Annotated in this window: 98 protein-coding genes (2 of these 98 cut by a window edge); 51 read left to right on the forward strand and 47 right to left on the reverse strand. The window is 68.7% G+C overall.

The features are described from left to right. The 7 genes from G369_RS0116635 to G369_RS0116665 form a co-directional block, all read left to right on the forward strand. A protein-coding gene (locus G369_RS0116635; RefSeq protein ID WP_019655148.1) for an ABC transporter substrate-binding protein crosses the window boundary here: on the forward strand, positions 1–111 show its end. 903 nt of this gene lie to the left of the window's left edge; 111 of the gene's 1,014 nt are visible here — the last part of the coding sequence; its start codon lies beyond the left edge, outside the window; it ends in the stop codon at positions 109–111. A gap of 56 nt (positions 112–167) precedes the next feature. Beyond that, positions 168–1,295: an LLM class flavin-dependent oxidoreductase gene (locus G369_RS0116640; protein WP_019655149.1), complete on the forward strand. Its 1,128-nt coding sequence runs from the start codon at positions 168–170 to the stop codon at positions 1,293–1,295. 147 nt (positions 1,296–1,442) lie between these two features. Continuing rightward, positions 1,443–2,270: a class II aldolase/adducin family protein gene (locus tag G369_RS0116645; RefSeq protein WP_019655150.1), complete on the forward strand. Its 828-nt coding sequence runs from the start codon at positions 1,443–1,445 to the stop codon at positions 2,268–2,270. Between the two features lie 16 nt (positions 2,271–2,286). Beyond that, the gene (locus G369_RS0116650) at positions 2,287–3,288 is read left to right on the forward strand and encodes an ABC transporter substrate-binding protein (protein WP_019655151.1); all 1,002 of its coding nucleotides are present in this window, start codon (positions 2,287–2,289) and stop codon (positions 3,286–3,288) included. Between the two features lie 23 nt (positions 3,289–3,311). Beyond that, positions 3,312–4,277, forward strand: coding sequence for an ABC transporter substrate-binding protein (locus G369_RS0116655; protein ID WP_020723110.1), 966 nt, complete (start codon positions 3,312–3,314; stop codon positions 4,275–4,277). Positions 4,278–4,368: 91 nt separating this feature from the next. After that, the gene (locus G369_RS0116660; RefSeq protein ID WP_019655153.1) at positions 4,369–5,058 is read left to right on the forward strand and encodes a fumarylacetoacetate hydrolase family protein; all 690 of its coding nucleotides are present in this window, start codon (positions 4,369–4,371) and stop codon (positions 5,056–5,058) included. Between the two features lie 110 nt (positions 5,059–5,168). After that, the gene (locus tag G369_RS0116665) at positions 5,169–6,086 is read left to right on the forward strand and encodes a helix-turn-helix transcriptional regulator (protein ID WP_026346429.1); all 918 of its coding nucleotides are present in this window, start codon (positions 5,169–5,171) and stop codon (positions 6,084–6,086) included. 76 nt (positions 6,087–6,162) lie between these two features. On the opposite strand, the gene pdxR (G369_RS0116670) is transcribed toward G369_RS0116665, so the two are convergent. Beyond that, the gene (gene pdxR / locus G369_RS0116670) at positions 6,163–7,686 is read right to left on the reverse strand and encodes a MocR-like pyridoxine biosynthesis transcription factor PdxR (RefSeq protein ID WP_019655155.1); all 1,524 of its coding nucleotides are present in this window, start codon (positions 7,684–7,686) and stop codon (positions 6,163–6,165) included. 99 nt (positions 7,687–7,785) lie between these two features. On the opposite strand from pdxR (G369_RS0116670), the gene G369_RS0116675 reads away from it, so the two are divergent. Beyond that, entirely contained in the window at positions 7,786–8,502 is a 717-nt protein-coding gene (locus G369_RS0116675) for a GNAT family N-acetyltransferase (RefSeq protein ID WP_019655156.1), read from the forward strand. Positions 8,503–8,520: 18 nt separating this feature from the next. Here the strand turns inward: G369_RS0116675 and G369_RS0116680 are convergent, their stop codons facing one another. After that, positions 8,521–9,366: a symmetrical bis(5'-nucleosyl)-tetraphosphatase gene (locus tag G369_RS0116680; RefSeq protein WP_019655157.1), complete on the reverse strand. Its 846-nt coding sequence runs from the start codon at positions 9,364–9,366 to the stop codon at positions 8,521–8,523. 23 nt (positions 9,367–9,389) lie between these two features. Here G369_RS0116680 and G369_RS0116685 point away from each other — a divergent pair, with 23 nt between their 5' ends. The 5 genes from G369_RS0116685 (at position 9,390) to G369_RS0116705 (ending at position 16,193) form a co-directional block, all read left to right on the forward strand. Further along, positions 9,390–10,703, forward strand: a complete 1,314-nt coding sequence (locus G369_RS0116685) for a hemolysin family protein (RefSeq protein WP_019655158.1) — start codon at positions 9,390–9,392, stop codon at positions 10,701–10,703. Between the two features lie 10 nt (positions 10,704–10,713). Continuing rightward, the gene (locus G369_RS0116690; protein WP_026346430.1) at positions 10,714–11,703 is read left to right on the forward strand and encodes a serine/threonine-protein kinase; all 990 of its coding nucleotides are present in this window, start codon (positions 10,714–10,716) and stop codon (positions 11,701–11,703) included. A 49-nt stretch (positions 11,704–11,752) separates the two neighbouring features. After that, positions 11,753–12,733: a hypothetical protein gene (locus G369_RS0116695; protein WP_019655159.1), complete on the forward strand. Its 981-nt coding sequence runs from the start codon at positions 11,753–11,755 to the stop codon at positions 12,731–12,733. A 7-nt stretch (positions 12,734–12,740) separates the two neighbouring features. Continuing rightward, positions 12,741–14,081: an adenylosuccinate synthetase gene (locus G369_RS0116700; RefSeq protein WP_019655160.1), complete on the forward strand. Its 1,341-nt coding sequence runs from the start codon at positions 12,741–12,743 to the stop codon at positions 14,079–14,081. A gap of 240 nt (positions 14,082–14,321) precedes the next feature. Further along, entirely contained in the window at positions 14,322–16,193 is a 1,872-nt protein-coding gene (locus tag G369_RS0116705; RefSeq protein ID WP_157773706.1) for a WD40/YVTN/BNR-like repeat-containing protein, read from the forward strand. 155 nt (positions 16,194–16,348) lie between these two features. Here G369_RS0116705 and G369_RS0116710 read toward each other — a convergent pair whose 3' ends face one another. Together G369_RS0116710 and G369_RS0116715 are read right to left on the reverse strand one after the other, a co-directional pair. After that, on the reverse strand, positions 16,349–18,085 hold the full coding sequence (locus G369_RS0116710) for a YadA family autotransporter adhesin (RefSeq protein ID WP_026346431.1): 1,737 nt from the start codon (positions 18,083–18,085) through the stop codon (positions 16,349–16,351). Between the two features lie 213 nt (positions 18,086–18,298). Beyond that, positions 18,299–19,318, reverse strand: coding sequence for a GlxA family transcriptional regulator (locus G369_RS0116715; protein ID WP_019655163.1), 1,020 nt, complete (start codon positions 19,316–19,318; stop codon positions 18,299–18,301). Positions 19,319–19,360: 42 nt separating this feature from the next. Here G369_RS0116715 and G369_RS0116720 point away from each other — a divergent pair, with 42 nt between their 5' ends. Both G369_RS0116720 and G369_RS0116725 read left to right on the forward strand, forming a co-directional pair. Further along, a complete protein-coding gene (locus G369_RS0116720; protein WP_020723111.1) occupies positions 19,361–20,521 on the forward strand; it encodes a DJ-1/PfpI family protein in 1,161 nt (386 codons plus the stop codon). A gap of 92 nt (positions 20,522–20,613) precedes the next feature. Continuing rightward, positions 20,614–22,248: a phospholipase D family protein gene (locus G369_RS0116725; protein ID WP_026346432.1), complete on the forward strand. Its 1,635-nt coding sequence runs from the start codon at positions 20,614–20,616 to the stop codon at positions 22,246–22,248. Positions 22,249–22,263: 15 nt separating this feature from the next. On the opposite strand, the gene G369_RS0116730 is transcribed toward G369_RS0116725, so the two are convergent. Beyond that, on the reverse strand, positions 22,264–24,171 hold the full coding sequence (locus G369_RS0116730; RefSeq protein ID WP_019655166.1) for a GspE/PulE family protein: 1,908 nt from the start codon (positions 24,169–24,171) through the stop codon (positions 22,264–22,266). Between the two features lie 198 nt (positions 24,172–24,369). Between G369_RS0116730 and G369_RS0116735 the strand changes: the two genes are divergently transcribed. Then, positions 24,370–24,711, forward strand: coding sequence for a hypothetical protein (locus tag G369_RS0116735; protein ID WP_026346433.1), 342 nt, complete (start codon positions 24,370–24,372; stop codon positions 24,709–24,711). A gap of 7 nt (positions 24,712–24,718) precedes the next feature. Here G369_RS0116735 and G369_RS0116740 read toward each other — a convergent pair whose 3' ends face one another. The 10 genes from G369_RS0116740 to G369_RS0116785 form a co-directional block, all read right to left on the reverse strand. Then, positions 24,719–25,180, reverse strand: coding sequence for a GNAT family N-acetyltransferase (locus tag G369_RS0116740; protein WP_019655168.1), 462 nt, complete (start codon positions 25,178–25,180; stop codon positions 24,719–24,721). Positions 25,181–25,233: 53 nt separating this feature from the next. Then, positions 25,234–26,265, reverse strand: coding sequence for a CobW family GTP-binding protein (locus tag G369_RS0116745; RefSeq protein ID WP_019655169.1), 1,032 nt, complete (start codon positions 26,263–26,265; stop codon positions 25,234–25,236). Further along, entirely contained in the window at positions 26,265–27,965 is a 1,701-nt protein-coding gene (locus G369_RS0116750) for an amidohydrolase (RefSeq protein ID WP_019655170.1), read from the reverse strand. Before G369_RS0116750 ends, G369_RS0116745 begins: the two co-directional genes overlap by 1 nt. Beyond that, positions 27,962–28,999: an ABC transporter ATP-binding protein gene (locus G369_RS0116755; RefSeq protein ID WP_019655171.1), complete on the reverse strand. Its 1,038-nt coding sequence runs from the start codon at positions 28,997–28,999 to the stop codon at positions 27,962–27,964. The genes G369_RS0116750 and G369_RS0116755 overlap by 4 nt, the downstream gene beginning before the upstream one ends. Continuing rightward, entirely contained in the window at positions 28,996–30,054 is a 1,059-nt protein-coding gene (locus G369_RS0116760; RefSeq protein ID WP_019655172.1) for an ABC transporter ATP-binding protein, read from the reverse strand. The genes G369_RS0116755 and G369_RS0116760 overlap by 4 nt, the downstream gene beginning before the upstream one ends. A gap of 31 nt (positions 30,055–30,085) precedes the next feature. Then, entirely contained in the window at positions 30,086–30,979 is an 894-nt protein-coding gene (locus G369_RS0116765; protein WP_409327469.1) for an ABC transporter permease, read from the reverse strand. Between the two features lie 14 nt (positions 30,980–30,993). Then, the gene (locus G369_RS0116770) at positions 30,994–31,971 is read right to left on the reverse strand and encodes an ABC transporter permease (protein WP_019655174.1); all 978 of its coding nucleotides are present in this window, start codon (positions 31,969–31,971) and stop codon (positions 30,994–30,996) included. A gap of 20 nt (positions 31,972–31,991) precedes the next feature. Next, positions 31,992–33,608 (reverse strand): ABC transporter substrate-binding protein, encoded by a 1,617-nt coding sequence (locus G369_RS0116775; protein WP_019655175.1) that lies wholly within the window; start codon positions 33,606–33,608, stop codon positions 31,992–31,994. Between the two features lie 212 nt (positions 33,609–33,820). Then, positions 33,821–35,314 (reverse strand): NAD(P)/FAD-dependent oxidoreductase, encoded by a 1,494-nt coding sequence (locus G369_RS0116780; RefSeq protein WP_019655176.1) that lies wholly within the window; start codon positions 35,312–35,314, stop codon positions 33,821–33,823. 40 nt (positions 35,315–35,354) lie between these two features. Further along, positions 35,355–35,759, reverse strand: coding sequence for a nuclear transport factor 2 family protein (locus G369_RS0116785; protein WP_019655177.1), 405 nt, complete (start codon positions 35,757–35,759; stop codon positions 35,355–35,357). Positions 35,760–35,944: 185 nt separating this feature from the next. Between G369_RS0116785 and pdxR (G369_RS0116790) the strand changes: the two genes are divergently transcribed. The 4 genes from pdxR (G369_RS0116790) to G369_RS0116805 all read left to right on the forward strand — a co-directional run bounded on the left by pdxR (G369_RS0116790) (position 35,945) and on the right by G369_RS0116805 (position 41,021). Next, positions 35,945–37,483, forward strand: coding sequence for a MocR-like pyridoxine biosynthesis transcription factor PdxR (gene pdxR, locus G369_RS0116790; protein ID WP_019655178.1), 1,539 nt, complete (start codon positions 35,945–35,947; stop codon positions 37,481–37,483). An 830-nt stretch (positions 37,484–38,313) separates the two neighbouring features. Next, positions 38,314–39,327 carry a taurine ABC transporter substrate-binding protein gene (gene tauA / locus G369_RS0116795; RefSeq protein WP_019655179.1) on the forward strand — a complete coding sequence of 338 codons (1,014 nt, stop codon included), beginning with the start codon at positions 38,314–38,316 and terminating at the stop codon, positions 39,325–39,327. A gap of 16 nt (positions 39,328–39,343) precedes the next feature. Next, on the forward strand, positions 39,344–40,132 hold the full coding sequence (locus G369_RS0116800; protein ID WP_019655180.1) for a taurine ABC transporter ATP-binding protein: 789 nt from the start codon (positions 39,344–39,346) through the stop codon (positions 40,130–40,132). Then, complete coding sequence (locus tag G369_RS0116805; RefSeq protein ID WP_019655181.1) at positions 40,125–41,021, forward strand: ABC transporter permease subunit; 897 nt, start codon at positions 40,125–40,127, stop codon at positions 41,019–41,021. Before G369_RS0116800 ends, G369_RS0116805 begins: the two co-directional genes overlap by 8 nt. Here the strand turns inward: G369_RS0116805 and G369_RS0116810 are convergent. Next, entirely contained in the window at positions 40,939–41,961 is a 1,023-nt protein-coding gene (locus G369_RS0116810) for a LysR family transcriptional regulator (protein WP_019655182.1), read from the reverse strand. The two genes, G369_RS0116805 and G369_RS0116810, sit on opposite strands and share 83 nt — an antisense overlap. 473 nt (positions 41,962–42,434) lie before the next feature. On the opposite strand from G369_RS0116810, the gene G369_RS39455 reads away from it, so the two are divergent. Continuing rightward, positions 42,435–42,623 (forward strand): hypothetical protein, encoded by a 189-nt coding sequence (locus G369_RS39455; RefSeq protein WP_019655183.1) that lies wholly within the window; start codon positions 42,435–42,437, stop codon positions 42,621–42,623. Here G369_RS39455 and G369_RS0116820 read toward each other — a convergent pair. Next, a complete protein-coding gene (locus G369_RS0116820) occupies positions 42,616–44,091 on the reverse strand; it encodes an HD domain-containing phosphohydrolase (RefSeq protein WP_019655184.1) in 1,476 nt (491 codons plus the stop codon). The two genes, G369_RS39455 and G369_RS0116820, sit on opposite strands and share 8 nt — an antisense overlap. A gap of 209 nt (positions 44,092–44,300) precedes the next feature. On the opposite strand from G369_RS0116820, the gene G369_RS0116825 reads away from it, so the two are divergent. Beyond that, the gene (locus G369_RS0116825; RefSeq protein ID WP_019655185.1) at positions 44,301–44,876 is read left to right on the forward strand and encodes a DUF308 domain-containing protein; all 576 of its coding nucleotides are present in this window, start codon (positions 44,301–44,303) and stop codon (positions 44,874–44,876) included. Positions 44,877–45,246: 370 nt separating this feature from the next. On the opposite strand, the gene G369_RS0116830 is transcribed toward G369_RS0116825, so the two are convergent. Next, the gene (locus tag G369_RS0116830) at positions 45,247–45,480 is read right to left on the reverse strand and encodes a hypothetical protein (RefSeq protein ID WP_019655186.1); all 234 of its coding nucleotides are present in this window, start codon (positions 45,478–45,480) and stop codon (positions 45,247–45,249) included. A gap of 59 nt (positions 45,481–45,539) precedes the next feature. Beyond that, complete coding sequence (locus G369_RS0116835; protein WP_019655187.1) at positions 45,540–46,106, reverse strand: TetR/AcrR family transcriptional regulator; 567 nt, start codon at positions 46,104–46,106, stop codon at positions 45,540–45,542. Between the two features lie 208 nt (positions 46,107–46,314). Here G369_RS0116835 and G369_RS0116840 point away from each other — a divergent pair, with 208 nt between their 5' ends. After that, positions 46,315–46,881 (forward strand): hypothetical protein, encoded by a 567-nt coding sequence (locus G369_RS0116840; protein WP_019655188.1) that lies wholly within the window; start codon positions 46,315–46,317, stop codon positions 46,879–46,881. Between the two features lie 152 nt (positions 46,882–47,033). Continuing rightward, positions 47,034–47,627: a rhombosortase gene (gene rrtA, locus G369_RS35900; protein WP_020723112.1), complete on the forward strand. Its 594-nt coding sequence runs from the start codon at positions 47,034–47,036 to the stop codon at positions 47,625–47,627. 104 nt (positions 47,628–47,731) lie between these two features. On the opposite strand, the gene G369_RS0116850 is transcribed toward rrtA, so the two are convergent. Continuing rightward, the gene (locus G369_RS0116850) at positions 47,732–50,500 is read right to left on the reverse strand and encodes an endo-1,4-beta-xylanase (RefSeq protein WP_019655190.1); all 2,769 of its coding nucleotides are present in this window, start codon (positions 50,498–50,500) and stop codon (positions 47,732–47,734) included. A 307-nt stretch (positions 50,501–50,807) separates the two neighbouring features. Between G369_RS0116850 and G369_RS35905 the strand changes: the two genes are divergently transcribed. After that, on the forward strand, positions 50,808–51,770 hold the full coding sequence (locus G369_RS35905; RefSeq protein WP_019655192.1) for a LysR family transcriptional regulator: 963 nt from the start codon (positions 50,808–50,810) through the stop codon (positions 51,768–51,770). A 179-nt stretch (positions 51,771–51,949) separates the two neighbouring features. On the opposite strand, the gene G369_RS0116865 is transcribed toward G369_RS35905, so the two are convergent. The 5 genes from G369_RS0116865 to G369_RS0116880 form a co-directional block, all read right to left on the reverse strand. Then, a complete protein-coding gene (locus G369_RS0116865) occupies positions 51,950–52,657 on the reverse strand; it encodes a VIT1/CCC1 transporter family protein (RefSeq protein WP_019655193.1) in 708 nt (235 codons plus the stop codon). Between the two features lie 32 nt (positions 52,658–52,689). Then, on the reverse strand, positions 52,690–53,247 hold the full coding sequence (locus tag G369_RS0116870; protein ID WP_019655194.1) for a cytochrome b: 558 nt from the start codon (positions 53,245–53,247) through the stop codon (positions 52,690–52,692). A gap of 274 nt (positions 53,248–53,521) precedes the next feature. Further along, a complete protein-coding gene (locus G369_RS0116875; RefSeq protein ID WP_019655195.1) occupies positions 53,522–53,983 on the reverse strand; it encodes a hypothetical protein in 462 nt (153 codons plus the stop codon). Positions 53,984–54,015: 32 nt separating this feature from the next. Then, a complete protein-coding gene (locus tag G369_RS39720; protein ID WP_279615605.1) occupies positions 54,016–54,138 on the reverse strand; it encodes a hypothetical protein in 123 nt (40 codons plus the stop codon). Positions 54,139–54,480: 342 nt separating this feature from the next. Beyond that, positions 54,481–56,625 carry a glycoside hydrolase family 3 N-terminal domain-containing protein gene (locus G369_RS0116880; protein WP_019655196.1) on the reverse strand — a complete coding sequence of 715 codons (2,145 nt, stop codon included), beginning with the start codon at positions 56,623–56,625 and terminating at the stop codon, positions 54,481–54,483. 132 nt (positions 56,626–56,757) lie between these two features. Between G369_RS0116880 and G369_RS0116885 the strand changes: the two genes are divergently transcribed. Genes G369_RS0116885 through G369_RS0116900 form a run of 4 tightly spaced genes read left to right on the forward strand, consistent with a single transcriptional unit; the run spans position 56,758 to position 63,519 of the window. Next, a complete protein-coding gene (locus G369_RS0116885; RefSeq protein ID WP_157773707.1) occupies positions 56,758–58,053 on the forward strand; it encodes a glucoamylase family protein in 1,296 nt (431 codons plus the stop codon). Then, positions 58,050–59,462, forward strand: coding sequence for a glycoside hydrolase family 15 protein (locus G369_RS0116890; protein ID WP_019655198.1), 1,413 nt, complete (start codon positions 58,050–58,052; stop codon positions 59,460–59,462). The genes G369_RS0116885 and G369_RS0116890 overlap by 4 nt, the downstream gene beginning before the upstream one ends. Further along, positions 59,459–61,219: an ABC transporter ATP-binding protein/permease gene (locus tag G369_RS0116895; protein ID WP_019655199.1), complete on the forward strand. Its 1,761-nt coding sequence runs from the start codon at positions 59,459–59,461 to the stop codon at positions 61,217–61,219. The genes G369_RS0116890 and G369_RS0116895 overlap by 4 nt, the downstream gene beginning before the upstream one ends. After that, entirely contained in the window at positions 61,216–63,519 is a 2,304-nt protein-coding gene (locus G369_RS0116900; protein WP_019655200.1) for a CocE/NonD family hydrolase, read from the forward strand. The genes G369_RS0116895 and G369_RS0116900 overlap by 4 nt, the downstream gene beginning before the upstream one ends. Here G369_RS0116900 and G369_RS0116905 read toward each other — a convergent pair. Both G369_RS0116905 and G369_RS0116910 read right to left on the reverse strand, forming a co-directional pair. Then, entirely contained in the window at positions 63,501–65,144 is a 1,644-nt protein-coding gene (locus G369_RS0116905) for an alpha-amylase family glycosyl hydrolase (protein ID WP_019655201.1), read from the reverse strand. The genes G369_RS0116900 and G369_RS0116905 overlap by 19 nt on opposite strands. An 87-nt stretch (positions 65,145–65,231) precedes the next feature. Further along, on the reverse strand, positions 65,232–65,822 hold the full coding sequence (locus G369_RS0116910) for an NADPH-dependent FMN reductase (RefSeq protein ID WP_019655202.1): 591 nt from the start codon (positions 65,820–65,822) through the stop codon (positions 65,232–65,234). A 34-nt stretch (positions 65,823–65,856) separates the two neighbouring features. Between G369_RS0116910 and G369_RS0116915 the strand changes: the two genes are divergently transcribed. After that, positions 65,857–66,582, forward strand: a complete 726-nt coding sequence (locus tag G369_RS0116915) for a GntR family transcriptional regulator (protein ID WP_019655203.1) — start codon at positions 65,857–65,859, stop codon at positions 66,580–66,582. 16 nt (positions 66,583–66,598) lie between these two features. Here G369_RS0116915 and G369_RS0116920 read toward each other — a convergent pair whose 3' ends face one another. Continuing rightward, positions 66,599–67,633, reverse strand: coding sequence for an alpha/beta hydrolase (locus tag G369_RS0116920; protein WP_019655204.1), 1,035 nt, complete (start codon positions 67,631–67,633; stop codon positions 66,599–66,601). A gap of 258 nt (positions 67,634–67,891) precedes the next feature. On the opposite strand from G369_RS0116920, the gene G369_RS0116925 reads away from it, so the two are divergent. The 5 genes from G369_RS0116925 to G369_RS0116945 all read left to right on the forward strand — a co-directional run bounded on the left by G369_RS0116925 (position 67,892) and on the right by G369_RS0116945 (position 72,055). Continuing rightward, the gene (locus G369_RS0116925; RefSeq protein WP_019655205.1) at positions 67,892–68,752 is read left to right on the forward strand and encodes a fumarylacetoacetate hydrolase family protein; all 861 of its coding nucleotides are present in this window, start codon (positions 67,892–67,894) and stop codon (positions 68,750–68,752) included. 75 nt (positions 68,753–68,827) lie between these two features. Beyond that, positions 68,828–69,799, forward strand: a complete 972-nt coding sequence (locus G369_RS0116930) for a tripartite tricarboxylate transporter substrate binding protein (protein ID WP_026346438.1) — start codon at positions 68,828–68,830, stop codon at positions 69,797–69,799. Between the two features lie 68 nt (positions 69,800–69,867). Further along, positions 69,868–70,446, forward strand: a complete 579-nt coding sequence (locus tag G369_RS0116935) for an amino acid synthesis family protein (RefSeq protein ID WP_019655207.1) — start codon at positions 69,868–69,870, stop codon at positions 70,444–70,446. 2 nt (positions 70,447–70,448) lie between these two features. After that, a complete protein-coding gene (locus tag G369_RS0116940) occupies positions 70,449–71,456 on the forward strand; it encodes a zinc-dependent alcohol dehydrogenase family protein (protein WP_019655208.1) in 1,008 nt (335 codons plus the stop codon). Positions 71,457–71,494: 38 nt separating this feature from the next. After that, on the forward strand, positions 71,495–72,055 hold the full coding sequence (locus G369_RS0116945; protein WP_019655209.1) for a VOC family protein: 561 nt from the start codon (positions 71,495–71,497) through the stop codon (positions 72,053–72,055). Between the two features lie 161 nt (positions 72,056–72,216). On the opposite strand, the gene G369_RS37125 is transcribed toward G369_RS0116945, so the two are convergent. After that, positions 72,217–72,939: a TetR/AcrR family transcriptional regulator gene (locus G369_RS37125; RefSeq protein ID WP_020723113.1), complete on the reverse strand. Its 723-nt coding sequence runs from the start codon at positions 72,937–72,939 to the stop codon at positions 72,217–72,219. A gap of 138 nt (positions 72,940–73,077) precedes the next feature. Here G369_RS37125 and G369_RS0116955 point away from each other — a divergent pair, with 138 nt between their 5' ends. The 3 genes from G369_RS0116955 to G369_RS0116965 are packed head-to-tail and all read left to right on the forward strand — an operon-like array spanning position 73,078 to position 76,593. Then, positions 73,078–74,097 (forward strand): tripartite tricarboxylate transporter substrate binding protein, encoded by a 1,020-nt coding sequence (locus tag G369_RS0116955; RefSeq protein WP_157773708.1) that lies wholly within the window; start codon positions 73,078–73,080, stop codon positions 74,095–74,097. Further along, positions 74,097–74,870, forward strand: coding sequence for a cyclase family protein (locus G369_RS0116960; protein WP_019655212.1), 774 nt, complete (start codon positions 74,097–74,099; stop codon positions 74,868–74,870). Before G369_RS0116955 ends, G369_RS0116960 begins: the two co-directional genes overlap by 1 nt. A gap of 19 nt (positions 74,871–74,889) precedes the next feature. Next, positions 74,890–76,593 carry a CocE/NonD family hydrolase gene (locus G369_RS0116965; protein WP_019655213.1) on the forward strand — a complete coding sequence of 568 codons (1,704 nt, stop codon included), beginning with the start codon at positions 74,890–74,892 and terminating at the stop codon, positions 76,591–76,593. 136 nt (positions 76,594–76,729) lie between these two features. Here the strand turns inward: G369_RS0116965 and G369_RS0116970 are convergent, their stop codons facing one another. The 3 genes from G369_RS0116970 to G369_RS0116980 form a co-directional block, all read right to left on the reverse strand. Beyond that, positions 76,730–77,938, reverse strand: coding sequence for a CaiB/BaiF CoA transferase family protein (locus tag G369_RS0116970; RefSeq protein ID WP_019655215.1), 1,209 nt, complete (start codon positions 77,936–77,938; stop codon positions 76,730–76,732). An 84-nt stretch (positions 77,939–78,022) separates the two neighbouring features. After that, on the reverse strand, positions 78,023–78,979 hold the full coding sequence (locus G369_RS0116975; RefSeq protein ID WP_019655216.1) for a Bug family tripartite tricarboxylate transporter substrate binding protein: 957 nt from the start codon (positions 78,977–78,979) through the stop codon (positions 78,023–78,025). A gap of 152 nt (positions 78,980–79,131) precedes the next feature. Further along, positions 79,132–80,043 carry a LysR family transcriptional regulator gene (locus tag G369_RS0116980; protein WP_019655217.1) on the reverse strand — a complete coding sequence of 304 codons (912 nt, stop codon included), beginning with the start codon at positions 80,041–80,043 and terminating at the stop codon, positions 79,132–79,134. Between the two features lie 414 nt (positions 80,044–80,457). Between G369_RS0116980 and G369_RS0116985 the strand changes: the two genes are divergently transcribed. Next, positions 80,458–81,822, forward strand: a complete 1,365-nt coding sequence (locus G369_RS0116985; protein WP_019655218.1) for a M20 metallopeptidase family protein — start codon at positions 80,458–80,460, stop codon at positions 81,820–81,822. Positions 81,823–81,838: 16 nt separating this feature from the next. Here G369_RS0116985 and G369_RS0116990 read toward each other — a convergent pair whose 3' ends face one another. Beyond that, the gene (locus G369_RS0116990) at positions 81,839–84,067 is read right to left on the reverse strand and encodes a LamG-like jellyroll fold domain-containing protein (protein WP_019655219.1); all 2,229 of its coding nucleotides are present in this window, start codon (positions 84,065–84,067) and stop codon (positions 81,839–81,841) included. A 443-nt stretch (positions 84,068–84,510) separates the two neighbouring features. Here G369_RS0116990 and G369_RS0116995 point away from each other — a divergent pair, with 443 nt between their 5' ends. Continuing rightward, a complete protein-coding gene (locus G369_RS0116995; RefSeq protein ID WP_019655220.1) occupies positions 84,511–86,511 on the forward strand; it encodes a phosphatase PAP2 family protein in 2,001 nt (666 codons plus the stop codon). A gap of 1 nt (position 86,512) precedes the next feature. Here G369_RS0116995 and G369_RS0117000 read toward each other — a convergent pair whose 3' ends face one another. Then, entirely contained in the window at positions 86,513–87,922 is a 1,410-nt protein-coding gene (locus tag G369_RS0117000; RefSeq protein ID WP_019655221.1) for an aminotransferase-like domain-containing protein, read from the reverse strand. 355 nt (positions 87,923–88,277) lie between these two features. Between G369_RS0117000 and G369_RS0117005 the strand changes: the two genes are divergently transcribed. The 10 genes from G369_RS0117005 (at position 88,278) to G369_RS0117050 (ending at position 99,753) form a co-directional block, all read left to right on the forward strand. Then, positions 88,278–88,760 carry an MSMEG_0572/Sll0783 family nitrogen starvation response protein gene (locus G369_RS0117005; protein ID WP_019655222.1) on the forward strand — a complete coding sequence of 161 codons (483 nt, stop codon included), beginning with the start codon at positions 88,278–88,280 and terminating at the stop codon, positions 88,758–88,760. 145 nt (positions 88,761–88,905) lie between these two features. Further along, entirely contained in the window at positions 88,906–89,949 is a 1,044-nt protein-coding gene (locus G369_RS0117010) for a Nit6803 family nitrilase (RefSeq protein WP_019655223.1), read from the forward strand. Beyond that, complete coding sequence (locus G369_RS0117015; RefSeq protein WP_019655224.1) at positions 89,912–90,994, forward strand: MSMEG_0568 family radical SAM protein; 1,083 nt, start codon at positions 89,912–89,914, stop codon at positions 90,992–90,994. The genes G369_RS0117010 and G369_RS0117015 overlap by 38 nt, the downstream gene beginning before the upstream one ends. A gap of 2 nt (positions 90,995–90,996) precedes the next feature. Then, positions 90,997–91,581 carry an MSMEG_0567/Sll0786 family nitrogen starvation N-acetyltransferase gene (locus G369_RS0117020; protein WP_019655225.1) on the forward strand — a complete coding sequence of 195 codons (585 nt, stop codon included), beginning with the start codon at positions 90,997–90,999 and terminating at the stop codon, positions 91,579–91,581. Beyond that, positions 91,578–92,585 carry a sll0787 family AIR synthase-like protein gene (locus tag G369_RS0117025; protein WP_019655226.1) on the forward strand — a complete coding sequence of 336 codons (1,008 nt, stop codon included), beginning with the start codon at positions 91,578–91,580 and terminating at the stop codon, positions 92,583–92,585. Before G369_RS0117020 ends, G369_RS0117025 begins: the two co-directional genes overlap by 4 nt. Continuing rightward, complete coding sequence (locus tag G369_RS0117030) at positions 92,578–93,759, forward strand: MSMEG_0565 family glycosyltransferase (RefSeq protein ID WP_019655227.1); 1,182 nt, start codon at positions 92,578–92,580, stop codon at positions 93,757–93,759. Before G369_RS0117025 ends, G369_RS0117030 begins: the two co-directional genes overlap by 8 nt. Beyond that, on the forward strand, positions 93,750–94,034 hold the full coding sequence (locus G369_RS0117035) for an MSMEG_0570 family nitrogen starvation response protein (protein WP_019655228.1): 285 nt from the start codon (positions 93,750–93,752) through the stop codon (positions 94,032–94,034). The genes G369_RS0117030 and G369_RS0117035 overlap by 10 nt, the downstream gene beginning before the upstream one ends. Positions 94,035–94,073: 39 nt before the next feature. Beyond that, a complete protein-coding gene (locus G369_RS0117040; protein ID WP_019655229.1) occupies positions 94,074–95,378 on the forward strand; it encodes an MSMEG_0569 family flavin-dependent oxidoreductase in 1,305 nt (434 codons plus the stop codon). A 726-nt stretch (positions 95,379–96,104) separates the two neighbouring features. Beyond that, on the forward strand, positions 96,105–98,321 hold the full coding sequence (locus G369_RS0117045) for a LamG-like jellyroll fold domain-containing protein (RefSeq protein ID WP_019655230.1): 2,217 nt from the start codon (positions 96,105–96,107) through the stop codon (positions 98,319–98,321). 106 nt (positions 98,322–98,427) lie between these two features. After that, complete coding sequence (locus tag G369_RS0117050) at positions 98,428–99,753, forward strand: hypothetical protein (protein WP_080647849.1); 1,326 nt, start codon at positions 98,428–98,430, stop codon at positions 99,751–99,753. 31 nt (positions 99,754–99,784) lie between these two features. Here the strand turns inward: G369_RS0117050 and G369_RS0117055 are convergent, their stop codons facing one another. The 7 genes from G369_RS0117055 to G369_RS0117085 form a co-directional block, all read right to left on the reverse strand. Then, positions 99,785–100,576 carry an SDR family NAD(P)-dependent oxidoreductase gene (locus tag G369_RS0117055; RefSeq protein WP_019655232.1) on the reverse strand — a complete coding sequence of 264 codons (792 nt, stop codon included), beginning with the start codon at positions 100,574–100,576 and terminating at the stop codon, positions 99,785–99,787. Further along, positions 100,573–101,091: a nuclear transport factor 2 family protein gene (locus G369_RS0117060; RefSeq protein WP_019655233.1), complete on the reverse strand. Its 519-nt coding sequence runs from the start codon at positions 101,089–101,091 to the stop codon at positions 100,573–100,575. Before G369_RS0117060 ends, G369_RS0117055 begins: the two co-directional genes overlap by 4 nt. Positions 101,092–101,167: 76 nt before the next feature. Beyond that, positions 101,168–102,025, reverse strand: a complete 858-nt coding sequence (locus tag G369_RS0117065; protein WP_019655234.1) for an SDR family NAD(P)-dependent oxidoreductase — start codon at positions 102,023–102,025, stop codon at positions 101,168–101,170. Then, positions 102,022–102,993 carry a Bug family tripartite tricarboxylate transporter substrate binding protein gene (locus G369_RS0117070; RefSeq protein WP_019655235.1) on the reverse strand — a complete coding sequence of 324 codons (972 nt, stop codon included), beginning with the start codon at positions 102,991–102,993 and terminating at the stop codon, positions 102,022–102,024. The genes G369_RS0117065 and G369_RS0117070 overlap by 4 nt, the downstream gene beginning before the upstream one ends. Positions 102,994–103,009: 16 nt before the next feature. Further along, complete coding sequence (locus tag G369_RS0117075) at positions 103,010–103,582, reverse strand: carboxymuconolactone decarboxylase family protein (RefSeq protein WP_019655236.1); 573 nt, start codon at positions 103,580–103,582, stop codon at positions 103,010–103,012. 6 nt (positions 103,583–103,588) lie between these two features. Beyond that, the gene (locus tag G369_RS0117080; protein WP_019655237.1) at positions 103,589–104,581 is read right to left on the reverse strand and encodes a Bug family tripartite tricarboxylate transporter substrate binding protein; all 993 of its coding nucleotides are present in this window, start codon (positions 104,579–104,581) and stop codon (positions 103,589–103,591) included. 8 nt (positions 104,582–104,589) lie between these two features. Next, complete coding sequence (locus tag G369_RS0117085) at positions 104,590–105,453, reverse strand: SDR family NAD(P)-dependent oxidoreductase (protein WP_019655238.1); 864 nt, start codon at positions 105,451–105,453, stop codon at positions 104,590–104,592. A 146-nt stretch (positions 105,454–105,599) separates the two neighbouring features. Here G369_RS0117085 and G369_RS0117090 point away from each other — a divergent pair, with 146 nt between their 5' ends. After that, positions 105,600–106,619: a substrate-binding domain-containing protein gene (locus G369_RS0117090; RefSeq protein ID WP_019655239.1), complete on the forward strand. Its 1,020-nt coding sequence runs from the start codon at positions 105,600–105,602 to the stop codon at positions 106,617–106,619. A gap of 6 nt (positions 106,620–106,625) precedes the next feature. On the opposite strand, the gene G369_RS0117095 is transcribed toward G369_RS0117090, so the two are convergent. The 6 genes in view from G369_RS0117095 to G369_RS0117120 are tightly spaced (at most 38 nt apart) and all read right to left on the reverse strand, a layout consistent with a single transcriptional unit that may run on beyond the window. After that, a complete protein-coding gene (locus tag G369_RS0117095; protein WP_019655240.1) occupies positions 106,626–107,582 on the reverse strand; it encodes an NAD(P)H-dependent flavin oxidoreductase in 957 nt (318 codons plus the stop codon). Next, complete coding sequence (locus G369_RS0117100; protein ID WP_019655241.1) at positions 107,579–108,583, reverse strand: NAD(P)H-dependent flavin oxidoreductase; 1,005 nt, start codon at positions 108,581–108,583, stop codon at positions 107,579–107,581. Before G369_RS0117100 ends, G369_RS0117095 begins: the two co-directional genes overlap by 4 nt. Further along, on the reverse strand, positions 108,580–109,686 hold the full coding sequence (locus tag G369_RS0117105; protein WP_019655242.1) for a CaiB/BaiF CoA transferase family protein: 1,107 nt from the start codon (positions 109,684–109,686) through the stop codon (positions 108,580–108,582). The genes G369_RS0117100 and G369_RS0117105 overlap by 4 nt, the downstream gene beginning before the upstream one ends. Then, complete coding sequence (locus tag G369_RS0117110) at positions 109,683–111,809, reverse strand: acetate--CoA ligase family protein (RefSeq protein ID WP_019655243.1); 2,127 nt, start codon at positions 111,807–111,809, stop codon at positions 109,683–109,685. Before G369_RS0117110 ends, G369_RS0117105 begins: the two co-directional genes overlap by 4 nt. A 21-nt stretch (positions 111,810–111,830) precedes the next feature. Further along, positions 111,831–112,976, reverse strand: a complete 1,146-nt coding sequence (locus G369_RS0117115; RefSeq protein ID WP_026346441.1) for an acyl-CoA dehydrogenase family protein — start codon at positions 112,974–112,976, stop codon at positions 111,831–111,833. A gap of 38 nt (positions 112,977–113,014) precedes the next feature. Beyond that, positions 113,015–113,302: the final stretch of an IclR family transcriptional regulator gene (locus tag G369_RS0117120; protein WP_038114970.1), read on the reverse strand. 576 nt of this gene lie beyond the right edge of the window; only the last 288 of its 864 coding nucleotides appear in the window; the start codon falls outside the window, past its right edge — the gene reads right to left on this strand; the stop codon is at positions 113,015–113,017.

The following is a 113,302-nucleotide window of genomic DNA, read 5'->3' on the forward strand; positions in this document are numbered from 1 at the left end:
CAGGACGTGGCCGACACCTTCCTGAAGATCGGCGTGCTCGACGGCCCGGCCGACGTGAAGCCCCTGTGGGACCGCAGCTTCGAGAGCGTGCTGCGCCTGCCGGCCGCCTGACAGCCTGAGACCCTGACACCCATCTCCCGCCAACAGATACAGACAAGGACAGCACCATGAGCCAGCAGTCACAGCAACAAGACGGCGTCGTCGAATTCATCGGCATGATCCAGGGCCAGAAGGTCTCGGAGATCCACCCGGCCAAGGGCCCCGCGCTCGACCGCGACTACGTGCGCGCCTTCGCGCAGGCCCATGAGACGGCGGGCTTCGACCGCGTCCTCGTGCCGCACCACTCGACCAGCCCCGACGCCACGCTCACCGTGGCCTACGCGGCCTCGGTCACGGAGCGCATCCACTTCATGCTCGCGCACCGCCCCGGCTTCGTCGCGCCGACGCTGGCCGCGCGGCAGTTCGCCTCGCTCGACCAGTTCAGCGGCGGCCGTCTCGCGGTGCACTACATCTCTGGCGGCTCCGACGAGGAACAGCGCCGCGACGGCGACTGGCTCGACCACGACCAGCGCTACGCGCGCACCGACGAATACCTCGAGGTGCTGCACAAGGTGTGGACGGCGGAGAAGCCCTTCGACCACGAAGGCGCGCACTACCGCTTCCAGAACGCCTTCTCCGAGGTGCGGCCGGTGCAGACGCGCAACGGCAAGCCGCACGTGCCGGTGTATTTCGGCGGCGCATCCGAGGCTGCCATTCCGGTGGCGGGCAAGTACGCAGACGTCTACGCGCTGTGGGGCGAGTCGCTCGACCAGGCGCGCGAACTCACCACCCGCGTGCGCGCCGAGGCGGCCAGGCACGGGCGCAGCGTGCGCTTCTCGGTCTCGTTCCGCCCGATCCTGGCGGAGACCGAAGAGGCCGCATGGGCGCGCGCTGAGAACATCCTCGCCGAGACAAAGCGTCTGCGCGTGGTGCAGGGCTACAACCGCGGCGGCCCGCAGCAGAGCGAAGGCGCCAAGCGGCTGCTGGCCGCTGCAGAGAAGGGCTCGCGGCTCGACAAGCGCCTGTGGACCGCGGTCGCGCAGGAGATCGGCGGGCGCTCCAACAGCACCGCGCTGGTCGGTACGCCCGAGCAGGTGGCCGACGCGCTGCTCGACTACTACGACCTGGGCGTGACCACCTTCCTGATCCGCGGCTTCGATCCGCTGGAAGACGCCCTCGACTACGGCCGCGAGCTGATCCCGCGTACGCGAGAGCTGGTGGCGCAGCGCGCGGCATCGGTCCGCAAGGCAGCCTGACCCCATCTTTCTCCCTCCCCCTCTGGGGGAAGGCAGGGGTGGGGGCAAGCGGCCTCCAACACCGTCATGGCGTCGAAGCCGCCGAGCCCCCATCCCAACCTTCCCCCAAAGAGGGAAGGAGCGAAAACCCAATACCCAGGAAACCCCATGAGCGCAGTTCTCTCCATCGATCGCAATGCGGCTTCGCAGCCGCTGAAGCTCAACCCGAACCCGCAGCAGAAGTACTGGTTCGACCCCCTTCCGCCGCGCACCACCATCCAGGCCGAGCGCCGCCACCGGCAGGAACGCCTGGCGGGCGCCTTCCGCCTGTTCGCGCGCTTCGGTTTCGCGCAGGGGCTGGCCGGGCACATCACGGCGCGCGACCCGGAGCTCACCGACCACTTCTGGGTCAACCCGCTGGGCATCCATTTCTCGCGCATCAAGGTGTCGGACCTGCTGCTCGTCAACTCGAAGGGCGAGACCGTGATCGGCGACAGGCCGCTCAACAAGGCGGCCTTTGCGATCCACGCGGCCATCCATGAATACAACCCGAAGATCATCGCCGCCGCCCACACGCACTCGACCTATGGCAAGGCCTGGTCGACGCTGGGCCGCAAGCTCGACACGATCACGCAGGACAGCTGCGTGTTCCACGAAGACGTGGCGCTGTTCGACGACTTCACAGGCATGGTGGTCGACACCAGCGAGGGCGAGCGCATCGCCCAGGCGCTGGGCGACAGGAAGGGCGCCATCCTCAAGAACCACGGCATCCTGACGGCGGGCCCCACGGTGGAAGCTGCCGCCTGGTGGTACATCGCGCTGGACAACGCCTGCCACACGCAACTGCTGGCCGAGGCCGCGGGCAAGCCGCAGCCCATCGACGAGGCCACGGCACGCCACACGCACAGCCAGATCGGCGGGCCCGAAGGCGCGATTCATTCCTTCGACAGCCTCTACGAAGGCCTGGTCGAGGCCGAGCCCGAACTGCTTCTCTGACCCGAACCCCACGACGATGAACCCCAACTTCTCCCGCCGCAGCCTGCTGCGCGCCGGCGGCGCCGCCGCGGTGGTCGCCTCCGGCGGCCTGATCGCATCGCAGGCCTTCTCGCAGCAGTCCCGCAAGCTCACCTTTGCCTGGAACGCCACGGCCTTCTGCCTTTCGCCCGTGGTGGTGGCGCAGGAGCGCGGCTACTTCGAGCGCAACGGGCTGCAGGTCGACCTCATCAACTACACGGGCTCCACCGACCAGCTGCTGGAGTCGCTCGCCACCGCCAAGGCGGATGCGGCCGTGGGCATGATCCACCGCTGGCTCAAGCCGCTCGAATCGGGCTTCGACGTGAAGATCGTCGGCAGCTCGCACGGCGGCTGCGTGCGGCTGGTGGGCGCGAAGAGCGCGGGCGTCACCGACCTGGCGAGCCTGAAGGGCAAGACCATCGGCGTGTCGGATATCGCGAGCCCGGGCAAGAACTTCTTCTCGATCCTGCTCGCGAAGAACGGCATCGACGCCGAGAAGGACGTGGTCTGGCGCCAGTACCCTGCCGACCTGCTCGACATCGCGGTGAAGAAAGGCGAGATCCAGGCCATTGCCGACGGCGACCCCAACATCTACCTGATCGAGAAGCGCAACCAGGGCGCCTTCGTGGAGGTGGCGAGCAACCTCTCGGGCGAATACAAGGACAAGGTCTGCTGCATCGTCGGCGCCCGCGGCGAACTGGTGCGCAAGGACAAGGCGACCGTCGCCTCGCTGGTGCGCGCCATCGTGCAGGCCTCGGACTACGTGGCCGAGAACCCGAACGAGTCGGCAAAGCTCTTCGCCAGGTACTCGCCCAAGGTCGCGGTGGAAGACCTGCGCGCACTGCTGGGCACGCTCACGCACAAGCACCACCCCGTGGGCCGCAACCTGCGCGACGAGGTCGAGTTCTATGCGCGCGATTTCCGCGGCGTGGGCGTGCTCAAGAAGACCACCGACCCGGTCCGCTTCGCCGAGCACGTCTCCTTCGATCCCCTGGCATGAACACGGACAGGAGCCCCATCCGCATGAACCACAGTTCCCGTCGTCAGTTTCTCGCCCGAGGCACGGCCGCCGCCGCTGCCGTCGCTTCCGCCGTCGCATTTCCCGCCGTGGTTTCCGCGCAGGGCCGCCCGGTGCTCAAGGCCGGCGACCAGAAGGGCGGGCTGCGCGCGCTGCTCGAGGCGGCGGGCGGGCTGGAAGGCCTCGGCTACGACATCCAGTGGTCGGAGTTCCCGGCCGCCGCGCCGCTGGCCGAGGCGCTCAACGCCGCGGCGGTCGATTCGGGCCCCATCGGCGACGCGCCGCTGATCTTCGCCCTGGCGGCCGGCACGCGCGTGAAGGCCATCGGTGCGAACCGTTCCGACTCCTACGGCACGGCCGTGCTCGTGCGGCCCGATTCGACGCTGAAGACCGCAGCCGACCTCAAGGGCAAGAGCGTCGCCACCAACCGCGGCTCCATCGGCCACTACGTCACGCTCAAGGCCATCACGTCGGCCGGCCTCAAGCCGGAGGACGTGAACCTGCGCTTCCTGGCGCCGGCGGATGCCAAGCTCGCGCTCACGCAGGGCTCGGTCGACGCCTGGGCCACCTGGGAGCCCTATACCGCGCTGGCCGAGGTCAGCAAGCACGCGCGGGTGCTCGTCAGCGGCCGCGGCCTGCTGCCGGGGCTGAGCTACCTCGCGGCCACCGACAGCGCCATCGCCGCCAAGCGGCCGGTACTGCAGGACTTCCTGCAGCGCGTGGTGAAGGCGCAGCTCTGGTCGTACCGCAACGTCGATGCCTACTCGGCCGCGCTGGCGCGCATCATCGGCATTCCGCCCGAGGCGGCGAAGCTGCAGTTCGAGCGCCGCCAGCAGAAGTGGGTGCCCATCGACGCGCAGGTCATCGCCGACCAGCAGGGCACGGCCGACTTCTACCGGCAGGTGGGGCTCATCAAGCAGCCGCTGGACGTGAAGGGCACCTTCGACACCGGCTTCGGCGTGGCCGGCTGAGACAGGAAGCGCTGCGCGGGACCGTAGCTGAGTCCAAGACTCGCGTAGTTGCGTCCCCGGGGCGCGGGGCTGTGCTGGCTAGAGTCGTCGCATGACTTCCTATGCCATTTCCCCCGCACCCGTCCATTCGCTGCCCATCCAGGGCGAGCAGGCCCGCTTCCCGGTCAACCGCATCTTCTGCGTGGGCCGCAACTACTCCGAGCACGCCCGCGAGATGGGCCACAACCCCGACCGTGAGCCGCCGTTCTTCTTCATGAAGCCGGCCAGCGCCATCGTGGCCGACGGCGGCGAGTTCGCCTACCCGACCTTGTCGAGCGACGTGCACCACGAGATCGAACTGGTGGTCGCGCTCAAGACCGGCGGCGCGAACATCGCCGCGGCCGACGCGCTCGGCCACGTGTACGGCTATGCCGTCGGCCTCGACATGACCCGCCGCGACCTGCAGTCCGAGGCCAAGAAGATGGGCCGTCCCTGGGACACCGGCAAGGCCTTCGACGGCTCGGCGCCCTGCGGCGAGCTGGTGCCGGTGGCCAGGGCCGGCCATCCGGCCAAGGGCGAGATCCGCCTGGATGTGAACGGCGCCCAGCGCCAGGTGGGCGACCTCGCCGACATGATTTGGAACGTGCCCGACACCATCGCCTACCTTTCGACACTGTTCACGCTGCAGCCCGGCGACCTGATCTTCACGGGCACCCCGGCCGGCGTGGCGGCGGTGCAGCGCGGCGACCGCATGCGCGGCAGCGTGGCGGGTGTCGGCGTGCTCGACGTCGCGGTCGTCTGAGGCTGAGGACCGCGCTCCCGCCGCGCCGACCGCGCCTGGCGGGCGGGGCCGGTTCGCCGGCCCCCGAGTTGGCGTACCCTCGCAGGCGAAAGACGAAGACGCCTGCCCCGATGCGCCCCTCCACACCCACGTCCGTCCGAACCTACGGCATGCACGAGCGTGCCGACCATCTCGACTTCGACATCCGCTTCCAGGGTGCGCGCAACGAGCTCACGCTGCCGCACCGGCATGCGTATTTCCAGATCCAGGTCGGCATCGAGGGCAGCTCGCAGCAGTCCATCGGCGGCGAGGTGCGGCCCTTCGGGCCGCGGCACCTGAGCTTCGTGCTGCCGTACCGGGTGCACGTGATTCCGCATCCGCCCGACGCGCTGTACTGCATCGTCAACTTCGACCAGCGCTTCCTGTGGCCCGAGCTCGACGTCGACGCGCTCGACCTCGAAGACGTACCGCTCGCGCGGCACCCCGACCTCGCGCCCTTCCTGTTCCAGGAGTACGTCGACTTCGCCTTCGACGAGGCCGACTTCGCGCGCATCCGCGGCTGGCTCGACGAGCTGCATGCGCTGAACGCGAGCCGCAGCTTCGGCGCCAAGACGGCGATGCGCGGCATCCTGCAGCAGGTCATCGGTCTGGCCTGCATGCGGCAGGAGCAGGCGCTGATGCGGCTTTCGCTGCAGCACGACGGCAAGACCTCGCAGCGCGACGCGCTCCAGCGCGTGGTGCGCTACGTGCGCGACAACCTCGACAAGCCGCTGTCGCTCACCGATGCGGCGGCCGCCGCCTTCCTCTCGCCCAACTATCTGGCCAACCTGCTGCGCAAGGAAACCGATCGCACCTTCACCGACCTCGTGACCGAGCGGCGCATCGAGCGCGCGAAGGAACTGCTGTCGTCCACCTCGCTGCTGGTGCGTGAGATCGCGCACCAGTGCGGCTTTGCCGACGAGGCGTACTTCAACCGGCGCTTCCGGCAGGTGGTGGGCAGCACGCCGCGCAACTTCAGGCGCGAGCACGTGGTGGGCAGGGGCGTGTAGGGGCTGTTCACGCCATTTCCGGGGGTGGCGTCTGTGCTCCCGCCCTTCGCGGCCCCGGAAATGGCGTGAACAGGTCCTATGCGCTGCCGCGTTCCACCGCCCGCGCGATCCGCGACAGGCGGCTCAGCAGCGGCCCGAAGAGCTCGGCCGGCGTGTTGCCGTAGCCCAGCACCAGCCCGCTGTATGGCGCTATCGGCGGCATCGGCGGCACGCGCTGCATCGCGAAGCCCGACAGCGGCGTGGGCGCGATGCGATGGCGCAGTGCCTCGGCGGCGATCTTCCGGTCGTCGAAGCGCTCGGGCAGGCGCACCGTGAGATGCATGCCGCAGTGGCCGCCGTCGATCTCGTGCGGCACCTCGAAGTGCCTGCCCAGTGCGAGCCGCAGCGCCTGCTGCCGGTCGCGGTACAGCCTGCGCATGCGGCCCAGGTGGCGGCTGAACTGGCCGCTTTCCATGAAGTCGGCCATGGCGAGCTGTTCGTATCGGTGCCCGCCGCGCAGCATCTCTTCGAGCGGCGTCCGCACGGCGTCCACGAGCCGCTCGGGCAGCACGAGGAAGCCGAGCCGAAGCGCGGGGAACATCGTCTTGCTGAAGGAGCCGACATAGAGCACGGGCGCGTCGTCGACCAGCCCCTGCATCGCGACGATGGGCTCGCCGGTGTGGCGGAACTCGCTGTCGTAGTCGTCCTCGACGATCCACGCGCCGTGTCGGCGGGCCTGTGCAATGAGCTCCAGGCGGCGCGCGATGCTCAGCACGGAGCCCATCGGGTATTGGTGCGACGGCGTGGTGTAGACCAGCCGCGGCGGGTGCTCCCGCCAATCGCGCCCGTCCACGCAGAGCCCCTCGGCATCCACGCGCATGGGCACGATGCGCATGTCGCCCGCGTGCATGGCGGCCTTCGCGCCGCGGTAGCCCGGGTCCTCGACCCAGCCGGTGTCCCCCGGGTTGGAAAGCAGCCGCACGCACAGCGAGATGGCCTCCTGTGCGCCTTCGGCGATGAGGACCTGCCGCGGCTCGCAGCGCACGCCGCGCGCCACCGACAGATGCCGCGTGATCGCCGCGCGCAGCGCAGGCTCGCCCAGCGGATCGCCGTAGCCCAGGGCTGCAGAGCCTCCTTCGCGGATCGCGCGCTCCAGCGAGCGCCGCCATGCGGCCAGCGGGAAGTGCGACAGCGCGGGCACGCCGGGGCGCAGCGCCGCGCCCATGTCGGCACGCGAGGCGCTCGGCAGGATCCTGGCGAGGCGCTGCGCGGTGGTAGGGGTGGCTGGCGGCCTGCCCGTGCGCTCGTCCGCCCGCTCGCGCTTCGACGGCGTCGGTGATGAAAGCTCGGTCACGCGCGTGCCCTGTCGGTCGGATCGCACATAGCCCTCGGCGGCCAGGTGCTCGTAGGTCGCGGTGACCGTGTTGCGCGAGACGCCGAGCGCCTCGGCCAGCGCACGGGAGCCCGGCAGGCGGCTGCCGGGCGCGAGGTTGCCGTCGAGGATGGCGCCCTTGAGCCGGTCGTGCAGCTGGCGCTGCATCGGTGCGGCCCCCGGTCCCCTGGACAGCGGGGATTCGAGCAAGGCGGAAGGCGGCAGGGGAAGGGTGGAGCGTGGCACCATCAAATCGGCTTCTCATGGCACTTTTCGTGGCGCCACGTTGCGGCTACTTTAACGTCCTCCGGCATCGCCGCTCACCATCCACCGAAAGAGTCTTCACCCATGTCAGCCCGCCAGAACGAGTTCGGCCAGTCCATCGGCCCCGACCTGCCCGAATGGACGCCGCGCTCCCTGCCGCCGCGCCGCGTCCTCGAGGGGCGCTTCTGCAGGCTCGAACCGCTCGACGCCGGCCGGCACGCCGATGACCTGCACGCCGCCTATGCGCAGGCGCCCGATGGCCGCGACTGGACCTACCTCGGCATCGAGCGTCCCGCCGATGCCGACGGCACCAGGGCCTATGTCGAGCGCATCTCCAAAAGTACCGACCCGCTGCACTTCGCCGTCGTCGACAAGCAGAGCGGCCGCGCCGTCGGCTCGCTGGCGCTGATGCGCATCGATCCGGCCAACGGCGCCATCGAGGTGGGCACCGTCAACTTCTCTCCGCTCCTGAAGAACACGCCGATGTCCACCGAGGCGCAGTACCTGCTGATGAAGCTCGCCTTCGACGAACTGGGCTACCGCCGCTACGAGTGGAAGTGCGACAACTTCAACGAGCCTTCCAAGCGCGCGGCGCTGCGGCTGGGCTTCAGGTACGAGGGGCTGTTCCGCCAGGCGGTGATCTACAAGGGCCGGGGCCGCGACACGGCGTGGTTCTCGATCATCGACGGCGAGTGGCCTGCGCTGCGCACGGCCTTCGAGCGCTGGCTGGCGCCGGACAACTTCGATGCGCAGGGGCGGCAGCGCATGTCGCTGGACAAGTTCCGGCTGCCGTCCGCCTGACGCGCGGGGCGCGTCAGGCTACTTGCCGGGCTTCTGCGACTGCTCGCACTCGACCTGGATCAGCTCGCGCTCATCCAGCGTCGCGCCGATGCGCACCGCGCTCAGGCAGCCGCCCCACACGCAGCCGGTGTCGGTGGAGAGAAGGTCGGGCCGCGAGAGCCAGCCCAGCGTCGACCAGTGGCCGAAGGCGAGGGTGGCGTTCGAAGTCCTGCGACCGGGCACGTCGAACCAGGGCATGTAGCCCTCGGGGGCGTTGGAGGCACTGTCCGTGACGTCGAAGTCCATCACGCCGTCGGCCGTGCAGAAGCGCAGCCGCGTCAGCGCGTTGACGATGGCGCGCAGGCGGGCGCTGCCGGTGAGGGTGTCCTGCCACTGCGCCGGCTCGTTGCCGTACATCGACATCATGAATTCGCCCAGCGCGGGTCCGCGCAGCACCGATTCGACCTCGGAGGCCAGCACCAGCGCGTCGCCCACCGTCCATTGCGGCAGTACGCCCGCATGCACCATCAGCAGGTCGCCGCTGCCGATGCGCATGTGCAGCGCCATGTGCTGGTTGCGCAGCCAGTCGAGCAGTTCCTCGGCATCCGGGGCGGCAAGAAGCTCGGCGAGGGTGTCCTTGCGGCCGGCCTTGCGCGCGCCGTGCGCCACGCCCAGCAGGTGCAGGTCGTGGTTGCCCAGCAGGCTCGTCGCGGAGGCACCGTAGCCCCGTATGCGGCGCAGCACGGCCAGCGAATCGGGCCCGCGGTTCACCAGGTCGCCCAGCAGCACGAGGGTGTCGCGGCTGGGGGAGAAATCGATCTTCTGCAGCAGCCGCTGGAAGGGGGCGTCGCAGCCCTGCAGGTCGCCAATCAAGTAAAGTGCCATTCCCCCATTCTCTCCCTCAGTTCATGGATGTCTTCCTCCTGGCCTTGCTGACCACGCTGAACGCGTTGTTCGCAATGTCCGAAATGGCCCTTTCCACCAGCCGGCGTGCACGTCTCGCGGCATTGGCCGAAACGGGAGACGCCGGGGCCGTGGCCGCGCTGAAGCTGATGGAGTCGCCCACGCAGTTCCTCTCGACGGTGCAGATCGGCATCACCTCCATCGGCATGCTCAGCGGCATCGTGGGCGAGGCGGCCTTCGCCGAGCCGCTCGGCGTGTGGATGGAAGGCCTGGGCATGGGCCGGGGCACCGCCAGCATCGTGTCGACCGCGGTCGTCGTCACCTGCATCACCTTCTTCACCATCATCTTCGGCGAGCTGGTGCCCAAGCGCATCGGCCAGCTCTACCCCGAGCCGGTGGCGCGCTGGGTGTCCCGCCCGATGCGCGGCCTGGCCAAGGGCGCGAAGCCCTTCGTGTGGCTGCTGGCCGGCGCCACCGCCGCCACGCTGAAGGTGCTGCGCATCGACGCCAACGCGGCCCGCTCGGTGACCGAGGAAGAGATCTCCGCGAGTCTCGAAGAGGGCGTGGACGCCGGCGTCATCGAGCAGCACGAGCACCAGATGGTGCGCAACGTGTTCCACCTCGACGACAGGCGCCTGTCGTCGCTGATGATCCCGCGTGCCGACATCGAGTGGCTCGACGCATCGTTCACCGTGCAGCAGGCTTTGCAGAAGGTGGCCAACGCGGCCGCGCTCAACCTCGTGCATTCCTGGTACCCCGTGTGCCGCAATTCGCTCGACGACGTGGTCGGCGTGGTCAGTGTGGCGCACCTGCTGCGCCTGGGGCCCGCGCACACCGGCGTGCTGGGCCAGGAGGCATCGCCCGCCGTGTTCGTGCCCGAGACGCTCACCGGCATGGAGCTGCTGGAACAGTTCCGCGCTCGTGCCGGCCGGCTCGTGTTCGTGGTCGACGAATACGGCGTGGTGCAGGGTCTCATGACCCCGCGCGACCTGCTCGAAGCCATCACCGGCGAGCTGCAGCCCGGCATGCAGACCGACGCCTGGGCGCATCAGCGTGCCGATGGCCTGTGGGAGCTCGACGGGCTCATGCCGGTGTCGGAACTGCGCGCGCGCCTCGGCATCCGCGAGCTGCCCGACGAGGAGCGCGGCCGCTACAACACCGTGGCCGGCCTGCTGATGGCCGTGTCGGGCCACCTGCCGGAGGTGGGCGAGCAGATCGACTGCGCCGGCTGGTGCTTCGAGATCCTCGCGCTGGAAGGCCGCCGCATCGACCGCGTGCTGGCCTCGCCCGATCCGAGCGCGCAGCCCAAGGAAGAGTAGGGCGCGGGCCATGCTGTCGCTGCAGGCTCTCAGCTGCCCCCAGTGCTCTGCGCCACTGCCGCGCGCCGCCCGCTGGCGCACGGTGAACTGCAGCTACTGCGGCGCCACCGTGGTGCGCGGCCAGGAGATCGTCGAGCGAGAGAGCTTCCGCGCCGCGTGGCGCCGGGCCAATGCCGACGTGCCCGGCGGGCGTGTCCTCGCATGGCGGGGCGCGCGCTATCGCGTGCTCGCGCCGTTGGCCACCGGCGAGCACGCCGAGGTGCTGCTGGCCCAGCGCCTGGGCGCGATGCCCGAGCGGGTCACCTTCAAGCTCGCGCGCGAGAGTTCGGCCGACGGCGTGCTTCAGCGCGAATTCACCGTGCTGCAGGCGCTGCAGGATCTTTCCGTGCCGGGCGCCGCCTACTTCACCCGCCGCCTGCCGCAGCCGCTGGGCATCGGCGTGGCCGAAGGAATGGCCAGTGCGATGGGCGAGGGCTCGCGCCAGGCGCTGGTGCTGCGGCATCCGACCGGCTTCTGGGGCAGCCTGCACGACGTGCAGCAGGCCAACGCGCAGGGCATCGACCCGCGCCACGCCGTGTGGCTCTGGCGCCGCATGCTGGAGGTGCTGGTCTTCGTGCACGGCGCCGGCTGGACGCACCGCGACCTGTCGCCCGCGCATGCGCTGGTGCATCCGCGCGACCATGGCGTGCTGCTGATCGGCTGGTCTCGCGCGCAGCAGGCCGGCGGCGCCGCGCACGAAGCGGCGGTCGCTCGCGACCTGATGCAAGCCGCCTGGGCCGTGCGTGCCGTGCTGCACGGCGGCGCGGCCGGCGAGCCCGGCCTGGGCCTTCACACCCCGGCGCCGCTCGCGGCCCTGCTGCGCGAATGCAGCGAGGACGCGGCCGCCTGCCACCGCCTCGGCGCGCAAGGCATCGAGCAGGCGCTGTCGGCGGCCTCGCGCGAAGCCTTCGGTGCACCGAGGTTCGTCCACTTCGATCCTGCGCCGCGCGCCGCCGCCTGAGCGCCGCAACGCCAGGAACTACAACCAGTCACAGAGGAGAGCACAACCCATGGGCTACGGAAACTACTCGCATGCCGCCCACACGGCACTGATCGCGGACCGCGCCGCGAGGCCCGGCGCGGAGGTCTTCACGCAGCGCTCCACCCATCCGCTGATGAACCCGCACGGGCTCAAGGTGCGCGAGTCGCGCGACAACGCCGACCATCCGAACTCGCTGGGCATCGCCTTCGCACTCGACGTGACGGGCTCCATGGGCGACATCCCGCAGATCCTCGCGCGCCGCGAGCTGCCCACCTTCATGAAGCTGCTGACCGACTGCGGCGTGGCGGACCCGCAGCTCATGTTCATGGCCATCGGCGACGCCAACTCCGACCACGCGCCGCTGCAGGTCGGCCAGTTCGAATCGACCGCCAACCTCATGGACCAGTGGCTCACCTGGAGCTACCTGGAAGGCGGTGGCGGCGGCACCGGCGAGGAAAGCTACGAGCTCGCCTTCTACGTCATAGCGCAGCACACCGACATGGACTGCTGGGTGAAGCGCAGGAAGCGCGGCTACCTGTTCGTGACGGGCGACGAGCTGCCGTACCCCGCGGTCTCGCGCCATCAGGTCGAAGCGCTCATCGGCGAGAAGCTCGACGAGGACATTCCCATCGAGGAAGTCATCGCCGCCGCGGCCGAGACCACGAACCTGTTCTTCCTGATTCCCGACGCGCAGCGCCGCCGCCGCTGCGAGGGCCGCTGGCGCGAGCTGCTGGGCGATCACGTCATCTGCATGGACTCGCCCGACGACGCCTGCGCCGTGGCGGCCGGCATCGTCGCCCTCACCGAGAAGGCCGTGCCCAGCCTGGACGCGCTGGCTGGCGTGATGAGCGCCACCGGCATGGGGAAGGAGCGCGTCGGCGGCGTGTTGCACGCGCTCGACGCCTATGCCGCGCTGCTCGACCCCAACGCACCTCGCCACGCGACGCCCAGCGTGGCGGCAGCCGCGTCCGGCGCGCGCTCGTCTTGGTGGAAGCGGCTGTTCGGCTGACGGCCGTGTGACGGCTCACGCTTCCACGCACTACGTCTCGCTGCTGGGCCTCGGCTTCGGGGACTGCGGCAAGGGGCTCTTCACCGACCACTTCGGCGCCGCGCCGGGCGCCCACACCGTGGTGCGCTTCAACGGCGGCGCGCAGGCCGGCCACAACGTCGTGCTGGCCGACGGCCGCCACCACACCTTCTCGCAGTTCGGCGCCGGCAGCTTCCATGCCGGCATGGGCACGGTGCTCGCGAGCCCGGTGGTCGTGCACCCCACCGCGCTGCGCGTCGAGGAAGCCGCGCTGCGCCGGGTCGGCGTGCAGGACGCTTTTGCACGACTGTCGATCGACTCGCGCTGCCGCGTGACCACGCCGTTCCACCAGGCGGCAGGTCGGCTGCGTGAATTGGAGCGGGGCGAGGCTGCGCACGGCAGCTGCGGCGTCGGCGTGGGCGAGACCGTGCGGCAGGCGCTGGCCTCGCCCGACGAAGCGTTGCGCTATGGCGACCTGCGCAGCACCGCCCGCACGCTCGAGAAGATCGAGGCGCTGCGCACCGCGCTGCTGCGCGAGTTCGAGGCCAGCCCGGCGCTGCACCATGCCGATGCCGCACAGGAAATCGCCATGCTGCGCGACGGCACGCTGGCGCGCCGCTGGCTCGAGGCGGCAGCGCCCTGCGTGGCGCAGTCGCCGCCCGCGGACATCGACCGCATCGCGCAGCGCCTCGCGATGCCCGGCACCGTGATCTTCGAGGGCGCCCAGGGTGTGCTGCTCGACGAATGGCGAGGCTTCCATCCGCACACCACCTGGAGCACCATTTCCACCGCTGCCGTCGAGGCCGTGCTGCACGACGCCGGCATCGACGCCCCCGTGCAGCACCTCGGCGTGCTGCGCACCTACCTCACCCGCCACGGCGCCGGCCCGCTGCCCACGCACGACCCCTTGCTCGACGCGCGACTGGCCGAGCCGCACAACGCCGACGAAGGCTGGCAGGGCGCGTTCCGCAGGGGCCACCCCGATGCGGTGCTGCTGCGCTACGCGCTCGATGTGGCCGGAACGCTCGACGGGCTGGTGGTGAGCCACCTCGACGCCATCGAGGGAGCGGGGCTGCGCTGGTGCTCGGGCTATCGCAGGGCAGACGCGGGCCGGATCGCGTCGCTGCCGTTCGGGGGCGTACGCGACCTCGATCATCAGCAGGCGCTGACGCAGCTGCTGCGAAGCGCCGAGCCCATCTACGAGCCGCACCTCATCGCCACGCCGCACGCGTGGGTGGAACACGCGGAGGCGCTGAGCGGCCTGCCGGTTCGCTTCGGCTCTTTCGGGCCGACGCGGGAGAGCGTCCGGGGGCGAAAGCATCTGCCCTGATCGAGGACACAGGTGGGTCGGCCGGCAGCGGCATGCGACCTATCCATGCGGGGCAAGAAAGCGGGTTCTATGGCAACAAGCCCCCGCGTCCGAGGCTTCGGACATGCCGGCCGACATCTCTGCGAGCCTTTTGCCGACTCGTCGGGATGTGACTTTGTGCATCAATTTCTTACAATGCGTTGCGTTCCGTTTCGCCGGTGCAACCCAAATCGCGCCTTCGTACATTCACCGCGTCCGTCCATGCCTTCTTCCAGACTTGCCTACAGCCTCGCTCGCAACGTCCGCCTGACCGCAGGCCTGATTTCCGCTCTGGCGTTGGCCGCGTGTGGCGGTGGCGGAGGTGGCGCGGGCAACGCGGCATTCTTCGTTCCCCCTGCACAGCAGCCCGCCACGCCTGCGCCCGCCGACACATCCGGCAAATCCACGGTGCTGATGCGGGTCAAGCCGGAGGCGGTCGGCGTCAACTGCACCTTGGGCGGCGCACGTGTCGAGGCCGGCCTGGACGCCGACGCCAATCACGTGCTCGCGGACAGCGAAGTCACGTCCACCCAGTACATCTGCAACGCCACTGCCGGGGTGGATGGCCTCAGCACGCTGGTGCGCATGCGGGCCGAGCCCGCCGGCAGCAACTGCGCGCAGGGCGGCTCGCAGGTGCTGGCCGGCAAGGACCTGAACCGCAACGACGTGCTCGAGGATTCGGAGGTGACCAGTTCGGCCTACGTCTGCGGCGGTGCGCCGGGTGCGACGGGCGCCGCGGGGTCGAGTGGCCGCGACAGCCTGCTCGCATTCGCCGCCGAAGCGCCGGGCGGCACCTGCACCTATGGCGGTCAACGAGTGCAGTCCGGGCTGGACCTGAATGCCAACGGCGTGCTCGACGCCGCAGAGGTCACGGCCACGGCCTACGTGTGCGCGGCCGCGCCGGCCGATACGCGCTGGGTCAGCGTCACCGCATCGAGTGTCCAGACCGAGTCGAACACCGGCTATCAGGCGAATTCGGGCACCGGCGTCACGCTCACCCTTCCGCCCGCGCCCACGGTGGGCGACTGGATCAAGGTGGTGGGGGTGGGCAGCGGCGGGTGGACCATCGCGCAGAACGCGGGGCAGCGCATCGACACGCGCGGCCTGCCCGGCGGAACGGACTTCGACTGGCGCTCGGTGGCGCCCGCCGGTAGCTGGGTCGGCCTGGCCTCGTCCGCTGATGCCACCCACCTGGCGGCAGTATCCAGCATCGGCGAGCTGTACACCTCGATCGATTCCGGGGCGAGCTGGGTCCTGCGCCTGCCGGTACAGACCTGGAGTGGCATCGCTTCTTCCAGCGATGGCCTTAAGCTGCTCGCTGCAGTCAACGGCGGCGCGCTTTTCCGTTCGACCGACGGCGGCGATACGTGGACCAACGACGGCTCGTCCCGAGCCTGGACCGCGGTGGCCAGTTCCGCCGACGGGTCGCGCCTGGTCGCGACCGCCTACCTCGGGCAGATCTGGACCTCGGCGGACGGCGGCAGCAGCTGGACGGCGCGCGAGTCGAGCCGCGCCTGGCGCTCCGTGGCTTCTTCGGCCGATGGCCGGGTTCTGGTGGCGGGCACCAATGGCGGGCAGCTGTATGTCTCGACCGACTATGGCGTGAGCTGGACCGCACGCGCGAATGGCCAGTTCTGGTGGTCGGTGGCAGCGTCTGCCGACGGCAGCATCCTGTACGCCACCGTGGACACGGGCGCTGTCTGGGTTTCCACCGATTCGGGTACCACATGGGGCGCGCAGAGCGTCAACCGGGACTGGCGAGGCATCGCCACGTCCGCCGACGGCCGCTACGTCGTGGCCGCCACCAGCGGTGGCAGCCTCTACGAGTCCAGCGACCGTGGCCAGATCTGGCACGCGACCAGCGATGGCGGTGCCTGGACTGCGGTTGCGAGCAGTGCCGACGGCGTGAAGGTGACTGCTGCCAAGTCGGGCTCGACCATCCAGCTCGGCACGCGTCGCACGTCGACCACCCTCGGCATCGCCGGGTCGATTTCCGGAGGCCAACAGGATTCGCTGGAGCTGCAATACGTGGGGGGCGGCGTCTTCATGCCCGTTGGCTACGTGTTGGCCAATCTGGCGTTCGTGGTTCGCTGAGTCCGCTTGGCGATGCTGAAGCCCGGTAGCTGACCGACGTCAGTGCGTGACGACCGGGACGGACCGAATACGGCAATATCGTTCCAGCGCTATGTGGGTAGGGAGCGTCGACGTGTCGGGCCAGGTTCCGGGCGGGGTTTGGCGGGGCTCCGCCCTCACCACGCATACCCCGCCTGCACCCGGGCCGCTACCCGGCTGCCGCTTCCGCTGCTGGTCGCGGTCGAGAGTCCCACCCCAAGGTTCAGGTTGTCGTTGACCTGGTAGCCGAAGGCGACGCCCAGCCCCGATGCGCCAGCGTAGTTGCCGACGGCGGCGCCCATCCATTTCTTTCCAGCAGCCAGCGTCGGCATCGATGGCATGGCCAGCGCCGCTGCGACGCCCTGCGCGGCGAAGGCGTTTGCCTGGCTGGTCGCGTTGGCCACGGCCTGCTGCAGTTGGCCGAGGTTGACGGCGTCGGTGGCCAGCAGGGCTGGCGCGACATTCGTGATGCCGCGCAACTGGTTGGTAGCGGCGTTGCCGACCGACACGGTGTTGTCTCGATCGGCCACCGAGCCCTGGCCCAGCGCCACCGCATTGTTGCCGCTGGCCAGCGTGTTGGCGCCCAGCGCGACGGCGTTGTTGCCGGCGGCCACGGCGTTGTTGCCCACCGCGGTGGTGGGATCGGCCAGCGCCTTCGCGCCCGCGCCGATGGCCACGGAGCCCGCGTGGTTGGCCTGCGCGCCGTTGCCGACGGCCACGGTGTTCTCTCCGGTGGCCTGCGCGTTGGTACCCATCGAGGTGCTGCCCGCGCCGCTGGCGCCCGCGCCCGGGCCGCAGGCCACCGAGCCGCTTGCGCTCACCGCGCACACGCCGCTGGACAGGGCCTGGTTCATCAGCGACTGCAGCGCGCTGAACTGCTGCACGGTGAAGTTGTTGGCAGTGGTGATGGCCGTCTGCTGCGCCTGCTGCACCTGGCCGACGTTGGCCGCATCGGTGCTTGCCTGGCCGGTGCCCACATTGTTGATGACCGTCCCAGCACCATTGTTGGCGTTGAGCTGCAGCGTGGCGCCGCCGGCGCCGTACTGCGCCGAGTTCTGCGCGAGGCCTAAGGCCGCATTGGAGGTCTGTTGCACCGTATAGAGCTGGCTGCCGTTGACGGCATCGGTGCTCGTGGCGTTCACAGCGCCCGCGCTCACGTTGACGAGGGTGCGCGTCTGGCCTGCCGAGCCGAAGGAAACCGTGTTCGCCGCGGTGGCGACCGAGTTGGCGCCGATGGCGATGCTGTTGGTCGCGCCGACCGCGACCTGGCTGCCTGAGCCGATGGCCACGCCGCCGGTGGCCAGCGCAGACGCGCCGGCGAAGCCGTTGTAGGCGCCGCCGATTGCGGTGCTGCCGTTGCCCGAGGCCACCGCACCCTGGGTGGTGCCCGAGGCACTGCCGATGGCGATCGCCGAGGTGCCCGATGCCTGCGCGCCGCTGCCGCCGGCGTGGCCGGGGAAACCGCAGCAGCCTTCTGCGCCCTGGCCTCCCGCGCCGACCGCGATGGCACCGCTGGCCGAAGCCTGCGCACCGCTGCCGCCGGCGCCGCCTGTGCCACCCGCAAAGCCCTGGCCGGCGGTGCCGCCACCGCCGATGGCCGTCGCGCCGTTCGCACTCGCACTGGCGCCGGCACCGCCCGTGCCCCCGGTTCCACCAGCGGTTCCGTTGCTGCCGTCGCCGCCCGCGCCGATCGCCGTGGTGCCGTCTCCCTGAACCGTGGGGCCGGCACCGCCGCCGGAGCTCGACCAGCCTGGCAGGTTGGGCCCCGGGTTGCCCGGGTCGCCGGCCACATAGCCCGCTGCGTGGGCGCTTCCGACAGCGAGCAATGCGGCGGCCTGCAGGCATCTGAGTACGGGGCGGAGTCGAGCGGTCATGGTTCCTCCTTCGCTGAAACGGCAGACAAGACAAAAACAGCGCAAGTGTGTGTTTTTGTTTCCAGAGTCGCCATACCCGAGAACTGGTAGATCAGGCCTTTTTGGGAGAGCCGTGCCGGGCATGCTGATCCACAAGGTCGGCCACGACCTGAGGCTCACCGATGTCCGAGGCGATTGCTCGCTGCTATCGCGGCGCGGCAGCGATTTGGTGGCTCAGCGGCTGGCACCGCCTTCGTCGCGATACCCCTGCGGCGTCACCCCATGCTGCCGCGCGAACGCGCGCTGCAACGCATCCACCGAGCGAAAGCCGCTGCGGCTGGCGATCTTCTCCTGCGTCCATTGCGTCTGCCGCAGCAACTGCGCGGCGGCGGCAACGCGCGTCTGCTCCACGAAGCGCGCGGGGGTGCGGCCGGTCTGGGCCGCGAAGGCGCGCGCGAAATTGCGCGGACTCATCTGCACGCGGTCGGCCATCGCCTCGACCGACAGGTCTTCCTGCGGATGCGTGCCTATCCACGCGACCAGCTCGCGCAGGCGGTGGCTGGCCGTGGCCTGCGCCTCGAGCGCCTGGCTCAGCTGGGGCTGCTCGCCGCCGCGCAGCATGGGCAGCGCCAGGGTGCGGGCGATGTCCATCGACACGGCGCGGCCCAGGTCGTCCTCCACCAGGGCCAGCGCGAGCTCGATGCCGGTGGTGACGCCGGCCGAGGTCCACATCGGGCCGTCGTGCACGTAGATGCGCTCGCGCTGCACGCGCACCTGCGGGCGCAGCGCCTGCAGCATGTCGCAGGCGCTCCAGTGGGTGGTGGCCTCGCGGCCGTCGAGCAGACCGGCTGCCGCGAGCGCGAAGGCGCCGGTGCAAACGCTTGCCACGCGGCGCACACGCGGCGCGGCTTCGGCGATCCAATCGCTCACCCTGTGCTCGAAGATGGCCGAGCGCACCGAGGGCTCATCGCCGCCGGCCACGATCAGCGTGTCGATCTCGTGCGGCAGATCGCGCAGCGCCAGCGTGCCCGCGAAGCTCAGGCCGCCATTGGTGAGCACGCTGCCGCCGGCCGGCGAGGCGATGTGCAGCCGGTAGGTGCCGGGGCGCATCTGCTCGGCCTTGCTGAAGACGCTGGCGGGGCCCGCGATGTCGATGGCCTCGACGCCATCGAACGCGACCAGCACCACGGCACCGGCGGCGCCCGTGCTGGCAGAAACCGCGGCTTCTTCGTCCTTGTGGGGCGGTGTGGGCATTCGTAGTCTCGGGGCCTTGCCTGCAGTCATGGAGAAAGGTCGATGTTCACTGGGTCATTTTCACGCGCGCTCGCTGCCGCCTGGCTGGCGATGCTGGTTCTGGCGGGCTGTTCCGCCGGTGCACCGCTGCCGCCGCCCCTTGACGATGCAGCGGCGCTGCAGCGCGATCACCAGGCGTTCGTCGATGCGATGAAGCCCCGTGGCGCAGGCGGCGCCCGGCCGGTCGTCGCCGTGCTCGCCTCCAACGAAGGCACCGAGATGACCGACCTGATGCTGCCGTACGCGGTGCTGCAGCGCGCGGACGTGGCCGATGTGCGCATCGTCGCGCCGCGTGCCGGGCAGGTCGACCTGTTCCCGGCGCTGCAGGTGGATGGCGCGCAGGACTTCGCCAGCTTCGACCGCGCACACCCTGCGGGTGCCGACTACGTGATCGTCCCCGCGATGATGTCGGACGATGCGCCCGAGATAACCGGCTGGCTCAGTCGTCAGGCCGGGCAGGGCGCCCGCGTGATCGGTGTGTGCTCCGGCGCTCGGGTGGTCGGACAGGCCGGCCTGCTCGACGGCCGTCGCTTCGCAGGCCACTGGTACGACCGCGGCACGCTGTTGAAGCGCCACCCGGGCTCCACGCACGTCCCGCACCGCCGCTACGTGGTGGACCGGGGTGTGGCCACCACCACCGGCATCACCGCGTCGGTGCCCGCCATGCTGGCGCTGGTGGAGGCCATCGGCGGACGCGAGAAGGCGTCCGCGGTCGCGGCCGATCTGGGCGCGGTGTCCTGGAGCCCGGCGCACGACAGCACACCCTTCGCGCTCGACAACGGCAAGCGCATCGACTACCTGCTCGACAAGGCCGCCTTCTGGCGCGGTGAGCGCTGGGCGGTCGAGGTGCGAGACGGCATGGACGACGTCTCGCTCGCACTCGCCACCGATGCCTGGGAGCGTACCGGGCGCGTCCGCGTCGAAGCGGTCTCGCCCTCGGGGCCGGTCACGCTGCGCAGCGGGCTCGTGCTGACGGCACGTCCTGCGGGTGCAGGCGACGTAGGTTCGCCGCGCCTGCCGCTGTCGGCCACGCTCAAGCCGGTGCCGCAACTTGATCGCACCCTGTGCGAGATCGCCGGCCGGCACGGCGCCGCGCGCCGCGACTGGGTGATGCTCGAGATGGAATACCCCGCGCAGCAGCGCGCCGCCGCCTGCGCGGGCTGAGGCGGCGTCGGCGCGTCATACTCTCGGCCGGATCGCCCTTTCCCCCTCAAGCGGGAGGCGAAGCCGCAAACGACAAGCCGGGAGCTGAAGAAATGATGACCGCATGCTGGCGTGCACCCGTTGCCGCATTGGCGCTGGTGCTCTCGATGCTGATGAGCGCATGCTCCACGCTGCCTCCGCCGGTGTCCGACCGGCCCGTCACGGCCATTGCGGATTTCTCGAACACGCCGCTCGATGCGATCACGCGCCGGGTCCTGCCTGAGGATCGTTCCGACGATCGCTCGGGCTTCCAGCTCCTGCCCTACGGCCCCACATCCTTCGCTACCCGCATCGAGCTCGTGAAGCTCGCCACGCGCAGCCTCGACGTGCAGTACTACCTGCTCGCCGCCGACAACACCGGCCGCGCCCTGATGCGCGAGCTGCGCGACGCCGCGCAGCGCGGCGTGCGTGTGCGGCTGCTGGTCGACGACCTCTACACCACCGGCGAGGACGACCTGCTCCTCGCACTCGCCAGCTACCCGAACGTGCAGGTGCGCTTGTTCAACCCCTTTCCCGGCGGACGCGGCAGCGATGTGACGCGCTTCATCAGCTCGGGGCTGGAGTTCGGCCGCGTCAACCGGCGCATGCACAACAAGCTCTTCGTGGCCGACAACGTGGCGGCGGTGGCGGGTGGCCGCAACATGGCCGACGAATACGTGATGAACGCCGCCGGCAGCAATTTCATCGACATGGACGTGTTCGCGGCCGGCCCCGTGGTGCGGCAGCTGTCCGACGAGTTCGACCACTACTGGAACAGCACGGTCGTCTACCCGGTGGGGCGCATCGCCCGCAGCGCGCTCACGCCCGAGCAGCTGCGGCAGAACTTCGAAAGGCTCACGGCCGCCGCCAGGCCGCCGCAGGCGCCGCGCATTCCGCTCGACGGCAGGATCGCCAACCCCGTCGAAGGCGAGCCCTCCCTGCTGCCGCAGGAGATGGTGCCGATGCTCAATCTGCCCTTCGAGCTGGCCGAGGCCCGGCTCAGCCCGCTGCTGTGGGCCCGTGCGCGGGTGCTGTTCGATCCGCTCAGCAAGACCGAGGGCCTGAACGAACGCGAGAACTCCATCAAGGGCACGGTGACCGAGGGCGTGATCCGGTGGTTCCGCACCTCGCGATCGAGCATCAAGATGGTGTCGCCGTACTTCGTGCCCTCCGACGCGGCCGTGGCCAGCCTCGCCGAGGCGCAGGCCGCGGGCATCAAGGTCGAACTGGTCACCAACTCGCTGGCCTCCACCGACGAGCCCTGGGTGTACGTGGGCTACTGGCCGCACATCCACGAGCTGCTGAAGTCGGGCGTGGCCATCTACGAGCTGAGCCCCACGCTGAGCGTGAAGCGGGGCAAGCTCGGCATCTTCGGCCATCGCACCGGCGCCCTGCACATGAAGAACGGCATCGTCGACCACAAGGAGGTGTTCCTGGGCTCGATGAACCTCGACCCGCGCTCGGCCCGCCTCAACACCGAGCTGGGCCTCATCATCGAGAGCCCGCAGATGGCCAGGCAGCTCGACAGCTTCGCCGATGCCGGCAGCGCCTACCGACTGCGGCTGGACGCGAGCGGCCGCGACATCGAATGGGTGGAGGACAACGAGGACGGCACGCAGACGGCCTACGACGTGCCGCCGGAAACCACCGCGTGGCAGCGGTTGAAGCTGCGGCTGATCGCGCCGTTCATTCCGGTGAGCGAGCTGTAGCCCGCTCGAGGCCGCTCACACGTTGCTGGTCGCGCGCACTTCCTCGATGCTGGTCTGCCCGGCCAGCACCTTCTCGATGCCGTCCTGGCGCAGCGTGCGCATGCCCTCACCCAGCGCGGCCTGCTGCAGCTCCTCGGCGCGCGCGCCGGTCTGCACCAGGCGGCGCAGGGTCCTCGACATGGTCATCAGTTCGTGGATGCCCACGCGGCCCTTGAAGCCGGTGTCGCCGCAGTGCTTGCAGCCCTTGCTGGTGTAGGTGTGCAGCCGGCCGTCGCGGCCGTGGCGCTGTACCCAGCCAGCCAGCACCGCCTGGCGCTGCGCCGCGTCGCGCTGCTGCTCGGGTCCGAAGGCGTGCATGTAGTCATCGAGCAGTTCGCCGATGGCCTCGGGGCTCGCGGGCGTGCCGGTGGTGCACTGCGTGCACAGCCGCCGCACCAGCCGCTGTGCAAGCACGGCCAGCAGCGAGTCGGCGAAGTTGAACGGGTCCATGCCCATGTCCAGCAGGCGGGTGACGGTCTCGGGGGCGCTGTTGGTGTGCAGGGTCGAGAGCACCAGGTGGCCGGTCAGCGAGGCCTCGATGGCGGTCCTGGCGGTTTCCTCGTCGCGGATCTCGCCCACCATGATCACGTCGGGGTCGGCGCGCACGAAGGCGCGCAGCGCCTTCGCGAAGGTCCAGTCGATGCGCGGATTGATCTGCACCTGCCGAAGCCCCGACTGGGTGATCTCCACCGGGTCTTCCGCCGTCCAGATCTTGCGCTCGGGCGTGTTGATGTGCATGAGCGCCGAGTGCAGCGTGGTGGTCTTGCCAGAGCCCGTCGGGCCCACGCACAGCACCATGCCGTAGGGGCGCTCGACCGCCTTCGTCAGCTGCGCGAGGTTGTCGGGCGACAGGCCCAGCCGGTCCATCGGAATGGGCTTGGCCGATGCCAGGATGCGCATCACCACGTCCTCGAGGCCGTTGTTGGTGGGAATGGTCGCCACGCGCAGTTCGATGCGGTGCTGCGGCGAGTACTTGGCGAAGTTGATCTTGCCGTCCTGCGGGTTGCGCTTCTCGCTGATGTCGAGGTCGCACATGATCTTGACGCGCGCGACGATCGCGTTGCGGTAGCTCGGCGGCAGCTCCAGGTAGGTGTGCAGCAGGCCGTCGCGCCGGAAGCGGATTCGCGTCTTCTCCTGGCCGGGGTAGCTCTCGATGTGGATGTCGGAGACGCCCTCGCGGTGCGCCTCGATGATCATGCTGTTGATCATGCGCACCAGCGAGTTGTCGGACTGCTCGATGGGCGCCTCGCTCGCCGTCTGCGGGGCGGCGACTTCCTTCTCCAGCGTCTGCAGCAGCTCGCTCGTGCCGGCCACGTCGAAGTCCAGCGGCTGGCTCGGATCGAAATGGGCCGCGAAGGGGTTGGACGACCCGCCCGTGTGCTCGCCGATCTTCTCGTACACCGCGTTCAGCACGCCGTCGAGGTCCAGGCACTGGCCGACCACCGGCGTGACCTTCATCTGCGCGATGAACTCGACCTCGTCGAGCGCCGAATGCCGGCTGGTCGGATCGTCGATGGCGACGATCAGCCGCCCCTCGTGCAGCATCAGCGGCATGACCTGCAGCCTCCGCGCCACCGCATGCGGCAGCTTGCGCAGCGCCTCGGCTGCCGGCGGAAACAGATGCAGGTTGACCAGCGGGTAGCCCATCTTGCGCACCAGCGCCGCCTGCAGCTGGCCCCGGCTCACCACGCCCATGCGCACGAGCGTTTCGCCCAGCGGCACCATCGGATCGAGTTTCTGGCGCTCGAGCCCGGCGCGCAGTTGCGCCTGCGTGATCATGTCCAGCGAGATCAGCGCCTCGCCGATGCGTGCGATGGGCGTGCGGCTCTGGGCGTCGAGCGCGCTAAGCAATTGCTCCGGCATGACGACTTCGTTGATGGACATTGGGGAGGTTCTCCTGCTCGATTTCGTGCATGGATCGTAGAGCGTGATCGTGTCCATTGCCACAGGTTCGAGCTTGAGTACGCAAGTACTCAGGTTAACAACGAGTTAACTCGCGACATCGACCGGCGGCACCGTCTGCATGCCGGATTTCCTGTCGTCCTACGCGCGCCGGCCGGCACCTCGCCAAACATCAAAGGAATGCATCGATACGTACTTGCCACCAGCGCAGTGCTGGGCATGCTCGGCTTCGCGGCGAGGGCAGAGCCCATCAAGCTGCCGGTAGACAACGACGAGAAGGGCACCGTCTACGTCGCCCCGAACGTCAATCCCACGGAGACGTCGGCCACCGTCAACGGCGCCACGGTCGGCGTGCAGCGCCCCGACGGCAGCGGCACCTACATCGGCACCGACACCTCCACGCCCCGGCCCACCTACTCGCTCGGCGCCAGCACCGGCGGCAACGTGTCGTTCTCGGGCGGGGTGCAGACGGACGGCAAGACCAACAACGGCGTGAAGGCCGGGGTGACGATCAAGTACTGAGCCCGGCTCAGACCAGCGTGCCGTACACGATGAAGCCGTCGTGCGTGGCGACCTTGTCGTAGAGCTTGCGGCCCGCCGTGTTGGTCACTTGCGTCTGCCAGTACACGCGGTGCACGCCCGCGAGCTTCGCGCGTTCGTACACGCCTTCGATCAACTGCCGGCCGACGCCCTTGCCGCGTTCCGAGGGCAGCGTGAACAGGTCCTGCAGGTAGCAGGTCGGCTCCAGGCGGGTGGTGCTGCGGTGAAAGAGGTAGTGGGTGAGGCCGACCAGCTGCCCGTCGCGCTCTGCCACCAGCGCATGCACGGGTTCGTAGGTATCGAAGAAGCGCTGCCAGGTGGCCTGCGTGATCTCTTCGGCCAGGGCGGTCGGGCCCTCGCGGCCGTAGAAGGCGTTGTAGCCGTCCCAGAGCGGTTTCCATGCCGGGTAGTCGGCGGCCACGGGCGGGCGTATCAACAGGGAAGAGGTCATGGCGTCGTATCGCGTTGAAACCCGCGATTGCATCACGACAGGTTCGACGCCGCTCAGGCCGCGAAGAATTCCTTCAGCATCTTTTCAGGCAAATGCCCTTGCAGGCCGATGGCGACGACGCCCGCGCGGGCCGGCCCCGGAGGCGGCGAAACCTTGCGCACCGAGCCGTGCCGGCCTGCGTACTGCACCTCGGACCACTCGTCGCCTTGGGCGCCTCGTCCCGTGCGCAGCAGGCCCTTGAGCCGCAGCACGCCCGGCGGCATCTCGCGCAACCAGGCGCGCAGCATGGCAGCCGGGATCGTCGCTTCGGGCTGCGCGCTCCAGGTCTGGAAGATCGCGCCGTGGTCGGGCGTGCCGTGCCCATGGTCGTGATCGTGATCGAGATCGTGATCGTGATCGTGATTGTGATCGTGATTGTGATCGTGGTCGTGGTCGTGGTCGTGGTCGTGATGGCAACCCGGACCGCATGCATGCGGCGCCAGGGCGGGCTGCGAAAGCCCCGAAACCAGCGCCAGCGGCACCGCCGCCTCGACGGTCTCGATGCACGGCGTGCCGGGCGCGTTGCCTTCCACCCAGGCCCTCGCTTCGGCCAGTGCCTCGGCCGAAGCGATGTCGGCCTTGTTCAGCACCACGAGGTCTGCCGACTTCAGCTGCCGCGCGAGCGTGTCGGCCAGCAGCGGATCCGCCGACTGCCGTGCAGCCACGCTCGCGTCCACCAGCACGATGACGCCTTCGAGGCTCAGTTCCGGCGCCGCCATGCCGATCTGCGCGATGCGCCACGGGTCCGACACGCCACTGGCCTCGATCACCACCGCGTCGAAGGGCTTCTTCGCCTCGATCACGTCCACCAGCGCGCGGCCCAGGTCATCGCCGATCTGGCAGCACACGCAGCCGTTGGTCAGCGCGGTGGTGTCGCCGTGGGTGGCGGCGATGAGATCGGCATCGATGTTGAGCGCGCCGAAGTCGTTCACCAGCACCGCCATGCGCAGCCCCTTCGCCTCGCGCAGCCAGCGGTTGAGCAGCGTGGTCTTGCCTGCCCCCAGAAAGCCGCCGATGACGGTGAACGGCAAGCGACTTGCCGGCATCACGCGCCCCGACTCACTTGAACCCTTTGCGCCTCGAACACGCGGCCCGACAGCACCGTGCCCCACACGCGCGCGTCCTTCAGCGCCATCGGGTCCATCTCCAGCGGGTCGTCTTCCAGCACGCAGAAGTCGGCGCGCTTGCCGCACTCGATGCTGCCGATCTCGCCGTCGAGCTTCAGCGTCCATGCGGCACCAAGCGTGATGGCGCGCAGCGCCTGCGGCACGGTGATGCGCTCTGCCTCGCCCAGCACCCGGCCCTGGGGCGTGATGCGGTTGACGGCGCACCATGCGGTGAAGAGCGGGCCGAGCGGCGTCACCGGCGCGTCGGAGTGAATGGCCAGCGGCACGCCGGCCGCGAGCGCGCTGCCGCAGGCGTCGAGGCGGTTGGCGCGGTCGGGGCCCATGGTCATTTCGTAGTGCTGGTCGCCCCAGTACCAGATGTGGTTGGCGAACAGGTTGGCGCACAGCCCCAGCGATGCCATGCGGCGGAACAGCGGCGCGTCGATCATCTGGCCGTGCTGCAGCGTGTGGCGGTGGTCGGGACGCGGCGCGCGCGCGAGCACCCGCTCGATGGCGTCGATGGCCACCTCGCTGGCCTCGTCGCCGTTGGTGTGCGTGTGGATCGTGAGGCCCGCGCGGTGGTAGGTCTCGAAGTCGGCCTCGTACTGCGCGGGTGCGGTCACCCAGATGCCGTTGGGCGCGCCGTTGAAGTGGCCCGGCCAGCGCAGCCGCGCCGAGAAGCCCTGGATCGAGCCGTCGAGCATCATCTTCACCAGCCCGTAGCGCAGCCGGTCGGTGTTGCGCGGCATCAGCGACTTCACGTGCTCCGCACCCTGCGCGGCACCGTGCGTGCCGTGGAAGGCCTGGAACGCGGGCAGGATGCGCACGCCGAAACCGTCGTCGCCCGTGGCCTTTTCCAGCACGCTGCAGTCCTCGGGCGTGAGCTTGTTGACCAGGTCGGTCGCGGTGGTCACGCCCTGCAGGTAGGCCAGCCGCGCGAAGGAGCGCACGCCGGCCTCGGTCATCGGCGCGAGCAGGCCGGCATTGCCGATCTTGCGCAGCACCAGGAACATCGCGGCCGGCTCCTGCAGCTCGCCGGTGGGCTCGCCCGCGCTGTCGCCATCGGCGAACTTGACCACGCCTTCGACTTCGTTGTCGCGCGTGATCTCGGCGATGCGCAGCATCGCGCTGTTGACGTTCATCAGGTGGCCGTTGGCATGGCCGATGACGATGGGCCGCGTGCTGCTCGCTCGGTCCACGTGGCGCACCGTCATGCGCTCGCCGCCGAAGTAGATCGGATCGAATCCCCAGGCGACGAGCGGCTCGGTGTCGGGAATGCCCTCGGCCGTCATCCTCGCTGCCACTTCGGAGAGGCGCGAGACCACCTCGTCCATCGAGCGCAGGCCGCTCCACACCTTGCCCTCGGGGTCGCGGCGGTCGAACCAGCCGAGATACGTCCAGTCCCACATGCTGCCTTCCTTCAGGTGGCAGTGGCCTTCGACGAGGCCGGGCATCAGCACCTTGCCGGCGAAGCGCTCGTCGAGCGTGAAGGGCCCCCAGCCCTGCATGTCCGCGAGCGCGCCGACGGCCAGCACGCGGCCGTCGCGCACCGCCACGTGGGTGGCATGCGGCTGCATCGGGTTCATGGTGATGATCTTGCGGGCGGCGAAGATGGTGGTGTTGTTGTTCGTCTGGCTCATGGCGACTCGGGAATCGAAAGAGGAGGGCGCGGCAGCCCATCGACGACGTCGACGCGCCTGCAGCGTACCCAATGATCGGGCGCGACCTCGCGCAGCGGCGGCAGTTCCGCCGCGCAGGCCGCTTCCGCCACCGGGCAGCGGCCGGCGAAGCGGCAGCCTTTGGGCGGGTCGATGGGGCTGGGCGGGTCTCCGCTCAGCTTGATGCGGTTCGCGGCGCGACGCTTTCCGCCGCTCACGGTCGGCACCGCCGACATCAGCGCCACGCTGTACGGGTGCAGCGGCCGCGCGAAGAAGCTGCGGCGCGGCGCGCGCTCGACGATCTGGCCCATGTACATCACTGCGATGTCGTCGCAGATGTGCTCCACCACCGCCATGTCATGCGAGATGAAGAGGTAGGTCAGGCCCAGCTCGCGCTGCAGCCGTGCCAGCAGGTTCAGGATCTGCGCGCGGATGGCGATGTCGAGCGCCGACACCGGCTCGTCGCACACCACCAGCTCCGGGTTGGTGGCCAGCGCCCGGGCGATGTTGATGCGCTGGCGCTGCCCACCCGAGAACTGGTGCGGAAACAGGTGCTGCTGCTCCGGCCGCAGGCCCACCGCCTCGAAGAGCTCGGCCACGCGGCGCGTGCGCTCCTCGGGCGTGCCCACCCGCATCAGGTCGAGCGGCGCACGCACCGCGGCGCCCGCGCGTTCGCGCGGGTTCAACGAGGAGAACGGGTCCTGGAAGATGATCTGCATGCGCGTGCGCGCCTGCCGCAGCGCCTCGCCCTGCAGCGCACCCAGATCGGTGTCGCCCAGCTGCATGCGCCCAGAGGTGACCGGCGCGAGCCGCATCACCGCCAGCGCGGTCGTGGTCTTGCCCGAGCCCGATTCGCCGACCACCGCCAGCGTGCTGCCGCGGCGCACCGCGAAGGACACGCCGTCCACCGCCTTCACCACCTCGGGCGTTCGGCCCCAGCCGGACTTGCCGCGCGGGAAGTGCACCTTCAGGTCGTCGACCGAAAGCAGCGTGTCGGTCTTGCCGATGAACGTCATGCGGCCTCCCTTCGGGGTTGTGCCGCAGCCGCCGGCTCGGCATGCAGCCAGCAGGCTGCGCCATGCGGCACGCCGGAGGCCACCTCGCCATGCACTGCGAACATCGGCGGCACCTCGGCCGCGCAGCGCGGCATCGCGCGCGGACAGCGCTCGCGGAAGGCGCAGCCGGTGCCCAGCTCCCAGATCGAAGGCACCACCCCGGCGATCTCGGCGAGGTCGTGGCGCCCGTCGCTTTCCTGCGCCGCGCTGCTGCCGAGTTCGGGCAGGCAGTCGATCAGCCCGCGCGTGTAGGGGTGGCCGGGTTCCGACAGCACCTGCTCGGTGGTGCCCTGCTCGATGACGCGGCCCGCGTACATCACCATCACGCGATCGGCCATCTCGGCCACTGCGCCCATGTCGTGAGTGATGAGCATGATGGCCGTGCCCTTCTCGCGCTGCAGGTCGCGCAGCAGGTCGAAGATCTGCGCCTGCACCGTCACGTCGAGCGCGGTGGTGGGCTCGTCGGCGATCAGTATGTCGGGCCTGCAGGCCAGCGCCATCGCGATCATCACCCGCTGTCGCATGCCGCCGGAGAGCTGGTGCGGGTACTCGTCCACGCGCCGCTCGGGCGCCGGAATACCCACCTGCCGCAGCATCTCGATGGCGCGCTGCCGCGCCGCGTGCGCGTTCATGCCGGCGTGCAGCTGCAGCGATTCGCCGATCTGGTCGCCCACGGTGAACAACGGGTTCAGCGACGTCATCGGCTCCTGGAAGATCATCGAGATGCGGTTGCCGCGCACCTCGCGCATGCGGGCGTCGGTGGCCTGCACCAGGTCTTCGCCCTGGAACAGCACCCGTCCGCCGCGGATGCGTCCCGGCGGCGAGGGAATGAGCCGCAGCAGCGCCAGCGCCGTCATGCTCTTGCCACAGCCCGATTCGCCCACCACGCACAGCGTCTCGCCGGCGCGGATCTCGAAGTCGACCCCGTTGAGCACCAGCGCCTTGCCGCGCCGCGTGCTGAACTCGACGTGCAGGTCCTGCACGCGCAGCAGCGTGTCATCGGAAGGCGGAGTCATACAGAGATACCTTTCGCACGCACGGTGGACTTCATCTTTCCCTCAGCTTCGGGTTGAGGGCATCGTTCAGGCCGTCGCCGATCAGGCTCACGGCCAGCACGGTGATGAAGATCGCCGCACCCGGAAAGGCCACGGCCCACCAGCACGACAGCACGTACTGCCGGCTGGAGCCGATCATCAGGCCCCAGCTCATCTGGTTCGGATCGCCCAGGCCGAGGAAGGAGAGCCCCGCTTCGAAAAGGATCGACGCGCCGATGGCCAGCGTGGCCGACACCACCAGCGGCGGCAGCGCGTTCGGCAGGATCACCTTCCAGATGATGCGTGCGTCGCGCGCGCCGATGGCCCGCTCTGCCCGCACGAACTCCAGCCCCCGGTACTTCATGAACTCGGCGCGCGTGAGCCGCGCGGTGCCGGTCCAGCTCACGATGCCGATGGCCAGCGTCACCGTCACCAGCGTGGGCGAGAACAGCGTCACTACCACCATCGCGAACAGCAGCGCCGGCAGCACCTGGAAGAACTCGGTGAGCTTCATCAGCGCGGCATCGACCTTGCCGCCGTAGTAGCCGGCGAAGGCGCCCAGCGTGATGCCGATCAGCACCGACAGCAGCGCGGCCACCGCGCCCACCAGCAAGGTTGCGCGGCCGCCGTAGATCAGCGCGGTGAGCACGTCGCGGCCGAGGTAATCGCTGCCGAGCCAGGCGTCTTCGCTGAAGGGTGGCGTGAGCGGCGCGGCCTTGATCTCGAACGGGTCGGCGGGGTAGAGCCACGGCCCGAGGATGGCCACCAGCAGCACGGCGACGAGCATCGCCATGCCGATGATGGCTGCCGGATTGCGCAGGAACATGCGCATCGCCTCCATGCCCGGGTGCTCGACGCGCACCGCGGGCCTGGGGGATGCGGCAGCGGAAGCAGCAGCGGTCGACATTGGAATCACCTTGCTCATGAGGCCTTGATCCGCGGATCGATGAAGCGATAGCACAGGTCGGTGAGCTGGTTCATCACCACCACCACGATGGAGGAGAACAGCAGCACGCCGAGGATGGTCGGGTAGTCGCGCCGCAGCACCGACTCGAAAGCCAGCCGGCCGAGCCCGGGCCAGTTGAACACCGTCTCCACCAGGATCGCGCCCGCCAGCACGTTGCCGAACTGCAGGCCCAGCACCGTCACCACCGGCAGCAGCGCGTTGCGTAGCGCATGCTTGTAGAGCACGACGCGGTCGGCCAGCCCCTTGGCGCGCGCGGTGCGGATGAAGTCGGAGCCCAGCACGTCGAGCATCGACGAGCGTGCGAGCCGGCTGTACTGCGCGAGATACACCAGGCTCAACGTGAGCGTGGGCAGCATCAGGTGGTGCGCCACGTCAAGCATGTCGGCGAAGCCGCCGCTGCCCGTCGAGTCGATGGAGCGCATGCCCGCCACCGGCAGCACCGGAAACACCGAGGCCAGCAGTATCACCAGCATGATCCCCAGCCAGAACACCGGCGCCGCGAAGCCCACCAGCGACAGCACGGTGATGAACTGCGACAGCAGCCCGTTGGGCCTGCGCGATGAAAGCACGCCCAGCGCGGTGCCCACGAAGAAGGCCAGCAGCACCGCGCTCAGCACCAGCAGCAGCGTGGCCGGCACGCGCTCGGCGATCATGCTGGTCACCGGCAGGTTGAAGAAGTACGAGTAGCCCAGGTCGCCCTGCGCCACCTTGCCGAGGTACACGCCCAGCTGCACCGGCAGCGAGCGGTCGAGCCCGTACTGCGTGCGCAACTGCGCCATCAGCTCGGGCGACATGCCGCCGCTGGCGCCCGCGATGGTTTCCACCGGATCGCCCGGCGCCGCGTGCACCAGCACGAAATTGAGCACCACCACGGCCAGCACCAGGCCCAGGGCCTGGAGCAGCCGCGAGGCGGCGTAGCGAAGCGTGCCCATGATGTCTGTCGCCCGCCCGCCTACTTCAGGTACACCTCGTCGAGCGGCGTCAGCGGCCCCCAGATGGTGACCGGCACGTTCGCCACCTTCTTGCTGGTGATGGTGTGGTACGGCACCTGGTTGATGAACTCGATGGGCAGCTCGTCGGTCACGATCTTCTGGAAGGTCGCGTAGTAGGCCTTGCGCTGCGTCGGGTCGATCAGACCCCCGGCGGTGTTGAGCAGCTCGTCCACCTTCGGATTGGCGTACGACTGGGTGTTGGTCCAGACGATGGGCTTGATGTTGGTCGACAGGTAGGTGCGGTGCACGCCGATGATCGGGTCGCCCCAGTTGAAGACCGTGTCCATCGACATGTCGAAGTCGTGCGAGGCCAGCCGCTTGGCCCAGGCCGGGAAGTCGGCCGAGGCGCGCACCTCCACCGTGATGCCTACCTTCTTGAGCTGCCCGCGGATGTACTCGGCCACGTTCTTCTGCTGGTCGTCCGCGCCAGGCAGGTAGTCGATGGTGAGCTTGAAGCGCTCGCCGCCCGCGCCGGCCTTGTAGCCGGCGGCGTCGAGCATCTCGCCGGCCTTCTTCAGGTCGAGCGGATAGCGCACCAGGTCGGGCACCGCGAAGGGGCTGCTGGCCACCAGCGGGCCGTCGGAGACGGTCGCGAAGCCGCCCATCAGCGCCTTGGCGATGAAGTTCTTGTCGATGGCCGTGGCGATGGCCTTGCGCACCTGCACGTCCGACAGCGGCTTCTTGGCGGTGTTGAAGGCCAGCCAGTTGAGCGCACCGATGCCGTCGTAGCCCTTGGGCGTGAGCGACACCCGCGGGTCGTTCGCGAAGCGCTTCAGGTCCGTGGGCAGCGTGGCGAAGGGCAGCATCTGGATGTCGCCGCGCTCCAGGCCCAGCACCAGGCTGGCCATGTCGGGCGTGACGTTGACGATCACCTTGTCGAGGTATGGCTTGCCGGGCAGGAAGAACTTGTCGAAGCGCTCCATCACGATGCGCTGCGCGGGCTTGAACTCGGTCACGCGGAAGGGGCCCGAGCCGACAACGTCCGTGGTGTTGCGCGGGTGGTTCTTCAGGTCCTGCCCGTCGCCGTAGATGTGCTTGGGAAGAATGGGGCACAGCGCCGGCGACATCGCCAGCACGATGGCCGGGTGCGGCACGCTCATGCGGATGACGGCGGTGTACGGGTCGGGCGTGTCCACCTTCTCGACCGGGCCCATCATGGTCGTGAACGGGTGGTTGGCCTTGATGGCCATGATGGAGAAGGCCACGTCGGCCGAGGTGATCGGCTTGCCGTCGTGGAACACCGCGTCCTTGCGCAGCTTGAGCGTGAGCGACTTGCCGTCTTCCGCCAGCTTCCACGACTCGGCCAGGTAGGGCTGCGGGTTCCACTTGTCGTCGAAGCGCAGCGGGCTCGCGAAGATCTGCGTGGACGGCATGGCGGTGGCAATTCCCGACTGCACCGCGCCGTTGAGATGCCGCGGCGTCTGCGTGCTGCCGAGCACCAGCGTGCCGCCGCGCTTCGGTTCCTCGGCCGCGGAAGCGGGCAGCGGGAGCAGGGTGCTCGCTGCCAGCAGCGTGGCGGAAAGCAGGGTGGCGCGGCGCGTGAGCAGGGGAGGAAGAGGAGGGAGCGGGAGCTGCATGACAGGACCTCGGGGAGTTCGACACAGGCAATCGGATTCGGACCTCGCCAGGGCGAGGACCTTGTGTCGAAGATAGGCGCTGGGTGCATGCGGGCGAAGAGCCAACCCGCTGCGACTCGCAGGGCCAGAAGGGGTGGGTTTGCCCCGTTGTGCGGCAGTGCCGTGCGCCACTTCGGGGAATGCGCGCTGGCGGTGCGCCTGGCAATCCCTTTCTATTTCTCGTCCCGCAGCCAATACCACTTGTAGAGCATGCGCTGCCCCACGCGACGGAAGGGCGCGAACGCGCGCGACTCCACAATGCCCATCACGTTGGGAAAGGGCAGCTGTGAGTGGTAGATGGGCAGCTCGAACACCTCGCGGCCCGCGTCCTTGCCCGCCACGCGCTCGGCCAGTCGCTTGCCGGCCCAGGTCGAGAACGACACGCCGTTGCCGCCGTAGCCCACCGCGTACCAGATGCTCTTGCTTGCGTCGGGCTGCGTGATGCGCGGCATCATGTCGTGGCTCATGTCGACCCAGCCCCACCACGAGTAGTCGATGCGGATGCCCGCCAGCGGCGGGAACTTGCGTGCGATGGCGTCGGTGAGCAGCTTCAGGTGCACCGCGCCCTCGGCATCGGCGCCGGTCACCGCGCTGCGGCTGCCCAGCTGCAGCCGGTTGCCTTCGAGCAGGCGGTAGTAGAAGCGCAGCGTGCGCGTGTCGGTCAGGAAGGTCTTCGATCGGAAGTTGGTGGCCTGCAGCTCGGCATCGGTGAGCGGGCGCGTGACCACCGAGTTCGACAGGATCGGCATGATCCGGTTCTTCAGCATCGGGTTGAGCGCCTGCCCCGTGTAGCCCCCGGTGCACACCGCCACGCGGCGTGCGCGCACCACGCCGCCGGGCGTGCGCAGGTGGTGCACGCCGTCGATGGTCTCCCAGCCCTGCACGGGGCTCGCCGTGTGCACCTTCACGCCAAGTGCGCGCGCACGCCGCATCAGTCCGAAGGTGAACTTCAGCGGATGGATGCCGATGCCCTCGGCCTCGTACAGCGCGCCCACGGTCTCGCGCTCGTCGCAGTAGTCGCGGCGCACCTCCTCCGCGCTCATCATGCGGGTGGCGTAGCCGAACTTCTCGCGCATCAGCCGCGCCTCGGCGTCGAGGATGGGCAGCTTCTCCTTGCGGTGCGCAAGATAGAGATGCCCGCCGTCGCAGGCGTCGCAGTCGATCTGCGTGGTGAGGTGGCGGAAGTTCTCGAAGCCGCTGCGGATCTCGGCGTCGAGCTTCTTCGCGGTGTCGAGGCCCCAGCGCTCGATCCACTGCGAGCGCTTGAGGCGGCCGCTCGCGTTCTGTCCCTGGCCGCCGCTGCGGCTGGAGCAGCCCCAGGCCGCCTGGTTGGCCTCCAGCACCGTGGCCTGTATACCGTGCTCCTGCGCGAGGTAGAGCGCAGTCGACATGCCGGTGGCGCCCGAGCCGATGACGGCCACGTCCACGTCGATGTCGCTCGTGACCGGGCCGTCGTCCTCCGGCGGCGTGCCAGCGCTGGCCACCCACCAGGTGGGTGCGTAGGCGCGGCCCGAGCCGGGGTCGGGAGCGAGCAGCGGGTCGTATTGCGGATCGTAGGGGCGGGAGGGGGCCTTGGGCTGCTGCGGTTGCTGCTGCTGGCGGAGCGCTGCGCCGTCGATGCTGGCCGTGCCGGCGTTGTCCCGCTGTGCGGTGCCTGTCATGGTCATGAGGGGCTCCAATCGAAGGAAGGGAAAGGAGACCGGCGTGTCACTTCGCGGCGGGCAGGTTCGGCCGTGCCTTGCGGAACACGTTCTTCAGATGGATCTTTCCGTCCCTGAAGGTGAAGACGTCGATGCCGTCGGTCTCGATGCGGCTGCCGTCGGCGGCGGTGCCGGTGAAGGTCCACTGCGAGGTGCCGAAGTCGCCATGCACGAAGTGCACGCTGTTGGTCCATTGCGCGTCTGGCACCGTGGCCCATGCGGCGGCGAAGGCCTTCCTCACCGCTTCGGTGCCGACGTGGCGCGTGCCGCAGGCCTCGGGGCCGGCGGCGGTCTGGAAGATGCAGTCGGGCGTCATGAAGCTCATCAGCGCGTCGATGTCGTGGCGGTTCCAGGCATCGCTGAAGGCGGCGAGGGTGTCGGTGGTCACGGTGGCGGTATTCGAGGAAGGCATGGCGTTGGAAATGGCGTTGGCTGCACGAAGGCTCAGGAATTCGATGGAGCAAGCGTAGGCAGCGGCCTGCCCGCGCGATAGGGCCAGATGGTGGGATTCGACCGAGCCAGAGCGCCTCGGATGCGCCTCGGATGTGCCGCCAATGCGCCACGGACCGGCATGGCTGCCCTAAACTGCGGCGCACCATGCCCCCGAATCCGCGAGCCATCCAGTGGGCGCAGCTGTTCGCGCTGCCCGATCAACCGGCGCTGCCTCTGCAGGCCCGTCTGCGCGCCAGCGTGGTGCAGGCCATCCTCGAAGAACACCTCGCGCCCGGCGCGCCGCTGCCCTCGTCGCGCGAACTCGCCGCCCTGCTGGGGCTCAGCCGCAACACCGTCACCTCGGCCTATCTGCAGCTCATCGACGAAGGCTTCCTGGAAGCGCGCCCGCGCAGCGGCGTGTTCGTCGCGCATGGCGCCCGCCCTCTGACCGCGGTGCCCGCCGAACCGCTGGTGGGCCGCAGCGGCCAGGCCAGCCAGCCGCCGGACTGGTCGGGCCGCGTGCTGCGCTCGCTGGTCGACAAGCCCACGCTGTCGAAGCCCGACCAGTGGCGCGACTATCCGTACCCCTTCGTCTACGGCAACTACGACCCGCAGCTGTTTCCCACCGAAGACTTCCGCGAGTGCTGTGCGCGCAGCCTGGCGCGCTCGCAGCTGCCGCACTGGACGCCGGATTTCGAGACCGACGACGTTCCCGACCTCATCGAGCAGATCCGTACGCGACTGCTGCCCAAGCGAGGCGTGTTCGCCCTCAAGGAAGAGATCCTCGTGACCATGGGTGCGCAGCACGCCTACTACCTGCTGGCCGAGGCCCTGTTCGACGAACAGACCCGCGTGGGCCTGGAGGAGCCGGGGCATCCGCACGCGCGCAACAGCTTTTCATTGCGGCAGCCCAAGTGGGTGGAGGTGGATGTCGATGAAGACGGGCTCGTTGTCGATGCCCTGCCTGCTGCCGACTACCTCTTCGTCACGCCTTCTCACCAGAGCCCCACCACCGCCACGCTCAGCCTGGAGCGCCGGCAGTGGCTGCTGCGCAAGGCCGAGCTGCAGGACTTCGTCATCATCGAGGACGACTACGAGGCGGAGAACCTCTATGAAGGCACCCCGATGCCGGCGCTCAAGAGCCTGGACAAGACGGGGCGGGTGATCTACGTGGGCTCTGTCTCCAAGAGCCTTTCGCCGGCGCTGCGGCTGGGGTTCATCGTGGCGCCGCGTGCCCTGATCAAGGAACTGAGGGTGATCCGGCATGCGATGGTGCGGCATCCGAGTGCCTTTCTCCAGCATGCCTATGCGCTGTTTCTTTCGCTGGGGCATCACGAGTCGCATGCCCGTCGCGTCAATCACGCGATGCAGGAGCGGCTGGCCATTGCGGCGCAGGCGTTGCGGGAGCACCTGCCCGATTTCGAGTTTCGGCTGCCTTCCGGCGGGGCCTCGATATGGGTGCAGGCGCCTACGTGGGTGGACGCTACCGAGCTGGCTCTGATGGCTCGCAGCCATGGGGTCTTGATTGAAGCGGGCGATGTGTTCTTTGCTCGGCCTCCCTATCCTTGTCCGTTCTTTCGGTTGAGGTTGTCTTCTATTGCGGCTACGCAGATTCCTGCGGGGATTCGGGCGTTGGCTTTGGCTGTGGGGGAGTTGGCTTTGGCTCGTGGTGAAGTTCGATCTCTTGGCGGGTTTACTCACTGAGGTTGGGTTGCTTCCCGAGGCCGGGACTCGCCCCGGCAGGCGACCTACTTTTATTTGCTTCGCCAAAGAAACGTAGGCAAAAGAAAGGCGACCCCACTGTCTGCGACCCCTTCGCTGCGCTACGGGGCAACCTGCGGTGCTCGCATTTCGCGGGGTCTCGCCCAAACTCGCTTCGCTCAAACAAGGGCGAGCCCTGATCCGCGAAACGCTGCGCTTCTCGGCGCAGCCAGAGGGGAGGGGAGACGTACGGGCCTTTGCTGGGCTTGGAATGAGGCGGTGGGGACGTTGGGGCCGTGAGGTCGTTGGACCTGCGTGTCGTGTCAGGGGTGCGGTGGGCGAAGTGCATGCGGATGAGTTCTTGACCCATATCCGCGGCCGAGCGAAGCGAAGGCCAGTCCAGGCGATTCAGTAGCCGAGCGAAGCGATGGCGCGGATCGCTCCCTTCTGGCTGCGCCGAGGAGCGCAGGCGTAGGAGGGATAAGGGCCGCAGCTGTTTGAGCGAAGCGAGTTCTGCGGACCCCCTCCTACGTCGAGCACCGCAGGTTGCCCGTAGCGAAGCGGAGGGACGCAGACAGTAGGGTCGCCTTTCTTTTGCCTACGTTTCTTTGGCGAAGCAAAGAAAAGTAGGTCGGCCGCCGGGCCGAGACCCGGCCTCGGGAAGCAAACCCTCAACCTCAGCCAGATTCCAAAGTGCACCTCCCCCGTGCAGAACGCACCACAACAAGGGTATTCACTCACCGACTGGCTCCATGCCGACACAGTCGCTGGTACTTCCTGGCTGCTCCCGATGGGTGCAAAGTCCGGCGAGATTCACCCACCGGAGCACCCAGATGACCATGTCCCGCCGTCTCCTCCTCCAGTTCGCCGTCCTGGCAACCACCCTCGCAGCCCTGTGCGGCACGGCTTCCGCCCAGCAGGCCAAGGAAGTCACCTTCGCCCACCAGGACATGCTTGTCCCCCTGCGCCTCGTCATGGAATCCGGCGAGGTCGAGAAAGCCACCGGCTACAAGATCAACTGGCGCATGTTCGCAGGCGGCGGCGACGTGATCCGCGCGATGGCTTCAGGCGACGTGCAGATGGGTGAAACCGGCTCCAGCCCGCTGACGGCCGCGGCCAGCCAGGGGCAGGACATCAAGCTGTTCTGGATCTCGGCCGACATCGCGAACGCCGAGGCGCTCGTCGCCCGCAACGCCTCGGGCATCAACAGCATGAAGGACCTGGCCGGCAAGAAGGTGGCGACGCCCTTCGTGTCGACCGCGCACTACCAGCTCATGGCCGGCATGAAGATGGACGGGGTCGACGCCAGGAGCGTGAACGTGATGAACATGCGTCCGCCGGAGATCGCAGCGGCGTGGGAGCGTGGCGACATCGACGCCACTTTCATCTGGGACCCGGTGCTCTCCAAGATCAAGTCCACGGGCAAGACCATCGCCACCTCGGGCAGTATCGGCGCGCGCGGCGCGCCCACGTTCGAAGGCATCGTGGTCAATGCCAAGTGGGCGGCTGCCAACGAGGCCTTCATGGTCGCCTTCGTGAAGGCGCTCAACCGCGCGAACGAGGAATACAAGGCCACCGGCAAGAGCTGGACGCCCGATTCGCCGCAGACCAAGGCGATGGCCAAGTGGACGAAAGCCGACCCGAAGGACGTGGGCCCTGCGATGGCGCTCTATTCGTTCCCGACCATGGCCGAGCAGGTCTCGCCCACATGGCTCGGCGGCGGCGCGGCCAAGGCGATGGCGAACACGGCCGCCTTCCTGAAGGAGCAGGGGCGGGTGCAGGAGGTGAAGCCCGACTACAGCGCGTACGTGACGACGGCGTACGTCGAAAAGGCCATGGGCAAGTGAACCGGGGCGGCACCACATGCCCACGCTCGACATTCGCGACCTGACGGTCAACTACGCAGTCAAGGGCGGCACGCTCCAAGCGCTGGCGCCGGTGAACCTCACCATGCACGACGGCGACTTCGTCGTCGCGCTCGGCGCCTCGGGCTGCGGCAAGACCACGCTGCTCAACAGCATCGCGGGCTTCCTGCCGCCATCGACCGGCGAGATCCTGCTCGACGGCAAGCCGGTAACAGGCCCCGGCGCCGACCGCGGTGTGGTGTTCCAGAAGCACGCGCTGATGCCCTGGCTCAACGTGCGCGACAACGTGGCGCTGGGCTTGCGGCTCGGCGGCATGGGCAAGGCCGAGCGCGACCGCATCGCGGAAGAAAAGCTCGGCCTCGTCGGCCTGCAGAAGTATGCCGACCGCGCGGTGTACGAGCTCTCGGGCGGCATGCAGCAGCGCGTGGGCATCGCGCGTGCGCTGGCGAGCGACCCGGCCGTGCTGCTGATGGACGAGCCCATGGGCGCGCTCGATGCGTTCACGCGCGAGCAGGTGCAGGAGATTCTTCTGCAGGCCTGGTCCAAGTCGAACAAGATGGTGTTCTTCATCACCCACTCGGTGGAGGAGGCGCTGTTCCTGGCCACCCGGCTGATCGTGATGAGCCCGAGCCCGGGACGCATCTCGCACGTCTACGACGACGTGCCCTTCTCGCGCCAGTACCTCTCGCACGGCGATTCGCGCAAGGTGAAGTCGGAGCCCGATTTCATCCGCATGCGTGAAGAGGTGCTCTCGATCATTCATCATCGCGAGGCCGCTCATGTCTGAGGTGTCGATCGCATCCCCCGTCGCCATGACGCCAACACCCTCCAAGCCCACCGCATCGCCGGCGCCTGCAACACCGCCGGCAGCGGGCGCCAAGCTCAAGACCAGCTCCTTCAAGGTGCCGGGCGAGGGCTCCAGCCTGACGATCAGCATCGTCACGGTGATCGCGCTGGTGGCGCTGTGGTTCCTCGTCACGAACATGGGCTGGGTGAAGCCGCTGTTCCTGCCGACGCCGCAGGCGGTGTTCCAGCAGTTCTACGAATACCTCACCGGCCAGGCCAACGACAAGCCGCTGTGGCAGCACTTCCTGGCGAGCATGTTCCGCGTGTTCTCGGCCTTCCTGCTGGCCTGCGTCACGGCCATTCCGGTGGGCATCGCGATGGGCATGAGCCGCTTCTGGCGCGGCATCTTCGATCCGCCGCTGGAGTTCTACCGGCCGCTTCCCCCGCTGGCCTACCTGCCGCTCATCATCATCTGGTTCGGCATCGACGAGCTGCCGAAGGTGCTGCTGATCTTCCTGAGCTGCTTCGCGCCGCTGGCGCTGGCTGCGCGCTCGGGCATGCGCAGTGCGTCGCAGGAGCAGATCAACGCGGCTTATTCGATGGGGGCGAGCTACATGCAGGTGATTCGCCACGTGATCCTGCCCTCGGCGCTGCCCGACATCCTGGTGGGCATGCGCATCGCCATCGGCTTCGGCTGGACCACGCTGGTGGCCGCCGAGATGGTGGCGGCCAACATGGGGCTGGGTCAGATGGTGCTGAACGCGTCGAACTTCCTGCGCACCGACATCGTGATCATGGGCATCATCGTCATCGGGGTGGTGGCTTATCTTTTCGACCTGCTGATGCGGTGGCTCGAACGCCGGCTTGTGCCTTGGAAAGGGCGCATGTGACCGGTGGCGGCGGCGCCACCGTCACGGGCACCGGCGGTGGCAGGGCAGGGCCTTCGGTGAGCGCATCCATCGACTGTTCGAGATAGTCGAGCATCGCGCGCATCGCGGCGCTGTTGTGGCGGCGCTGCGAGTAGGCCGCGTACAGCCAGTGCTCGCGCGGCATGTGCTCGCGCAGCACCGGCACCAGCGCCCCGCGCTCCAGGTGTGACTGCGCCAGAGGCTCAGGCACATAGGCCACGCCCACGCCGCGAAGCGCCAGTTCGATCAGCGCGACGGCGTCGTTGGCCTCCATGCGGCTGTGCACCTGAACCTCGTGAGTCTCGCCATCGGTCTCGAAGGGCAGGTTGGTCGTCTGCTTGGCCGAGAAGCTCAGCACGTCGTGGCGGCTCAGATCCTCGGGCACCTGGGGCATGCCGCGCTGCGCCCAGTAGGAAGGCGCCGCGCACACCACCATGTCGAACTGCACGAGGCGGCGCACGATCAAGTTCATGTCGTCGATGCGCCCGCCGGTCAGGTGGATGTCGATGCCTTCCTCGATCAGGTCGAGGTCGTCGTTGGTGAACACCAGGCTCACATACACGTCGGGGTAGCGCTTGATGAAGCCCGCGATCACGTCCGATAGCCAGCCGGCGATGAGCCCGTGCGGCGCGCTCATGCGCAGGCGCCCGCGCGGGTGGGCGCCGTGCGCCTGGAGGTCGTTGAGCGTGTTCTCGGCCATCGTCACCAGCTCGGTACTGCGCTCCAGCAGCACCTGGCCCGCGTCCGTGAGGCTCAGGGCGCGGGTGGAACGATTGAGCAGCCGCACGCCGCTGCGGGTTTCGAGCTCGGCCACGTAGCGGCTCACGGTGGCCTTGGACATGCCCAGCGAGATCGCCGCGCGGGAGAAGCTGCGGCGGAAGGCGACTTCGCGAAATGTTTTGATGAGGTCGAGGCCGTCCATGGTGGCCGGATTGTTCCAGCTTCCGGGATGAGGCCGTCGGGTGTAGGGGCATCGCCGCCATGGGCTCCAGGAGGGGCGTGTTCGCGTGGCTATACTGCGCGGGTCACGCCGGAAAACGGCGTGGTCGGGATTGGTCTCCCGAGTCACCTCTGCAAAGCAAGCCGTAGCTACCCTCGCCGGGTCTGCGGCTTTGCCATTCGTGCTCCCAGTTTTTGGCGGCTCGACGGGCGGGCGCAAGCCCGGCCGGTTCTCGCAAGAGGTGCCCGGAGACCAACCCGTCGAGCTGCCGCCCTCGATTGGTCTCGAGAGCGGCGGTTTCCGCAAACCGCACCTCTTGGAGGCCACCGATGGCTGAATCCACTGCTCGCGCGTCCGCGCGTGTCTCTTCGTTTCCCGAAACTTCTCCTTCCGAAGCCGCCGGCGCCGAATCGCTTGCGCTGCAGGCCTGCGACGACGTCTAGAGCCTGCACGAGGTGCGGCACGCCTACGCCGGCCTCGAAAGGCTCATCGGCCCCCAGCGCGTGAACGATGCGGAGGAGGTCTGCTCCAGCCGCTCCGAACTCAGTGCGCTGGTGCGCGTCGTCAACGAAGAACTGCGCCGGCGCATCGAGGCGGCCGAGGGCACGCTGCGTTCATTGCGCGCCGCCGTGGCCGCTAGATGAGCCCCCGGGTCGCGGCCTTCAGCGTCGCGGCCGCGCGGGTCGTGCATCCGAGCTTCTGGAACAGGCGCTCGACATGGGTGCGCACCGTGCTCGGGCTGATGCCGAGCACGCGAGCGACTTCCTTCGTGTTGTGGCCCTGGCTGATGCAGCGCAGCACCTCCAGCTCCCGCTGTGAGAGGGAGGCATCGCCTTGCGCCTGCACGGCTGGCTTCGGCGACGTGCCCGGCATCGCGCATGCGAGCAGCGCGGTGACGACTTCCGCGTCGAAGCGGCCTGCCGCGGCATCTTCCTGCATGCGGTCGAGCGCCTGCGTCTGAGTGAACTCTTCCCGCCACGGGCGGCGGGTGCGGTGCGATTGCCACTGCTGCGCCGCCGCGACGATCTGCCCCTCCAGCGGCATCGTCGAACCCGAGCGGCCGCGGAAGTAGCCCGACCCGTCGCGCCGCTCGAAGGCGAAGGACGCGATCTCAGCCTCCGCCACCAGGCCGGCGATCTGCCCTGCCGCGCGGGAAGTCCAGTACGGCACGAGCCGCACGCGCTCCAGCGACGAGGCCGGCAGCGGCTCGGGCGCATTCCATACGGCATTGGGAACCGCAGCGCGCCCGATGCCATGGATCAGTCCGGCCTTGTAGGTGCGATGGCACGCCGCCTCGTCCAGTCCGAGCTGCGCGGCACAGTCGCGCGCCAGCCGGGCCACGCTGCGCGAGTAGCCCGTCATCCAGGGCAGCTTGAGGTCGATCACGTCGCCGACCAGTTCCAGGCCCATGCGCCGGAGCATCGAGGCAGGCTGCTCGGTGGGCTCGGCCCATGGCGCGACGGGGGCATCCAGCTCCTTCATCCATGCAGCGGCATGGGGCGCGCTCGCGTCGACGAGCAAGGCCGGGTAGAGGCTGTCCGCACGCCCGCGCGAGATCGTGAGCGCCTCGTCGATGCCATAGAGCCGGCCGAAGATTTCGAGATCGCTCGCCAGCGCCACCACATAGGTCGCGAGCGGAACCTCGTTGCCTTGCAGCACGCCGGGAATGCCGCTGCCGTCGTACGCCTCGAATACCGCGCGCAAGGCTGCTTCGGTCTCGCGGCTCAACCCCAGCGTGTTCGCGATGTCGCCCGCGATCTCGCAGTGGATGTCCGCCATGGCCAGTACCGCGTCGGGCACCGGGCCGCCGATGGGCGGCTGGCGCACGCGCGGTGCCGGCGACGCGAGCAGGGCGCGCCGGCCCTGCACGTCGTCTTCGAGGAAGTCGGCGAACTCCTGGGCATTGGCGGTGCAGCCCGACCAGCGCAGCAGCGCGACATGCCGCACCGCCTCGATCTGGTCAGCGTCGCAGCCGGCTTCTTCCGCGATCTTCCCGGCAAGCCAGGCCGTGCGCAGCGAATGGTCGGTCGGCTGGCCCATGCTCAGGTCACCGATGAAGGCCAGCGCGCGGACCGCGTCGAAAACGGTGATGGTCGTCGTGTCGTCGGGCATGGGAAGTGGGTAGCTGCGGGCGCAGGCAGACAGGGACGCAGCATCGCACAGTTCATGGACCCGTGTCGGTCATCCGACGGATACCGCGTGCGGCGACGACGCGGAAGAATCGTCGCATCCGTGCCGCTCGCTCCTTTTCTCGACGAGCGGCAATCCTTCGATCCGTGGCTCCTGCAGCCGTTCCGCCACAACCGCCATACACCGACGCCATGAAAACCGAATCCCAGCAAGCCGCCTGGCTGCGCAAGTACTACCTCGTCCGTGCCGCCTTCTCATTCGCGTGGGTCGCGGCGGTCTTCACCCTCGCGAAACAGTCGCCCGCATTGGCGGCGGTGCTGCTGATCGCCTACCCCGCGTGGGACGCCCTCGCGAACCTGCTCGACGTCAGGATGTCCGGCGGCGCGAAGGCCAACCTAACCCAGCTCTTCAACATCTGGATCAGCGCCCTCGTCACGCTCGCGATTGCAGCCTCGCTCGCGATGAACCTGCAGATCGTCCTCGCGATCTTCGGCACCTGGGCCATCGCCTCGGGCCTGCTCCAGCTCGCCACCGCCATCCGCCGCCGCAAGGACAGCGGCGGACAGTGGGTGATGATGCTGAGCGGCGCGCAGTCCGCGCTGGCCGGCGGTTTCTTCGTCGCGCAGCAGGGCGGGAGCGCACCTGTGCTGCAGACGGTTGCCGGCTATGCGGCAGTGGGGGCGGTGTATTTTCTGATCTCGGGGGTGGTTGTTTGGGTTCGGGAGGGGAGGCGTGGGGTGAAGGGGTTGGTTGCTGGCAAGAGTTGAAGTGGGATTGCCTGCCGGGGAGGACGGCTTGAGGGTGGCCGGGCTTCCGTTGTCGGCCCATAAGACGCATTGCCGCCAGTCTGTAGCAGCCATTCAGGATGCGGGTGAGGCAGAACGCCGCATGATTTCTTGGATGGCGGCTTTCGCGCAAAGCTTCACGTCCCTTTTGCTCGATTCAAGCCCGGCTTGAAGCGCAGGAATCGATTTCAGCGTCCCGATTCGATTCAATACGGAGTGGCAATGGACCTTGTCGTGAGGGTCGGTTGATTCCACACTTCGGAGTTCATGACCTTCTCTCGCATCGCCATGCGCGAAATGAGGTCCTGCAGGTATCTGCCGCATCCGGATATCGGCCGGCCATCCATCGCCTTCATGGGAGGGCCAGGTCCAGACCAAGCACCTTGCCAAGCCCGAAGGCGAGGAGCGAGATACCAAGGAGCGACAGCACGAAGACTGCGGCCACCTTGCTGCCCGCACGTAGAGCAGTGCTCTGCTTCTCCTTTCCCTTTCTCCCTCGCTCATAGTGCCACTTGATGGCGAAGAACATGCCCGCGCCGAACACGAGGACCTTGAAGGTAACGAAGACTACGGGGATCCAATCCATCTTTTTCAGTATCTGCAGGCCATCTCCTGGCCATGGTTCCAGGCATCAGTGGGCCAGCGTCAAGCTGCACCGGCCGCCTGGCGCACCTGGGCCATCAGCTGTTGCGCGACCGTCTCGAAGGGTTCGAGGCTCTGGTCGGCCCGGCTCAGCACTACCGCGCCTTCCGCCGAGGCGATCAGCATCATGGCGAGAGAGCGGGCGCGTGCCGGCGGGAGGCCTCCCTTTCTCAGCAGGTCCGCCAGAAGGCCATGCCAGGCGCGGAACACGACGGTGGCATGCGAGAGGAGCTCGGCCGAGTCGGTGGCCACCGTGACGGCCAGCACGGCGCAGCCGGCCTCGCACTGCGAACGCGTGAGCACGGCGCGCCAGATCGCGAGGAAACGCTCGGCCACTGCCTCGGCCGAGGCGCCTGCGACGGAGGTCAGCGCATCGGCCAGCACGGCACCGGCGCGGTCGACGGCCGCGGCCACGAGCTGGTCCTTGCCATCCGGGAAGTGGTGATAGAGCGATCCGCGCGGCGCTCCCGTGGCCGCGATCACCTCGGAAAACGAGGTGGCCTGCAAGCCGCGCTGTGCCAGCAGCGCCATCGCTCCTTCGACCATGCGGTCGCGCACGTCACCCGCCATGCCGTTGTTTCCTCGTTCGAGCCGTTCCCAAAAAATATGACAACCATCATAATTGGCGCTACTATGACGATCGTCATAGTTTCGGTCCGAGGAACACACCGTGCCCGCTCGTCGCCATGCTCTCCTCTGCGTACCCCTGGCTCTGGCCCTTGCCGCCTGTGGTGGGATCCCTTCCACTTCCCCTTCATCCTTTGCAGGAGCTTCACCCATGACCGTTGAACAGACCAGGCAAGCCATCGCGGGCGACTGGATCAGCATCGCCCCCGAGATCCGTCCCAGTGCGCAGAAGGCCCCCGACGGCACGCTCAAGCCCTTCTATCTGAAGCGCGAGTTCAAGGCGTTGGCGGGCGATCGTTTCGAGCTGGCCATCGCCAACTCGGCCGATCCCTACGGCAAGGTGCTGCTGGCGAGGATCCTGATCAGGGGCCACATGCACTGGCAGGGCGAGCACCCCATCGCCCCCGGCGCGCAGAAGGTCGACTTCGTGGCCGACGAGGCTTACGAGGTCACGCCGCTGCTGCAGGCCTTTGCCGATGTGCTCAACCAGGTGGCCGCCCAGGGCTACGCCAAATGGGAGGTGGGGCAGACGCAGAGCGTCTTCGGCAAGAACTTCGCCCCCTTCGGGCTGAGTGCTGGCAAGAACTTCATGGAATACGACCTGGTGTACGTCTCGCACGGCCTGCTGTTCTGGGGGGCGCGCCACGTGGACGGCCGAGGCTTCGACACCGAGCAGAACCGGCCGACCAATCTGCAGATACCGCTGGCACGCAAATAGGGCCGCGTACGCGGCCATCGTCGACGCCCGCAGGGGCAGGTGCCATGCGCCAGCTTCGCCGCGCTCGACCGGAGCGCTGGCAGCCGGCGCAGGCCAAGGGCAGAATTCGGCCACAACAAGGTTTCACCGAATCCCCGACTGGGCTGCGCCCCGTGCAATCTCTCCCACAGCGGTCCTTCGCCAACTGGCTCGTCCCCATCGTCGTCGCCTGCCTGATGCTGGCCTTGCAGGCGGGCGGCGAGCCCGTGTACGAAGCGCTGCGCTACGAGCGCGCCGCTGTGCTCGGCGGTCAGCCTTGGCGCCTTGTCTCGGCGCACGTGGTGCATCTGGGCTGGGCGCACTGCCTGATGAACGCTGGCGGGCTGGCCCTGTGCGCCGCGTTCGCGGCCGGCACGCTCGGCTGGCGCGCCTGGGCCATCGCGATCGTCGTGCTGGCCCTCGGCGTGGGAATCCTGCTGGTGGTCGCATCGCCTCGAGCCACGAACTATGCGGGCCTCTCGGGCGTGCTCTACGGGCTCTTCGTCTGGGTGCTGGCGCCACGCGCCTGGCGCGGCGATCGCGTGGCCTTGATCGTCCTGCTTGCCGTCATCGCACGCATCGGCTGGCAGATGCTGCATCCGCCTTTGGAAGCACAGCGCGCGCTGATCGGCGGCGACGTGCTGGTCGAGGCGCACCTGTACGGCGCGCTGTGCGCATTGGTGCTATGCCTCTGCCAGTGGGCGTGGCCGCACTTGCGGAGGGCCTGAGCCGGCGGCCCTCCATCGAGATCCGGCTCACCTTGCTGTCGAGGCCGTCCATGAGGGCGCGCTTGCGATGTAGCCGCGGCCGAGGCCCGACCGCGGCGCCCGCTTTATCGCCGGCGGCGGCGGGCTACCGCGAGCGCGGCGAGGCCGGCCAGCGCCAGGATGAGGTCGCCCGCGTCCAGCGATCCGCCGCTCCTGCGGAACGGAAAGGCGATCGGCATTGCCGGTGGCGGCGAGGAGGGAGGCTGCGTCGTCGGCGGGGTCGTCGTCGGCGGCTGTTCGTCGTCCGGCGCGTAGGACTCGACGTCGTAGGCGTAGAGCCTGACGCTCGTGCCCTCCGTGGGGCTCTCCGCCTGCATGGCGACGAACCCGCCGACGGAGCCCTGCCGCTGGCTGATGGCGTTCCCGGCGTCCCTGTTGGGCGTCTCGCCATCGTTCACTTCCTTCAGAACATGATGCTGCTTGATGCCGTCCTTCTCGGTGTAGAGGAACATCTTCATCGCGCCGGTCTTCGGGTCGATGGGCGTGTTGAACCACACCGCCTGATCCAGCGCTCTTTCGGCTATCTGCGAGCCCTCCTGGCCGTTCGTCTGCCGCGTGATCAGCGAGTTCTGACCTGCCACGACGGTGCCTGTCGCACCGTTGCCTCTGAAGACGATGTGCGGGTAGGCGTTGGTGCCATGGATGAAGCTCTGCATCGTGTGCCCTTCCTGGACCGCGTACGGTCCTGCGGCAGGGCTCTTCGCCTCCTCGAAGACGAACTTGAGGTTGTCCTGGGCCAGCGCAGGCTCGCTCGCGGGCGCATTCGAATTGCGCAAGGGCACGAGGACATCGCCACGCAGCACGACGGGCGTGCGCGACAGCGATTCGGGTGAGGCCGTGGTCGCGGGCTTGCTCCTGTTGGTCAAAGCAGCGGCCTGCGTCTGTCCGTTGGAAGCCGACTCGCCGGACACGACCATGTACGTCCTGCCGGGCTCGAATCTGGTGACGAGTCGCCAGGCTTTCTCCGTCGACGCATCCTTCTGCAACCTCAGCCCGAACGGGCCGGCGATCGGGTCTTGCGGCTGCAGCACGAGCGTGGCGCGGCCATGTCTAGGCACAGCCTTCGTTTCCACGACGCCGGACGCTCTCGCCATCCCGTCGCTTCCATACGAGGTCTTGTACTGCTTGAACGCGGTCACGCCGTCGCTGAAGCGAACATCCGCATAGGAGAACGGTGCCTCCAGGGCGTTGGCGGCATCCATCCACCCGACGGTCATCTTGCCGAAGGACAGGACGAAGGTCGCCGTGTTCTCCACGGAGGCCGTTGCCGGTGCGGGTCCCCGCGCGGTCACCGTCACATGGCAAGGCTTTCCGGGCATCACGGCGCAGTCGGGCGGGTTGAACTTCATGCTCTCGACGGCAAACCCCGCGGGCAGCGAGACGTTGGCAGCGGTGAAGATGACGTTCTTCGTTCCGACCGGCACGTTGATGTCGAGCATCGCCTGGGCGTTCTTGCCGCCCCAGGTCCGGGCCTTGAAGCTTTCTCCGCCATAGCTGAAGGTCGCTGTGACCCCGTTCGGCGGCAGGCCCGCATCGATGAGGTACTGCTCGGGGTTCGTCGTGGCCCAGTACGCCTCCTTCGGCTGGCCGACGCCGGACCACGGATATCCGTTGGTGTGATAGCCCGGGTCCGTCATGCCCCACCAGGTCACCCGGTGCACGCCGCCCTTGTACTCGGGGTGACGACCTCCCGGTCCGGCGGCGTACTCCTTGAGCAGGCTGAAGAGCTTCGCGTACTGGATGCCCTGCTCCTTGAACAGGGCATCCATCTCGGGGCCGTTCTGGATCCGCTGGCCTTTGTCCAGGCCCAGGGTCGGTGCGAGATCCAGCTCTGTCAGGTCGACGTTCACCCCGGTCTCGAGATAGGTCCTGATGGTCCGCTCGAAGGCGTCGAGGTTGAGCCTCATGTCCCAGTGCCCCTGCGTGCCGATGACGTCGACCAGCGGCCTCGGATTTCCCTTGGCATCCAGCAGGACCCGCCCCTTGCCCGCGGCCGATTCGGCGGCGTACCGTTCATTGAACTCCTTGACCATCGAAGCGATCGCGGTGGCCTTCGAGGCTCGCTCGTTGTCGTTGAAGTCGTTGTAGTTCAGGATCGCGGTCGTGTTCTGGCGCGCGGCGTAGAAGGCGTCATACATGTAGTCCCAGCTCTTCCCGCCTTTGGCGTAGGCCTGGGCCCATCGGGAGGGACGCTCCTCCGGGCTGTAGCCCGTTCGCAGCGCGTTCCTCCAGTCGGCAGGGTTGTCGGGGTTGTCCTTGAACGCCTCGTTGACGACGTCCCAGGCGTAGGTCTTGAACGGTGCCTGATCGAAATGGCCGGCCACCGTCCGGATGTAGTACTCCAGGTTCGTCTTCGCCGTTGCGTAGTCCCACGGGGTTTCCCATCCGCCGTTCGCAGTCAGGACATTGGGGGCGGGCCATTGGGCCGACTGGTTGTGCCAGACCAGCACGTGCCCCGTGACCTTGACGTCGCGCGCATTGGCCGCGCTGATGTCGGCGTTGATGCCCGAGGTCAGGTTGGTGAGGAAGTTCGGGGTCGGATTGCTGATTCCCCCGTTCCAGAACTCCGGCTTCATCGCGTTGCCGGGCGTCACCACGTTGAAGTGTTTGACGGTCATGGCAGCGACCGAGTTCTCGCCCGGCACCACGTCGGCGCCGAAGTTGCGCGCGTCGAGATTGGTGCTTCCGATCAGGAAGTGGTTCTTGTAGACGTCCTTCAGCGCCGGCCAGTCGGCGGGATTCGTTGGCCGATCGGCCGCCAGAGCGGCGTTCGCGATCGCGAGTGCGCTCGGCAACGCAATCAGGAGGCTCTTGATGCGAGGCCTTGTGAACATGGTCCCGATCCTCCTGGCGGTCCTGAGGATCGGAGGGTTCGTGCTGCGCGTGTTCCTCGATCTGAAGGCGGGGCCGTTCGATGCGGCCGGCCGTGCGGCCGCCAGACCCGATGATCTGATTTGCATGATGTCTCCGGAATGGAATATGCGGGGTGCGGCGAAGTTGCCGCGACTCGCCGGCTCTCTGCGGAGCCCTGGTTGACCGACCCGAAGGCTAGGTGACGGCCCCCTGCCGGTCCACTGACTTTTTCGCTAGCATCCATTCCAAATGCTGATGAGTTCGGGCAAGACCTCTGGTAAACCCCTGATGCTGGCGCAAGTCTCGCGTCTGCGTTTCCGGCATCTGCAGTTCCTCGACATCCTCGGAAAGACGCGCAACCTGCGCCTGACTGCCGAGCAGATGTACATCACGCAGCCGGCGGCCACCAAGGTGTTGATGGACATCGAGGAGATGCTGGAGGCGCGCCTGTTCGACCGCCTGCCGCGCGACATGCAACCGAACGAGCTCGGACTCTTCACGTTGCGGTACGCGCACTCGGCACTCGACGGCTATCGCAAGTTCGTGGACGAGTTCAGCGCCCTGAAGCAGGGAGGACACGGCCATCTCTCGATCGGCGCCATCTCGGGTGCGGCGCACGTGCTGACTGCCGCCGTGGCCGAACTGCAGCGCCTGCGGCCGCTGCTGGTGGTGAAGGTGCTGGAGCAGAGCAGCGACCAGCTCATCGTGTGGCTCGCCGAGCGCAAGATCGACGTGATGATCGGCCGCTTCACCGACGAATCCCGGCGCGACCAGTTCCACTACGAGAACCTGACCGGTGAAAGGCTGCAGATCACCGCAGGCGTGCACCATCCGTTGCGCGGGCCGAACGCCCCCGGGCTGAGGGAGCTGTCGAACTGGCCTTGGATCCTGTATCCGGCATCCACCGCGCTGCGCAAGGTGTCGGACGACATCTTCCGCAGCACCGGCCTGTCGCTCACCTCGGGCATCGTCGAGACGCCATCGTTCCTGTTCGCGCTGGAGCTGTTGCAGAGCACGACCATGCTCTCGCTGCAGCCCGCTGCGCTGGTGGAAAAGTATGTGAGGCGCGGACTGCTGACGCGCATCGCCACCGAGCTTCCCACCCGCATGCCCGACTTCGGCCTGATCACGCTGCAGGGCGAGCCGCCCACCACGGCCGCGCTGGCGTTCATGGACGTGATCCGCAACATGGCGGACCACAAGCGAGAAGCGGCGTCATTGGAAAGAGCGACGCCCGGTCCGCTGGCCTAGACGGCAGGACGCACGATCACTCGTGGCGGCCCGATGCGAGGTCGGTCGATTCGCAAGCCGACATCGGGTGAACGCAAGGGGAATGCCGTTGATAGAACCCATCCCCAATCTGCATCCGCCTGCAAACGCAGTCATCCTCCGTCGCATGCGCCATGCCTTGCCGAGGCTTGCGTCGCCCCTCATGCAGACGCGCCGAAGAGAAGCCCCGCGCCAGCGGTGACACCCATCGCGAGCGTCCCCCAGAACACGATCCGCCAGACGCTCTTGCCCACGGAGGTGCCGCCGATCTTCGCGGCCGCAGCGCCCAGCAGTGCAAGGAAGCCCATGGCAGTCGAGACGGTCCATGGCAGCAGCGATGCGTGTGGAGCCAGTGCCACCACCGCCAGCGGCATCGCCGCGCCCGTGGCGAAGCTTGCGGCCGATGCCAGTGCAGCCTGCAGCGGGCGGGCACTGGATGCGTCGGAGATGCCAAGTTCATCGCGAGCGTGCGCGCCGAGCGCGTCGTGCGCCATGAGCGCAGCGGCGACATCGCTCGCGAGATGATGGTCCAGGCCGCGGCGCATGTAGATCGCGGTCAGCTCCCGGTGTTCAGCCTCAGGCTGCTTGTCCAGTTCGGCGCGCTCGCGTTCCAGGTCGGCCTGTTCGGTGTCCGCCTGCGAGTACACCGACACGAACTCGCCCGCGGCCATCGACATCGCGCCGGCCACGAGGCCGGCCGCCGCCGTGGTGAGGATGCTCGCGTGGCTGGCGTTGGCCGCGGCGACGCCCGCCACGAGGCTGGCCGTCGAGATGATGCCGTCGTTGGCACCGAGCACGGCGGCGCGCAGCCAGCCGACATGCTCGGTGCGGTGGCGTTCGGGGTGGGCGCGGTAGTGGAATGTCTTCATAGTCTCTCGTTGTGCGTCGGCTGTTCCTGCTCTCAGCGGGAAGCGCGTCCCGGCAGCATTCGCAGGAGTGTGTTGTCACGGGTGATGTAGTGGTGCGCGAGTGCGGCAGCAGCATGCAGGCCGATCAGGAAGTAGCCGGCCGTGGCCAGCGCCTCGTGCAGGTCCTTGAGCTGCCTCGAAAGCGCCTTGTCCGCGCCGACGAGCGCAGGCACGTGCAGGCCGAACAGCGTGATCGGTGCGCCTTGCGCGCTCAGCGTCAGCCAGCCCAGGACAGGGGTTGCGATCATGAACACGTAGAGGGCGAGGTGCATGAGTTGTGCGGTCCTGTCCTGCCACGTCGGCACTGGCGGTCGGATCGCAGGTGCCGCTCCCGCACTCCATCGCACGATCAAGCGAAGCATGACGAGCGCGAGCACGGCCAGCCCCAACAGAAAGTGCAAGGGCTTGAGGCTGGCGCGCAGATCGCTGCCCCTTGGAGCGAGTCCGCGCAGTTCCATGCAGGCGTACACGGCCGCGAGCAGCAGCAACATCAGCCAGTGCAGACCGATCACCCACGAGCCGTAACGGCTCTCGGAATTCTTGAATGCCATGGCGTTCCCCTTCAGAAATGCCCATCGGCAAACGGTGGGCCCGCCGCAAGGTCGGCCCGATGTGTCGGGCGCCTGCTTCGGTACTGCATGGAAGAGAAGACATGCGAGCGCTCGCGTGCCTCTAGCGGTGTGGACGCGCCCTGAAGACGAGCGCGTGCCTGAGTCGAGTCAATCATGTGTGACCTCCGGATCCGAAAAACGACTGGGAGCTGCCGCCCGCGCTCTGGGCGGACAGCAGACGGCCGCCGTCTGCGCTGAGCGGAGACGGCGCTTTTCAGGTCGCCGGAGGCGGGGCGGTTCGCGGCGGCGAGCGCCGCCAGGGTGAGGACAGGGGAGGCGCGCGGATCGCAGCGCGGCCCCGGCCGAGGGGCGCACACGTAGCGAGCCTGGGAAAGTTGCGCAGTGCCACCACGAGCGGCAGCATCGCAAGCACCATCGCCATCAGTCTTTCCAACCCGTGACGCAGGATGTCAGGCAGGTCGGTGCCTGCACTGGAGGGGACGAACAAGGTCGTTTCCCTGCTGCTGGCATGTTCCGGCCGCTCGTCGGGTTCGAACTGCACGATCGCGCTCGCTGCGCGGATACGCAAGCCCGGCTCGTCTTCCCAGCCGTCCTCGCGGAAGTGCACTGCGATGAACGGCTGCAACGCTGCGAGCAGCACGAAAGCGATGCACCACCATGCCACCTGCAGGTCGACGAGATGCCGGACGACGCGGCGAAGGTGGAGGGGCAGCATGTGGAGATGGAGGCGAACGTCTTATCCGGTGCTCAGGCCATGTCGAACCAGAAGACGAGCCATGCGCCCAGTGCCAGCAGCACTGCCGCCAGTGCAAGGTATTGGCGGCGATCTCGGGAAATCCAGTGTCGTTCTTGTTCGATGCTTCTTGACATGGAAAGCCTCGGCCTGAAGAGGGTGCATCGGGACGTATCGGCCGTCATGCTTGCCCGAGGGCGCAGCGTTGCAGCGTGGCGCGAGCTTAGGCAAGCTGGCCGCTCAACGCAACATCGTGGGCGATTTGAACCCGGCCTGAAAAAGAGAATTGTTGTCGTTCGCCATTCAGAGAAGCGAAGACACGAACCGCGGTCTTTGGATCGAGCCGAGGCGTCGACATGAAACATGCGTCTGCAGGGCCGCCTTCGTGCCCGGGCGTCGGTCGAGGCGAGAGGTTCTCAGCTACGGCGCCTTTCTCCAGCAATGCCTCCGCACCCGCCGCGCGGCGCGACTGCGAGTACTCAGCGCAGCTCGATGCTCTGGCGCAGCAGGCCTGACGGCTCCGCGCTCGGTCCCACCAGAATTTCCACCTCGCCCTCGTCGAACAAGGGCTCAAGGTCGGGTCCGAGATAACGCAGTTCGGACGCGGGTAGCGCCAGTTCGACGCGGCTTTCTTCACCAGGCTTCAATCGCAGCTTCGCAAAGCCCTTGAGCTCCAGGAGCGGCCGGGTGACGCGGCTCACCTTGCGGCGGGCGAACAGGAAGACCGTTTCCTCGGCCTCGCGCGCGCCGGTGTTGCGCAGGGCGACGCTGATCTTCAGCGTGTCCTGCGCCTGCACGCGGCGCGGCTCGACCTGAAGGTCGTCGTAGCCGAACCGGCCGTAGCCCAGGCCGTGGCCGAAGGCATACAGCGGCGAGTTGTCGACGTCCTGGTACCTGCTCGTGAAGTAGTCGCCGGGATTCATCGGCCGGCCGGAGGGGCGCTGGCCGAAGTAGATCGGTACCTGCCCGACCGCGCGCGGCCAGCTCATCGGCGTGCGGCCGCTGGGGCTCTCCCGGCCCGTGAGCACGTCGGCGATCGCATGGCCCGCCTCGACGCCGAGGAACCATGCGGCCAGCAGCGCGTCGCTGTGTTCGGCCAGCCAGGGGATGACGAGCGGGCGCCCGGAGAACACGATCGCGATGACGGGGATGCCCGCCGTCTTCGCGCGCGCGATCACGGCCTCTGCCAGGGCCTGCTGCCGGCCGGGCAGGGCGGGCGTCGCGCGGCTGGCGGCCTCGCCGCTCATCGTGGCGCGCTCGCCCAGGCACAGCACGACCGCATCGGCGCCATCGCACAGCGCCGCCGCCGCTTCGATGCCGCTGTCGTCGTCGCTCTCGATGGCGACACCCGGCGCGTGGCGCACGTCGGCCTGCGGCAGCGCGGCGCGCAGGCCGGCCAGCACGGTGACGGCCGGCTCGTGCTCGCCCGCACCCCACCACGGGCCTTTCATCTCGGTGTTCGCGTCGGCCAGCGGGCCGATGACGCTAAGTGTCTTCGCCGCAGCGGGCAAGGGCAGGGTGTCACGCTCGTTCCTGAGCATGACGATGGACTTGCGCGCCGCGTCGCGCGCCACCGCACGTCGCTCGGCGACGGCCTGGGCGGGCTCCTGTGTCGAGCCGCGGCGGTAGGGGTCGTCGAACAGGCCGAGCTCTTCCTTCAGCCGCAGCACGCGGCGCACGCTCGCGTCGATCTCCTCGATCGTCACGCGGCCCTGCTCGAGGGCGACGGGCAGGCCCTTGCGGTAGGCATCGGCCATCATGTCGATGTCGACGCCGGCCTTCAGCGCCAGCACCGCGGCATCGACGAGGTCGGCGGCGACGCCGTGCTTGATGAGTTCCGCGATCGCGTTGTAGTCGCTGACGATCACGCCCTCGAAGCCCATCTCGCCGCGCAGCCAGTCGCGCAGCAGCGGGATGTGCGCCGTCATCGGCACGCCGTTGAGATCGGTGAAGGCGGGCATCAGCGTCGCGACGCCAGCGTGCACGGCGGCCGCGAAGCCCGGCAGGTGCACCTCGTGCAGGGTGCGCTCGGAGATGTCGACGGCGGCGTACTCGCGCCCCGCGTTCACGCCGCCGTATGCGACGAAATGCTTCGCGCAGGCCGCCAGCGATTCGGCAGAGGAGAGGTCGGTGCCCTGGAAGCCGCGCACCTTGGCCTGCGCGATGCGAGCGTTCAGCCAGGGGTCTTCGCCGGGGCCTTCGGCGGTGCGGCCCCAGCGGGGGTCGCGCGACACGTCGAGCATCGGCGCGAACGTCATCGCCAGGCCGTCGGCCGCGCCTTCGCGCGCTGCCTCGCGCGCCGTGCGCTCCCACAGCGCCTCGTCGAAGGTGCCGGCTTCCGCGAGTGGGATCGGGAAGAGCGTGCGGTGGCCATGGATGATGTCCAGGCCGATCAGCAGCGGAATGCCGAGTCTCGATTTCTCGACGGCCAGCCGCTGCATCTCGTGCGTCGGCCCGGGGCCGACCATGTTCAGCAGGTTGCCGACGGTGCCGTCGATGATCGACTGCGTGGAGTCTCCCGCGAGCACCGGTCCGGTGACCGTGTAGCTGGAGGCAGTCATCGTGAGCTGGCCCAGCTTCTCGGGCAGCGTCATGCGGGCCAGGAGGGTGTCGATGCGACTCATCAGGGATTTCGAATAGAACCCGGGGGCCCAATGATGGCATGCTGCGGGGCAGGGCCGCCGATACTTGTTGTGCGGCCGACGATCCGGTGAAACCAAACGTGACACCCTGGGCCACAACGAAAGGAGCCGTTCGTGTTGAAGGATGAGAGGAACCCGAAGGAACTGGCAGCGCTGCCCGACGAAGCCTTGATCGAGGCGGTGCAGCGGCAGACCTTCCGCTATTTCTGGGACGGCGCAGATGCCGCCAGCGGCCTGGCGCTCGACCGCCGCACGCTGGTCGCCGCCACGGGCGAGGACCTGGCCGACGCGAGGGTCGCGATCGGCGGTACCGGCTTCGGCATCATGGCCCTGATCGTCGCGGTGGAGCGCGGCTGGGTCACGCGCGACGCGGCGCTGGAACGCCTCGGCCGCATGCGTGACGCGCTCCTTCGCGCCAGGCGCTACCACGGTACCTTCCCGCACTTCATGGACGGCGCGAGCGGCGAGACGATCCCGATGAGCCCCAAGGACGATGCGGGCGACCTGGTCGAGACCTCGTTCCTGTGCATGGCCCTGCTTTGCGCGCGCCAGTACTTCGACGACGACACGGCCATGGCGCGCCGGCTGCGCGCCGACTTCGACACGCTGTGGCACGAGGTCGAGTGGGACTGGTTCACCCAGGGCGGGCGCGATGTCCTGTACTGGCACTGGAGCCCGAACCACGGCTGGGCGATGAACCACGAGGTGCATGGCTGGAACGAGTGCCTCATCACCTACTTCATGGCCGCGGCATCGCCCACCCACCCGATCGATCCGCGGGTCTACCACCGCGGCTACGCCTCGGGGCCCGACTTCCTCAACGGCCGCTCGTACCACGGCATCGAACTGCCGCTGGGCCCGCCCAACGGCGGCCCGCTGTTCTTCGCGCACTACTCGTTCTGCGGCCTCGATCCGCACGGCCTGAAGGACCGCTACGCCGACTACTGGGACCTCAACACGCGCCACGTGCGGGTCAACCGCGCGCACTGCATCGCCAACCCCCGGGGCTTTCCCGGCTATGGCGAATCGTGCTGGGGCCTGACGGCCAGCGACGATCCCGACGGCTACCTCGCGCACGACCCGAACAACGACAACGGCACCATCTCGCCGACGGCCGCATTGGCCAGCCTGCCGTATGCGCCCGCCGAGGTGCTGAAGGTGCTGCGGCATTTCCTCACCGTGCACGGCACGCGCGTGTGGCGCGACTACGGCTTCGTCGATGCGTTCTGCGAGGCGCGAGGCTGGTTCGCAGACACCTTCCTGGCCATCGACCAGGGCCCCATCGTCGTGATGATGGAGAACCACCGCACCGGCCTGCTGTGGAAGCTCTTCATGAGCGCGCCCGAGGTGCAGGCCGGGCTGCGCCGGCTCGACTTCAGCAGCCCGTACCTGGGATCGCCCGCACCGTGAGTTCCGGCGCGGCGAACGCCCAAGACCCCGCCTTCGAGTCCTGGCTCGAGGCACAGCTGGCCCACTCGGCAAGAGGAATGCTGGCCAGCGTCTCGCCGACCTCGATCGTCAAGCTGCGAGCGGGCTTCGGCCAGACCGTGCGTCCGGTGGCGGGCGCCATCGTCGCCTCGCCCGTGCTCGGCGACTACAACCCCGATCCGGACTACTTCTTCCACTGGTTCCGCGATTCGGCCGTCGTCATCGACGCGCTGCGTCTGCTCCACCTCGACGGCCGCATCGGCGCCGAGGCGCTGCGGCATCTGCGCGACTTCACCCGCTTCAGCCTTGCCCTCAACGGGTTGGACGGTCGCGTGGAGGCCGCGGCGAAGGGCCGCAGGGACCGCGTGGCTCCCGCGTTGCAGCAATACCTGCGCGAAGACGACGACCTGTCGCGCATCCACGGCGATGCGGTCGCCGCCGAGACGCGGGTGAACCCCGACGGCACGCTCGACATCCTGCGCTGGGCGCGTCCGCAGCACGACGGGCCGCCGCTGCGTGCGCTCGCGTTGCTGCGATGGGTGGCCGGCGGGCATCTCGACGCGCAACTGCTGGCCGAAGTCGCGCCGCTGATCCGCTTCGACATCGAATTCACGCTGCGCCGCTGGCGCGAACCGTCGTTCGACATCTGGGAAGAGGAGAGCGGCCATCACTACTACACGCTGCGCGTGTCTGCGGCCGCGCTGGCCGAAGGCGCGGCATGGCTCGAGGGCCTGGGCGAGACGGCGCAGGCGGCCCGTTGCAGGGAAGAGTCGCAGGCCGTGCTGCGGATGCTCGACGACTACTGGGTGGACGAAGGAAGTGGCGGCAATGAGGGCAAAGAGGGTGAAGAGGCGCGCGGCTACTACCGCTCGCGCGTGCTGGCCGATGGCGCCAGCAGCCCGAAGGCGCTGGACATCGCGGTGATCCTGTCGGCGATCCACTGTGCCGGCACGGGGTCGGCACACGTGCCGGCCGACCCGCGCATGCAGGCCACGCTGGCGCGCCTCGATGCCCTCTTCGATGCGGCCTACCCGATCAACCACGGCCGTACGGCGGGTCGCGGCGCGGCGATGGGGCGGTACGAGGGCGACGTGTACTGCTCGGGCGGCGCGTACTACTTCTCGACCCTCGGTGCCGCCGAGTTCTGCTTCCGCGCGGCTGAGCGCGGCGACGAATGCCATCGCGACGCGTGGATCGCGCGCGGCGATGCCTATCTCGCCACCGTGCGCGCCTACACGCCGGCCAGCGGCGATCTGTCGGAGCAGTTCGACCAGCGCAGCGGCGCGCAGACCTCCGCGAAGCAGCTGGCGTGGAGCCATGCGGCGTTCATTTCTTGCGTCTTCGCGCGCCGCGCCGCGCTCGCCGGCCGCGAGGAGCCGCGCGGACGATGAGCACGAGCGCCGAGACCCGCGACGAGCCGGTGGCAAGGGTCGGTGTCTTTCGCCAGGTCGGCGAGCTGGTGGGCGCGCTGCGGGTCTCTCCGGTCGGGAAGAAGCTCGCCGCGCTCATCGCCGCCATCGTCGTGGTCGTGGCGCTCACCGCCTACGGGCAGATCGAGCTCAACAGCTGGAACAAACCCTTCTACGACGCGATCTCGCGCCGCGACTTCAAGGAATTCATGGTGCAGGTCGGCGTCTTCGCGATGATCGCGGGCGCGCTGCTGGTCTTGAACGTCGCGCAGCGGTGGCTGAGCGAAACCCTGCAGATGAGGCTGCGCGAGGCGGTGGTCAGCGACCTCGTCGGCCTGTGGCTGCAGCCGCGCCGCGCGTTCTGGCTCCAGGCCAGCGGCCCGATGGGGGCCCATCCGGACCAGCGCATGCACGAGGACACGCTCAAGCTGTGCGACCTGTCGGTCAACCTGGGCGTGGGCCTGCTGCAGGCCACGATGCTGTTCGGCAGCTTCGCGAGCGTGCTGTGGGTGCTCTCCAAGGACTTCACCATCTTCTTCAACGGCGAGGACCATGTGCTGCCCGGCTTCATGCTGTGGGCGGCGATCGCCTATGCGGTGGCCGGCTCGCTGTTGGCCTACTGGGTCGGCAACGGCCTGATCTCGCGCAACGCCGAGCGCTATGCGCGCGAGGGCGAGCTGCGTTTTTCGCTCACGCGCATCAACGAGCATCTCGACGGCATCTCGCTGGCCGGCGGAGAGGCCGACGAGAAGCGCCGCGTCGCGGCGCACTTCGCGGACGTGCTGCAGGCCACGTCGCGCGTGGTGCTCGGGCTGACCAACCTGACCTGGGCCACGGCGGGCTTCGGCTGGATCACCGTCATCGCGCCGACGCTGGTGGCAGCGCCGCTGTATTTCTCGGGGAAGGTGTCGTTCGGCGGCCTGATGATGGCCGCGGCGGCCTTCACACAGGCACAGTCCTCGCTTCGCTGGTTCGTGGACAACTTCAGCATCATTGCCGACTGGCGCGCCACGCTGCTGCGCGTGACCGACCTGCGCCGGAAGCTGGCGTCCGACCTGGAGGCGCAGTCCGGCGGCAGCCGCATCGCCTACGAGGAGAGCGATGACGGCACGCTCGCGCTCGAAGAGATCGAGGTCCGTTCCTGGAGCGGCCACGACCGGCTCGACGTGCCGGCGCTCGTCGTTCAACCGGGCCAGTGCGTGCTGATCCTGGGGACGCCGGGCACCGAGAAGACGCTGCTGTTCCGGGCGCTCGCGGGCCTGTGGCCGTGGGGCTCGGGCACCTTGCGCCGGCCCGCGGGCGAGACGATCCACTTCATGCCGCGCGGTACGCCCTACATTCCGCGCGGCACGCTCGCCGAGGTGCTGTCGTATGCGATGGAGCCCACCACCTATCCGAGGGAGGCGATGGTGGCCGCGCTGGAGAGCGTCGGCCTGCAGCGCCTGGAGTCCCTGCTGGACAGGACCGCGCGCTGGGAGAGCGAGCTGAGCATGGACGAGCAGCTGCGCCTGGGCTTCGCCCGCGTGGTGCTGCAGGCGCCGCCCTGGCTGGTGATGGACGAGGCCTTCGGCGCGTTCGACGACGACACGCTCGAACTCGTCATCGGCGCGCTCGGCAAGCTCGCGCACACGGGCATCATCCACATCGGCTCGGCCGGCGGGGCGCACGACCGGCTGTTCACGCAGGTGGTTCACCTGGTCAAGGCGCCGCACGACCTGCCCGAGGAGCCGCGACCATGAGGCGTACCGTGTCGACCGTCAGCCGCGTGCGCCGCGCGTTGACGCGGGTTGTGCTGTCGCTGCCCGTCTGGCCGACCTGGTCGCGGGCGGCGGATTTCGGCTTCCGGCCGCCGCGCGATCCGGATGACCCCGCCGCTGCGGAGCTCATGCGCGACCTGGCCGAGCGCATCCTGCCGGTGTACCAGGACGCGGACAAGGACGCCTTCCTGGCCAACGTGACGGCACTGCAGATCGTGAGCGGCGCCTACCGCGCGGCCCTGGACAGCAGCCGCCTGCTGCGCGAGCGCCGCCAGGGCAAGCCCTTCGACGCACTGGTCGAGCGTGCGACGCTCGACGGCATCTACGCGCGGGCGCGGCTGCTGGAGGCCGAGGAGCGCGTCGCCTTCGCACAGGCCTATGCACGCGCCTTCCAGGAGCTGGTCTCGCCGCTCGACAACATGCAGGCGCAGGCCGTCATGGCCCGGCTGGAGATTCCGCCGGACGTGTTCGCGCAGCAGCTGCGCCAGGCCTTCGACCTCTGGCGCGACAAGGGCAGCCTGCCCGAGGCCGATGCGCTGGCGCTCGTGCGGGCCTGGCTGTCCTACCAGTCGCGCCGCAGCTTCAGTGCCTTGCTGCCCGAACTCTTCGCCGCGGAGAACCGCATTCGCTACGTGGCGGAGGCGGGCATCCGGATCCCGGTGCGCGGCGGCGTCATCCACGCCACCATGGTGCGGCCCGGCCGCGCCACCGGGGCGCTGCCGGCGCTGCTGCGCTTCACGCTCGACCCGGGCGAGGATGATGCCCGGCGCAGCGCGGCGAGGGGCTATGTCGGCATCACCGCGTACGTGCGCGGACGCACGCCCGACGGCAAGGGGGCGGTGTGGCCCTTCATGCACGACGGCGAGGACGCGGTGGCGGTCATCGAGTGGATCACCCACCAGCCATGGAGCGACGGCCGCGTGGTCATGCTCGGCGAAGGCTATTCGGGCTACGCGGCCTGGGCCGCGGCGCGCAGGCGGCCGCCAGCGCTCAAGGCCATCGCCACGATCGCGCCGATGGCGCCGGGCATCGACTTCCCCATGGCCGGGCAGATCTTCCGCAATGCGATGGTCCGCTGGGCGCAGGAGCATGCGCTGGCCGAACCCCCGCCCGGACCCCAGTCTTCAGGCAGCCCCGCAGGGGCCGACCAGGACGCGGTCTGGCAGGCGCTCGACGCACGCTGGTATCGCGGCAATCGTCCCTACTGGGACATCGACCGCGTCCTGCTCGGCAAGCGAAGCAGGCTGATCCGCACCTGGCTGACGCACCCGAGCCACGACCGCTACTGGCAGAAGTTCCTGCCATCGGCCGAGCAGTTCGCGCGCATCGACATTCCGGTGCTCAGCTTCGCCGGCTACTTCGGCGGCGACGCCGGCGCGCTCTACTTCCACCAGGAGCACCTGCGCAACCGGCCGCAGGCCGACACGACGCTGCTGCTGGGCCCCTACGACGCGACGACGATCCGGCGCGGCGCCGCGGCCGAGCTGCGCGGCTACGCGCCCGACCCCGTCGCGCGCATCGACCTGCCCGAGCTGCGCTACCGCTGGATCGACCACGTCCTCAAGGGCGCGAACAAGCCGGCGCTGCTGCTGGAGCGCGTCAACTATCAGGTGATGGGTGCGGACCAGTGGCGCCATGCGCCGGCGCTGGAGTCGCCGCAGCGCACGCAGCTGCGCCTCTATCTCGACACGAGCGGTCGCGACGAGCCGCGTCGCCTGCTGGCCTCGCCGGCCGAGGGCGGCGGCAGCGCGCGGCTGTCGGTCGACCTGGCCGACCGGCGCGACGTGCGCACGCCGTGGGCGGACGCGCTGCGCGTGAACCAGCTGCCGATGCGCAACGGCATCGGCTTTGTGAGCGAGCCGCTGCCCGAGGGCACCGAGATCGCCGGCAGCCTGCGCGGCGTGTTCGACATCACGCCTTCGCGGCAGGACGTGGACTTCAGCGTCTCGCTCTACGCGCAGACCGAGGGCGGCGAATGCCAGCTGCTGTTCGAGCCTTACGACTTCCGCGCGAGCTATGCAGGCCACCGCGTGCGACGCCGGCTGCTGCGGGCCGGCGAGCGCCAGCTGCTGGCCTTCACGGTCGAACGCTTCACCGCCTGCAGGCTCGCAGCGGGCAGCCGCCTCGTGCTGGTGGTGGGCATCAACAAGCGGCCCGATCGGCAGATCGACTACGGCAGCGGCAAGGACGTGAACTCGGAAACCGTCACCGACGCGAAATGGCCGCTGCGCGTGCGCTGGCACGCGCGCAGCTACATCGAGATTCAGACCGGCGGGTCCTGATTTTCTTCCGCACCTTCGTTGCCGATCACGACGCCCTCGCCGGGTGAGAGCACCAGGGCGCCATCGACCGGTCCGGCGCGTGCGGGATCGGTCGATGCCAGCACCAGCGGGCGCCGCGGCAGCAATGCCTGCGGCACCGGGGCCGCGGCGGCTCCGAAGTTCAGCAGCACCACCAGCCGCCGTCCTTCGCCGATGCGCGCATAGGCGAGCACATCGTTTCCGGCTTCCAGCGCTTCGTAGCTGCCCCGATGCAGCGCGGGTTGCGCGCGGCGCAGCGCGATGAGGCGCCTGTAGAGCGCGAGCATGGAGTCCGGATCGCGCGACTGCGCCTCGACGTTGCAGGTACGCCAGTCCGATGCAAGGCGCAGCCACGGGCGCCCGGTCGTGAAGCCGGCGTTGGCGTCGGCGCTCCACTGCATGGGCGTTCGCTCGGGGTCGCGGCCCAGGCCCATGCCGGGCCTGTTCTTCTCGAACGGGTCCTGCACTTCGTCGGCGGGAATGGGCACGTCCGTCATGCCGATCTCGTCGCCGTAGTAGAGCGTCGGCGTGCCTCGCAGCGTGAGCAGCAGCATGGCCGCGAGGCGCGCCATGCGAGGCCCGACGCGGCTCGCGATGCGGGCCCTGTCGTGGTTGCCGAGCACCCAGTTGGGCGCTGCACCGGCGGGCAGGGCGGCTTCGTAGTCGCGCACCAGCCGGTCGATGTGCGCGGCCTGCCAGTCGGCCCCGATCAGCTGGAAGTTGAAGGGCAGCTGCACGCCTTCGAGCACGCCCTGGGCATTGAGGCCGTAGTAGGCGACCAGGCGCGGCAGGGGCAGGTAGAGCTCGCCGATCAGCACGCGCGACGAATGTGCGTCGCTGAACTCGTCGACCACGCGGCGCATCTCGGCCACGATGGGCTGTACTTCCGGCAGGTCGGTGTTGTGGAGCATCGTCCAGCGCAGGAACGTGTCCTGGCCTTCGACGTAGTCGGGGTTGAGCGGGTTGTCGCGGAACTGCGCGTCCTTGACGATCTGGGAGAGCACGTCGACGCGGAATCCGTCCACGCCGCGCCGCAGCCAGAAGCGCATCACCTCGTACATCGCGGAGCGCACCTCGGGGTTGCGCCAGTTGAGGTCGGGCTGTTCCTTCAGGAACGAGTGCGCGTAGTACTGGCCGGTGGCTTCATCGAAGCTCCAGGCCGGCCCGCCGAAATTGCTGAGCCAGTTGTTGGGCGGCCCGCCGTCGGGTGCCGGGTCGCGCCAGATGTACCAGTCGCGCTTTGCATCGCTGCGCGCGCTGCGGCTGTGCACGAACCACGGATGGTGCTCCGAGGTGTGGTTGGGCACGAAGTCGAGGATGAGCTTGAGCCCCTTCGCGTGCGCCTCCTTCACCAGCGCGTCGAAGCCCTCCAGCGTGCCGAAGCGCGGATCGATGTCGCAGAAGTCGCTGATGTCGTAGCCGAAGTCGGCCATCGGCGAAGCGTAGACCGGCGAGATCCAGACCGCGTCGACGCCCAGCGACACCAGATGGTTCAGCCGCGCGCGGATGCCGTCGAGGTCTCCGATGCCGTCGCCGTTGCTGTCCTGGAACGAGCGCGGGTAGACCTGATAGACGATTCCGTGCTTCCACCAGTCGTCGGCTGACATCGTGATCCCTTCATGGTCGGCTTGGAGCGGATCATTGTCGCCAGAAAGCGGGAGCGCGGCGCAGCGCAGTGCGGTTCCCGCGCCGCCTCAGGCCGCGGGCCGCCGGCGCGCGCCGGCGAGCATCGCGATCTCCGCCAGCAGTTCATCGAGTGCCACGCGGATGAAGTCGAGCGTCGATGCGTCGACCAGCCGGCCGTCCTGGATGCGCGAGGCCACGTTCGCGATGGCCACATGCTGGCGCACGAGCGGCCGCGCGAGCGTGGCTGCCAGCGCGTCGCGGATCTGGGCCTGTGCCCGCACGCCGCCGGCGGTGCCGGGCGAGGCCGTCATGATCAGCGCGGGCTTGCCCTTCAGCGGCGATGCGAAGCCGGGCCGCGATGCCCAGTCGATCGCGTTCTTCAGCACGCCGGGCATGCCGTAGTTGTATTCGGGCGAGCACAGCACGATGCCGTCGGCGGCGGCGATGGCGCGCTTGAGTGCAGCCACCGGCTCGGGCGGCGCATCGCCATCGAGGTCGGCGTTGTAGGGCGGGATGGCGTCCAGCGGCGCGATGTGCAGCGTCACGCCTGCGGGCAGCAGCGGCTGCAAGCTGCGCAGCACGGCCGTGCAGTTGGAGGCCCGGCGGATGCTGCCGGAGATGGCGACGAGTTGTACGGTGGGTTGGTGGTCGTTGTTCAAGGTGTGCTCTTGTCGATTTCTGGGCGGCGAGTTTATGCATAAAATCGAAAACATGTACAAAAAAGATCCGTCCCAGGAGCGGACGCTCCCGCTCGTGGACCAGGCCTTCATGCGGCTGCGCCAGGACGTGCTCTCGGGCACCTACGGCGCGGGCATGAAGCTCAAGCTCGACGAGCTGCAGACGGCCTACGGCTTCTCGAGCAGTCCCTTGCGGGAGGCGCTGAGCCGGCTGGCGCAGGAGGGGCTCATCCGTTCCGACGAGCGGCGCGGCTTCCGCGTGGCGGACATATCGCCGGAGGACCTTGCGGACATCAGCCGCATGCGTCTCATGCTCGACCTGCCGGCGCTGCGGGAGTCGATCGCGAACGGCGACGACGCATGGGAGGCGACGGTGGTCGCCGCCTTCCACCGCCTGGAGAAGATCGAGAGCCGCATCGGCGACGGCCCCGTGGTGCTCGACGACGACTGGACCCAGGTCCATTCGGCCTTCCACGCATCGCTGCTGGCCGCATGCCCTTCGGAGCGCATGCGCAACTGGAGCGCGAGCCTGTTCGACCAGGCCGAGCGCTACCGCCGCTACTCCGCGCGCTTTCGCAAGACGGCGCGGCGCAAGTCGAGCGAACACCGAAAGATCATGGACGCCACGCTGCGCCGCGATGCGGACACGGCCTGCGCGCTGCTGGAGGAGCACATCCTCAGCACGCAGCGCAACGTGATGGCGGTGCTCGGCACGGCTGCCGAGCGGGTCGGCAAGAGCTAGAGCGCCGCGGGCTTCTTCAGTTCTTCAGCCCCTGCTTCGCCAGCCACCGGTCGATCAGCGTGGCGATCTGGTCGGAGTTGCGGTCCATCATCAGCATGTGGCTGTTGCCCGTGATGCCCAGCTCCGGCAGCACGATGCGGTCGCCCGTGCCGCCGGCGCGCACCAGGTTGCCGCGGAATTTCTCCTGCTGCGCTGCGATGCGCTCCCAGAACGGGAACCTGCCGAGGTTGTCGCCCCAGACCCAGAGCATGGGCACGCCCTTGACGCGCGCGAAGTCGTAGGTGTCGGGGTCGGGTGAGCCCGAGGTCTCGACAGCCACCAGCGCCTTGACCTTCTGCGGGTACTTCAGCGCCGAGTTGAACGCGAAGTTGCCGCCCTGGCTGTGCACGACGATGACGCAGGGGCAGACCTTGTCCACATAGGCGTCGTAGGCTGCCTGCGTGGCCGCGTCGTTGGTGCCCCAGCGCGGGATCGCCTGCTTGGCGAACTGGTCGAACGCGGCCACCGGGAACTGCGTGCCCGGCAACGCGCGGCGGCTGGCGGGATCGGTGGCGTAGGAGCCGGTGTCGCCGATGCGGAACAGCTCCCATGCCTCCTTCTTCGGCCGGAAGAAGGGCTCGCTCTTGAAGATCTCCGGATAGCGCGCCCAGGACGCGCGGCCACGCTCGACCGCGTCGCTCACGTACACGTCATGGCCCGCGCGCAGGAAGAAGTCCTCCCAGCCGGGTTGGCCGTCGGGCTTCGTCTCGAAGGTGGTGCCCGCCAGTCCACCGCCGTGCCACAGCAGCAGCGGGTACCTGGCCTTGGGGTTGGCGAGCCGGGTGTAGCGCGCGTACAGCGCCTCGACCTCGAAGTCGCCATTGGGGTCGAGCTTGAGCGGCGGCGCGCCGGGCGTGAACACCAGCTCCTTGGGAGGCAGGCCCGAGAGCGTCACGGCTCGCCCTCCGACATGAAAGCTGCCCATCTCTGCCACCTGTAGCGAGGGGCTCGCGCAGCCGAACAGCGCCGCCATACCCAGGGCGGCGGCCGCGCGGAACATCGTCTTCAACATGTGTCGTCTCCGTTTGTCTGTCGTTCCTGCTTCGCAGTTTAGGAAGCCGAACCCGCGCGATGCATCGCGATTGGCGATGGCGGCGTTCTTGCCTCGCCATCGCCCGGCCATCGCTCGGCGACCGGATCCCTTCGTGGAAACCACTATGCATTTATCTGATTTTGTGCATAAAAATATCTTCGTGCATTAAGCTGTGCATCGAGACGGAGCCCGTGCCGGGTCCGTGCAACGCAACGTCCCATCCGAAAGAAGCAACGCATGAAACTGATGTCCTACTCACTCGCAGGCCGCGAAACCTGGGGCGCCGTCGTCGACGACGGCGTGGTCGAACTGGCCGGGCGCACCGGCCACGCCACGCTGGCCGACTTCATCGGCAGCCCGGAGTTCGCGCGCCGCGACGCGCTGGTCGCGGGGCTCGCCGCCGACGTGCCGCTGTCGGACGTGCGCTACCTGCCGGTGATCCCGAAGCCCGAGAAGATCGTCTGCGCGGTGCGCAACTACATGGACCACCACCAGGAGGTGCTGGCCGCCGGCATGCAGCGGGAGCTTTCCGAGCAGCCGCCGATCTTCCTGCGCGTGTGGCGTTCGCAGACGCCGCACGAAGGGCCGATCGTGCGCCCGCGGGTGTCGGAGTCGCTCGACTGGGAAGGCGAGCTGGCGGTGATCATCGGCAAGCCTGGCCGTGACATCCAGGAAGCCGAGGCCTGGAACCATGTGGCCGGCTACAGCTGCTACAACGACGCGAGCGTGCGCGAATGGCAGTTCCACGCCAAGCAGATAGCCTCGGGCAAGAACTTCGAGGCGACCGGCGGCTTCGGTCCCTGGATGGTCACGGCCGACGAGATCGCGCCGGGGCGCGAACTGAAGCTCGAGACCCGCCTCAACGGCGAGGTGGTGCAGTCGAGCCATACGGGCCACATGATCTTCTCGGTGCCGCGCCTCATCGCGTACGCCTCCACCATCTTCACTCTGGTGCCGGGCGACGTGATCGCCACCGGCACGCCGGCCGGCGTGGGCTGGAGCAAGAAGCCGCCGCGCTTCATGAAGCCCGGCGACGTGGTCGAAGTCGATATCGAAGCCGTCGGCGTTCTGCGCAACCCGGTGGTCGCGCAGGACTGACCGCCGCACCCGGGCCTTCGACCGACACGCATCGCGCGAGACGTCCGCAAAGGGCGCCGCCTCAGGAGACAAGACTTGAAACGCAGACATCTTCTCGCCGCATGCGCGGCGTCGGCCGCCGCATGGCCGGCCTTGCAGGCCTTCGCACAAGGCTACCCCGAGCGGCCCGTGAAGCTCTACCAGGGCTTCGCGCCGGGCGGCAACGCCGACGCGATCGCCAGGGCCATCGGCATCGAGATGAGCAAGACGCTCGGACAACCGGTGGTCGTGGAGGCGCAGGCGGGCGCGGGCGGCACGATCGCCGCGGCCACGGTGGCGCGCGCCAGGCCCGACGGCTACACGCTGCTGCTGGCCACCGGCGGGCACGCCGTGGCGGGCGCGCTGTACAACACGCTGCCCTACAAGACCGTGGCCGACTTCGAGGCGGTGTCCACCGTCACCTATTTCCCGTTCCTGATCGTCGTCAACGCGAATTCGAAGGCACAGGGCCTCGCCGAGATCCTCGCCACGGCGAAGGCCGCGCCGGGCACCGTCGCCTACGGCACGGCCGGCATCGGCTCGACGCACCACCTTGCGGGCGAGCTGCTCACCAAGATGGCCGGCGTGTCGATGATGCACGTGCCCTACCGGGGCGACGCCGCCTCGGTGACCGCGCTGCTGGGCGGCGAGGTGCCGTTCATCATCGCGCCGCCCACCGCGGTGCTGTCGAACATCCAGGCGGGCAAGCTGCGCGCCGTGGCGGCGACGGGCCCGCAGCGCTGGCCCGGCCTGCCGAAGGTGCCGACCGTCGCGGAGCAGGGCGTCGCGGGGTATGACGTGCGCTCCTGGGCGGGCATCCTGGCGCCGGCGGGCACGCCGCGGCCCATCGTCGACCGGCTCAATGCCGAGACGCTGCATGCGCTGCAGGCCTCTTCGGTGCGCCAGCGCCTGGAAGACATGGGCGGCGAGGCGCGCGGCAGCACGCCCGAGGAGATGAGGGCCCTCGTGGCCCGGGAGCTTGAGAAGTGGACCCAGGTGGTGGCCGACGCGAAGATTCCCCGGCAGTGAATCAACGAATGAATGAACGAACGAACCGATGAACGGACAAGCGAGATGAAGAACGAAGGAGCCGCACCATGTCACTGATCGCCCTGCGCAAGAGAAGCCTCACCGTGGAGACCGTGTTCCACGAGGGCGGCCCGCCGCCCGCGAAGCCGTTGCGCATCGCGGCCGCCTGCGCGGTGATCCGCAACCCCTACGCCGGGCGCTACGAGCCCGACCTGCTGCCCTTCATGGCGGAACTGCGAAGCCTCGGCACCTCCCTGGCCGAGGAACTCGTCGCGACGCTCGGCAAGGACAAGGTCGAGGCGTACAGCAAGGCGGCGATCGTCGGCGTCAACGGCGAGCTCGAGCACGGCGCCGTCTGGCACGAGGCGGGCGGCTGGGCGATGCGCCAGGTGCTCGGCGACCCCAAGGCGATCGTGCCGGCGGCCAAGGTCGTCGCGGCGACCGGCTATCGCCTCATGGTGCCGCTGCACTACATCCATGCGGCCTACGTGCGCAGCCACTTCAACACCTTCGAGGTGGGCATCCAGGATGCGCCCCGGCCCGACGAGATCCTCTTCGCCCTGGTGATGGCCGACGGCGGCCGCGTCCACTCGCGCCTCGGCGGCCTCGCCAAGGAGCAGGTGTCGGTGCACGACGGGCAGCGCTGAACATGGCGGGCCTTCACACCATGCGCGCCGTGCAGCTGTCCGAGACCGGCGGCCCCGAAGTCCTGCGGCTGGTCGAGCTGCCGCTGCCCGAGCCGGCGCCGGGCCAGGTGCGCGTCAGGGCCGCGGCGATCGGCGCGGGCGGGCCGGACGTGCTCATCCGCAACGGCACCTACAAGTGGATGCCGCCGCTGCCAGCCATTCCCGGCAACGAGATGGCGGGAACGGTCGATGCCGTCGGCGCGGGCGTCACCCGCTTGTCGGTGGGCGATCGCGTGCTCGTCAGCGCGCGCGAACTCGCGCAGCGCGGAGGCTGCTATGCGGAGCACATCTGCGTGAGCGAGCAGGCCCCGTTCGTTCTGCCATCGGCGCTGGGCTTCGACGACGCGGTGAGCCTGGGCAACTTCCAGCTCGCCATCGCGCTGCTGGCGAGCAACGGCAACCTGCCGGCACGGACCATCCTCGTGCCGGGTGCGGCAGGCGGTGTCGCGACCGCGCTGGCGCAGGTCGCGCGTGCGCGCGGCCTGCGCGTGATCGGCACCGCCTCGTCGCACGAGAAGCGCGCCTTCGCGCTGGAGAACGGCGTGAGCGAGGTCATCGACGGCGATCCCGCGACGCTGCCCGAGCGCGTGATGGCGCTGACCGACGGGCGCGGCGCGGACCTCGCGTTCGACCATGTCGGCGGGGCGCTCTTCATCGCGTGCCTGCGCTCGCTGGCGCCCTTCGGCATGGCGGTGTCGTACAACATCCTCTCGGGGCCGCCCGCGAGCGATGTCTTCGACGAGCTGCGCAAGCTGCTCGGCAAGAGCCTGGCGATCCGCACCTTCTCGATCCACACCGTCGACAGCGACGTCGCGCACCGCCGCGGACTCATGGAAGAAGCCATCGCCCTCATGGCGGCGGGCAAGGTGCGCGCCCCACGCGCAACCCGCATGCCGCTGGCCGAGGCGCGACGCGCGCACGAGCTGCTGGACAGCGGCGGCTCGCTCGGCAAGCTGGTCCTCGCCCCCTGAACCGGCGCGCGCTCCAACGAACACTCCCGAGGCCCATCGTGACCGCTCCCTACATTCCCAATCTCTCGCACTGCGGCATCTTCTGCCGCGACCTCGCCGTGATGAAGCGCTTCTACACCGGCGTGTTCGACATGCAGGAAACCGACCGCGGCGTCGGCGGCACCTTCCGCTACGAGCTCGTCTTCCTGAGCGGGCGGGATGACCAGCACCACCAGCTGGTGCTTGCCGGCGGCCGCGCGCCCGAAGCGCCGAGCACCGTGATGCAGCTGTCGTTCAAGGTCGCCACCATCGACCATCTGCGGGAGGCGCGCCGCCGCGCACTGTCGCTGGGCGCGACGAAGATGCGTGGCCTGAACCACGGCAACGCACTGTCGATCTACTGCATGGACCCGGAAGACAACACGGTCGAGGTCTACCTCGACACGCCGTGGTACGTGAGCCAGCCGCACGGCGATCCGCTGGACCTGGAAGATGCCGACGAGGCGATCTGGGCCCAGACCGAGCGGGTGGTGCGCTCCGACCCGAGCTTCATGCCGGCGCAGGAGTGGGCGGCGCGGTTCGCCCAGCGCAGCGAGGCATGGCGCACGGCGGGCCGCTGAAAAGACAGGCGGCCGGGGCCGAGGTGGCCTGCTCTCTCGCGTCAACTGGTGCGCCGACATGGCGCAGACGCGTCGACGAGCCGTTCGCTTCGAGTGGCGGCGCCACCCTGGCTATTGCGGCCTCGCTGCGTAGCGGGCCGCATGTGCCGATGGATGCGGCCCTATCTGGACGCAGGCGCGCGCATGCCCCCCACGATGAAGTCGACGAGCGCCGTTCGCACGGCCTGACCATCGGGCGCCGTGGCCTTGCTTCCCGAGAGGCGCTGCAGGCGGTTGGTTCTTCCCCTGTCGCTCAATGAGAGAACGACGGTGCTGACCATCAGCATGTAGCGCAGGTACATCAGCTCCATCGGGATCTCCGGCATCGCGTCGTGCAGCGCCGCGACGAACTGCTTCGCCATCGGATCGAAGTGTTTCTTGATCACGCGCTCGGTCATGGGCGACGGCGACAGGCGATGCTTGAGGATCAATTGCGCGAGCAACTGGCCCTCGGTGGCGGCATCGGGGCCGACATAAGGGTCCACGAACGTGGACACGATGTTCTCCACATCCGGCTTGCGGCCCGCCGCCTTCGCAGCCGAAATGATTTCTTCCAGGGCGCGTATGCGGCGCTTGTTGACGCGCGCGGAGAGCTCTCCGAAGACGGCCTCCGCCAGCGCTTCCGTGCCGCCGAAGTGGTAGTGGATTGCAGCGACATTGACACCGGCGTGGCTCGTCAGGGCCCTGACGGGAACGCCGTCGATGCCTTTCTCGGCATACAGCGCCAGCGCCGAATCGATGATCTTTTGCTGGGTGAGGCGATCGGGTGAGGGGGGCGGTCGTCCTGGCATGTCCACGGAGGGGAGGGAAAGAAGTCTGGTGCCGGCAGCCGCGATGCGGCGCATGGCGTCCTTGGCCGATTCTGCATCACTTCGGGACGGGAAGACATCCGATCAATCAGTCGTTTGAATCGTGCGATTGGAATTCAGTCACTGAAAAAACGACCGATTGAAACAAGCGTTTTATTTGTCTAGAATTTGCCTGTGGCCGAACCTGGCGAGCACATCGCAGCAGGCGGCGCCTCAGGAGACAAACCCATGTTGAGTAGAAGAACGGTCCTCGCCGGCGCTGCGGCCACGCTCGCGGCGCCATTGGTGAAAGCCGCAACGCCCCTGCCTGAAATGCTCAGGATCGTGATGCCGTTTCCCGCGGGAGGTGCCCTGGACGGATTGACGCGCATCTTTGCCGACACCTACCAGAAGGTGACGGGCCGCACCTGCATCGTCGACAACAGGCCCGGGGCGGCAACGACCATCGGTGCGGCCGAGGTTTCGCGCGCGAAGCCCGACGGCTCGGTCGTGCTGTGGACGACCGGCGGACATCTGACCAACGGCGTGCTGATGAAGAAGCTGCCCTACCACCCGATCGAGGGTTTCACTCCCTTGTCGATGGTCTACACGACCTACGGTTTCGCTCTGCTGCACAGGGCGACCGGGCCATTCCACTCGCTGGCCGACTTCATCGCGGCCGCGAAGAAGCAGCCGGGCAGTTTCAGCTACGCCTCGGCCGGCAACGGCAACACCACGCACGTGGTGGGGGCCCTCTTCGCGAAGCAGGCGGGCATCGAGCTGATCCACGTGCCCTACAAGGGCACACCGCTGACGGACCTGATCAGCGGTGTGGTCGATGTGTCCTTCATCGCGCCATCGTCGGTGATGCAGTACATCGACGCCGGCAAGATCAGGGCGCTCGCGATCACCGGCGCGCAGCGCGCGGATACGCTGCCCAACGTGCCCACCTTCGCGGAGCTGGGAATGCCGGACATCGACATCCCCGCATGGATCGGGATGCTTGCGCCGCCGAACATGTCGCCCGACGTGCTGGCCGCCCTGTACGCCGGCGTCTCGAAGACACTGGCAGACCCGGGCTTCAAGGCCAAGATGGTGACGTTCGGCAACCAGGTCTCGGGCATGCCGCCGCAGCAATTCAAGGCCTATCTGGAGAAGGAGTTTGCGCGCTATCAGCGCATCCTTCCTCCCCTCGGCATCGAAATGGATTCGTGATGTTCAAGAAGATCGTGGACCTTTCCATCTTCCTGGAGAACGACGTGATCTCCGATCCGCCGGCCTTCGCTCCCAGGATCCACTACATGGACCACTCGCAGAGCTTCGGCCGCCTGGCCCAGTTCTTCCCGGGGCTGAAGCCGGAGGATCTGCCCGACGGCGAGGCATGGGCGGTCGAGAAGGTCGAGCTCAGCACGCACAACGGCACGCACCTCGATGCCCCCTGGCATTTCGCCTCGACGATGAATCGCGGGGAGCCCGCGATCACCATCGACCAGGTGCCGCTCGAATGGTGCCTGCAGCCTGGCGTGAAGCTGGATTTCAGGCACTTCGAGGATGGCTACGTAGTGCAGGCCGCGGACGTCGAGGCGGAACTGCGGCGCGTCGGCCACACGCTGCAGCCGCTGGAGATCGTGATGATCAACACGCGTGCCGGCAGTCGCTACGGTCGATCCGATTTCGTGCAGTCGGGTTGCGGCATGGGCTACGACGCGACCATGTATCTCCTGGAACGCGGCGTGCGTGTGACCGGCACGGACGCCTGGAGCTGGGATGCCCCTTTTCAATACACCGCAGAGCGCTATGGCCGCGACAAGAACCCGGCGGTGATCTGGGAAGGCCACAAGGCGGGCCGCGACATCGGCTACTGCCATCTGGAGAAGCTGCACAACCTCGAAGCCCTGCCCGCGGACGGATTCTTCGTGTCCTGCTTCCCGGCGAAGGTCCGCGGCGGCTCGGCGGGGTGGACGCGCGCAGTGGCGCTGTTCCAATGAAAAAGGAAGAGACGGGAAAATGATCTTCGAAAAGAACGTACCCATCCGCCTGAGCGATGGCACGGTGCTCAGGGCCAATGTGTTCAGGCCCGACGATGGTGTGCCCGCACCTGTTCTCATGACGCACGGGCCCTATGGCAAGGACGCGCATTTCGAGGATGCCTTCAAGCCGCAATGGGACGAGCTCAAGCGGCTGTACCCGGGCATCGACACCGAAGGCAGTTCGGGCAGGTACCTGCGCTGGGAGGTGGCCGACCCGGAGCGCTGGATTCCGTGGGGCTATGCGATCGTGGTCGTCGACAGCCGCGGCGCCGGGGAGTCGCCCGGCAAGCTCTGGGCCTGGTCACCGCAGGAGACGGACGACTATGCCGAATGCATCGAGTGGGCCGGTACGCAGGAATGGTCGAACGGCAAGGTCGGGCTGCTGGGCATCTCCTACTACGCGATGAACCAGTGGCAGGTCGCCGCGCGCCGTCCCGCCCATCTGGCCGCCATCTGTCCGTGGGAGGGGGCCAGCGACCTGTATCGAGACGCCAGCCACCACGGGGGAATCTTCGGCAACTTCTTCTTCGAGTACTGGTTTCCCAAGCAGATCCTGTCGGTGCAGAACGGCAATTCCGGCAGCCCCTACATCGATCGGGAAACGGGTGGGACGAGCACGGGCACGGCCCTGGATGAAGACACGCTTCGCGGCAACCGTGTGGACGTCATCGAGGAGTTCCGGTCGCATCCGTTGATCGATGGCTGGTACGACGCCCGGACGGCGAAGCTCGCGGACATCGAGGTGCCGGTGCTGTCCGCCGGCAACTGGGGCGGGATGGGACTGCACCTTCGCGGCAACGTGCAGGGCTTCATGGGCGCCGGCTCGCGGCAGAAGTGGCTGCAGATGCATGGCGGGACGCACTGGGAGTCGTTCTACCTGCCCGAGTACGTGCAGCTGCAGAAGCGCTTCTTCGACAGGTTCCTCAAAGGCGAGTCCAACGGCTGGGACGCGCAGCCGCCCGTGATGCTGGAGGTGCGCCATCCCGACCGGTTCGAGCAGCGATCCGAACACGAATGGCCCATCGCCCGCACGCAGTGGACGCGCATGTACCTCGACGCGGGACGCCGCGCCTTGGCGCCCGAACCGCTCGGTGCCATCGCTTTTGCGACTTACCGGGCGCCGGGGCGTGGCGTGGAGTTCCTGAGTGCGCCCATGGAGGCGCAGACGGAATTCACGGGACCTGTCGCGCTGGTGCTTTGGGTTCGGTCCAGCACGGAGGACATGGATCTCTTCGTCACCCTGCGTGCCTACGACCCGGAGGGCAGGGAAGTGCTCTTCCGGGGAGCGACCGATCCGCAGGTGCCGATCGCTCAGGGGTGGCTGAGAGCGTCGCATCGCAAGACGGACCCCCAACGCTCGCGGCCGGGGCAGCCATTCCACACGCACACGGAGGTCGAGCCGCTCACACCGGGCGAGGACTATCGACTGGAGATCGAGGTCTGGCCCACTTCCATCGTGTTGCCGCGCGGGTACCGCCTGGCGCTCAGGATCGATGCGCAGGACTTCGAGCGCGAAGGCGCGGCAGGTCCGCGCAAGGGGTCCGGCCCATTCCTGCATACCGATCCGCAGGACCGACGGCCGGACGTCTTCCGCGGCGAGAACACCATCCTCGCCGGCGGACGCTACGACTCGCACCTGCTACTTCCCCTGATTCCACCCGCAGGGCATCGCCGAGGCTGAGGCTGAGCCTCGGGCCGGGGATGGTCGAGCGCGCCGACGAGGCCCTTGTCGACCTGGCTGACGGGACGGCGCGCCGCGGCGGGCTTCCGGCTGGACGACAAAGGGGGCGGGCGCGCACCGCCGACGCGATGCCGCGCTAGCGGACGACCTTCTTCTCGCCGAGCGCCTGCAGCCGCTCGCGGGTCACGCCCAGCAGCTCGCCGAGCACCTCGGCCGTGTGTTCGCCCAGGTGCGGTGGCGGGTGTCGAACGCCGGCGCGCGTGCCGTCGATGACGTAGGGCGGCGCATGCACGGCCTGCGTGCCCGCTTCCGTGTCCTCGAACTCGTGCCAGACCTGGGCCTGACGCGTGCGCTGCGACTGCAGGGCCTCGTAGAGACCCAGCACCTCGCCGCAGGGAATGCCCGCGCGCTCCATGCGCTCGATGAGGTCGGCCCTCGCGTGCTTGCGGATCTGCGCGAGCAGGAGCGGCAGGAGTTCGCCGCGGTTCTTCGAGCGTTCGGTGTTCTTCTCGAAGCGGGGGTCGAGCGGCAGCTCGGGGCAGAAGATCACTTCCTCGCAGAACTTGCGGAACTGGCTGTTGTTGCCCACCGCGATCACCACTGGCCCGTCCGCGGCGTCGAACACGCCATACGGAACGATCGAGGGATGCGAGTTGCCGAACTTGGCCGGATCGCGCTTGTTCAGCCAGGCGGTCAGTCCGTAGTAGGACGTGATCATCATGCCGCTGTCGTACAGCGACATCTGGATGTGGCGTCCCTCGCCGGTGCGCGTGCGCGCGTACAGCACCGCCAGGATCGCCTGCGCCGCGTACATGCCGGTGAACATGTCGACCGCGGCGACGCCGAACTTCAGCGGCCCCTGGCCTTCCTCGCCGTTCATCGCCATCAGCCCGGTCTCGCCCTGGATCACGAGGTCGTAGCCGGGGCGGGCCTTCTCGGGGCCGAGCACCGGGTAGCCCGAGATCGAGCAGTAGACGATCGCCGGGTTGACCTTCTTCAGGTCGTCGTAGCCCAGGCCCATCTTCTGCGCGCCGCCGTACTTGAAGTTCTGGATCACCACGTCGCATTTCGTGGCCAGCTCACGCACGAGGTCGCGGCCTTCCTCGGCCTGCAGGTCGACGCAGATCGAGCGCTTGTTGCGGTTGCAGCTGTTGAAGTAGGAGGTGTTGTGGCTGCCGATGCGCACGCCCCAGTCGCGCGTGTCGTCGCCGCGCTCGGGATGCTCCACCTTGATGACCTCGGCGCCGAGGTCCGCCAGCGCCATCGCGCACAGCGGCCCGGCCATGACGCGGGAGAGATCCAGGACGCGGACGCCGGTCAGCGGCAGCGGAGAGGGGTGGTTCATGCGGGGCGGGAGATTCGGGGAAGAAAGAACGAAGGAAGAACGAAGGGCGCGGGCAACGCGCCGCGCCCTTCCGGGAGACGTCGATCAGTTCGACTGCTTGGGCAGGTTCAGGCTCTGCAGCACCGGCAGCCAGCGGTCCGACTCGGCCTTGACGAACCTGTCGAGGTCCTCGGGGCTGCCGCCGCGCGGCTCCATGCCGATGGCGCGGGCGCGCGTCACGAAGTCGGGGTCGGCGATCACCTGGTTGACGGCCTTGTTGAGCCGCTCGATCGCCGCCTTCGGCGTGCCCGCAGGCACCGACAGCGAATACCACAGCGTGGCCTCCATGTCGTAGCCCTGCTCCTTGAAGGTGGGGGCATCGGGCACCTGGGGCAGGCGCTTGCCGTCCATCACGCCGAGCACGCGCAGCTTGCCGGCCTTCACGTAGGGCAGCGCCCCGGTGATGGAGGTGCCGTGGATGTCGATCTGGCTGCCGAGCAGCGCCTGCAGCGCGGGGGCGTCGCCGTTGAACGGGATGTGGGTGGTGCTGAAACCCTGGGCCTTCTCGAAGGCGGTGGGCGCCAGGTTGGTGAGGATGGCCGCGCCCGGTGAGGCGCGGTTGATCTTGCCCGGATTCTGCTTGGCGTAGGCGACCATCTCCTTGATGCTCTTGTAGGGCAGGTCGGTGCGCCCGACGATGATGGCCGGCTGGTAGGCGATCTGCGTGACCGATGCGAAGTCCTTCGCCGGGTCGTAGGGCAACTTGTCGTAGAGCACGCTGTTGCTCGCCAGCGTGCCCAGCGAGGAGACGAGCACGGTGTGCCCGTCGGGCCTGGCGCGCGCGACGTAGTCGGCCGCGAGGATGCCGCTGGCGCCGGGCTTGTTCTCGATGATGACGTTCAACCCCTGCTTGTTGAGTTCCTGCGCGAGGATGCGGCAGTACTGGTCGGTGCCGCCGCCGGCGGCGAAGGGCACGACGATGCGCGTGACTTGCTGCGCGAAGGCGCTGCCGAGCGTGCTCGCGCCGATCGCCAGCCCCACGATGATGTTGCGGAAGCTCACGTTGTCTCCTGGTTCTGGTCCCCATTGGACTCGCGGACCAGTCTAGATGGCGGGCGGCGAGGCAGCGCTGCAGGGTGTGAAAAGCAGCTTTGCACGCGGCGTCGCGATGCCGCCTGGAATGGGCGGCGCCAGGCGCCGGGTGCCGACAGGCGCTAGCGCTGCCCTTCGTCCTTCAGCGCCTCGGCCACGAAGTCGACGAAGGCGCGCACCTTCAGCGGCAGGGTGCGGTTCTGGCGGAAGACGGCGAAGATGCCGTTGGAGTAGGCCCGCACCGCGAAGCGGTAATCCGGCAGCAGCCGCACCAGCGCGCCCGAACGCAGGTCGCCGCGCACCGTGGCTTCCGACAGCAGCGCGATGCCCATGCCGCCGATCGCGGCCAGGCGCAGCAGTTCGCCGTTGTTGGCGCTGAGCACGCCCTGGATCGGGATCTCCTGCTGCTCGCCGGCTTCGTCGAGGTACTTCCAGATGGTGGCCTCGCGCTCGCGTTTGTAGGTCAGGCAGCGAACGTTCGGCAGGTCGGTGGGGTGCTTGATGCGCGAGTACGTCTTCACGAAGGCGGGGCTGGCCACCAGCACCTCGTCGCTGGACAGCAGCCGCTTGATCACGAAGCCGGAGTCGTTCGATTCGCCGGTGCGGATGTCGACGTCGAAGTCGTGCTCCACCAGGTTGACCGGGTGTTCCGAAAGCTCGATCTCCACCTGGATGTCCGGATAGAGCTGCGCGAATCGCGGCAGCAGCGGCGCCACCACCCGCAGCCCGATGTGGGTGCGCGAGTGCACCCGCAGCCGGCCCTCGGGCCGCTGGCGGGCGTCGCGTGCGGCCTGCTCGGCCTCGGCCATCGATTCGAGCACGACCTCGGCGCGCTCCAGGAAGGCCTGGCCCGCCTCGGTCATCCGCAGGTTGCGGCTGGTGCGGTCCACCAGCTGCACGCCCAGTTCCTCCTCGAGCGCGCTGATGCGCCGCGAGATGGTGGCCGGCGAGAGGCTGAGGCTGCGCGCCGCGGCCGAGAGGCTGCCCTTCCTCTGGGTGGTGACGAAGATGCGCAGCGAGTCGAGGGCCTTCATTTCAAGAGATGCAAACAAGCTGTGCGCACATTGGCGATCCGCATCCGGCTGCGCCTTCTACGATGCGTGCCCGCAGGCACCGGGAGCACGGTCGGCATGGTCAACGGACTTCGGAATCTTCACTCTGATGCAGCAGCGGAACAAGCATGAAAACCTCCGGCAGCGAGCCGGTCGGGGCGCCAGCGCGGGCGGGAGTATCCGTCGGGCTGCCTGCATTGTCGTCGCAGCGCTGCGTGCATCCGCAGGCGCGTACAGACGCAGGCGGTCGATCGCCCAGGCGCGTTCGCCGCGATGAAGCCGGCGCGTCTCCTCGGTGACTCTGCACAGGAGCCCGGCACGAAGCGGATCTCCACCGGGCGATAGATTCGGCAAGGTGCCATCCAGCCCAACCACCCAGCAACTCTCGCAATCACCATGAAGTTTCGACACCACGCTTGCGCATTCATCCTTGCAGCCGCCTTCGCCGGTGCGCATGCGCAGGGCGCGGCACCCGTCACGCCTGCCGCTTCCGCCTCGCTGCTCGCACAGGCGCTGGCCCTGTCCGACGGCGTGCAGCCGCAGGTGGTCGAATGGCGCCGGCACATCCACCAGAACCCCGAACTCGCGTACCAGGAGACCGGCACCGCCAAGTACATCGCCCAGGCCCTTGCCGGCATGCCCGGCGTGGAGATCAGGACCGGCATCGCAGGCACGGGCATCAAGGCCGTGCTGCGCGGCGCACTGCCCGGTCCGGTGGTGGCGCTGCGGGCGGACATGGACGCCCTGCCCGTGGAGGAGCGCAACGACCTGCCTTTCCGGTCCACGGCAAAGGGCGACTGGCTCGGCAAGCAGGTTCCGGTGTCGCACGTCTGCGGCCACGACACGCATGTCGCCATGCTGCTGGGCGCGGCCAGGGTGCTGTCCTCGCTGCGCGGGCAGCTGGCCGGCACGGTGGTCTTCATCTTCCAGCCGGCCGAGGAGATCGGCCCCGGCCTGGGCAAGTCCAGCGGAGCCATGGCCATGGTGCGCGAGGGCGTGCTCGACAACCCGAAGGTCGACGTGGTGCTCGGACAGCACATCAGCAACCAGGCGCCCGCCGGCGCGATCCGCTACAGGCCAGGGCCGATGCTGGCCAGCATCGACGTGTTCAACATCAAGTTCAAGGGCGTCGGCGGTCACGGCGCCGCGCCGTGGGCCTCGAACACGCCCATGCTGGCCGCGGCGGAGACCGTGCTCGGCCTGCAGAACATCGTGAGCCACCGGCTCAACCCCACCATCGACGGTGGGCCGACCATCGTGACCACGGGCATGCTGCAAAGCGGCAACCGCTTCAACGTGCTGCCCGAGACGGCCGAGATCTCCGGCACGATCCGCGCGCTTTCGGCGACGAACCAGAAGATCGCGCAAGAGGAGATCCGTCGCCGCGCCACCGGCATCGCGGCGAGCTACGGCGTGCAGGCCGACGTCAAGATCGACAGCGGCGACGGCTACGAGGTGCTGGTGAACGACCCGCAGGCCACGCTCTCGCTGGTGGGTGCCTTCGGCGCCGCCGCCGGCAGTGCCTCGAAGGTGAGCCAGATGCCCGCCTCCATGGGGTCGGAAGACTTCGGAGCATTCGGCTCGACCGGCGTGCCGGTGGTGTTCTGGATGCTCAACGCCTCGCCGATGGGCGACAAGGACGGGCCGGTGAACCACTCGCCGCTGTTCCAGGTGGACGAGTCGGCGATGCGCGTGGGCGTGCGCGCGCTGGCCGCGGCCACGCTGTCGCAGCTGGCCAGCGCGAAGTCCGCGGGCCGCTGAGGACCCGCGGCGAGCTTCAGGCAGCGCGCGCCGTCAGCCACTTGTCGGAGCTCAGCGGTGCGCCGACGATGCGGATCTCGCCGATGCTGCCGAGGAAGCCGGTGGACATGTTGCCGGCCCACTGGGCGCAACCGATCGCGACCTGCTGCGTCGCCGACACGAACTGGATGCCCTTCATGTTCGTGTTGTTGCGCAGCACGGGTGCGCCCTCGACGTACATCGTCGTCGAGTAGGACTTCGAGGGCTCGTTGACGATGGCGACGTGCAGCCACTGCCCGGCGGACACACCGCCCGACCAGCAGGGCAGGCTGGTCGCCTGGCCCACCGGAACGATCTCCCACTGGAACTCCATCAGGTTCGAGAAGGCGAACATCAGGGCGCAGTCGCCGTCGCCCGAACCGAAGCCCGGCAGGTTCGACTGTGCGCCCAGGCGGTACATGATGCCCATCCAGCCGTTCCTGGTGGCGTCGAAGCCCGGGTCGATGTAGACGAATGCCTCGATCGTGTAGCCGTTCTGGAAGGTCTCGACGTTCAGCGCCGAGTTCTGGTCCGTCGTGAAGTAGGAGAACCTCGCCTTCACGGCGCCGACGGCATTCGTCGCGTTCAGGAAGCGCAGGCTTCCCGGTGCGGCCGACAGCGGATGATGGCTCTTCGACCAGACCAGGTCGCCCGACTGCCCCGCCCAGGTGTTGACCGAGATCGGGTTCTTGCCGCCGGGCGCGCTGTCCTGGATCTGCTGCCCGGGCTGGTAGGGAAAGAGATCGCCCTCCGCGGCCGATGCATTGAAGAAGCGCCAGTGCGCGAGCGTGTTGTCGACCTTGGGGTAGTCGTCGGGGCTCTTGGGCAGCGCGGCCGCCTTCTGCGGCGGCTGGCTGAAGTTCGTCAGGATGAGCTTCCTGGCCGCGTCGGTCAGGCTGCTGTCCGACGAGCCGGCGGGCACGGAGAAGCCGGGGTTGAAGGAGGCGAAGCGCTGGACGAAGTCGATGTTCAGCGTGAACGACTGGTTCGAATCCGACAGCCATGCGGCGTCGAACTCGTTGAGCATCGCGGCCGGCTTCAGCGGCACCCAGGGCGAGAACGAGCTCGCGACGATCTTCTTGTTCGTCAGGTCGAACTCGAACATGCGCATGAGGCCGTTGCCGCCCATGTAGGCCATCTGGTAGTCCACCACCATCAGGTGCACGTCGTTGCCGCGCGAGTTCTTCTTGGTGCTGACGCACGAGCCGTGGTAGTGGCCGCTGACCGCCATGAAGATCTGGTCGTTGTCCTTGATCAGCTTGTCCCACAGGTAGTTGGAGTAGGCGGTGTCGGCGGCCGTCTTGCCGTCGCTGCCGATGCCCACCAGCTGGTGGTTGACCAGGATCACGGGGATCGTCCTGTTGGCCTGGATCACCTTGTTGGCCCAGGCGATCGCGTCGTCGGACGCGCGCCACGACATCGAGAGCACGAGGAACTTGTTTCCCTCGGCCTGGAAGACGTGGTACTCGTGAAAGCCCGAGGAATGCCTGCCGCCGAAGGTCGCCTGCCGCTGCGCGCGCTCCGGCGGGAAGACCTTGAGGTACGGCTCCAGCAGACCGACGCGGTGGCTGCCGCCGTCCTGGTAGCCGTCGTCGTTGGCGAATCCGGTGACGCCCACGCCCCAGTCGGGGCCCCACTGCATGTCCGAGTTGATGGCCCCGACGTCATGGTTGCCTGCGCAGATCGAATAGGGGCACTTGGCGGCCTCGAGCACCTGCATGGCCTGGCTCGCGAGCTCCCATTCCTTCGTGACCTGCCCGTTGCCGAGCTGGCCATTGCCCACGAGGTCGGTGGTGGGGCTCCACGGTGCCGAGTTTTCAGCCGTGTAGTACCACGACTGGTCGACGATATCGCCCAGGTGGATCGTGAACGGCATTTTCAGCTGGCTGGCATTCTGCGCGATCCATTGCGTCTGGGATTTGAATGGATTGTCGAATTTCGGGTCGATGCCGGCATACAGCTTCTGATAGAGCCCGTGCATCTTTTCCGAGGCATATCGCGGATAGAACTGGGTGTCCGGCAGCACCGAAATCGTGAAGCTCGAGATTTTCTGTGCCGGAGTTCCCGGTGCCGCGGGCGGCGGTGCGCTGGCGGGCGAACCGGTGGCCGGCGTGCTGCCCGTACCCGTCGCGGGAAATGGGAAAGCGGCTGCGCCGCCGCCATTGCCTCCGCCACCGCAACCGGGCAGCGCAGCCGTGGCCACGCCAGTGACGGAGCCAGCCAGCATCAGCTTAAGCAATTCGCGGCGTCTGTTTTCCGGCACGCGAGCCAATTGATCGAGATATGCGCCTTCCCTGTCGGGAAATGAATTTTTTGACATGGTAATTGAATTCGGAATGGATCAAATTCTTTTTCCGGCATTTGCAAATGCCGGATGGCGCAGACTTTATGTGGCGAATATGATGATTCCGTGAATTGATTGCCGCGGAAATCAAGGCATTTGGGCTCGATTGACTCAATATTCCATGCAATCGGCAAATCGAATTGAGCGCCAATTAGGGTGCCAATCTGACCTGCGCCTGACCCGTGGAAAAGCCCGTCAATTCGGCTGTGCAATGCAGCGGAATTCGCGGCGATTCACAAGGATGACTTCTTGCATCCCTAGATTCCCGGGGCCGCGGCGGCTGTTTGTGCAGCGCCGCGTCTTCTTTTTCCTCCTTTCTTTTCTTCATGCCCCATCTGCTTTCCCCCGTCCGTCCTTTCGCCATCACCCTCGTCGCAGCCCTGTGCCTCTCGGCCTGCGGCGGTGGCGGCGGGGAAGGCGGCTTCTCGTTCCCGATCGCCGGCACGCCGCCCGCCACGGCCAACCCGCCCGCCGTGGCCGTCGCCGGCCCGCCGAAGGACCTGGGCTTCACCGACTCCGCGCCCGCGCCCGATGCGGTCGCGGTCCCGCCCTTCGTCGACAACGTGGCGACCAACCAGCGCGGCGATGCGCGCTTCGCGACCAAGGAAACCAATGCCGGCGTGCGCGTGGTGGCGGGCTTCCTCGACTTCTGGCAGCCCAGCACGCTGCTGGTGGACGCGGGCGTCTCGGCACCCGCGCAGGGCAGCTTCCCGGCCGTGACCGCATCCACCTGGAGCGGCATCCCCGGCGATGCCACCGACGGCAAGATGCTCAACACCAACGTGCTGAACCGCAACATCCAGTACGTCGTCGACGCCACCAACGCGCGCACCCCTGCGCAGGAACTGGCCGCCTACCTGGACGACCGCCGCGGCAAGGGCTACAGCATCAGCGACGGCATGGGCCCGCTCACGACCGCCTGGCGCGCGGCCACGCAGCAGGTCACGACGATCACGGGCATCGCGGCGGACGCCACCACGGTGCTCTACAGCGACGGCGGCAACGACGTCGGCGTGGGCGGTTCCGCCAACCCGGGCTTCGGCACGGTGGTCGACCTGCTCAAGAACATCGGCGAGAACGGCTCCACCGAGCCCGCCAAGCGCTTCTACAAGTACGCGCGGCCCTGGCGCTGGAGCAGCAGCGTGAAGGTGGTGCCCGCGCTGGAGCCCGCCAAGAACCCCACGCCTGCCATCGACGGCGGCTTCATCAGCGGCCACACGGCAGAGGCGGTGCGCGACTCCATCGCCTCCGCCTATGTCGTGCCGCAGCGCTTCCAGGAGATGGTGGCGCGCGGCCTCGAGCTCGGCGAGAACCGCATCCTCGCGGGCATGCATTCGCCGCTGGACGTGGTCGGCGGGCGCGTGCACGGGCAGGCCGTGGCCGCCGCGAGCCTGGCCACCGGCGCGAACGCAGCGCGCAAGGCCGCAGCCTTCGCCCAGGCTCAGAGCGCGCTGATGGCCGCCGTGGGCGCGAGCGATGCCGTCGCCTTCAACGACTTCGCCCATTCGCAGGGCACCACCGCCGACCGCTTCGCGGACCATGCCGCGAGCAAGGCCGACTACCTGCGCCGGCTGACCTTCGGCTTCAAGCCGGTGGGCGACACCACCAGGCCTGCGGTCGTGCCCAAGGGTGCCGAGGTGCTGCTCGAAACGCGCCTGCCCTACCTCGACGCGATGCAGCGCCGCGTGGTGCTCAAGACCACAGCCGTGCAATCGGGCTATCCGGTGATGGACGACCCCGAGGGCTGGGGCCGGCTGAACCTGTTCGATGCGGCCGACGGTTACGGCGCCTTCAACGGCGACGTGGTCGTGACCATGGATGCCGGCCGAGGCGGCTTCAATGCGCTCGACAGCTGGCGCAACAACATCGCCGGCGCCGGCAAGCTGACCAAGAAGGGCAGCGGCGCGCTGGCGCTCGGCGGCAGCAACAGCTACGCGGGCGGCACGCAACTCTCCGAAGGCACGCTGCGGGCAGACTCCGCCGCCGCCTTCGGCACGGGCAACGTCTACGTGGGCGGCGGCACGCTGGTGTGCAACGCGTCCTCGATGGTCACCATGGCCGGTGCCTACACGCAGGTGGCCGGCACCACGCTGCAGCTGAACCTGGGCGCCAACGGCGCCGGCCGGCTGAACGTGGCCGGTGTCGCCGCCGTGGACGGCACGCTGAACCTGAGCTTCAAGCCGGGTTTCGCACCCAGCGCCGGCGACACGCTCACGCTCATCAGCAGCGGCACCCTGACGGGCCGGTTCTCGGCAATCAACGCGCCGGGCTTCAAGGTCACGCCGACCTATACCGGCAACCAGCTCATCGTGCGCTTCGACGCGTGAGTCACCGGCCCCCGCCGCGATCCCCCAGGGTCGCGTGCGGATGCAGCGGATGCGCCAGCGTGTCCGCGATCAGCCGCAGCGCCTGGTCGCACTGCTCGCGCGTCATCGGGCCGCCCAGGCAGATGCGCACTGCGTCGGGCGGATCGCCGTCGGTGGAGAAGGCGGCGCTCGCGACCACGCCGACGTTCTGCGTGCGCAGGTAGGACGCGAACTCCACCGGGCTCCAGCCGGGCGTGAGCGGCAGCCACGCATGGAAGCCTTCGGGATGCGCCTGCAGGCCGCTGTCGCCCAGGTGGCGTGCAGCCAGCACCTGCCGGGCCGCCGATTCGGCGCGCACCGCCTGCAGCATCTCGTCGGCGGTGCCGTCTTCGACCCACAGCGTCGTCAGCGCGTTGGTGATCGGGGAGGCCATCACGGTGGTCGCGCGCATCGCACCTGCCAGCCGCTGCGACTGCACCACCGTCGGCGAGCACACGTATGCGCTGCGCAGCCCCGCGCCGAAGCACTTGGAGAAACCGCTCACGTAGTAGGTGAGCCCCGGCGCGAGCGTGGCCAGCGACGCGGGCGTCTGCCGCGGCAGCATGCCGTAGGCGTCGTCCTCGATGATCGGCACCGCGTAGCGCAGCGCCACGTCGGCCAGCGCCTCGCGCCGCGCGCGCGACACGGTGGCCGAGGTCGGGTTCAGCAGGGTGGGGTTGCAGTACAGCGCCTTGGGCTTGAGCGTCTTGCAGGCGTGCTCGAAGGCATCGGCGATGGGGCCGTCGTCGTCCATCTGCAGCGCATGCAGCTGCACGCCGAGCTGCGCCGCGATGGCCTTCACGCCGGGGTAGGTGAGCGACTCCACGCAAACCAGCTCGCCGGGCCGTGCGAGCTGCGAGAACAGCGCGGTAAGCACGCCGTGGATGCCGGGGCACACCAGGATGCGATCGACGCTGGCGTCGGGCACGAAAGGCCGCAGCCAGTGCATCGCGGCGGCGCGGTCGTGCGCGGTGCCGCCGAAGTCCTGGTAGCGCAGCAGGTCGTGGAAATCGACCTGCGCGAAGGCGCGGCTGGCGCTGTCGTGCAGGCGCGCCATCAGGTGCTCGTCGTCGGGCTCGGGCGGCATGTTCATCGTCATCTCGGCGCCGCTGCCACCGCGCAGCCGCAGGCTCGGGCTGCCCGAGCGGATGAAGGTGCCGGTGCCCGCGCGCGAATCGATCAGCCCGCGCTTGCGCGCCTCGGCATAGCCGCGCGCCACCGTCGTGTAGTTGAGGTCGAGGTCCGCCGCCAGCTCGCGCAGCGTGGGCAGGCGGTCCCGCACGCCCAGGCGGCCGGTCTTGATGTCGTCGGCGATCAGGTCGGCCAGCAGCAGATAGGCCGGGCGGGCGGTGTTGCGCAACTGCTTGCGCCAGTGGGCGGTGATGGTGGTCATCGGGCGTGTTCCGGCGGAGTTGATTGCATCCATTGATTGCATCTGGCCACCGATCAACATGCAGGAACCGCGCCCGCGCCAGAGGGGGCGGATGCTTCGATCAGGTGCGATCAACCCCGTTGATCGGGTGCATTGATCGCATGCGGCGTGCGTCGTCGCGGTGCGGAAATGGCCGCCGTGGCCTGCTTCGTCGGTGCCTTTGCAGGCCCTGAAAAAAATTTTGCGCTCGCGCACGCCGCGCCGCTTCGCGTTGATCGCGCATTGATCGCACGAGCCCGGCCGGCCGCTGGCACAACGCCTGCGAAGAAGAAGGCACGCAACACCTGCGTACCCCTTCACCCAACCGGAGTACCCCATGCCCAAAGTCACCCGCCCCCGCAACGAAAAAGGCGAGTTCCTCGTCGACTACGAAGAGAAGGTGTTCGAAGACGTCAAGGCCGAGCCCGGAGAGAAGGCGCTCGTCACCTTCCACACGGTGGCCTTCGAAGGCTCCATCGGCTTCGTGAACCTGCTGCAGGCCACGCGGCTCAAGCGCAAGGGCTACGACACGTCGGTGCTGCTGTACGGCCCCGGCGTGACGCTGGGCGTGCAGCGCGGCTTTCCGACGCTGGGCGACGAGGCCTTCCCGGGCCACCAGAACTTCAACAAGCAGATCGCCAAGTTCATCGAGGAGGGCGGCAAGGTCTACGCCTGCCGCTTCGCGCTGCAGGCGCTGTACGGGCATGGCGAGGGCGCGCTGATCGAGGGCATCAAGCCGATCAACCCGCTGGACGTGCTCGACCTCGTGCTGCTGCACAAGAAGGCCGGCGCCGTGGTCATCGACACCTGGACGCTCTGAACATGTCTTCCCCCAGTCTTCGCGCACTTCGTGTCGCTTCGCCAACCCCCTCACCGGGGGCAACACCGGCAGCCCGGCAAAGCCGGTTCTGCGGCGTTCCCCGAATTGGCTTCGCTTCGCTTGCCGCTGCGGACGGGGGACGACCATGAGCTCTTCACCCCGCATCGTGCGTGCCGCGGCGATCCAGATCGCGCCCGACTTCGAACGGCCGGACGGCACGCTGGAGCGCGTGTGCAGCGCCATCGACGCGGCCGCCGCGAAGGGCGCGCAGATCGCGGTCTTTCCCGAGACCTTCGTGCCCTACTACCCCTACTTCAGCTTCGTGCTGCCGCCGGTGCAGCAGGGCGCGCCGCACCTGCAGCTGGCCGAGCGCGCGGTGGTGGTGCCCGGCCCCGTCACGCAGGCGGTGGCCGAGCGGGCAAGGGCGCGCAGCATGGTGGTGGTGCTCGGCGTGAACGAGCGCGACCACGGCAGCCTCTACAACACGCAGCTGGTGTTCGACGCCGACGGCACGCTGGTGCTCAAGCGCCGCAAGATCACGCCCACGTACCACGAGCGCATGGTCTGGGGCATGGGTGACGGCGCCGGCCTCAAGGTGGTCGACACCGCGGTCGGCCGCGTGGGCGCGCTGGCCTGCTGGGAGCACTACAACCCGCTCGCGCGTTACAGCCTGATGGCGCAGCACGAGCAGATCCATTGCGCGCAGTTCCCCGGCTCGCTGGTCGGCCCGATCTTCGCGGAGCAGATGGAAGTGACCATCCGCCACCACGCGCTGGAGTCGGGCTGCTTCGTGGTCAACGCCACCGGCTGGCTCACCGACGAGCAGATCCGCTCGGTCACGCCCGACGCCAACCTGCAGAAGGCGCTGCGCGGCGGCTGCCATACCGCCATCGTCTCGCCCGAGGGCAAGCACCTCGCGCCGCCGCTCACCGAGGGCGAAGGCATGGTGGTGGCCGACCTCGACATGGCGCTCATCGCCAAGCGCAAGCGAATGATGGATTCGGTCGGCCACTACGCGCGGCCGGAGCTGCTCTCGCTCGCCATCAACGACCGACCGGCGCAGACCACCGTGCCGATGGATCGCACGCAACCCCACGTTCAACGGAGTGCAGAACATGACCACGACGACACAGCAAGACAGCCGGCAGCTGATGACCGAGCTCCAGTCCTTCGGGTTGCGGCTGGCTGACCCTTCGGCCGGCATATCGAGCCGCCGCGGCGGCGCGGGCCCTTCGGACCACAAGGCCGTGACGGTGGATGGCCACACGATCATGGTGCCCGTCCACACCTCCACCGCCTGGCACTCGCCCTTCACCGCCGAGGCGCCCGACGCCGCGGGCGTGAGCCGCGTGATGCGCGGCAGCATCCCGATCGCGAGCATCAGCTTTCCGAAGCAGCCGCGCTTCTACGCGATGCAGACCTTCGACGGCGTGCCGTATTCGCACATCGCCACGCTGCACGGCAGCGACGTGCTGGCCACCACCGTGCTGCAGACATGCATCCGCTACGAGAGCCGCAGGAAGAGCTGCAAGTTCTGCGCGATCGGCCAGTCGCTCGCGGCCGGGCGCACCGTCGCGCGCAAGACGCCCGAGCAGCTCGCGGAGGTGGCGCGCGCCGCCGTGCTGCTCGACGGCGTCAAGCACATGGTGATGACCACCGGCACGCCCAATGCCACCGACCGCGGCGCGGCCGTGCTGTGCGAGAGCGCCTTCGCGATCAAGGCCGCGGTCGACATCCCGATCCAGGGCCAGTGCGAGCCGCCCGACGACGACCAGTGGTTCCATCGCATGAAGGCCGCGGGCATCGACACCCTGGGCATGCACCTGGAGGTGGTCACGCCCGAGGTGCGCGAGCGCATCATGCCGGGCAAGGCGAGCGTGCCCATCTCGCGCTACATGAGCGCCTTCGAGGCGGCCGTGGGCGTGTTCGGGCGCGGACAGGTCAGCACCTACATCCTGGCCGGCCTGGGCGACACGCGCGAGGCCATCCTCGACACCTGCGACCAGCTGCTGGCGCGCGGCGTTTATCCCTTCGTCGTGCCCTTCGTGCCGATCAGCGGCACACCGCTGGAAGATCACCCCGCACCCACGCCCGAGTTCATGAAGTCGCTGCTCGCGCCACTGGGCGAGCGCGTGGTGGCGGCCGGCCTGCGCTCGGCCGACATCAAGGCCGGCTGCGGCAAGTGCGGCGCGTGTTCGTCGCTCTCCATCTACGAAAAAGAAGGCGGGAGCTGACCATGCTGTGCCTCGACGACCTCTGCGAGATGGGCGACCGGATGGGCGATCACTATGCGCCCGTCGAATACCTGGTGCGCGAAGCCGCGCAGCAGTGGGAGCGCGACGAGGCCATGGCGCTGCGCCGTGCGGTGTTCTGCATCGAGCAGGGCATCTTCGCGCGCGACGACCGCGACGCCATCGACGATCGCGCGCAGCTGCTGGTGGCCATGTCCTGCAACGGCGGCATGCCGGAGCAGGTGGTGGGCACCGTGCGCATCCATCGCGCCCAGGGCGAGGGCGCGGGCAAGGACGAATGGTGGGGCTCGCGACTGGCCGTTCATCCCGCGTTCCGCAGCCAGGGTCACCTGGGCGTGACGCTGATCCGGCTGGCGGTGTCGCGTGCCAATGCGCTGGGTTGCGAGACCTTCCTGGCGCAGGTGCAGCGGCAGAACGTGCCGCTGTTCCGCAAGCTCGGCTGGCAGGTGCTCGAGGAGACCAGCGTGCACGGCCGCCCGCATGCGCGCATGCAGGCCGACCTCGGCTGGTACCCGCCCTGCCACGATCCCGTGAGCGGTTTCGTCACGCGTGCGCGGGTGGCGTCATGACGACCGGGGTCCACGACATCGCCGAGGCCCTGCGCGCCACGCGCGGCTTCGCCCACAAGCGCGACATCAGCGACGTGGTGTCGGCACTGGGCCGCTCGCTGCCCGGCGGACACGATGCGCTCGCGCAGGCCGTGCCGGTCGGCGACGACTGCGCGGCCATTCCCGACGGCCGCGGCGGCTACCTGCTGTTCGCCATCGAGGGGCTGGTGGAAGACTTCATCGTGCGCATGCCCTGGTTCGCGGGCTACTGCGGCGTGATGGTCAACGTGAGCGACGTCTACGCCATGGGCGGACGCCCGACGGCCGTGGTCGACGCGCTGTGGAGCACGGGCATGAACCCGGCCCACGACATGCTGCGCGGCATGGCCGAGGCCTCCGCGCGCTACGGCGTGCCCATCGTCGGCGGGCACAGCAACAACCGCAGCGATCGGCCCCAGCTCGCCGTGGCCATCCTCGGCCATGCCCGCAGGCTGCTCACCAGCTTCGATGCGAAGCCGGGCGACCTGCTCTTGATGGCCGCAGACCTGCGCGGCGCCTACGAAGAACCCTTCCCGTACTGGAACGCGTCGACCCGCGCGCCTGCCGCACGTTTGCGCGCCGACCTCGAACTGCTGCCCTCGATCGCCGAGAGCGGCCTGTGCCGCGCCGCCAAGGACATCAGCATGGCCGGCGCCGTGGGCACGGCCATGATGCTGCTCGAATGCTCGGGCGTTGGCGCCCGCATCGACCTCGACGCGATCCCGCGGCCCGACGGCGTGCCGCTGCTGCGCTGGCTGTCTTCCTTCCCGAGCTACGGCTTCGTGCTGAGCGTGTCGCCGGCGCAGGCGGCGGCAGTGGCCGCCCGGTTCGCCGCGCGCGACATCGCCTGCGCGGTGGTCGGCCAGGTCGATGCCACACGGCAGGTGCGGCTGCGCGCCGGCGGCGAAGAGGCGCTGCTGTGGGACTTCGGCAGCGATGCCTTCATCCAGCCGGCGGCCGACACCCGGGAGGCGACCTATGTCTGATCGCCCGCTGCGCATCGCACTGCTGACGCATTCGGTCAACCCGCGCGGCGGCGTGGTCCACACGCTGGAGCTCGCCGCGGCGCTGCACGAGGCCGGCCACACGGTGACCGTGCTCGCACCCGCCGCGCCGGGGCAGCGGCTGTTCCGTCAGCCGCCCTGCGCGGTCGAACTGGTGCCGGTGCATACGACACCGCGCGACACGGTGGAGATGGTGCGGTCGCGCATCGAGGCCTTCGTGCAGCACCTGCGCGGCATGCTGGCGCGCGAGCGGTTCGACGTGCTGCACACGCACGACTCCATCGGCGGCAATGCGCTCGCCCGTCTGAGCGATGCAGGCGACATCGACGGCTTCGTGCGCACCGTCCACCACCTCGACAGCTTCGACGTGCCGCAGCTCACGCAGTGGCAGCACACGGCCTTCGCGCGTGCGAGCCAGGTGCTGTGCGTGAGCCGGCTGTGGCGCGAGCACCTGGCGAGCGAGTACGGCATCGCCGCGCACGAAGTGCCCAACGGCGTGGACACCGCGCGCTTCTCGCCGCAGGCGCGGTCGTCCGACGCCGCGCTGGCGCAGCGACTGGGCATCCGGCGCGGCGCGCCCGTGGTGCTGGCGCTGGGCGGTGTCGAGGAACGCAAGAACACCGCGCGGCTGCTGTCGGCCTTCGCGCTGCTGCGTGTCGCGCACCCGCAGGCGCAACTGGTCGTGGCGGGCGGTGCAAGCCTGCTCGATCACTCGGCCTATGCCCTGCGGTTCCGCGCCCTGATGCAGGAGCTGGGGTTCGACGACGATCCGGCGCAGCCGGTGCGGCTGACCGGCCCGCTGCCTGACGAGGACATTCCTTCGCTCTATAGGCTGGCCGATGTCGTCGCGATGCCTTCGCTGCGCGAGGGCTTCGGGCTGGTGGTGCTCGAGGCGCTGGCGAGCGGCGTGCCGGTGGTCGCTTCGCGCATCGCCCCGTTCACCGAGTACCTCGCCGAGGACGACGTGAGCTGGGCCGACCCGTCCGATGCCGGCGCCATCGCTGCCGCCCTGCGGCATGCGCTCTCGACGCGCGACGCGCATCGCATCGCGCGTTCGGCTTCGCGGCTGTCGGGGCGTTTCAGCTGGCAGGCCAGTGCCGAGCGGCACGCGGCGCTGTACCGCGCCGCCATCCAGGAGACCGAAGCATGCCCGTGATGCATTTCCACGTGCGCTGGCCCGACGCCAGCGAGACGCGCTGCTACTCGCCCTCGCTGGTGGTGCGCGACTTCCTCGTGCCCGGCGAGCGCTACGACCTCGACGACTTCCTGCTGCGCACGCGCGAGGCGCTGGGCATCGCCTCGGAGCGGGTGCGCGCGAAGTACGGCTTCGCCTGCTCGCAGGCGATGGACCAGCTCGCGGAGATCGAAGGCATCGCCGCGCGATTCGGCAGCACCCCCGATGCGAAGGTCACCGTCGTCGCCTTCGACTGACCGACCCCGCTACATCCAGAGAGAGAAAGAGAGACCCTCATGTCACATCCCTACGGCGGACGCAGCCACTACAGCGTCGTCATCGTCGGCGGCGGCCAGGCCGGCCTGTCGCTGAGCTACTGCCTGCAGCTGCGCGGCATCGACCACCTCGTGATCGAGAAGCGCAGCCTCGTGCACACCTGGCGCACGCAGCGCTGGGATTCGTTCTGCCTCGTCACGCCCAACTGGCAGTGCCAGCTGCCGGGCTGGGGCTACAAGGGCGGTGATCCGCACGGCTTCATGGTCAAGGACCAGATCAACGAGTGGCTCGCCGGTTTCGTCGAGCATGTGAAGGCTCCCGCCATCGAGGGCGTGACCGTGGAGCGCGTGGCGCGCGACGGCGAACGCGAGCGCTTCAACGTGCAGACCGACGTCGGCCTCTACACCGCCGACCAGGTGGTGGTGGCCTCGGGCGGCTATCACCGCCCCATCGTGCCGCGTCTGGCGGAGAAGCTGCCGGCGGGCGTCGCGCAGTTCCATTCGGCGCAGTACCGCAACCCGGCGCAGCTGCCCGAGGGCGCGGTGCTGGTGGTGGGCTGCGGGCAGTCGGGCGCGCAGATCGCCGAAGACCTGCACCTGGCCGGCCGCAAGGTCCACCTGGCCACCGGCAATGCGCCGCGCTGCGCGCGCTTCTACCGCGGCCGCGAGGTGGTCGACTGGCTCGCCGACATGAAGTACTACGACATGCCCGTCACAGAGCACCCGCTGCGCGAAGGCGTGCGCGACAACACCAACCACTACGTGACGGGCCGCGACGGCGGCCGCGACATCGACCTGCGGCGCTTCGCCCTCGAAGGCATGGAGCTCTACGGCCTGCTCGGCGGCTTCGACGGCGGCGCCTTCGAGTTCCAGCCGAACCTGCGCGACAACCTCGACCAGGCCGACGACACCTACAACCGCATCAACGCATCGATCGACAAGTACATCGCCGCGCAGGGCATCGAGGCGCCGCCGCCTTCGGTCTACACGCCTGTGTGGGAGCCGCCGCAGGAGCGCACGAAGCTCGACCTTGCAGCAGCCGGCATCACCAGCGTGATCTGGTGCATCGGCTTCTCGCCCGATTTCGCGTGGGTCGACGCGCCGGTGTTCAACGGCCGTGGCGCACCCGTGCATCTGCGCGGCGTCACGCGGGAGCCGGGGCTCTATTTCCTCGGGCTGCCATGGCTGCATACCTGGGGCTCGGGGCGCTTCTCGGGCGTGGCGCGCGACGCGGAGTTTCTCGCGGAGGCCATCGAGGGATATCGAGTTCAGCTGCGTGGCATGCGGGCCGATACCGGCGCGCCGATGAGCCTGCAGGCGGCATAGCAAGCGTCGTTCAATCGAGCGCGGACTGACGCGCTCGAGCGTGATGACGCGTGCGCGCGCGGGTGCGTCTGCGGCGATGTCCTTGAGCGGGCCGCGTGCCTCGTTCGTTCTGCAGCGCGAACGGGTCAATCTCTTGCTTGCGCAGTTGCAGCACCCGTTGCAACGAAGCGCTGGCGCGTCTGCGCGCCAGTGCTCCAGTCATTCTGAAAATGAAATTCAGCCGCTCATTTTCAGAGGCAATCCGACGCGCGATTTCTTCATCTTGTGGGCCACACTAGGCGCCCAATGGAGGTTCCCTCCAGCCACTCCGGTTCGACTTCAGGATCGGGTCTTTCCTCAGACAAGCAGGTGCCGGCGCAAGTCGAGCCCTGCCCGAACGTGGGAGTGAACTCCGCAACCTGATCGAGCTGCGAGCTGGCGATGCGATCCGAGGCCCGCAGTGCGGCAGCCATGCGCTGCCGTGCGTGTTCGCGTCTGTGTGCTGCATGGCGAGGTGCTGCTCGTGTATGTCGAACATGCACGGACAAGGCAGCGAGCGATGACATTCAGTGGCGTTGCCGCGCATCGCATGTGACAACGAATGTCACTTCCTGTCGTTACACGTCGCTCGTGTTGCGCGCAATGTATCCATCGGTTTTACCGATTTGATCGCGCTGAGCGATCGAGCAATGTGGCACGCAGTTTGCGGAATCACTTCTTTACACATTCACGAGAAATGACACACCCATGAGCGATGAGAAGAACGCAAACCTGCTGGATCGACGCACTTTCTTCCTCGGTACCGCAGGTGCCCTGGCACTGGGCACGACGGCATGCGGTGGAGGAAGCGGGGGCAGCAGCTTCTCGCCCATAGGCGGCGCAGCCGCGCAGCAGGCGCCGCAGCAGCAGACCCCCGCTGCGGTCGCCGGTGCCGATTCCCCCGGCACCCCCGATAGCCCTGCACCCGAGCCGACGACCCCCGAGCCCACAGTGCACAAGATCGTGCACCCCGGCCTGCTCGTGACGGAAGACGACCTACAGCGCATCCGCGACAAGCTGGCCGCCAATGCGGAGCCCTGGGTGGGTGGCATGAACATGATGCTCAAGACGAACAACACCAACCTCGACGCGAATCCGCGTCCGCTGGCGTTGGTGACGCGCGGCGTCGATGGCGAGAACTACTGGCAGATGATCGGCGACATGGTGCGCGCCCTTCATCTCGCATTGCGCTGGAACATCTCCAAAGACGAGCGCTATGCGAAGAAGGCGGTGGAGTTCCTCAACGCATGGTCGTCGACCTTGACCGAGCTGGGCGGCAACTCCAACGTCTTCCTCGCCTCGGGCCTCTACGGCAACCAGTGGGCCAACGCCGCCGAACTGATGCGCAGCTACTCCGGCTGGGCGAAGGAAGACGTCGCGCGATTCCAGACCATGCTGCTGAACGTGTTCTATCCGAAGGCCCACGACTTTCTTGTCAACCACAACGGCACCGAGATCAGAAAGGTCACCCACTACTGGGCCAACTGGGACCTGGCCAACATCTGCGCCGTCTATGCGATCGGCGTGTTCTGCGACCGGCCCGACCTGGTCGCCGAGGCGAGCAACTACTACAAGAGCGGACGTGGCTGCGGCGCGAGCGCCAACAACGTCTACTACGTGCACCCCGGTTACCTCGGTCAATGGCAGGAGAGCCATCGCGACCAGGGCCACTCCACACTCGGCATCTCGCTGGCCGGCATGCTGTGCCAGATGGCCTGGAACCAGGGCGAGGACCTCTTCGGCTACTGGAACAACCGGCTGCTGGCCGGTGCGGAGTACGTGGCCAAGACGAACCTCGCGGATGCCAACGGCAACGCGCTGTACACGATGCCGTTCGCCCCCTACGACGGAGTCCACGGAGCGGGGACCGCTGCGGCGGGCACAAATCAGTTGCGGCCCAACTGGGACCTCATCTACAGCCACTATGTGAGCCGCAAGGGACTCTCGGCCCCCTGGACCAAGGCGATGCTCGACAAGATCCGGCCCGAGCGCGTCGACGGCGGAGACCAGCCGGGCATCGGCACGCTGCTCTATGCACGCGATCCGGTTCCTGCTGCCAGGCCCAGCGGCCTGAGCGCATTCCTGAGCGATGGAAAGGTGCAGCTGTCGTGGTGGGGCACCGCAGGCGCTTCGCAGTACCTCGTGCAGCGCGCGGCGTCGCCCAACGGTCCGTTCACGACCCTCGCGCCGGTCACCGACCCGCGCACCTACACCGACGATCCCGACCAGGGCACCTGGTACTACCGGATCGACGCGGTGACCGACGCCGGAGAGATGACCGGTGCGGACACCCTGCGCGTGGCGGTCCCGGGCGAGCTGTGGCTGCACCTGCCGCTCAACGGCGATGCCAACGACGCCAGCGGCCGCGGCCTGCACGGGCAACTGATCGGCGGCACGAGCTGGGGCGAAGGACGCAACGGCGGAAGCGCCGTGCAGCTCGACGGCCGCAGCGGTCACATCCAGCTGCCCGACGGAGCCGTGTCGGCCCTGGGCGATTTCACGGTCGCGGTGTGGGTCTACTGGGATACGGCGTCGGTCATCGCACGCGTTTTCGACTTCGGTTCCAACGACGTGGCCTACATGATCCTCATCCTTCGCGACGGCAACAAGCAGCTGCGTTTTTCAGGCTCTCGCAATCAGTTCTGGAAGGAAGAGTCGGTGGCCGGCGGAGAGACACCCACCGGGCGCTGGGTGCACCTGGCGGTCACGCTCTCGGGCACTGTGGGCACGCTCTACATGGATGGCGCGCAGGTGGCCACCGCAGACGGCATCTGGATGAATCCTTTCCAGATGGGCAAGACCACCCGGACCTGGCTGGGGCGCTCCCAGTACGGCGGCGATCCGTACTTCAAGGGGCGCATGCAGGACTTCCGCATCTACAGCGGCGCGAAGGACGCAGCCTTCATTGCGGACCTCGCCCGCTGAGTGCCATCGGGCAGCAGCGCTGCCCGGAACACCCGCAACCCGAACCGGCGCGCGCATGCACGGGCGCGCCGGTGCTTGCTCGACTTCGACCTTTCGGATTTCTCTCATGGACATTCTTTCTCGGCGGTGCGCTTCCGCGCTGGTGGCTTCTCTGTTGCTCTTCGGTTGTGGCGGAGGAGGTGGCGGCGGAGGAGGGGCCGGCGTTCCGCTGGTCGGCAGCCCGGCGGGCCAGGGCGGCACGGGCACTCAATCCGATGGCGGCCAGAGCAACGGCGCGCAGAGCGGAGGCGGTCAGAGCAGCGGTGACCAAGCGGCCGGCAACAACTCCGGCAGTGGCACCCAAGGCGGCAATGGAGGCACGAGCGGCGGCTCCGCACCTGTCGCGGCCACCGTCGCCCTGGCGAACAAGCTCGGCAAACCCGCCCGGGTGCTGGTTGGCCTGAGCGCCAATTCCACCGATGACTTGAAGAGCCAGGACATCCACCCCGACATCGTGGAGCACTACCTTGTGGGGATCGTGGGCTACAACGGAGGCTGGCCCGACTGGAACGCGGGCGGCGCCTACGTCACCATCTTTGCGCAGGCTGCGCAGGCCTACGGTGCGGTGCCCATGTTCACGCTCTACCAGATGACGGCGAACGGCGAGGGCAATGTCGGCACGACCGACGATGTGGCCTTCATGGACAAATACTGGGGCCAGGTCCGGCTGATGTATCAGCTCATCGCGAAGCTGGACAAACCCGTTCTGATCAACGTGGAGCCGGACTTTTGGGGCTTCGCTGCAGGGAAGCGGTCCGATCACGATCTGACGAAACTTCCCGCTCGCGTCAGCGGTCAGCCCGAATGCAGCACGCTGCCCGACACCGTCGCGGGCCTCGGCCAGTGCGTCGTGCAGATGGGCCGGAAGATCGCGCCCAAGGCGCTGATCGGGTTCCCGCCCGCGTTCTGGAACGGCACGCCCTCCGAGATCGGCGCGATGATGCAAACCGCCGGCGCGAACCAGGCGGACTTCATCGTCGCCCAGACCAGCGACCGCGACGCGGGCTGCCGGGAGGTGACGCCGAGGCCCGACGGATGCCAGAACGGAAGCGATCGTTACTGGGACGCGAGCAACAAGACCAGCCCGAACTTCCACGATTCGCAGAAGCAGTATTCGGACTATCGCGCAGCCTTGGGCAACGGCCTGCCCATCCTGTGGTGGCAGACGCCGATGGGCGTTCCTTCCGACACGCCCGGCGGCACCGACGGGCACTACCGTGACAACCGCGTCGACTACATGCTGACCAACACGCAGGAATACGGTGACATGCACACCTTCGGGATCGTCTTTGGCGCCGGCTGGGGCAACCAGACCACGATCGCTACCGATGGCGGCCAGTTCGCGCGCCTTTCCGCGCAATACCTCGCACGAGGCGGCGCTGCGCTGAAGTAGCGGATCAGCGCTCTAGCGGCTTCCTGTCTCCCTATCGCGCGGAAGCACCGCCATCGACCGGAATGATCGCCCCGGTCATGTAGCTGGAAGCAGGAGAGGCCAGCAGCAGGGCCAGCCCCTTGATCTCTTCGACCTGGGCCACGCGGCCGAGGGGAATGTGGGTCCGCATGCGCTCGGCCGACTCCGGAAGACGCAGGCGCCCGCCGTTGATGTTGGTGGCGAAGGGGCCGGGTGCGATGGCGTTCACCAGCACGTTGTGCGGTGCGAGCTCCATCGCGGCCTGCCTGACCAGGTTGTTCGCCGCCGCCTTGGACGCGACGTAGGCGTAGCCGGAGAGCGACTCCGAGCGCAGGCCCGCGATCGACGTGGTCACGACGATGCGTCCTTCCCTGCGCGGCTTCATGTGCCGCGCAGCCGCGCGCACCGTGTGCAGCACGCCGTCGAGGTTGATGCGCAGGACCTTGTCCCAGTGCGCGAGGTCGATGTTCTCCAGCTGGCCCGCCTCCACGACGAAGCCTCGCCCTGCGCTGACGCCCGCGTTCGCGAACACGCAGTCGATGGCGCCGTGGCGCGCTGCCATGCCGTCCACCAGCGCGTCGACCGCCGCGGCATCGGCGACGTCCAGCGTTGCGCCTTCGGCCAGCGGGTAGCGCGATTTCAGTCGCTGCAGCTGGGCATCGAGCGCCTGCGCATCCATGTCGGTCATGAGCGTGCGCGCACCGGCTTCCAGCATCGTCTCCGCGAAGGCCAGGCCGAGGCCGCTGGCGGCACCGGTGACCAGGACGCTGCGCCCGGTGAGGTCGAAGAGCGAAGCCAGGCTCATGCCGCCTCCGCGTTCTTCTTCACCGGCAGCAGGGCCTCCCAGTGCTCGGCCGCCTCGACCATGTAGTGGACGGTCAGCACCACCTTCTTGAAGAGCCATCGGCCGTCGATGCGCACGTAGGTGTCGTCGAAGCGCCCCACCACGTAGAAGCTCTTTCCGCCGTGCACGGGGCGGCCGTCCAGGTAGGACTGGCCGGTGCCCGTGTCGCCGTCGACACTCACCTCGTGCTGGTGAATGAACTGCCGCGCGTACTGCACGGGAAAGTTCTCGAAGAAGCTGCGGATGGCCTCGCGCCCGAAGACCTCGGGGCGCCCGTTGTAGATGACGCTCGCGTCTTCCGCGAACAGCTCGTGCAGGCGCGGGCCCTGGTCCTCGTTGACCAGCATGTGGTAGCGGGCGCGCAGCGCGCGGATCGCCTCGACGCTTTCGAGCTGGTCGACGCGGCGCTGCAGGGCCTGCAATTGCTGCGAAATCTGCGCGACCTGCGCGAGCGTGCCGTTGGCTTCGGTATTCATTGGGATTCTCCGGAAGAGGGTGCATGGCCCCGCGGTGGCGCAGGGCCGATAGGGCAGTGGAGGAGGCGCGGCAGTCTCATCCCGCCTCGGGATGCTCCTTGCCGAAGTCGTCGAGGATCGCGTTCATGCGTCGCCGGACCGAACCGCCGGTCTGACTGTGCGGAATGACGTAGAAGCGCCCCGTGCGAACTGCCGCCAGCGTCGCTGCGGCAACGTCCGTCGCATCGATGGGGGACGCCGCCATGCCTTGGCGCACGCGCTCGTCATAGGCCGCCGCGGGTGCGACGGTGTCGGAGAGGGTGCTCGGCCGATTGCGCTGCGATGCATGGATGCCGGTGGGCAGCAGCGAAGGGCAGACGACGGTCACGCCGATCGGCGCGCCGGCCTGCTCCAGGTCGCGCGCGAGGCACTCCGAGAAGGCCACCACCGCGTGCTTGCTCGCGCTGTACACGGCGGAGCCGGCCAGCGTGGCGAGCCCGGCGGCGGACGCGGTGTTGATCACGTGGGCGGGTCGGCCCCGTGCGCGCATGCGTGGAACGAAGCTGCGCACGCCGTTGGCCACGCCCAGCACGTTCACGCCCAGCACCCACTGCCAGTCCGATTCGGTGGCGGCCCATGCGGGCCCCAGCACGGCCACGCCTGCGTTGTTGAAGAGCCAGTCGACGCCACCGAAGCGGTCGTCGCAGGCCTGCGCGAAGGCCTCGACATCGGCGGCGCGGCTCACGTCGCAATGCTGTGCGAGCGTGGGCACGCCCATCGATCGAACGAGTGCCTCGGTGCCAGCGAGCGCTTCCGTCTCGACGTCGGCGAGCGCCACGGCCATGCCCTCGCCGGCGCAGGCCAGGGCCAGTGCGCGGCCGATGCCGCTGCCGGCGCCGGTGATGGCGGCCACGGCGGGGGCGGCGAGCGTGTGCGGTGCGGTCGGCGCGGTCATTCCAGCGTCACTCCGGCCGTGCGCAGCACTTCCGTCCACTTGACGGCTTCGCGGCTCACGTAGGCCTGGAACTCGGCGTGCGGCATGTCGATGACGAAGCTGCCCGCGGAGTCGAGCGCGCTCCTGACTTCCTGCGACCGCAGCGTTTCCGAGGCTTCCGCCGACAGCCGCTTCACGATGCCGTCCGGCGTCTTCGCGGGCGCGAAGAGACCGCCCCAGCTCAGCGCCTCGATGCCCGCGAAGCCGGCCTCAGCCATGGTCGGCACTTCCGGCAGCATCGGCATGCGCTGGCCGCGCGTGACCGCCAGCGCGCGCAGCTTGCCGCTGCGGATGTGCGGCGCGGAGGTCTGCACGAAGTCGAACATCGCATCGACGTTGCCCGAGACCAGATCGACCAGCGCCGCAGAACTGGCCTTGTACGGAACATGGGTGAAGCGCGTGCCGGTGCGCGTCTGCAGCAGTTCGAGGCACAGATGCCCCGAGGTGCCGTTGCCGCCCGAGCCGAAGTTGAGCTTGCCCGGATTCTTCTTCGCGAGCTCGACCAGTTCGGCCACCGAGCCGATGCCCAGCCTCGGGTTGACCACCAGGACGTTCGCGTTGCCCGACAGGCCGTGGATGGCCACGAAGTCCTTCACCGGGTCATAGCGGATCGTCTTGTACAGCGCGCTGTTGGTGCCCTGGGTGCCTTGCGTGCCCAGCAGCAGCGTGTAGCCGTCGGGCGCGGCGCGCGAGACGAACTCGGCGCCGATCGAGCCGCTCACGCCGACCTTGTTGTCGATCACGATGGGCTGTCCCAGGCGGGTGGCGAGCACGCGTGCGATCACGCGGGCCTGCTGGTCGACGACGCTGCCCGCGGAGAACGGAACCACCAGGGTGACGGGCCTGGAGGGATAGGTCTCTGCACGCAGCACCGGGGCCAGCGAAGCCAGGCCGGTGGCAACGCAGAATTGCCGGCGGTTGAGGGTCATTGCTGTGTCTCCCGGTTCAGTTCTGTCTCAGGATCTCGGCCCATGGGGCATGGCCGGCGAGCACGTCGCTGCCTTCCAGGTCGACCTCGAAGTTCTCGAGCACGCGGCACACCAGCATGTAGTAGCCGATGGTCATCACGATCTCCATCAGCTGTTGCGGCGGCAGTTGCGCGGCCAGCGCATCGAACATCTCGGGCGGTGCCTTGACCTGGCGCACCACGGCGTCGGTGAAGTCGAGCACGCGGCATTCGAGGCTGTCGAACGGGGGCCTGTCGACGCTGCCTTGCGGATGGTCGAGCACCGCCTCGACCTGGGTGGATGGCACGCCGGCCTGCGCAGCCACGCGGCGGTGCTGGGTCACCTCGTAGCTGGAGCCGCACAGCGCACCCACGCGCAGGATCACCAGCTCGCGCAGCGCCACCGGCAGCGAGGAGTGCCGCAGGATGCTGGAGCCCAGGGCCAGGAAACCCTGCGCGGTGGCGCCGCCGTGGGCGACCATGCGGTAGATGTTCAGCGGTGGGCGCCCGCCCAGCAGTGCGTGGAGTTCCGCGGGCGCCTCTGCGAGGTCGAAGTAGGGGATACGGGCCATGGTCTTTCAGTCGAGTCGGATGGCGGCGGCGCGGATCACCTCGCGCCACCGGAGGGTTTCACTGCGCGCGAAGTCGGCCAGGGCCTGGGGCGTGCCGCCCTGGGGCTCGATCGTCAGTTCGCGCATGCGATCGGCCACTGCAGGGGTCTGCAGCGCGCGATTCACTTCCTGGTTGAGCCTGTCGATGAGGGGCGCCGGCGTGCCGCTGGGCGCCCACAGGCCGCCCCAGGCCGCGATCTCGCAGTCGGGCAGGCCCAGTTCCTCGAAGGTCGGCACCTGCGGCAGGAGCGGCAGCCGGCTGCGGGAGGTGACGGCCAGCGGGCGGATCTTCTCGCTGCGGATGTAGGCAAGGTTGCCCGCCACGTTGTCGAAGATCGCCGGCACCTGTCCGCCGAGAACGTCGTTGAGCGCCGGGGCGCTGCCCTTGTACGGGATGTGTGCGAGGCGCACCCTGGCCGCGCGATCGAGCAGCACGAGCGAGAGATGGCCGCTGGTGGCGTTGCCGGGCGTGGCGACGGCGATGCGCTCGGGCTTCGCCTTTGCCATCGTGATGAAGCTCCCGAGGTCGCGCGCCTCGAAGGCCGGGTTGACGCACAGCACGTTGTAGACCTTGCCTTCGAGCGCGATCGGTGCGAAGTCCTTCACCGGGTCGTAGTCCAGCTTCGGATAGAGGCTGACGTTCATCGCATGCGTCGCGTTGGTGCCGTAGAAGAGCGTGTAGCCGTCGGGTGCGCTGCGCGCCGCCACCGCGGCCGCGATGTTTCCGGAGGCACCGGGCCGGTTGTCGACGATCACCGGCTGGCCCAGCTGACGGGCCAGTTGATCGGCGAGGCGGCGCGAGGACTGGTCGGCCGATCCGCCCGCTGGAAAGCCCACGACCAGGCGCAGGGGCCGGCTGGGGTAGGCATCGTCGCGTGCCGCCATCGCGGCACCCAGGTGCGGCGCCGCGACGGTGCAGGCGGCTGCCTGGAGGAATCGGCGTCTCTGCAGTCGCTGCATGGTCGCACTCAGGCCGAGGCGCGCGGTGCCGCGATGCCGCCGGTCAGGCCGCCGTCGACCACCAGCGCGTGGCCGTTCACGTAGGAGGCCTCGTGCGACATCAGGAACAGGGCCGCATAGGCCACTTCCCAGCCCGTGCCCTGGCGGCCGAAGGGCAGCGGCATCGCGAGGCGGTCGGACCTTCGGCGCGTCGCCGCGCGGCCGATGGGCGTGTCCATCAGGCCGGGCAGGATGCTGTTGCAGCGCACGCCCCGCGCCTGCCCCGCCATCGCGATCGAGCGTGCGAGCGATACCTGCGCGGCCTTGGTCGTCTCATAGGCGGGGTTGAAGCTGGAGTTGCGCAGCGCGGCGATCGACGACAGCAGCACGATGGAGCCGCCGGGCGCCATGTGCCGCAATGCCTGCTGGCCGAACAGCATGCACGAGCGCACGTTGGTCGCGTGCTCGCGGTCCCAGGCTTCGGCGGTCTGGTTGTCCAGCGACAGCCCGCTGGCCACGCCCACCACCATCACGAGGCCGTCGAGGCCGCCCATCTTCTGCACCGCGCATTCCACCGTCGTGGCGGCGGCCTCCGGCTGCGCGACGTCTGCCACCTCGGCATGGGCCGTGCCTCCCGATGCGCGCACCAGGTCGCAGGTCTTCTGCAGCGAGGCGGGGTTGATGTCGACGCAGGTCAGCGTCGCGCCCTCGTGGGCGAATAGCAGCGAGATCGCCCGGCCATTGCCCACGGGCGGATCGGGGTCGTCGATGTCGCGCTGGCCCGCGCCCACCACCAGGATGCGCCGCTGCGCGAGGCGGCCCGCGGAGGGCCGGAGGTCGCCGAGCGCTTCGGCAAAAAGCTGCTGCCCGGGCTGGATGGCTGGCGAGGACATGCGTGTCTCCTTGGTCGTCTTTCGTTGCGTTCATGGTTCAGTTTTGGAAACGTTTCCGAAACGGTGGAAACCCTCGGCCGCTGTCACCTAAGATTCACCCCGTCCCAGTCCCTCGTCTCCTTGTTCGCAAGGGAATCTCCATCCGAATGAATGCAGGAAAACAGAAGATCGATCTGCGCGACGTGGCGCGCCTGGCGGGTGTCTCGCTGGGCAGCGCGTCGCGCGCGATGAACGGCGCCGGCGCCTCGGCGGCTACGCAGGAGAAGGTCAACCAGGCGGCGGCGGCGCTGGGCTACCGCCCCAACCATGCGGCGCGCGTGCTGCGTTCGCGGCTCAGCCGCACCGTCGGCTGCCTGCTGCCCGACATCTCGAACCCGCTGTATGCGCAGGTGTTCCGCGCGCTGGAGGACGAGTTCCTGCGGCACGACTACCTGCTGCTGCTGGCCAACGGCGCCAACGACGTCGACCGCGAGACGAAGGCGTTGGGAACGTTCACGCAGCGCGGCATGGACGGCGTGATCCTCGCGCCTGGCAACGAGCGGAATGCGGCGCTGGTGGAGGCGCTGCGGGTGCTGCCGATGCCGGCCGTGGTGTTCGACCGCGAAGTCAGCGGCGCCCACGATGCCGTGCTCATCGATCACGCGGGCGGGGTGCGGCGCGTGGTCGAGCACCTGCTCGGCCTGGGGCACCGCGACATCGCCCTCGTGCTCTGGCAGGGCGACACGCGTCCGGTGCGCCGCCGCGTGCAGGGCTTCCGCACGGCGTTCCAGGCCGCGGGCCTGCCCGTGCCCGATCTGCTGGTGCAGGCGCGCAGCGTGACGGCCTCGGTCAAGGCGGAGGTCACCGAACTGCTTGCGCGACCGGAGCGACCCACCGCACTCATCGTGCAGGGCACCCACATGCTCAACAGCGCACTGCGCGCGATCGCTGCGCGCGGGCTCCAGGTGCCGCGCGACATCTCGGTGGTCGCCATCGGCGACACGCCCTTCGCCGCGGAGCACGACCCCGCGGTGAGCGTGCTCGACATCGACCAGTCCGAGACCGCGCGCTGTCTGGTCGACCTGCTGCTCACGCGGATCGCCGACAACGGCCTGCCGCAGCGCAAGGCGCGCGTCGGCCTGCGCTATGTGGAGCGCGATTCGGTGGCCAGGCCCGCGTCGGCCTAGGACCGATCAGGCCGCCGCAGTGCCGCGGTATTCCTCAACGAGCGCATCCACCAGCTCGGCGACCGTCGGCACGGCGCGCACGCCGGACACTGAATGCCCCGCGCTCCAGATGTCGGTCCAGCGCTGGTTGGGCGCCGCATTGGCGCCGCCGCCGTAGCGTCGTCTCGCTTCCTCGACCGAGATGCTCTCGTCGAGCGTCGAGATGTCGATGCCCAGCCGCCGCGCCGACGGCGCAAGAAAGCTGGCGGGCAGCCCGGTGAAGCCGCGCGTGAGAAGCACGTCGTCGATCGAGCTGTCGACCAGCATGTGCCGGTAGTCGTCGCTCGCCAGGCTTTCCTGCGTGGCGATGAAGCGCGTGCCCATGATGCCGAGGTCGCAGCCCAGCTCCCTGGCGGCGCGCAGGGCCACGCCGTCCGACAGCCCGCCCGCCAGCACGATGGGGCCGCCGAACACGCGGCGCACCGCGCGCACGAAGGCGAACGGGTTCGCCCAGCCGGTGTGGCCGCCGGCGCCCGCGGTGAGCAGCACGAGGCCATCGACGCCCGACTCGATGGCGCGCACCGCATGGTGCAGCGAGGCCACGTCGGCGAACACGCGGCAGCCGGCTTCGTGCAGGCGCGGCACCACTGAGGCCGGCGAGCCCACGCTGGTGATCACGAGCTGGGCGCGGTGCCGGGCGATGAGTTCGACCTCGGCCATCACCCTGACGGGATCGCGCCGCATGATGAGGTTGGGGCAGTAGGGCGCGGGAGCCTTGCGCTCGGGCGCGGCGGCGGCTTCTTCATCCAGGCGGGTGAGCCAGGCGTCGAATTCGTCGAGCGTCTGGCAGTTGGCCGTCGGAAAGGCGCCGATCACGCCGGCGACGCAAGCGGCGGACACCAGTTCGATGCCAGAGACACGCAGCATGGGTGCGGCGATCAGCGGCAGAGCCAGTCGGTCGAGGAAGGGAAGGGCGTGGGTCATGGCAGCGCAGTGGATGCGTTCAGGTGCGCCAGGGCGGCGCGCGTTTGCAGGACGAGTTGCTCGACGATCGCGGCAAGCGGCTCGGTGCGCGTGGCGAAGCCGATGGCCGGACCGAGCGAGAGCATGCCGTTGCGCCAGTCCCCGTCGCCGTAGCAGCGGTCGCGCGCCACGCGGCTGTCGAGCAGGGCGCCGAAGGCGGCGTGGTCGGCCGCGCCGGCGCGCTCGATGGTGTCGACCTGCGCGGCGGTGTCGTTGCGCAGCACGCGCCAGGTGTTGCCCAGCGTGTGCAGCAGGCGCATGGTGCTGTGCTCGTCGCAGTCCACCAGGTGGTTCTTGTAGGCCGCATGGGCCGAGACCTCGTCGCTCACGAGGAAGCGGCTGCCCATCAGCACGCCGTCGGCACCGAGCGCGAGTGCGGCGGCGAGCTGGCTGCCGTGGCCGATGCCGCCGCCCAGCACCAGCGGAACGTGGAACTGCCCCCGCGCCATGGCCAGCGCGCCCATCAGCATGGTCGGAAGCTCGTTGGCGCCGGGGTGCCCGCCTTCCTCCATGCCGACCAGCGCGACCGTGTCTGCGCCGGCCGCCTGGGCGGCGAGGGCATGCCGCACGCTCGATGCCTTGTGGATCACGATGCCGCCGGCTGCGTGGATGGCCCGGATCAGCGCATCGGGTGCGTAGCCCGCGGTCTCGAAGTGGCGCACGCCGTGCGCCAGCGCGGTCTCCAGCGAAGCCTGCACGCCGGCATTGGCCTGCGGGCGTGCCGACAGCGTGAGGTTGACGCCGAAGGGACGGCCTCCGGTGATCTCGCTGCATCGCCGCAGCTGCTCGCGCAGCGCGGCCTCGCCGTCGAAGGAGCGTGGGGTGATGAAGCCCATGCACCCGGCGTTGGTCAGCGCGCCCACATAGCGTGCGTCCGAGAGCCACATCAGCCCGCCGCCGAGGATCGGGTAGGCCAGGCCGAAGAGACGCGTCAGGCGGGTGGACAGCGGAGGCTGGCTCACGGCAGCAGCTGGCGTGCGTTGTCGAGGCCGGGCGCATCGGCCAGCGCCGACGGATCGACGCCCTCGAGCGGCACCGGAAAGCGCACCAGCGACAGCGCTTCGGTGCCGTTGACCAGGCCGCGCTGCGCGAACTGCGGCAGCGCAGCGAGTTCGGCGGGCGGCACCACGGGCGCGACGGGCAGGTCGTTGCGCGCCATCGTCTCGAAGGCTTCGGCGGAGTCGCGCGCGGCGAGCTGCTGCGCGATGCGGTCGTTGATGGCCTGGGCCTGCTTCTTGCGCGCGCCCAGCGTGCGGTAGGGCTCGCCCGCGAAGTCGCCCATGTCGAGCACGTCGCAAAGCCGTGCCCAGAAATGATCTTCGAGCGCGGCGACGCTCAGGTGCTGCCCGTCGCGGCAGCGGAAGCTGCCGTACGCGGGCTTGAGCTGCGTGGACGTGCGCTGGCGCTCGAGGCTGTTCGCGGCGTCGGCGCGGTAGGCGCCCAGGCGCGGGTTCATCCAGTGCAGCACGCAGTCGGCCAGCGCCACGTCCAGGTGCTGGCCCCGGCCCGTGCGCTCGCGCTGCAGCAGCGCCGCCAGCGTGGACGACAGCGCATACATCGAGCCGCACAGGTCCGCCACCGGCAGGCCGAAGTTCTGGGTGGGCGGGCCGCCCGGTTCGCCCGAGACCGCGAGCGCGCCGGCCGCGGCGAGGTAGTTGATGTCGTGGCCGGGCAGCTGCGCCCACGGCCCCGCCTGCCCGTAGCCGCTGAGCGAGACGTACACGAGGCGCGGAAAGCGCTCGCGAAGGCTCGCGTAGTCCAGGCCCAGGCGCGCCATCACGCCGGGGCGGTACGACTCCACCAGCACGTCGGCCTGCGCTACCAGCTCCTGCACGCGGGCGCGCTGCGCCTCGTCCTTCAGGTCCGCCAGCAGGCTGAGCTTGCCGCGGTTCACGGCCTCGAAGCCGCCCGGGCCCATGCGTCGCGCGTTGTCGCCGCCGGGCGGACGCTCGATCTTGATGACGCGCGCGCCCATCTCCGCGAGGTTCTGCGTGAAGAAGGGGCCGGGCAGCAGTTCGCTGAAGTCGAGTACGGTGACGCCCGCCAGCGGGCCGGCGGCGCTCACGCGGCGCCTCGCTCGACGATCACCGCGTCCAGCGGCAGGGCGCCTTCGCCCCGGGCGCCGACCCAGATCGGGTTGAGGTCCATCTCCTCGATGCGCTGCGCATTCGCCGTCACGAACTCGGACACGCCCAGCAGCAGCCGCTCCAGCGCGGGCACGTCGGCCACGGGCCGGCCGCGCGCGCCATCGAGCACGGGGAAGCAGCGCATCTCGCGCACCATGGAGGCGGCGTCCTCGGGGCTCAGCGGCAGCAGGCGGCGCGTGACGTCGCGCAGGATCTCCACGTAGACCCCGCCCAGGCCGAAGGTCATCACATGCCCGAACACCGGATCGCGCGTGACGCCCGCCATCAGCTCCACGCCGCCGCCCGGTGCCATCTTCTCGATCAGCAGGCCGTCGATGGCGGCATCGGGCCTGTGATGCCCCGCCGAGGCCATGATGTCGTCCCATGCCAGCTCCAGCTGCGCGCCGTCGGCGATGCCCACGCGCACGCCGCCGATGTCGGACTTGTGCAGGATGTCGGGGCTCGCGATCTTCGCGACCACCGGGTAGCCCATGCCGTCGGCGAGCTGGCGCGCTTCTTCCCGCGTGCGCGCCACCGCCACGGGCAGCAGCGGGATGCCGGCCTTCTCCAGCAGGGCCTTGGCCTGCAGTTCCGAGAGATTGCGCAAGGCACCGGCCGGCGCTGCCGGCACGGCACTCGGAAGGCGGCGCGCCGGGCGGTCGGCCGCGCTGCGGCGCCAGCGGCCCCATTCCGTCCAGCGCCGGATCGCGGCGATCGCCTTGCCCACCGAGCGCGGCGGCGCGAAGCCTGCCGCGACCAGCATGCGGTATCCCTCGCCCAGCCTGTCGCTCATCCAGATCGGGACGATGGGGCTGCGCACGCGCTTCTGCGCCGCGATGATGGTCTGCGCCATGCGCACGGTGGTCTCGCCGTAGTCCAGCGCGATCGGCGCGATCACGCAGCCCGTGTTGGGGTCGGCGGCGACCGCGCCCAGCGTGCATTCGACGAGGTCGGCGTCGCTGAGCACGGCGGCCGTCGTGTCGACCGGGTTGTTGACAGCCGCGTAGTCGGGCAGCTTGCTGCGAAGCAGCGCGATGGTCTCGGGTGCGAACTCGGCCAGCTTGAGGCCGGCCGTGCCCACCGCATCGGCCGTCAGCGCGGTGGTACCGCCCGAGGAGCAGTACACGCCGATCTCCTCGCGCTCGCCGGGCATGGCGCGCGCGAAGAGCCAGGCCGTGTCGACCAGCTCGTCGATGTCGTCGACCTCGATCACGCCGTACTGGCGGAACACCGCGCTGTTGACCTCGGCCGAACCGGTCAGCGAGGCCGTATGCGACTGCGCGGCGCGCTGCCCGTACTCCGACTTGCCGACCTTCAGCGCGATGACCGGCTTGCCGTTGTCCGCCGCGCACTGCAGCGCGGCCAGGAAGCGCGGGCCGTCCTTGATGCCTTCGAGCAAGGTCACGATCACCTTGATGTCCGGCGCGGTCGCCATGTAGTGGATGAAGTCCGCCACCTGCAGGTCGACCTCGTTGCCGGTGGAGGCCCACAGGCCGATGCCGATGCCGCGCTCCATCGCCTGCATCACGTTGCGCCCCAGCCCGCCGCCCTGCGTGGCCAGGCCGATCGGGCCCTTGACCAGGTCGTGCGGGAACGACGGCGAGAAGGTCATGCCCAGGCGGGCGTTGACGTTGGTCAGGCCGGGGCAGTTCGGTCCGTAGACGCGCATGCCGGCCTGCTCGGCGATCTCCTTGAGCCGGGCCTGGGCCCGCTCGCCCTCGGCGCCGGCCTCGCCGAAGCCCGAGGTGAGGATGATCGCGAAGGGCACGCCCCTGGCCGCGCATTCCTCCATCACCGCGATGACGCCCGATGCGGGCACGGCGATGACGGCGACGTCGGGCGTCTGCGGCAGCGAGGCGATGCTGGGCCAGCAGCGATGGCCGCGCAGTTCGCTCTTCGTGGGATTGACCAGGTAGAGCTCGCCGTCGATCTGCGAATGGTCGAGCAGGTTGCTCAGGGTGCGCCCGCCGATGCTCTGCGGGCGCTCGGAAGCGCCGACGAGGGCGATGGCGCGCGGATGGATGAGGCGTGACAGGTCGGTGCCGAAGGCCGGATGGGTCATGCTGTGCAACTCCTGCGGCGTTCAGGCGATGGCCGAGATGCCGAGGATCTCGCGTCCGACGATCAGCGTCTGCACTTCGGTCGTGCCTTCCGGAATGGTCCCGCCGCGGGTGTCGCGGAAGATGCGCTCGATCGGGTAGTCGGTGGCGTAGCCCAGGCCGCCGTGCACCTGGAGCGCCATGCTGGCCACCTCGTGGGCAGCCTCGGTGGCGTAGAGCTTGGCGATGGACGCGGCGGTGCGCGCGTCATGGCCCGAGTCGAGTGCGGCGGCGGCGCGCAGGCCCAGCGCGCGTGCGGCCTCCACGCGGATCGTCATGTCGACGATCAGCTTCTGCACCAGCTGGAAGCTGCCGATGGGCTTGCCGAACTGCGTGCGCGTGCGCGCGTAGTCGATGGAGAGGTCGAGCGCCGACTGCGCGGCGCCCACGGCGCCCATGGCGATGTTCACGCGCGCGCTGTCCAGGCCGATCAGCATCTTCTTGAGCGCGCCTCCTTCCTCGCCCAGCAGGTTCTCGCGCGGCACCTTGACGTTGTCGAAGCCCAGCTCGGCCGTGCCGGTGCTGCGCAGCACCATCGTGTCGACGCGTCGCATCTCGTAAGGGGACACGTCCCGCTCCACGAGGAAGGTGGAGAGCTGGCCCTGGCAGTCGGGGCTGAAGGTGCGTGCCACGACGATGCCGAAGTCGCCGAAGGCACCGTTCGTGATCCACAGCTTGCGGCCGTTGAGCACGTAGTGGTCGCCCTGCAGGTCGGCGCGAGTCTGCACCTGCGCGATGTTGGAGCCCGTGCCCGGCTCGCTGATGGCGCTGAAGCAGCGCCGCTCGTTGTTCAGCAGCGGCTTGAGGAAGCGCTCCTTCTGCGCGGGCGTGGCCTCGGCCGCGAGCTTGTTGATCGCCGCGTTGGTGATGTTGAGGATCGTGCGCAGCGAGAGCCAGGCGTAGCCCGCTTCCTCCATCAGCATCGCCCAGGTGAGCTGGTCCAGGCCCATGCCGCCTTCTTCCTCGGAGAGCCGCCCGCCCAGGTAGCCGAACTCCGACAGTGGCTTGAGCAGCTCGAAGGGAAAGGTCTTCTCCTGGTCGTGGCGCGCGACGATGGGGGCGACCTCGCTCTTCATGAAGCGGCGGATGCTGTCGCGCAGCATGGCTTGTTCTGCAGTCTGGGTGTACACGTTGTCTCCTGTTTGTTGGTGATGAGGATGGGCCGCGCTCAAGGCTCTGCGGGAGGCGAGGCCTTGGTGCCGCGGCGGGAAGAGGAAGAAGAAGCGAGGGAGGAAGATTGCGAGGAAGAGGCCGCTGCCGCTGCCGGCTGCTCGCGCGTCGCGCCCTCGGCGGCCTGCTTGCGAAAGACGATGGCCTTGACCTCCTGCAGCGCCTCCAGGCAGCGCTCGCGCTGGTCGCGCATGCGATGGGTGAGTCCGGCCACCGACAGGGCCAGCGTCTCGCCGCCGATCTGGCCGGCCACGGCCACGGCGGTCAGTCCTTCGCTGCCTTCGTT

This window comes from Variovorax atrisoli 110B (genome assembly GCF_000382045.1).
GTDB lineage: Bacteria > Pseudomonadota > Gammaproteobacteria > Burkholderiales > Burkholderiaceae_C > Variovorax > Variovorax atrisoli.

Bases quoted from the DNA above. Each gene is read 5' to 3' on its own strand.
- G369_RS0116780 (WP_019655176.1), bottom strand. From the start codon at position 35,314: ATGACCATGACAGGCACCGCACAGCGGGACAACGCCGGCACGGCCAGC.
- G369_RS0116675 (WP_019655156.1), top strand. From the start codon at position 7,786: ATGTCAGCCCGCCAGAACGAGTTCGGCCAGTCCATCGGCCCCGACCTG.
- G369_RS0116825 (WP_019655185.1), top strand. From the start codon at position 44,301: ATGAAAACCGAATCCCAGCAAGCCGCCTGGCTGCGCAAGTACTACCTC.
- G369_RS0116765 (WP_409327469.1), bottom strand. From the start codon at position 30,979: ATGTCGACCGCTGCTGCTTCCGCTGCCGCATCCCCCAGGCCCGCGGTG.
- G369_RS39720 (WP_279615605.1), bottom strand. From the start codon at position 54,138: ATGTCAAGAAGCATCGAACAAGAACGACACTGGATTTCCCGAGATCGC.
- G369_RS0116980 (WP_019655217.1), bottom strand. From the start codon at position 80,043: ATGAAGGCCCTCGACTCGCTGCGCATCTTCGTCACCACCCAGAGGAAG.
- G369_RS0116645 (WP_019655150.1), top strand. From the start codon at position 1,443: ATGAGCGCAGTTCTCTCCATCGATCGCAATGCGGCTTCGCAGCCGCTG.
- G369_RS0117090 (WP_019655239.1), top strand. From the start codon at position 105,600: ATGAATGCAGGAAAACAGAAGATCGATCTGCGCGACGTGGCGCGCCTG.
- G369_RS0117020 (WP_019655225.1), top strand. From the start codon at position 90,997: ATGCTGTGCCTCGACGACCTCTGCGAGATGGGCGACCGGATGGGCGAT.
- G369_RS0116970 (WP_019655215.1), bottom strand. From the start codon at position 77,938: ATGAACCACCCCTCTCCGCTGCCGCTGACCGGCGTCCGCGTCCTGGAT.
- G369_RS0116750 (WP_019655170.1), bottom strand. From the start codon at position 27,965: ATGAGCCAGACGAACAACAACACCACCATCTTCGCCGCCCGCAAGATC.
- G369_RS0116870 (WP_019655194.1), bottom strand. From the start codon at position 53,247: ATGGCATTCAAGAATTCCGAGAGCCGTTACGGCTCGTGGGTGATCGGT.
- G369_RS0116940 (WP_019655208.1), top strand. From the start codon at position 70,449: ATGGCGGGCCTTCACACCATGCGCGCCGTGCAGCTGTCCGAGACCGGC.
- G369_RS0116735 (WP_026346433.1), top strand. From the start codon at position 24,370: ATGCATCGATACGTACTTGCCACCAGCGCAGTGCTGGGCATGCTCGGC.
- G369_RS0116800 (WP_019655180.1), top strand. From the start codon at position 39,344: ATGCCCACGCTCGACATTCGCGACCTGACGGTCAACTACGCAGTCAAG.
- G369_RS0116895 (WP_019655199.1), top strand. From the start codon at position 59,459: ATGAGCACGAGCGCCGAGACCCGCGACGAGCCGGTGGCAAGGGTCGGT.
- G369_RS0116770 (WP_019655174.1), bottom strand. From the start codon at position 31,971: ATGGGCACGCTTCGCTACGCCGCCTCGCGGCTGCTCCAGGCCCTGGGC.
- G369_RS0116920 (WP_019655204.1), bottom strand. From the start codon at position 67,633: ATGTTGAAGACGATGTTCCGCGCGGCCGCCGCCCTGGGTATGGCGGCG.
- G369_RS0117050 (WP_080647849.1), top strand. From the start codon at position 98,428: ATGGACATTCTTTCTCGGCGGTGCGCTTCCGCGCTGGTGGCTTCTCTG.
- G369_RS0117005 (WP_019655222.1), top strand. From the start codon at position 88,278: ATGCCCAAAGTCACCCGCCCCCGCAACGAAAAAGGCGAGTTCCTCGTC.
- G369_RS0117055 (WP_019655232.1), bottom strand. From the start codon at position 100,576: ATGAGCCTGGCTTCGCTCTTCGACCTCACCGGGCGCAGCGTCCTGGTC.
- G369_RS0116775 (WP_019655175.1), bottom strand. From the start codon at position 33,608: ATGCAGCTCCCGCTCCCTCCTCTTCCTCCCCTGCTCACGCGCCGCGCC.
- G369_RS0116805 (WP_019655181.1), top strand. From the start codon at position 40,125: ATGTCTGAGGTGTCGATCGCATCCCCCGTCGCCATGACGCCAACACCC.
- G369_RS0116925 (WP_019655205.1), top strand. From the start codon at position 67,892: ATGAAACTGATGTCCTACTCACTCGCAGGCCGCGAAACCTGGGGCGCC.
- G369_RS0117015 (WP_019655224.1), top strand. From the start codon at position 89,912: ATGACCGAGCTCCAGTCCTTCGGGTTGCGGCTGGCTGACCCTTCGGCC.
- G369_RS0116650 (WP_019655151.1), top strand. From the start codon at position 2,287: ATGAACCCCAACTTCTCCCGCCGCAGCCTGCTGCGCGCCGGCGGCGCC.
- G369_RS0116660 (WP_019655153.1), top strand. From the start codon at position 4,369: ATGACTTCCTATGCCATTTCCCCCGCACCCGTCCATTCGCTGCCCATC.
- G369_RS0116755 (WP_019655171.1), bottom strand. From the start codon at position 28,999: ATGACGTTCATCGGCAAGACCGACACGCTGCTTTCGGTCGACGACCTG.
- G369_RS0116935 (WP_019655207.1), top strand. From the start codon at position 69,868: ATGTCACTGATCGCCCTGCGCAAGAGAAGCCTCACCGTGGAGACCGTG.
- G369_RS0116685 (WP_019655158.1), top strand. From the start codon at position 9,390: ATGGATGTCTTCCTCCTGGCCTTGCTGACCACGCTGAACGCGTTGTTC.
- G369_RS0116705 (WP_157773706.1), top strand. From the start codon at position 14,322: ATGCCTTCTTCCAGACTTGCCTACAGCCTCGCTCGCAACGTCCGCCTG.
- G369_RS0117040 (WP_019655229.1), top strand. From the start codon at position 94,074: ATGTCACATCCCTACGGCGGACGCAGCCACTACAGCGTCGTCATCGTC.
- G369_RS0117010 (WP_019655223.1), top strand. From the start codon at position 88,906: ATGAGCTCTTCACCCCGCATCGTGCGTGCCGCGGCGATCCAGATCGCG.
- G369_RS0116690 (WP_026346430.1), top strand. From the start codon at position 10,714: ATGCTGTCGCTGCAGGCTCTCAGCTGCCCCCAGTGCTCTGCGCCACTG.
- G369_RS0116905 (WP_019655201.1), bottom strand. From the start codon at position 65,144: ATGTCAGCCGACGACTGGTGGAAGCACGGAATCGTCTATCAGGTCTAC.
- G369_RS0116965 (WP_019655213.1), top strand. From the start codon at position 74,890: ATGATCTTCGAAAAGAACGTACCCATCCGCCTGAGCGATGGCACGGTG.
- tauA (WP_019655179.1), top strand. From the start codon at position 38,314: ATGACCATGTCCCGCCGTCTCCTCCTCCAGTTCGCCGTCCTGGCAACC.
- pdxR (WP_019655178.1), top strand. From the start codon at position 35,945: ATGCCCCCGAATCCGCGAGCCATCCAGTGGGCGCAGCTGTTCGCGCTG.
- G369_RS0117080 (WP_019655237.1), bottom strand. From the start codon at position 104,581: ATGCAGCGACTGCAGAGACGCCGATTCCTCCAGGCAGCCGCCTGCACC.
- G369_RS0116715 (WP_019655163.1), bottom strand. From the start codon at position 19,318: ATGCCCACACCGCCCCACAAGGACGAAGAAGCCGCGGTTTCTGCCAGC.
- G369_RS0116985 (WP_019655218.1), top strand. From the start codon at position 80,458: ATGAAGTTTCGACACCACGCTTGCGCATTCATCCTTGCAGCCGCCTTC.
- G369_RS0117000 (WP_019655221.1), bottom strand. From the start codon at position 87,922: ATGACCACCATCACCGCCCACTGGCGCAAGCAGTTGCGCAACACCGCC.
- G369_RS35905 (WP_019655192.1), top strand. From the start codon at position 50,808: ATGCTGGCGCAAGTCTCGCGTCTGCGTTTCCGGCATCTGCAGTTCCTC.
- G369_RS0117035 (WP_019655228.1), top strand. From the start codon at position 93,750: ATGCCCGTGATGCATTTCCACGTGCGCTGGCCCGACGCCAGCGAGACG.
- G369_RS0116710 (WP_026346431.1), bottom strand. From the start codon at position 18,085: ATGACCGCTCGACTCCGCCCCGTACTCAGATGCCTGCAGGCCGCCGCA.
- G369_RS0117030 (WP_019655227.1), top strand. From the start codon at position 92,578: ATGTCTGATCGCCCGCTGCGCATCGCACTGCTGACGCATTCGGTCAAC.
- G369_RS0116875 (WP_019655195.1), bottom strand. From the start codon at position 53,983: ATGCTGCCCCTCCACCTTCGCCGCGTCGTCCGGCATCTCGTCGACCTG.
- G369_RS0116880 (WP_019655196.1), bottom strand. From the start codon at position 56,625: ATGAGTCGCATCGACACCCTCCTGGCCCGCATGACGCTGCCCGAGAAG.
- G369_RS0116730 (WP_019655166.1), bottom strand. From the start codon at position 24,171: ATGTCCATCAACGAAGTCGTCATGCCGGAGCAATTGCTTAGCGCGCTC.
- G369_RS0117095 (WP_019655240.1), bottom strand. From the start codon at position 107,582: ATGACCCACGCCCTTCCCTTCCTCGACCGACTGGCTCTGCCGCTGATC.
- G369_RS0116990 (WP_019655219.1), bottom strand. From the start codon at position 84,067: ATGCTGGCTGGCTCCGTCACTGGCGTGGCCACGGCTGCGCTGCCCGGT.
- G369_RS0117085 (WP_019655238.1), bottom strand. From the start codon at position 105,453: ATGTCCTCGCCAGCCATCCAGCCCGGGCAGCAGCTTTTTGCCGAAGCG.
- G369_RS0116640 (WP_019655149.1), top strand. From the start codon at position 168: ATGAGCCAGCAGTCACAGCAACAAGACGGCGTCGTCGAATTCATCGGC.
- G369_RS0117045 (WP_019655230.1), top strand. From the start codon at position 96,105: ATGAGCGATGAGAAGAACGCAAACCTGCTGGATCGACGCACTTTCTTC.
- G369_RS0116915 (WP_019655203.1), top strand. From the start codon at position 65,857: ATGCATAAAATCGAAAACATGTACAAAAAAGATCCGTCCCAGGAGCGG.
- G369_RS0116740 (WP_019655168.1), bottom strand. From the start codon at position 25,180: ATGACCTCTTCCCTGTTGATACGCCCGCCCGTGGCCGCCGACTACCCG.
- G369_RS0116830 (WP_019655186.1), bottom strand. From the start codon at position 45,480: ATGGATTGGATCCCCGTAGTCTTCGTTACCTTCAAGGTCCTCGTGTTC.
- G369_RS0116835 (WP_019655187.1), bottom strand. From the start codon at position 46,106: ATGGCGGGTGACGTGCGCGACCGCATGGTCGAAGGAGCGATGGCGCTG.
- G369_RS0116810 (WP_019655182.1), bottom strand. From the start codon at position 41,961: ATGGACGGCCTCGACCTCATCAAAACATTTCGCGAAGTCGCCTTCCGC.
- G369_RS0116820 (WP_019655184.1), bottom strand. From the start codon at position 44,091: ATGCCCGACGACACGACGACCATCACCGTTTTCGACGCGGTCCGCGCG.
- G369_RS0117060 (WP_019655233.1), bottom strand. From the start codon at position 101,091: ATGAATACCGAAGCCAACGGCACGCTCGCGCAGGTCGCGCAGATTTCG.
- G369_RS0116725 (WP_026346432.1), top strand. From the start codon at position 20,614: ATGATGACCGCATGCTGGCGTGCACCCGTTGCCGCATTGGCGCTGGTG.
- G369_RS0116655 (WP_020723110.1), top strand. From the start codon at position 3,312: ATGAACCACAGTTCCCGTCGTCAGTTTCTCGCCCGAGGCACGGCCGCC.
- G369_RS0117075 (WP_019655236.1), bottom strand. From the start codon at position 103,582: ATGGCCCGTATCCCCTACTTCGACCTCGCAGAGGCGCCCGCGGAACTC.
- G369_RS0116665 (WP_026346429.1), top strand. From the start codon at position 5,169: ATGCGCCCCTCCACACCCACGTCCGTCCGAACCTACGGCATGCACGAG.
- G369_RS0116840 (WP_019655188.1), top strand. From the start codon at position 46,315: ATGACCGTTGAACAGACCAGGCAAGCCATCGCGGGCGACTGGATCAGC.
- G369_RS0116785 (WP_019655177.1), bottom strand. From the start codon at position 35,759: ATGCCTTCCTCGAATACCGCCACCGTGACCACCGACACCCTCGCCGCC.
- G369_RS0116695 (WP_019655159.1), top strand. From the start codon at position 11,753: ATGGGCTACGGAAACTACTCGCATGCCGCCCACACGGCACTGATCGCG.
- G369_RS0116745 (WP_019655169.1), bottom strand. From the start codon at position 26,265: ATGCCGGCAAGTCGCTTGCCGTTCACCGTCATCGGCGGCTTTCTGGGG.
- G369_RS37125 (WP_020723113.1), bottom strand. From the start codon at position 72,939: ATGCGCCGCATCGCGGCTGCCGGCACCAGACTTCTTTCCCTCCCCTCC.
- G369_RS0116995 (WP_019655220.1), top strand. From the start codon at position 84,511: ATGCCCCATCTGCTTTCCCCCGTCCGTCCTTTCGCCATCACCCTCGTC.
- G369_RS0116900 (WP_019655200.1), top strand. From the start codon at position 61,216: ATGAGGCGTACCGTGTCGACCGTCAGCCGCGTGCGCCGCGCGTTGACG.
- G369_RS0117065 (WP_019655234.1), bottom strand. From the start codon at position 102,025: ATGACCGCGCCGACCGCACCGCACACGCTCGCCGCCCCCGCCGTGGCC.
- G369_RS0116865 (WP_019655193.1), bottom strand. From the start codon at position 52,657: ATGAAGACATTCCACTACCGCGCCCACCCCGAACGCCACCGCACCGAG.
- G369_RS0116680 (WP_019655157.1), bottom strand. From the start codon at position 9,366: ATGGCACTTTACTTGATTGGCGACCTGCAGGGCTGCGACGCCCCCTTC.
- G369_RS0116960 (WP_019655212.1), top strand. From the start codon at position 74,097: ATGTTCAAGAAGATCGTGGACCTTTCCATCTTCCTGGAGAACGACGTG.
- G369_RS0116720 (WP_020723111.1), top strand. From the start codon at position 19,361: ATGTTCACTGGGTCATTTTCACGCGCGCTCGCTGCCGCCTGGCTGGCG.
- G369_RS0116760 (WP_019655172.1), bottom strand. From the start codon at position 30,054: ATGACTCCGCCTTCCGATGACACGCTGCTGCGCGTGCAGGACCTGCAC.
- G369_RS0117025 (WP_019655226.1), top strand. From the start codon at position 91,578: ATGACGACCGGGGTCCACGACATCGCCGAGGCCCTGCGCGCCACGCGC.
- G369_RS0117110 (WP_019655243.1), bottom strand. From the start codon at position 111,809: ATGACCCATCCGGCCTTCGGCACCGACCTGTCACGCCTCATCCATCCG.
- G369_RS0116850 (WP_019655190.1), bottom strand. From the start codon at position 50,500: ATGTTCACAAGGCCTCGCATCAAGAGCCTCCTGATTGCGTTGCCGAGC.
- G369_RS0117070 (WP_019655235.1), bottom strand. From the start codon at position 102,993: ATGACCCTCAACCGCCGGCAATTCTGCGTTGCCACCGGCCTGGCTTCG.
- pdxR (WP_019655155.1), bottom strand. From the start codon at position 7,686: ATGGTGCCACGCTCCACCCTTCCCCTGCCGCCTTCCGCCTTGCTCGAA.